The sequence below is a fragment of the Chimaeribacter coloradensis genome (assembly GCF_002858715.1).
In the GTDB taxonomy this organism is placed as follows: Bacteria; Pseudomonadota; Gammaproteobacteria; order Enterobacterales; family Enterobacteriaceae; genus Chimaeribacter; species Chimaeribacter coloradensis.
On sequence record NZ_PJZH01000006.1, the window covers coordinates 1 to 112695 of the forward strand.

Annotated in this window: 113 protein-coding genes and 2 pseudogenes (1 of these 115 only partly in view); 60 read left to right on the forward strand and 55 right to left on the reverse strand. The window is 61.0% G+C overall.

Going from position 1 to position 112695, the window contains the following annotated elements:
• Positions 1-246 precede the first annotated feature (246 nt).
• From CYR32_RS08475 to CYR32_RS08485, 3 genes are all read right to left on the reverse strand, one after another.
• A complete protein-coding gene (locus tag CYR32_RS08475) occupies positions 247-1347 on the reverse strand; it encodes an NADH:flavin oxidoreductase/NADH oxidase (protein WP_101823962.1) in 1101 nt (366 codons plus the stop codon).
• Between the two features lie 57 nt (positions 1348-1404).
• Positions 1405-2586 (reverse strand): MFS transporter AraJ, encoded by a 1182-nt coding sequence (gene araJ / locus CYR32_RS08480; RefSeq protein WP_101823963.1) that lies wholly within the window; start codon positions 2584-2586, stop codon positions 1405-1407.
• Positions 2587-2676: 90 nt separating this feature from the next.
• On the reverse strand, positions 2677-3564 hold the full coding sequence (locus tag CYR32_RS08485) for a LysR family transcriptional regulator (RefSeq protein WP_101823964.1): 888 nt from the start codon (positions 3562-3564) through the stop codon (positions 2677-2679).
• Positions 3565-3708: 144 nt separating this feature from the next.
• Here CYR32_RS08485 and CYR32_RS08490 point away from each other — a divergent pair, with 144 nt between their 5' ends.
• Both CYR32_RS08490 and CYR32_RS08495 read left to right on the forward strand, forming a co-directional pair.
• Positions 3709-4803 (forward strand): oxidoreductase, encoded by a 1095-nt coding sequence (locus CYR32_RS08490; RefSeq protein WP_101824105.1) that lies wholly within the window; start codon positions 3709-3711, stop codon positions 4801-4803.
• A 275-nt stretch (positions 4804-5078) separates the two neighbouring features.
• A complete protein-coding gene (locus CYR32_RS08495) occupies positions 5079-6287 on the forward strand; it encodes an aldose 1-epimerase family protein (RefSeq protein WP_101823965.1) in 1209 nt (402 codons plus the stop codon).
• A gap of 47 nt (positions 6288-6334) precedes the next feature.
• Here CYR32_RS08495 and CYR32_RS08500 read toward each other — a convergent pair whose 3' ends face one another.
• Positions 6335-7303, reverse strand: a complete 969-nt coding sequence (locus CYR32_RS08500) for an apurinic/apyrimidinic endonuclease family protein (protein ID WP_101823966.1) — start codon at positions 7301-7303, stop codon at positions 6335-6337.
• Between the two features lie 61 nt (positions 7304-7364).
• On the reverse strand, positions 7365-8144 hold the full coding sequence (locus CYR32_RS08505) for a DUF3750 domain-containing protein (protein ID WP_101823967.1): 780 nt from the start codon (positions 8142-8144) through the stop codon (positions 7365-7367).
• A gap of 219 nt (positions 8145-8363) precedes the next feature.
• On the opposite strand from CYR32_RS08505, the gene CYR32_RS08510 reads away from it, so the two are divergent.
• Entirely contained in the window at positions 8364-8861 is a 498-nt protein-coding gene (locus CYR32_RS08510) for a hypothetical protein (RefSeq protein WP_101823968.1), read from the forward strand.
• Positions 8862-8905: 44 nt separating this feature from the next.
• On the opposite strand, the gene CYR32_RS08515 is transcribed toward CYR32_RS08510, so the two are convergent.
• Positions 8906-9997, reverse strand: coding sequence for a tyrosine-type recombinase/integrase (locus CYR32_RS08515; RefSeq protein WP_101823969.1), 1092 nt, complete (start codon positions 9995-9997; stop codon positions 8906-8908).
• Positions 9998-10557: 560 nt separating this feature from the next.
• On the opposite strand from CYR32_RS08515, the gene CYR32_RS08520 reads away from it, so the two are divergent.
• From CYR32_RS08520 to CYR32_RS08545, 6 genes are all read left to right on the forward strand, one after another.
• Positions 10558-10953, forward strand: coding sequence for a cupin domain-containing protein (locus CYR32_RS08520; RefSeq protein ID WP_101823970.1), 396 nt, complete (start codon positions 10558-10560; stop codon positions 10951-10953).
• 386 nt (positions 10954-11339) lie between these two features.
• A complete protein-coding gene (locus CYR32_RS08525) occupies positions 11340-12359 on the forward strand; it encodes a LacI family DNA-binding transcriptional regulator (protein ID WP_206602448.1) in 1020 nt (339 codons plus the stop codon).
• An 18-nt stretch (positions 12360-12377) separates the two neighbouring features.
• On the forward strand, positions 12378-13205 hold the full coding sequence (locus CYR32_RS08530) for a sugar phosphate isomerase/epimerase family protein (RefSeq protein WP_101823971.1): 828 nt from the start codon (positions 12378-12380) through the stop codon (positions 13203-13205).
• 271 nt (positions 13206-13476) lie between these two features.
• Positions 13477-14205: a gluconate 2-dehydrogenase subunit 3 family protein gene (locus CYR32_RS08535; RefSeq protein WP_101823972.1), complete on the forward strand. Its 729-nt coding sequence runs from the start codon at positions 13477-13479 to the stop codon at positions 14203-14205.
• Positions 14206-14219: 14 nt separating this feature from the next.
• Positions 14220-15989, forward strand: coding sequence for a GMC family oxidoreductase (locus CYR32_RS08540; protein WP_101823973.1), 1770 nt, complete (start codon positions 14220-14222; stop codon positions 15987-15989).
• 2 nt (positions 15990-15991) lie between these two features.
• Positions 15992-17305 (forward strand): cytochrome c, encoded by a 1314-nt coding sequence (locus tag CYR32_RS08545; protein ID WP_101823974.1) that lies wholly within the window; start codon positions 15992-15994, stop codon positions 17303-17305.
• A gap of 22 nt (positions 17306-17327) precedes the next feature.
• On the opposite strand, the gene CYR32_RS08550 is transcribed toward CYR32_RS08545, so the two are convergent.
• The gene (locus CYR32_RS08550) at positions 17328-17801 is read right to left on the reverse strand and encodes a heme-degrading domain-containing protein (protein ID WP_101823975.1); all 474 of its coding nucleotides are present in this window, start codon (positions 17799-17801) and stop codon (positions 17328-17330) included.
• A gap of 343 nt (positions 17802-18144) precedes the next feature.
• Here CYR32_RS08550 and CYR32_RS08555 point away from each other — a divergent pair, with 343 nt between their 5' ends.
• The 5 genes from CYR32_RS08555 to treY all read left to right on the forward strand — a co-directional run bounded on the left by CYR32_RS08555 (position 18145) and on the right by treY (position 25468).
• Positions 18145-19587 carry a sugar porter family MFS transporter gene (locus CYR32_RS08555; protein WP_101823976.1) on the forward strand — a complete coding sequence of 481 codons (1443 nt, stop codon included), beginning with the start codon at positions 18145-18147 and terminating at the stop codon, positions 19585-19587.
• Positions 19588-19638: 51 nt separating this feature from the next.
• Complete coding sequence (locus CYR32_RS08560) at positions 19639-20562, forward strand: sugar phosphate isomerase/epimerase family protein (protein ID WP_101823977.1); 924 nt, start codon at positions 19639-19641, stop codon at positions 20560-20562.
• 96 nt (positions 20563-20658) lie between these two features.
• Complete coding sequence (locus tag CYR32_RS08565; RefSeq protein WP_101823978.1) at positions 20659-20901, forward strand: hypothetical protein; 243 nt, start codon at positions 20659-20661, stop codon at positions 20899-20901.
• Positions 20902-21152: 251 nt separating this feature from the next.
• Positions 21153-22943: a malto-oligosyltrehalose trehalohydrolase gene (gene treZ, locus CYR32_RS08570; RefSeq protein WP_101823979.1), complete on the forward strand. Its 1791-nt coding sequence runs from the start codon at positions 21153-21155 to the stop codon at positions 22941-22943.
• On the forward strand, positions 22940-25468 hold the full coding sequence (treY, locus tag CYR32_RS08575) for a malto-oligosyltrehalose synthase (protein ID WP_101823980.1): 2529 nt from the start codon (positions 22940-22942) through the stop codon (positions 25466-25468). Before treZ ends, treY begins: the two co-directional genes overlap by 4 nt.
• Before the next feature lie 71 nt (positions 25469-25539).
• On the opposite strand, the gene tolA is transcribed toward treY, so the two are convergent.
• On the reverse strand, positions 25540-25947 hold the full coding sequence (tolA, locus tag CYR32_RS08580) for a cell envelope integrity protein TolA (RefSeq protein ID WP_165698206.1): 408 nt from the start codon (positions 25945-25947) through the stop codon (positions 25540-25542).
• A gap of 169 nt (positions 25948-26116) precedes the next feature.
• Here tolA and CYR32_RS08585 point away from each other — a divergent pair, with 169 nt between their 5' ends.
• Positions 26117-26416, forward strand: coding sequence for a hypothetical protein (locus CYR32_RS08585; protein WP_101823982.1), 300 nt, complete (start codon positions 26117-26119; stop codon positions 26414-26416).
• Positions 26417-26460: 44 nt separating this feature from the next.
• Here the strand turns inward: CYR32_RS08585 and CYR32_RS08590 are convergent, their stop codons facing one another.
• Both CYR32_RS08590 and CYR32_RS08595 read right to left on the reverse strand, forming a co-directional pair.
• The gene (locus CYR32_RS08590) at positions 26461-26760 is read right to left on the reverse strand and encodes a putative quinol monooxygenase (protein ID WP_101823983.1); all 300 of its coding nucleotides are present in this window, start codon (positions 26758-26760) and stop codon (positions 26461-26463) included.
• A 110-nt stretch (positions 26761-26870) separates the two neighbouring features.
• Positions 26871-27572: a B3/B4 domain-containing protein gene (locus tag CYR32_RS08595; protein WP_101823984.1), complete on the reverse strand. Its 702-nt coding sequence runs from the start codon at positions 27570-27572 to the stop codon at positions 26871-26873.
• 43 nt (positions 27573-27615) lie between these two features.
• Here CYR32_RS08595 and CYR32_RS08600 point away from each other — a divergent pair, with 43 nt between their 5' ends.
• Positions 27616-28218, forward strand: coding sequence for a helix-turn-helix domain-containing protein (locus tag CYR32_RS08600; protein ID WP_101823985.1), 603 nt, complete (start codon positions 27616-27618; stop codon positions 28216-28218).
• Positions 28219-28282: 64 nt separating this feature from the next.
• Here the strand turns inward: CYR32_RS08600 and CYR32_RS08605 are convergent, their stop codons facing one another.
• The 4 genes from CYR32_RS08605 to CYR32_RS08620 form a co-directional block, all read right to left on the reverse strand.
• Positions 28283-29041 carry an ABC transporter ATP-binding protein gene (locus CYR32_RS08605; RefSeq protein WP_101823986.1) on the reverse strand — a complete coding sequence of 253 codons (759 nt, stop codon included), beginning with the start codon at positions 29039-29041 and terminating at the stop codon, positions 28283-28285.
• The gene (locus CYR32_RS08610) at positions 29038-30075 is read right to left on the reverse strand and encodes a FecCD family ABC transporter permease (protein WP_101823987.1); all 1038 of its coding nucleotides are present in this window, start codon (positions 30073-30075) and stop codon (positions 29038-29040) included. Before CYR32_RS08610 ends, CYR32_RS08605 begins: the two co-directional genes overlap by 4 nt.
• Complete coding sequence (locus CYR32_RS08615) at positions 30075-31082, reverse strand: ABC transporter substrate-binding protein (protein ID WP_165698207.1); 1008 nt, start codon at positions 31080-31082, stop codon at positions 30075-30077. The genes CYR32_RS08610 and CYR32_RS08615 overlap by 1 nt, the downstream gene beginning before the upstream one ends.
• 213 nt (positions 31083-31295) lie before the next feature.
• Entirely contained in the window at positions 31296-32192 is an 897-nt protein-coding gene (locus CYR32_RS08620; RefSeq protein WP_101823988.1) for an AraC family transcriptional regulator, read from the reverse strand.
• Between the two features lie 135 nt (positions 32193-32327).
• On the opposite strand from CYR32_RS08620, the gene CYR32_RS08625 reads away from it, so the two are divergent.
• Entirely contained in the window at positions 32328-33089 is a 762-nt protein-coding gene (locus CYR32_RS08625) for an SDR family NAD(P)-dependent oxidoreductase (RefSeq protein ID WP_101823989.1), read from the forward strand.
• Between the two features lie 226 nt (positions 33090-33315).
• Here the strand turns inward: CYR32_RS08625 and CYR32_RS08630 are convergent, their stop codons facing one another.
• Positions 33316-34038 (reverse strand): 2-phosphosulfolactate phosphatase, encoded by a 723-nt coding sequence (locus CYR32_RS08630; protein ID WP_101823990.1) that lies wholly within the window; start codon positions 34036-34038, stop codon positions 33316-33318.
• A 147-nt stretch (positions 34039-34185) separates the two neighbouring features.
• Between CYR32_RS08630 and CYR32_RS08635 the strand changes: the two genes are divergently transcribed.
• Positions 34186-34608, forward strand: coding sequence for a GNAT family N-acetyltransferase (locus tag CYR32_RS08635; RefSeq protein ID WP_101823991.1), 423 nt, complete (start codon positions 34186-34188; stop codon positions 34606-34608).
• Between the two features lie 92 nt (positions 34609-34700).
• On the opposite strand, the gene CYR32_RS08640 is transcribed toward CYR32_RS08635, so the two are convergent.
• The 3 genes from CYR32_RS08640 to CYR32_RS08650 all read right to left on the reverse strand — a co-directional run bounded on the left by CYR32_RS08640 (position 34701) and on the right by CYR32_RS08650 (position 38584).
• Positions 34701-36245 (reverse strand): methyl-accepting chemotaxis protein, encoded by a 1545-nt coding sequence (locus tag CYR32_RS08640; RefSeq protein ID WP_101823992.1) that lies wholly within the window; start codon positions 36243-36245, stop codon positions 34701-34703.
• A gap of 170 nt (positions 36246-36415) precedes the next feature.
• Positions 36416-37567, reverse strand: a complete 1152-nt coding sequence (locus CYR32_RS08645; RefSeq protein ID WP_101823993.1) for a porin — start codon at positions 37565-37567, stop codon at positions 36416-36418.
• Between the two features lie 381 nt (positions 37568-37948).
• The gene (locus CYR32_RS08650) at positions 37949-38584 is read right to left on the reverse strand and encodes a TetR/AcrR family transcriptional regulator (protein WP_101823994.1); all 636 of its coding nucleotides are present in this window, start codon (positions 38582-38584) and stop codon (positions 37949-37951) included.
• Between the two features lie 262 nt (positions 38585-38846).
• Between CYR32_RS08650 and CYR32_RS08655 the strand changes: the two genes are divergently transcribed.
• The 4 genes from CYR32_RS08655 (at position 38847) to CYR32_RS08670 (ending at position 43344) form a co-directional block, all read left to right on the forward strand.
• Positions 38847-39998, forward strand: a complete 1152-nt coding sequence (locus CYR32_RS08655; protein WP_101823995.1) for a Gfo/Idh/MocA family protein — start codon at positions 38847-38849, stop codon at positions 39996-39998.
• Between the two features lie 4 nt (positions 39999-40002).
• Positions 40003-40839, forward strand: a complete 837-nt coding sequence (locus CYR32_RS08660) for a sugar phosphate isomerase/epimerase family protein (protein ID WP_101823996.1) — start codon at positions 40003-40005, stop codon at positions 40837-40839.
• Between the two features lie 68 nt (positions 40840-40907).
• A complete protein-coding gene (locus CYR32_RS08665) occupies positions 40908-42149 on the forward strand; it encodes an MFS transporter (protein WP_101823997.1) in 1242 nt (413 codons plus the stop codon).
• A gap of 25 nt (positions 42150-42174) precedes the next feature.
• A complete protein-coding gene (locus CYR32_RS08670) occupies positions 42175-43344 on the forward strand; it encodes a dihydrodipicolinate synthase family protein (protein ID WP_101823998.1) in 1170 nt (389 codons plus the stop codon).
• A gap of 181 nt (positions 43345-43525) precedes the next feature.
• Here the strand turns inward: CYR32_RS08670 and CYR32_RS08675 are convergent, their stop codons facing one another.
• The 8 genes from CYR32_RS08675 to CYR32_RS08710 all read right to left on the reverse strand — a co-directional run bounded on the left by CYR32_RS08675 (position 43526) and on the right by CYR32_RS08710 (position 53515).
• Positions 43526-44272 carry a glucose 1-dehydrogenase gene (locus CYR32_RS08675; RefSeq protein WP_101823999.1) on the reverse strand — a complete coding sequence of 249 codons (747 nt, stop codon included), beginning with the start codon at positions 44270-44272 and terminating at the stop codon, positions 43526-43528.
• A gap of 152 nt (positions 44273-44424) precedes the next feature.
• The gene (locus CYR32_RS08680; RefSeq protein ID WP_101824000.1) at positions 44425-45441 is read right to left on the reverse strand and encodes an alpha/beta hydrolase; all 1017 of its coding nucleotides are present in this window, start codon (positions 45439-45441) and stop codon (positions 44425-44427) included.
• A gap of 76 nt (positions 45442-45517) precedes the next feature.
• Complete coding sequence (locus tag CYR32_RS08685; RefSeq protein ID WP_165698208.1) at positions 45518-45994, reverse strand: helix-turn-helix domain-containing protein; 477 nt, start codon at positions 45992-45994, stop codon at positions 45518-45520.
• A 287-nt stretch (positions 45995-46281) separates the two neighbouring features.
• Positions 46282-51858, reverse strand: a complete 5577-nt coding sequence (locus CYR32_RS08690; RefSeq protein WP_101824002.1) for a trifunctional serine/threonine-protein kinase/ATP-binding protein/sensor histidine kinase — start codon at positions 51856-51858, stop codon at positions 46282-46284.
• A complete protein-coding gene (locus CYR32_RS08695; protein WP_101824003.1) occupies positions 51855-52241 on the reverse strand; it encodes a response regulator in 387 nt (128 codons plus the stop codon). The genes CYR32_RS08690 and CYR32_RS08695 overlap by 4 nt, the downstream gene beginning before the upstream one ends.
• A 30-nt stretch (positions 52242-52271) precedes the next feature.
• Positions 52272-52526: a DUF1427 family protein gene (locus CYR32_RS08700; protein WP_101824004.1), complete on the reverse strand. Its 255-nt coding sequence runs from the start codon at positions 52524-52526 to the stop codon at positions 52272-52274.
• Between the two features lie 2 nt (positions 52527-52528).
• Complete coding sequence (locus tag CYR32_RS08705; RefSeq protein ID WP_101824005.1) at positions 52529-52762, reverse strand: DUF1427 family protein; 234 nt, start codon at positions 52760-52762, stop codon at positions 52529-52531.
• 57 nt (positions 52763-52819) lie between these two features.
• On the reverse strand, positions 52820-53515 hold the full coding sequence (locus CYR32_RS08710) for a hydrolase (RefSeq protein ID WP_101824006.1): 696 nt from the start codon (positions 53513-53515) through the stop codon (positions 52820-52822).
• A 322-nt stretch (positions 53516-53837) separates the two neighbouring features.
• Between CYR32_RS08710 and CYR32_RS08715 the strand changes: the two genes are divergently transcribed.
• From CYR32_RS08715 to CYR32_RS08725, 3 genes are read left to right on the forward strand one after another with little or no spacing between them, the layout of a single operon-like run.
• Positions 53838-55715: an amidohydrolase gene (locus CYR32_RS08715; RefSeq protein ID WP_101824007.1), complete on the forward strand. Its 1878-nt coding sequence runs from the start codon at positions 53838-53840 to the stop codon at positions 55713-55715.
• Between the two features lie 5 nt (positions 55716-55720).
• Positions 55721-56143: a DoxX family protein gene (locus tag CYR32_RS08720; RefSeq protein ID WP_101824108.1), complete on the forward strand. Its 423-nt coding sequence runs from the start codon at positions 55721-55723 to the stop codon at positions 56141-56143.
• The gene (locus tag CYR32_RS08725; RefSeq protein WP_101824008.1) at positions 56130-57767 is read left to right on the forward strand and encodes an MFS transporter; all 1638 of its coding nucleotides are present in this window, start codon (positions 56130-56132) and stop codon (positions 57765-57767) included. The genes CYR32_RS08720 and CYR32_RS08725 overlap by 14 nt, the downstream gene beginning before the upstream one ends.
• A gap of 64 nt (positions 57768-57831) precedes the next feature.
• Here CYR32_RS08725 and CYR32_RS08730 read toward each other — a convergent pair whose 3' ends face one another.
• Positions 57832-59280: an amidase family protein gene (locus CYR32_RS08730; protein WP_101824009.1), complete on the reverse strand. Its 1449-nt coding sequence runs from the start codon at positions 59278-59280 to the stop codon at positions 57832-57834.
• A gap of 232 nt (positions 59281-59512) precedes the next feature.
• Positions 59513-60010, reverse strand: a complete 498-nt coding sequence (locus CYR32_RS08735) for a GNAT family N-acetyltransferase (RefSeq protein WP_101824010.1) — start codon at positions 60008-60010, stop codon at positions 59513-59515.
• A 94-nt stretch (positions 60011-60104) separates the two neighbouring features.
• Between CYR32_RS08735 and CYR32_RS08740 the strand changes: the two genes are divergently transcribed.
• Positions 60105-61049: a LysR family transcriptional regulator gene (locus CYR32_RS08740; RefSeq protein WP_101824011.1), complete on the forward strand. Its 945-nt coding sequence runs from the start codon at positions 60105-60107 to the stop codon at positions 61047-61049.
• 8 nt (positions 61050-61057) lie between these two features.
• On the opposite strand, the gene CYR32_RS08745 is transcribed toward CYR32_RS08740, so the two are convergent.
• Entirely contained in the window at positions 61058-61393 is a 336-nt protein-coding gene (locus CYR32_RS08745; protein WP_175578812.1) for a winged helix-turn-helix transcriptional regulator, read from the reverse strand.
• Between the two features lie 92 nt (positions 61394-61485).
• Here CYR32_RS08745 and CYR32_RS08750 point away from each other — a divergent pair, with 92 nt between their 5' ends.
• The gene (locus CYR32_RS08750; protein ID WP_101824013.1) at positions 61486-62235 is read left to right on the forward strand and encodes an SDR family NAD(P)-dependent oxidoreductase; all 750 of its coding nucleotides are present in this window, start codon (positions 61486-61488) and stop codon (positions 62233-62235) included.
• On the opposite strand, the gene CYR32_RS08755 is transcribed toward CYR32_RS08750, so the two are convergent.
• Complete coding sequence (locus CYR32_RS08755) at positions 62232-62708, reverse strand: hypothetical protein (protein WP_241523790.1); 477 nt, start codon at positions 62706-62708, stop codon at positions 62232-62234. The two genes, CYR32_RS08750 and CYR32_RS08755, sit on opposite strands and share 4 nt — an antisense overlap.
• A 63-nt stretch (positions 62709-62771) precedes the next feature.
• On the reverse strand, positions 62772-62990 hold the full coding sequence (locus CYR32_RS08760; protein WP_101824014.1) for a YegP family protein: 219 nt from the start codon (positions 62988-62990) through the stop codon (positions 62772-62774).
• A 217-nt stretch (positions 62991-63207) separates the two neighbouring features.
• On the opposite strand from CYR32_RS08760, the gene CYR32_RS08765 reads away from it, so the two are divergent.
• A complete protein-coding gene (locus tag CYR32_RS08765; protein WP_101824015.1) occupies positions 63208-64137 on the forward strand; it encodes a LysR family transcriptional regulator in 930 nt (309 codons plus the stop codon).
• A 193-nt stretch (positions 64138-64330) separates the two neighbouring features.
• A complete protein-coding gene (locus CYR32_RS08770) occupies positions 64331-65092 on the forward strand; it encodes an SDR family oxidoreductase (RefSeq protein WP_101824016.1) in 762 nt (253 codons plus the stop codon).
• A 36-nt stretch (positions 65093-65128) separates the two neighbouring features.
• Here CYR32_RS08770 and CYR32_RS08775 read toward each other — a convergent pair whose 3' ends face one another.
• A complete protein-coding gene (locus CYR32_RS08775; protein WP_101824017.1) occupies positions 65129-66463 on the reverse strand; it encodes an aminotransferase-like domain-containing protein in 1335 nt (444 codons plus the stop codon).
• A 120-nt stretch (positions 66464-66583) separates the two neighbouring features.
• Between CYR32_RS08775 and CYR32_RS08780 the strand changes: the two genes are divergently transcribed.
• Entirely contained in the window at positions 66584-67459 is an 876-nt protein-coding gene (locus tag CYR32_RS08780; RefSeq protein WP_420912828.1) for a DMT family transporter, read from the forward strand.
• A gap of 17 nt (positions 67460-67476) precedes the next feature.
• Here CYR32_RS08780 and mdtI read toward each other — a convergent pair whose 3' ends face one another.
• From mdtI to CYR32_RS08800, 4 genes are all read right to left on the reverse strand, one after another.
• Positions 67477-67806 carry a multidrug/spermidine efflux SMR transporter subunit MdtI gene (mdtI, locus tag CYR32_RS08785; RefSeq protein WP_101824019.1) on the reverse strand — a complete coding sequence of 110 codons (330 nt, stop codon included), beginning with the start codon at positions 67804-67806 and terminating at the stop codon, positions 67477-67479.
• Positions 67793-68143: a multidrug/spermidine efflux SMR transporter subunit MdtJ gene (mdtJ, locus tag CYR32_RS08790; RefSeq protein ID WP_101824020.1), complete on the reverse strand. Its 351-nt coding sequence runs from the start codon at positions 68141-68143 to the stop codon at positions 67793-67795. The genes mdtI and mdtJ overlap by 14 nt, the downstream gene beginning before the upstream one ends.
• 415 nt (positions 68144-68558) lie before the next feature.
• Positions 68559-68849 (reverse strand): hypothetical protein, encoded by a 291-nt coding sequence (locus tag CYR32_RS08795; protein ID WP_101824021.1) that lies wholly within the window; start codon positions 68847-68849, stop codon positions 68559-68561.
• Positions 68850-68938: 89 nt separating this feature from the next.
• A complete protein-coding gene (locus CYR32_RS08800) occupies positions 68939-69481 on the reverse strand; it encodes a hypothetical protein (protein ID WP_241523791.1) in 543 nt (180 codons plus the stop codon).
• Positions 69482-69505: 24 nt separating this feature from the next.
• On the opposite strand from CYR32_RS08800, the gene CYR32_RS21670 reads away from it, so the two are divergent.
• From CYR32_RS21670 to CYR32_RS08815, 4 genes and pseudogenes are all read left to right on the forward strand, one after another.
• On the forward strand, positions 69506-69814 hold the full coding sequence (locus CYR32_RS21670; RefSeq protein ID WP_165698205.1) for a hypothetical protein: 309 nt from the start codon (positions 69506-69508) through the stop codon (positions 69812-69814).
• Positions 69815-69899: 85 nt separating this feature from the next.
• Positions 69900-70673 (forward strand): type IV toxin-antitoxin system AbiEi family antitoxin, encoded by a 774-nt coding sequence (locus CYR32_RS08805; RefSeq protein WP_101824023.1) that lies wholly within the window; start codon positions 69900-69902, stop codon positions 70671-70673.
• 6 nt (positions 70674-70679) lie between these two features.
• Positions 70680-71594, forward strand: coding sequence for a nucleotidyl transferase AbiEii/AbiGii toxin family protein (locus CYR32_RS08810; protein WP_101824024.1), 915 nt, complete (start codon positions 70680-70682; stop codon positions 71592-71594).
• A 110-nt stretch (positions 71595-71704) separates the two neighbouring features.
• A pseudogene (locus CYR32_RS08815) lies at positions 71705-72395 on the forward strand (RluA family pseudouridine synthase).
• Between the two features lie 72 nt (positions 72396-72467).
• Here CYR32_RS08815 and CYR32_RS08820 read toward each other — a convergent pair.
• Complete coding sequence (locus tag CYR32_RS08820) at positions 72468-73004, reverse strand: DUF2058 domain-containing protein (protein ID WP_101824025.1); 537 nt, start codon at positions 73002-73004, stop codon at positions 72468-72470.
• 397 nt (positions 73005-73401) lie between these two features.
• Here CYR32_RS08820 and CYR32_RS21825 point away from each other — a divergent pair, with 397 nt between their 5' ends.
• Positions 73402-73968, forward strand: coding sequence for an Abi family protein (locus CYR32_RS21825; protein ID WP_241523792.1), 567 nt, complete (start codon positions 73402-73404; stop codon positions 73966-73968).
• Positions 73969-74053: 85 nt separating this feature from the next.
• Entirely contained in the window at positions 74054-74461 is a 408-nt protein-coding gene (locus CYR32_RS21830) for a hypothetical protein (RefSeq protein WP_241523793.1), read from the forward strand.
• A gap of 177 nt (positions 74462-74638) precedes the next feature.
• Here CYR32_RS21830 and treA read toward each other — a convergent pair whose 3' ends face one another.
• Positions 74639-76297, reverse strand: coding sequence for an alpha,alpha-trehalase TreA (gene treA / locus CYR32_RS08830; protein ID WP_101824026.1), 1659 nt, complete (start codon positions 76295-76297; stop codon positions 74639-74641).
• A 115-nt stretch (positions 76298-76412) separates the two neighbouring features.
• On the opposite strand from treA, the pseudogene CYR32_RS22080 reads away from it, so the two are divergent.
• The 3 genes and pseudogenes from CYR32_RS22080 to CYR32_RS08845 all read left to right on the forward strand — a co-directional run.
• Positions 76413-76529: pseudogene (locus CYR32_RS22080) on the forward strand (CbrC family protein); the annotation flags it as partial.
• A gap of 171 nt (positions 76530-76700) precedes the next feature.
• Positions 76701-77249 (forward strand): GNAT family N-acetyltransferase, encoded by a 549-nt coding sequence (locus CYR32_RS08840; RefSeq protein WP_101824027.1) that lies wholly within the window; start codon positions 76701-76703, stop codon positions 77247-77249.
• Between the two features lie 165 nt (positions 77250-77414).
• Entirely contained in the window at positions 77415-77897 is a 483-nt protein-coding gene (locus tag CYR32_RS08845; RefSeq protein ID WP_101824028.1) for a glutathione peroxidase, read from the forward strand.
• Between the two features lie 303 nt (positions 77898-78200).
• Here CYR32_RS08845 and yddG read toward each other — a convergent pair whose 3' ends face one another.
• Positions 78201-79109: an aromatic amino acid DMT transporter YddG gene (gene yddG / locus CYR32_RS08850; RefSeq protein ID WP_101824029.1), complete on the reverse strand. Its 909-nt coding sequence runs from the start codon at positions 79107-79109 to the stop codon at positions 78201-78203.
• Positions 79110-79385: 276 nt separating this feature from the next.
• Between yddG and CYR32_RS21985 the strand changes: the two genes are divergently transcribed.
• The gene (locus CYR32_RS21985; protein ID WP_206602451.1) at positions 79386-79634 is read left to right on the forward strand and encodes a dihydrodipicolinate synthase family protein; all 249 of its coding nucleotides are present in this window, start codon (positions 79386-79388) and stop codon (positions 79632-79634) included.
• 10 nt (positions 79635-79644) lie between these two features.
• On the opposite strand, the gene CYR32_RS08855 is transcribed toward CYR32_RS21985, so the two are convergent.
• Positions 79645-80562, reverse strand: a complete 918-nt coding sequence (locus tag CYR32_RS08855; RefSeq protein ID WP_101824030.1) for a DMT family transporter — start codon at positions 80560-80562, stop codon at positions 79645-79647.
• Between the two features lie 259 nt (positions 80563-80821).
• Between CYR32_RS08855 and CYR32_RS08860 the strand changes: the two genes are divergently transcribed.
• The 4 genes from CYR32_RS08860 to CYR32_RS08875 all read left to right on the forward strand — a co-directional run bounded on the left by CYR32_RS08860 (position 80822) and on the right by CYR32_RS08875 (position 84137).
• Positions 80822-81661 (forward strand): transporter substrate-binding domain-containing protein, encoded by an 840-nt coding sequence (locus CYR32_RS08860; protein WP_101824031.1) that lies wholly within the window; start codon positions 80822-80824, stop codon positions 81659-81661.
• Positions 81662-81741: 80 nt separating this feature from the next.
• On the forward strand, positions 81742-82371 hold the full coding sequence (gene pxpB, locus CYR32_RS08865) for a 5-oxoprolinase subunit PxpB (protein ID WP_101824110.1): 630 nt from the start codon (positions 81742-81744) through the stop codon (positions 82369-82371).
• The gene (locus tag CYR32_RS08870; RefSeq protein ID WP_101824032.1) at positions 82368-83354 is read left to right on the forward strand and encodes a 5-oxoprolinase subunit C family protein; all 987 of its coding nucleotides are present in this window, start codon (positions 82368-82370) and stop codon (positions 83352-83354) included. Before pxpB ends, CYR32_RS08870 begins: the two co-directional genes overlap by 4 nt.
• Positions 83355-83366: 12 nt before the next feature.
• Positions 83367-84137 carry a 5-oxoprolinase subunit PxpA gene (locus CYR32_RS08875; protein WP_101824033.1) on the forward strand — a complete coding sequence of 257 codons (771 nt, stop codon included), beginning with the start codon at positions 83367-83369 and terminating at the stop codon, positions 84135-84137.
• A 61-nt stretch (positions 84138-84198) separates the two neighbouring features.
• Here CYR32_RS08875 and CYR32_RS08880 read toward each other — a convergent pair whose 3' ends face one another.
• On the reverse strand, positions 84199-85401 hold the full coding sequence (locus CYR32_RS08880) for a pyridoxal phosphate-dependent aminotransferase (RefSeq protein WP_101824034.1): 1203 nt from the start codon (positions 85399-85401) through the stop codon (positions 84199-84201).
• A 285-nt stretch (positions 85402-85686) separates the two neighbouring features.
• On the opposite strand from CYR32_RS08880, the gene nac reads away from it, so the two are divergent.
• From nac to CYR32_RS08910, 6 genes are all read left to right on the forward strand, one after another.
• Positions 85687-86610 carry a nitrogen assimilation transcriptional regulator NAC gene (gene nac, locus CYR32_RS08885; protein ID WP_101824035.1) on the forward strand — a complete coding sequence of 308 codons (924 nt, stop codon included), beginning with the start codon at positions 85687-85689 and terminating at the stop codon, positions 86608-86610.
• A 130-nt stretch (positions 86611-86740) separates the two neighbouring features.
• Entirely contained in the window at positions 86741-87178 is a 438-nt protein-coding gene (locus CYR32_RS08890; protein WP_101824036.1) for a biotin/lipoyl-containing protein, read from the forward strand.
• A 130-nt stretch (positions 87179-87308) separates the two neighbouring features.
• Positions 87309-88061 carry an SDR family oxidoreductase gene (locus tag CYR32_RS08895; RefSeq protein WP_101824037.1) on the forward strand — a complete coding sequence of 251 codons (753 nt, stop codon included), beginning with the start codon at positions 87309-87311 and terminating at the stop codon, positions 88059-88061.
• 14 nt (positions 88062-88075) lie between these two features.
• Entirely contained in the window at positions 88076-88771 is a 696-nt protein-coding gene (locus CYR32_RS08900) for an amino acid ABC transporter permease (protein ID WP_101824038.1), read from the forward strand.
• Between the two features lie 5 nt (positions 88772-88776).
• Complete coding sequence (locus CYR32_RS08905; protein WP_101824039.1) at positions 88777-89532, forward strand: amino acid ABC transporter permease; 756 nt, start codon at positions 88777-88779, stop codon at positions 89530-89532.
• Between the two features lie 9 nt (positions 89533-89541).
• Entirely contained in the window at positions 89542-90279 is a 738-nt protein-coding gene (locus tag CYR32_RS08910; RefSeq protein ID WP_101824040.1) for an amino acid ABC transporter ATP-binding protein, read from the forward strand.
• A gap of 48 nt (positions 90280-90327) precedes the next feature.
• Here the strand turns inward: CYR32_RS08910 and CYR32_RS08915 are convergent, their stop codons facing one another.
• Together CYR32_RS08915 and hisN are read right to left on the reverse strand one after the other, a co-directional pair.
• Positions 90328-91494, reverse strand: a complete 1167-nt coding sequence (locus tag CYR32_RS08915; RefSeq protein WP_101824041.1) for an MFS transporter — start codon at positions 91492-91494, stop codon at positions 90328-90330.
• Between the two features lie 34 nt (positions 91495-91528).
• Positions 91529-92323, reverse strand: a complete 795-nt coding sequence (gene hisN, locus CYR32_RS08920) for a histidinol-phosphatase (protein WP_101824042.1) — start codon at positions 92321-92323, stop codon at positions 91529-91531.
• A gap of 101 nt (positions 92324-92424) precedes the next feature.
• Here hisN and CYR32_RS08925 point away from each other — a divergent pair, with 101 nt between their 5' ends.
• On the forward strand, positions 92425-93195 hold the full coding sequence (locus CYR32_RS08925) for a DeoR/GlpR family DNA-binding transcription regulator (protein ID WP_101824043.1): 771 nt from the start codon (positions 92425-92427) through the stop codon (positions 93193-93195).
• A gap of 61 nt (positions 93196-93256) precedes the next feature.
• Here the strand turns inward: CYR32_RS08925 and CYR32_RS08930 are convergent, their stop codons facing one another.
• Complete coding sequence (locus CYR32_RS08930; protein ID WP_101824044.1) at positions 93257-93733, reverse strand: GNAT family N-acetyltransferase; 477 nt, start codon at positions 93731-93733, stop codon at positions 93257-93259.
• Positions 93734-93852: 119 nt separating this feature from the next.
• On the opposite strand from CYR32_RS08930, the gene CYR32_RS08935 reads away from it, so the two are divergent.
• Positions 93853-94080 carry a hypothetical protein gene (locus CYR32_RS08935; protein WP_420912826.1) on the forward strand — a complete coding sequence of 76 codons (228 nt, stop codon included), beginning with the start codon at positions 93853-93855 and terminating at the stop codon, positions 94078-94080.
• Between the two features lie 77 nt (positions 94081-94157).
• Here the strand turns inward: CYR32_RS08935 and CYR32_RS08940 are convergent, their stop codons facing one another.
• Positions 94158-96038, reverse strand: coding sequence for a glycoside hydrolase family 15 protein (locus CYR32_RS08940; protein ID WP_101824045.1), 1881 nt, complete (start codon positions 96036-96038; stop codon positions 94158-94160).
• 355 nt (positions 96039-96393) lie between these two features.
• Between CYR32_RS08940 and glgX the strand changes: the two genes are divergently transcribed.
• Complete coding sequence (gene glgX / locus CYR32_RS08945; protein ID WP_101824046.1) at positions 96394-98469, forward strand: glycogen debranching protein GlgX; 2076 nt, start codon at positions 96394-96396, stop codon at positions 98467-98469.
• Positions 98470-98676: 207 nt separating this feature from the next.
• The gene (locus tag CYR32_RS08950) at positions 98677-99384 is read left to right on the forward strand and encodes a GDSL-type esterase/lipase family protein (protein WP_101824047.1); all 708 of its coding nucleotides are present in this window, start codon (positions 98677-98679) and stop codon (positions 99382-99384) included.
• Between the two features lie 43 nt (positions 99385-99427).
• Here the strand turns inward: CYR32_RS08950 and CYR32_RS08955 are convergent, their stop codons facing one another.
• The 6 genes from CYR32_RS08955 to CYR32_RS08980 all read right to left on the reverse strand — a co-directional run bounded on the left by CYR32_RS08955 (position 99428) and on the right by CYR32_RS08980 (position 104835).
• Entirely contained in the window at positions 99428-100378 is a 951-nt protein-coding gene (locus CYR32_RS08955; RefSeq protein ID WP_101824048.1) for a LysR family transcriptional regulator, read from the reverse strand.
• Between the two features lie 149 nt (positions 100379-100527).
• Complete coding sequence (locus tag CYR32_RS08960; protein WP_101824049.1) at positions 100528-101331, reverse strand: SDR family NAD(P)-dependent oxidoreductase; 804 nt, start codon at positions 101329-101331, stop codon at positions 100528-100530.
• A 359-nt stretch (positions 101332-101690) separates the two neighbouring features.
• Positions 101691-102311, reverse strand: coding sequence for a hypothetical protein (locus tag CYR32_RS08965; protein WP_101824050.1), 621 nt, complete (start codon positions 102309-102311; stop codon positions 101691-101693).
• Positions 102312-102482: 171 nt separating this feature from the next.
• Positions 102483-102770, reverse strand: a complete 288-nt coding sequence (locus CYR32_RS08970) for a hypothetical protein (RefSeq protein ID WP_101824051.1) — start codon at positions 102768-102770, stop codon at positions 102483-102485.
• Between the two features lie 70 nt (positions 102771-102840).
• On the reverse strand, positions 102841-103827 hold the full coding sequence (locus tag CYR32_RS08975; RefSeq protein WP_101824052.1) for an aldo/keto reductase: 987 nt from the start codon (positions 103825-103827) through the stop codon (positions 102841-102843).
• Positions 103828-103932: 105 nt separating this feature from the next.
• The gene (locus CYR32_RS08980; protein WP_101824053.1) at positions 103933-104835 is read right to left on the reverse strand and encodes an alpha/beta fold hydrolase; all 903 of its coding nucleotides are present in this window, start codon (positions 104833-104835) and stop codon (positions 103933-103935) included.
• A 171-nt stretch (positions 104836-105006) separates the two neighbouring features.
• Between CYR32_RS08980 and CYR32_RS08985 the strand changes: the two genes are divergently transcribed.
• The 3 genes from CYR32_RS08985 to CYR32_RS08995 all read left to right on the forward strand — a co-directional run bounded on the left by CYR32_RS08985 (position 105007) and on the right by CYR32_RS08995 (position 107510).
• Entirely contained in the window at positions 105007-105582 is a 576-nt protein-coding gene (locus CYR32_RS08985; RefSeq protein ID WP_101824054.1) for a CGNR zinc finger domain-containing protein, read from the forward strand.
• 110 nt (positions 105583-105692) lie between these two features.
• Positions 105693-106574 (forward strand): 23S rRNA pseudouridine(2604) synthase RluF, encoded by an 882-nt coding sequence (rluF, locus tag CYR32_RS08990; protein WP_101824055.1) that lies wholly within the window; start codon positions 105693-105695, stop codon positions 106572-106574.
• A 42-nt stretch (positions 106575-106616) separates the two neighbouring features.
• On the forward strand, positions 106617-107510 hold the full coding sequence (locus tag CYR32_RS08995) for a dihydrodipicolinate synthase family protein (protein ID WP_101824056.1): 894 nt from the start codon (positions 106617-106619) through the stop codon (positions 107508-107510).
• 162 nt (positions 107511-107672) lie between these two features.
• Here the strand turns inward: CYR32_RS08995 and CYR32_RS09000 are convergent, their stop codons facing one another.
• Both CYR32_RS09000 and CYR32_RS09005 read right to left on the reverse strand, forming a co-directional pair.
• Positions 107673-108194, reverse strand: a complete 522-nt coding sequence (locus CYR32_RS09000; protein WP_101824057.1) for a tautomerase family protein — start codon at positions 108192-108194, stop codon at positions 107673-107675.
• Positions 108195-108240: 46 nt separating this feature from the next.
• Positions 108241-109665: an MATE family efflux transporter gene (locus CYR32_RS09005; protein WP_165698209.1), complete on the reverse strand. Its 1425-nt coding sequence runs from the start codon at positions 109663-109665 to the stop codon at positions 108241-108243.
• 164 nt (positions 109666-109829) lie between these two features.
• On the opposite strand from CYR32_RS09005, the gene CYR32_RS09010 reads away from it, so the two are divergent.
• The 3 genes from CYR32_RS09010 to CYR32_RS21770 are packed head-to-tail and all read left to right on the forward strand — an operon-like array spanning position 109830 to position 111899.
• A complete protein-coding gene (locus tag CYR32_RS09010; RefSeq protein ID WP_101824059.1) occupies positions 109830-111029 on the forward strand; it encodes a serine hydrolase domain-containing protein in 1200 nt (399 codons plus the stop codon).
• Positions 111030-111058: 29 nt separating this feature from the next.
• Positions 111059-111628 carry a TetR/AcrR family transcriptional regulator gene (locus CYR32_RS09015; protein ID WP_101824060.1) on the forward strand — a complete coding sequence of 190 codons (570 nt, stop codon included), beginning with the start codon at positions 111059-111061 and terminating at the stop codon, positions 111626-111628.
• A complete protein-coding gene (locus CYR32_RS21770; protein WP_206602450.1) occupies positions 111612-111899 on the forward strand; it encodes a hypothetical protein in 288 nt (95 codons plus the stop codon). The genes CYR32_RS09015 and CYR32_RS21770 overlap by 17 nt, the downstream gene beginning before the upstream one ends.
• Before the next feature lie 253 nt (positions 111900-112152).
• On the opposite strand, the gene CYR32_RS09025 is transcribed toward CYR32_RS21770, so the two are convergent.
• On the reverse strand, positions 112153-112542 hold the full coding sequence (locus CYR32_RS09025) for a tautomerase family protein (RefSeq protein WP_101824061.1): 390 nt from the start codon (positions 112540-112542) through the stop codon (positions 112153-112155).
• Positions 112543-112547: 5 nt separating this feature from the next.
• Positions 112548-112695, reverse strand: the end of a protein-coding gene (locus tag CYR32_RS09030; protein ID WP_101824062.1) for a carboxymuconolactone decarboxylase family protein. It continues 155 nt past the right edge of the window; only the last 148 of its 303 coding nucleotides appear in the window; its start codon lies off the right edge, out of view — the gene reads right to left on this strand; it ends in the stop codon at positions 112548-112550.

Genomic DNA, 112695 nt, shown 5'->3' on the forward strand with positions numbered 1-112695 from the left:
AGCCACTTCCAGGTGATCGTGGTTGGCGCGCAGTTCGACGGCATGAGCCGTGTGAAAAAGCAGCAGGGTTTAAATGAAATCTTTTAAATTGATCTGTTGTAAAACAACCACTAAATAGAAAATGTCTTTCTATTTTAAACATGTCGTAAGCTTATGCTAACTAAGCATGTATAAAATCTATTAGCTATAAGAAGCAAAAATAAAAGGGCGGCCACCGGCCGCCCTTGTTGTACGCATCAGATGAGGTTATTCGCCGAGACGGTAACGCTCCAGCCAGTGGGCGTACGGGGCCGGCAGCACCCAGGAGGGCTTCTCAACCTGGAGCTGTTGCGCCAGGCGGTAGCTGTAGTGCGGGTCGGCCAGCATGGCGCGGCCAATCATCACCAGATCCATATCCCCTTCCGCGATGCAGCGTTCCGCCACGGAGGCCGATTCCACACCCCAGGAGGAGGCGACCGGCAGGTCAGCTTCGTTGCGCACGCGGCGGGCAACCGGTGCCAGGAAACCCGGGCCCCACGGGATGTTGCTGTCCGGCGTGGAGAAGCCGACGCTGACGTTCAGCATATCCAGCCCTTTTTCGCGCAGGATGTTGGTCAGGGCGATTGCCTCGCTCAGCGTCTCTTCGTCGCGGCCGTCATACTCAATCACGCCGAAACGGGCGGTCAGCGGCAGATCCTGCGGCCATTCGGCGCGCACGGCGTCAAAGGTTTCGATCAGGAAACGGCTGCGGCCGTTGAAGTCCCCGCCGTATTCGTCGGTACGCTGGTTGGCGTGTACGGAGAAGAAGCTCTGCGCCAGGTAGCCGTGGGCGAAGTGCAGCTCCAGCCACTCGAAACCGGCATCACGCGCACGGCGTGCGGCGGCCACGAAGTCCGCGGTCACGCGCTGGATCTCCGCTTTGGTCATGGCTTTCGGCACTTTCGGCAGGTTTTTGCCGAAGGCGACCGCCGACGGGGAGAGGGTTTCCCAGCCGCGGGCGTCGCCTTCCGGGAGATGGTCGTCGCCTTCCCACGGGGCGTTGGCGCTGGCTTTGCGCCCGGCGTGGGCGATCTGGATGCCCGGCACGGCACCGGCTTCTTTGATCGCTTTGGCGATGTTTGCCAGTTCAGCGGCCTGCTCGTCATTCCAGATGCCGAGGTCGCCCGGGGTGATGCGGCCCTCCGGCGCTACCGCCGTGGCCTCAACGATCACCAGACCGGCACCGCCGCGCGCCAGCCCGGCGTAGTGTACGCGGTGCCAGTCATTGACCAGGCCGTCAACCGCCGAGTATTGGCACATCGGCGGGACGGCAATACGGTTTTTGAGCGTCACGTTTTTCAGCGTGAACGGTGTAAACAGCTGAGCCATAGTTCTCTTCTCTTCTTCATGAAATTGCCTTTGCCCACACGGGCAAGGGCAACCAGCCTAGTGCCTTTCTTCCGGCCGCGAGTTGATATTTGTGCGGTTTGGCGAGGTGAGGCGGCCATAAACCACCAGCGAGAGCATGGCGGCGAAGGAGAGCAGCGCAGCCGGCAGGGCGACGTAGTTGTAGGCGAGGTTCAGGGTGATCATCATCCCGCCGCAGAACGCCCCCAGGGCGCTGCCGAGGTTAAAGGCGATCTGCCCGCCCGCCGCGCCGAGCATCTCGCCGCCTTTGGCATTTTGCAGCAGCAGGATTTGCAGCGGCGCGGAGAGGGCAAACAGCCCGGCGCAGCAGATAAAGGCCAGGGCGAGTGAGGCTGCCTGCTGGTAAGCGAAGAAGAAGGTCAGCAGCAGCGCGGCCACGATCACGAAATCCATCAGCACCGCGATACGCAGCGGTGACAGCCGCACCGACAGCCGGGCGCTGAAGAGATTCCCCAGCACCATGCCCAGCCCGGCCAGCATCATGATCCCCGGCATCGCCGCCTCAGGGAAGCCGGAAATCGTCATCATCACCGGTTTGATGTAGCTGAACCAGGCGAAGACCCCGGCGTTGCCGCACATCGTCGCCAGGAAAATCAGCCACGGCTCAGGCGCTTTCAGGAACAGGAACTGCTCGCGCAGCGTGGTGGCGGCGTTGTCAGAGAGATCGGGGATCCAGAAAAAGACCGAAGCCATCACCGCGAGGTTAAACACCGAGATCAGCAAAAACGGCGCACGCCAGCTGAACTCATGGCTCAGCCAGGTGCCGAGCGGGATGCCGATCAGGTTCGCCAGCGTCATCCCTGAGACCATGCCCGCCACTGCCGCCGTGACTTTGCCGGGCCGGGCGACCTTGGTCAGCAGGATCGCGCCGACGCCGAAAAACGCCCCGTGCGGGAAACCGGAAACCAGCCTGCCGACTACCAGCATCAGGTAGGAGGAGAGGGTGAAGATCGCGTTGCCGAGCACGCACAGCGCCACCAGGAACAGCAGCTGGGTTTTCAGGGAAAACCGGGTGGAAACCAGCGCCATCACCGGCGCGCCGATTACCACGCCGAGCGCGTAAAACGAAATCATATGCCCGGCGTCGGGGAGAGTGATCTGCACATCCTGCGCCAGCTCCGTCAGCACCCCCATCATGCCGAATTCGGCCATGCCCAGCCCGAAGGCCCCCATCGCCAGTGCGGTTACCACCTTTTTCATCAATCCTGATCCCTGTGTTGTTTGTTGTAGGGTAGCGCCTGCCGCCTCGGCGGGGGAGTCACGTTACCCCTGAATTTAGTGACGTTTCGGCTATACCCCGGCCGCCGGCCCCAGCGCGGTTTTCAGGGCATCGATAAAGGCGGTGACGCGGCGCGGCAGATAGCGCGCCGTGGGTAGCACGGCCCAGATGGAGAGCGGCTGCGGGGCAGCGTCGCCCAGCGTGATTTCCAGGAGTTTCCCCTGGCTTAACTCCTCTTTCACATCCCAGTAGGTCAGCTGGGCCAGCCCCAGCCCCTGGATACAGAGTGCCCGGATGCCTTCGACATTGCTGGAGGTGAAACGCCCCTCCACGCTGTGGCTGATGATCTGCCCGTTTGCCGCAAATGACCAGTTCAGCACGTTGGTCAGCCGCAGGCAGTTATGCACGCGGAGATCGCGGAGGAGGCCCGGCGTGCCGCAGCGGGCGAGGTAGCCGGGCGAGGCGCAGAGAATGCGGGGGTTATCGGCGATTTTCCGCGCCACCAGGCTGGAGTCACGCAGCGGGGCGACCCGCACGGCCACATCAATACCGCGGCTGACGATGTCCACCACCTCATCGTTGAGCTGGAGGTCGATCCGCATTTCCGGGTTAGCCAGCAGCAGATCGGGGATCAGCGGGACAATCGTCCGGCGGCCTAACCCGGAGGGCGCGGTGATACGCAACAGCCCGCCCGCGCCCAGCGCTTCCGGCGTAAACAGGGCTTTGGCACTGGCTTCTGCCTCCGTCATCGCCCTGGCGTAAGGGATAAACTCTTCGCCCTCCTGCGTCAGAGAGAGGGCGCGGGTGGTGCGCTGGATAAGCCGCTTGCCCACTTCCTGCTCCAGCAGCGCCAGCCGCCGTGAGACGGACATCGGCGAAAGGTTAAGGCGGCGGGCGGCCTGCGCCATACTGCCGCTTTCGGCGATCACCAGAAACAGGTGCACATCGCTGAGGTTCATCATAGCTCCCGGAGATGACAAAAGGTGAGAAACGGCAGTATAACGTTTTCCGCTATACCGGCCTATCCGGATAAGGGATTCTAACGGGAATGCGGGAGGATTATATTCTCTGCCGAGATAAAAAAGTTACCCGGAGAAATGATGATGACCTCACCGCTTTTTACCCCCTATACCCTGGCTGGCCGGCCGCTTAAAAACCGCCTGGTGGTGGCCCCGATGACCCGCGTCAGCGCCTCGGAAGAGGGTGTCGCCAGCGAAAGAATGCAGCACTACTACCAGGACTTTGCCCGCGGCGGCTTTGGGCTGGTGATCTCAGAAGGGATCTATATCGATGCGCAGTGGTCGCAGACCTATGCCTGTCAATCAGGGATGGTGAATGCCCGGCAGGCGAAAGCCTGGCGCAATATTACCGATGCCGTCCATGCGCAGGGCAGCCGGATTATCGCCCAGATCCAGCATTCCGGGGCGTTGTCACAGGGGAACCCTTACCGTTCCGGCACCGTGGCACCGTCGGCGGTGCAGCCGGCGGGTGAACAGCTCACCTTCTACCGTGGCGAGGGGAAATACCCGGTGCCGCGCGCGCTGGAGGAGTCAGACATCCTGGAGATTGTGGCGAACTTTGCTGACGCCGCCGCGCGGGCGGTGGAAGAGGCGGGCTTTGACGGCGTGGAAATCCATGGTGCCAACGGCTACCTGCTCGACCAGTTCCTGACGGCGCACACCAACCTGCGCACCGATGCCTGGGGCGGCGATACCGCCGCACGTTTGCGGCTGATCCTGGAAGTGATCAAGGCCGTCCGCGCCCGCGTGGGTCACGGTATTCCGGTGGGTATCCGTATTTCCCAGGGCAAGGTAAATGATTTCCACCATAAGTGGGCGAATGGCGAAGAGGACGCGCGCACGGTGTTCACGCTGCTGGCAGCGTCGGGCGTGGATTATATCCACATCACGGAGTACGAAGCCTGGAAGCCTGCGTTTGCTGATAACGCCCTGTCGCTGGTGGCGCTGGCGCGTAAATTTGCGCCGGGCGTGACACTGATTGCCAACGGCAGCCTGCACCAGGTGCCGGAAGCGGAGTTAAGCCTGCAACAGGGCGCAGACCTGATCGCCCTGGGCCGCGGCGCGCTGGCCAACCACGACTGGCCTGAACGCGCCCAACGCGGCGAGCCGCTGCGTGAATTCAACCGGGACATCCTCGGCCCGATTGCTGACATCAAAGCGTGTGAGCTGCCCGCCTGATCCCTGCCTTTCGCTTCCCGGCATCTGTCAGGCCGGGAATCATGTCGCTTACTTTTGCTGAATCGGTTTAATTATCGGCACGAAACGCGTGATATTTGCCGCATATAATGTTGCAAAAAGGTAAATAAATTCACCTTTTCGTGATACATCCCACGTTTATCGGCGTAAAAACACCCCGATCCCGGCTGCGGTGATACCAGTCACGTTTTCTGCGCCCTGCTGTTTGTACTCTGGCGGCTCTTTAGCTAAATCAATTCAGCAATGGGACGAAAAAGATGAAAAAAGCGTGTCTGGCAGGGATGATAATGGCGGCAATCAGCGGGCAGGCTGCGGCGCAAAGCTGGGTGCTGACGGATGCTGAAAACGGTACCGAGCTGGGAAACTGGCAGGTCAGCAGCCAGTCGCTGAAGCTGGGCGGTGAGCGCTTCAGCCTGCAACAGAAAGTGCTGCATGGCGGCAAGCAGGAAGGCTCGAAAGTCCTGACGATCACCAGTGAAAACGGCCTGACCATCGCGCTCAGTCCGACGCGCGGCATGGATCTGCTGCATGTGAACGGCCACGGCGTGCGCCTCGGCTGGGATTCGCCGGTGGATGAGGTCGTCAACCCCGCCTATATCAACCTGGAGAGCCGTAACGGGCTGGGCTGGCTGGAAGGGTTCAACGAGATGATGGTGCGCTGCGGCTTTGAATGGACCGGCCACCCGGTCACCAAAGAGGGCATGATCTACACCCTGCACGGCAAAGCGGGCAATACCCCGGCCTCAAAAGTGGAAGTGATTGTGGAGGATCAGGCCCCCCATGAGATCCGCATCCGCGGCCTGCTGAAAGAGACAACCTTCAAAAAAGCCAAACTCGAAACCTGGACGGAGCTGCGCTACGTGCCGGGCGCGGACGCCTTTACCCTTCACGATGTGCTGACCAACAAAGCGGACTACCCGCACGATTACCAGATCATCTACCACAGCAACTTCGGGGTGCCGATCCTGGAGAAAGACGCACGTTTCATCGCGCCGCTCAAATCGGTGTCGCCGTTTAATGACTACGCGAAAAAAGGGCTGGCTGACTGGAATGTGTATGGTGCGCCGACCAAAGATTTCGATGAAATGGTGTTTAACCTGGTGCCGAAAGCGGACAGCAACGGCAAGACGGTGGCCGCGGTGGTCAACAGCAAAGGGGACAAAGGTGCATCGATTGAGTTCGACACCCGCCAGTTGCCGCTGCTGACGATGTGGAAAAACACCGATACCCTGAAACAGGGCTATGTCACCGGCATTGAGCCGGGCACCAACTACGCCTACCCGGTGACCATCGAAAAAGAGCAGGGCCGGGTGAAACAGCTGCAACCGGGGCAAAGCACCGAGTTCGTGCTGACCTATTCACTGCTGAAAGATGCTGACGCGGTGAAACAGACCGAGGCGCGGATTAAACAGCTCCAGGGCGATGAGAAAACCACGGTGGATGAGAAGCCGATCGCCGTTGAGTAACCCCGCACCGGGCGATGCTCATCATCGCCCGGCATGGCATGACACTGTCACGTGATTTTCCCGCTGCGTAACGCATATTGGTAGAGCTGGTCACGCGCGAGGTTTTTCATTTTCACTTCGCACATGATATCGAACGCATCAAACGACAGCGCCCAGTCATTCAGGGCGTTATTGAAGTAGTAGTCGGAATGCGCCCGGAGTTTGCTTTTTGAGACGCCCAGCCCCTGCTGATCCGGGAAGCCCTGTTCCGGGATCAGCCCTTCCTGGGAGATGGAATAGTGCAGCACCGGCCGCACACCCCGCCAGGAGGCGATGACCCGCGCCACGCGCGGATCGTCCGGCGTGATAAACTCCGCCTCTTTAACCCAGTGGTGGTGGATGTCCAGCACGATCGGGCATAACGCCTCCGCCTGCAGTACATCGTCCAGGGAGCAGGAGATCTCATCATTCTCTACCGTCAGCATCCGCTGCGTCTCTTCCCGGAGCTGCCGGAACGCCTCCTGAAAGCCTTCAAACCCTTTCCGGCCATTCATATGGATGTTGATTTTAAAATCCTGGAAGGTCTTGCCGTAGCCCATTAACCGTGCGCAAAGGGCATGGTATTCCACATCCTCAATGGCGCGCTCCACCACTAACGGATTATCCGATGCCAGCACCGAATATTGCCCCGGATGGAAAGAGAGGCGGATATTATATTGCCGCGCAATCTCACCGCAGCGGGTAAATAAGGGGGCGAGCTCCGGCAGAAAATCGTTATAGATCGGCGTCGCTTCCGGCACCGTATATAACGGCAGCAGATCGCTGCCTATTCTCATCATGCGTAATGCATCCGGCAATAATGCCAGTTTCTCCAGCGTTAAGGCGAAATTCGTCAGATTGGCAACGGAGAGGTCGTAAATCAGTTTTTTCTGTTCGTCAGCCAGTAAACTCAGGAAACGTGTCCTGGTGGTGGCTTTGAAAGGAAAAGGCTGTTTCAGGTCAGCATCAAGATATTTACACGCAAAGCCTAGTTTCATTATACCCCCTGTGAACGTTACTTAAGTGTAACAGCTCACAGGAGGATGGCCTGCCGCAGGGCTACTCTTTCTCCGCAACCCCCGGCCCGCCGGTAAACCCGACACGGCCGATAAAGGGCAACCGCAGCGCCGGGGAGGCGATATCCACGCCGAGGTTCAGGCCCAGGATGTTGAACTCCAGCCCCTCCTGGATGCCTGCCGTCACCCCCAGCACGCCCAGGAGCGAGACCTGCACACCCCGGCCGGACGGCGGCAGCCCCACCGGGCTGAGCAGCGGGCGGTAGTCCTTGCCGATGGCGTTGGAGGGCAGATCCAGCGCCAGCGCCGGCACTTCACGGCCAATGTGCGCCATAAAGGTGTTGCTGTTCGGGCCGGGCCAGGCGTGGTAGGTGTGCGCGAACGGGTAACGCGAGATCGCCGACTCAATCTGCGGGATCATCGCTTCCGCCTCCGGCCCCTGATGGGAGACCAGCAGCGCGGGCTGGGAGCCGAACCAGAACCCATCCGGGATCGCGTAGTTACGGCGCACCACGTTGCTGCTGCCCCAGCCGATGACGTCGTAACGGGTGTACTGGGTATCGCCTGCCCGTTTAAAGATGATCCAGGGGTGCAGCGCCACCCGCCCGCGCCAGCCGTAGGTCGGGGCTGCATAGACCTGCACAATGGCAATTTTGCTGAAAGTGACCGGGTCAGGCGCGAGGCGGGCAGAGTCACGGCGGGCGGTCGCCCAGCTCTGGCCGATTGGCGATTCCCGCTCCTGCGTTGCCCGCGCAAAGCTATACCCTAATGACAGAAATACAACACAGAGATAACAGAGACTAAACCATTTAAGGTAAACCATAGTGTCTTCGCGGTGAGGGATGGTCAAACCACTAAAATACTGTAATTAAATACAGCAGACAAGGCGCAGCGGGGCGAAAAAATGGATATTTTATCGCCAGGTTTTGACGCATTGCGCGCCAAGCTGCGTGGAAAACCAGCACTCCCGCCGCCGGAAAACGCGGAAAACCAGAACCTTAACTATACTGAACGCTATGTCGACTCAACACGGGATGTACCTATGATCAAAACAATGGAAGAACTCGATAAGGTCCGTGATGACTGTTACCGCCTGGTCACCCGTCGATCGTCACTTTCCGGCGTGGCTTCCGCCGTGCCGCTGCCGGGCGTGGATGTCGGTTCCGATGCCGCCATTCTGCTGGAGATGTTGCCGGCCATCAGCAAGCGGTTTGAGCTGTCCGATGCGGACATCGAAGCGCTGGATCCCACCACCAAAGCGCTGGTGCTGACCACCGCAGGCAGCATCGGATCGAAAGTGATTGGCCACGCGGTCACGCGGGATCTGGTGATCCGGTTGCTGAAAAAAGTCGGCGTGAAAATGGCGTCGAAACAACTGGTGAAATATGTGCCTTTTGCCGGACAGATTATTGCCGCCGGCATTGGCTTCACCGCCATGAAATATATCGGCAACGCCCACGTCAATGCCTGTTATCAGGTGGCAAAAGCCTATCTCGGTCACCCGGAAAACAGTGAAAACCGGGTATTACCCAAGGTGTAACCTTATTTCCCGCTTCTCTGATGAGGCGGGAAATAACCCATACGCTATGCCATCCGGCTATTTTCGACGTTAAGCCGGTCGCCTTTATATTTGTGGTTTAAATTTTCTACGTTATCCTGCTCAATAATGCTGAACAGATAGTCAGAGTATTTTTCCAGCGCCTCCTGCATCTGGTCAATATAATCGTGGCGGTCGTAGGTGCGGTCCAGCCCCACCAGACTCTGGTTGAGGATTTTCCGGGAGACATCACTGGTGACATTCAGCGCCGCCAGGCAGCTCCGGGCGGTACGGCGCAGATCGCGCGGCGAAAAGGGTTCCAGCGTTGGCATGGTCGGGTCGCTGGTCATGCGCCGTAACGCCTGGCTGAGCACCACTTTAGACATCGGCGCGTCCGGTTTTTTACTGGACGGCACCAGCCATTCACTGCCTTTTCCGGCGGCGATCAGCTTCTCAATGCAGAGCGCCATGATCGGGCTGATTGGCAGCCGGTGATCGCGGTGGGATTTGTTGCGGTTACCCTGGTTCCACATGCCATTTTCCAGATCGAACTCGCTGACCCTGGCGCGCAGCACTTCATCCGGGCGGCGCGCGGCGGCCAGCACCAGCCGGGAGGCCCAGCGCGTTGACTCGCTGACGTTGTGGTAATCCCAGATATGCCAGAAGACCCAGATTTCGGCCTCAGAGAGTGTACGTTCGCGCGGCGCAGGCGCAGTACCGCCCACTTTATTGATCGGAATGTCCCCAACCGGGGATTGTGCCAGATAGCCCTGATAGACACACCAGGCGAGAAACTGCTTCATCAGCGAAAAGACGCGCTTACTCTGGACAATTTTCCCCTGCATGATCAGCGGGTTGGTCAGCCGGTTTACCGTGACTTTGCTTATCTTAGAAATGGGCAGGTCGCCGATTTTCGGCATCACATGGATCAGGATGCAGTGCACCCCCAGCTCCGGCCGCCGCCGGGTGACCATCAGCGACAACCGGGTAAACAGCATAAAGGCTTTGCTGAACACCGGGTCATCGTCCGAGTAGTCTTCCAGCGCCTCAATCGGCGCGTCGAGCGTGGCGGTCAGGTAAGCGATGGTTTCCGCCGAGCAGTTCTCCGCCGCTTTTTCAATGTTAAAGCCTTTTATCATCAGTGATCCCCCCAGTATTTCCCGTAGCATACCGTGCCGGAAGAAATGATTCCATACCTTACAAGTATGGAATCATTATGGCGTATTTTGAGGGTTTCTATGCGGGGAAGATGAGGGGATGATGGTTACAGACAGAAAGCCTGTGGCCCGGATGTTCATGCTGTTTTATGAGCTACCCGATGCTAAGAAGTAAAAATGAAAAGGCTCCTATGAGAGCCTTAACGATAGGTGCAGCTTAGCAACCTTCAGATGTTTCGCCTGCTTTGCCGGTTCTGCCACATCCCTCTCTTTTTCATACTGCCAGGCTTAACCCGCTAGCCCCCTCAATGCAGATCAGAACGCTACAGAGCCATCGCTTTTGATGATCAATTTTTAGTGTGCTTAACCATAACGCCTCTTGTCTGGCTTACAGCCAGAGAGAGTACTGAAAGCATGTCAAAAGAGTACCAATAAGGCACCTTATCAGTACCTTTTGAACAGGATAATGATGGCAAAAAAAGCCTTATATTTCCGTTTGCTATACTTTTCCCATAACGCATTGAGAGATAACCGGAGAGAGAATGGCCCAGCAAAAAAGCACTTCTGAAGAATCTGATGTACAGGCGGAAGAGATACTCAGCACCTGCGTTGACCTGAACGGAAACGCCTACCGTTACCCGGCGGGCAAGGCGCAGCTTTCGGTGATGCGCCTGAGCCTGCCGCCCCATACTGCGTTGCCCTGGCATACCCACGCGATGCCCAATATCGCTTATCTGCTGTCCGGGGAGTTGACGGTAGAGGATAAAGAGACCGGACGGACGCATACGTTCTATGCCGGGCAGGCCATCAATGAGTCGGTAAACAGTGCCCACCGTGGCTACACCACCGGGCAAGGGGCTGAACTGGTGATCACCTACGCGGGCGTCGAAGGGCAAACGCTTACCGACCCGCTGCCGGGTGAACCGGAAGAGTTCTGATGTCACTTATGGCCGGGAGGTTAACGGCTTTCCGGCGTGGTGAGGCGTGATAAACAGGCAAACCGGACAGCGCTTTTTCCGCGCCATGCGTATGTTGCAAAAATTAACACGCAAGGCTGTCTGATTTCCCCTTTCTTCTTAGCCCATTCACGCTGATTTCTGAGTAATTCACTATAAATTAAGAGCTTGAGAACGTTTGCCCAAATTTTGCACCCGATTGCAAAAAGCGTTTGCAATCGGGTGCAAAGATCAACATAATCGCAACATTAGCAGCATCACCCAGTCATCCCTGTTTCTGCGCCCATCACGGGCAGCGTGAAAGGTTTCTTTTCCGGTGTGTTTGACGTTCAATGCAGGGCAAACACACGGACAAAAACGCAGGGTCTATGACGAAAAAAGATGAAGCGGGACTGCATCGCAAAGCCACCGCCAGCGATGTGGCCATGTTGGCAGGCGTCTCCAAATGGACGGTTTCCCGGGCCTTTACCCCCGGTGCCTCAATTTCAGACAAAGCGCGGGCGCAGGTTGAGGCCGCCGCCAGGGCGTTGGGCTACCGGCCTAATTTGCTGGCACGCAGCCTCTCGCAGAAGCGGACGCACATTATCGGCGTGGCGATTGATGAACTGAAAAACCCGCATTCGATGCTGATGCTGGATGCGGTGACCCGGCAACTGCAGGCGCGCGGCTATATGGCGCTGCTGCTGAACATCACGGCCGGTGAACACTACCGCTCGGTGATGGACATGGCCGATCAGCTTCAGGTAGACGGCATCCTGTTCCTCGGGACAGTGCTGACCGAAGAGCTGATCGACGTCGCCCACGATCTGCACCATATCCCGCTGGTGCAGGTGGGCCGCAATACCGACGATGCCGGCATCGCCGTGGTTAACACCGACGGCTACCGGGCAGGCGGCGAGATCGCGGCGCTGCTGCTGGCGCAGGGGTATACCCGCTTCGGTTATATGAAAGGGCCGGATACCGCCTCTAACCACCTGCTGCGGATGGAAGGGTACCGCGACGGGCTGGCGGCGGCCGGTTACCCGCTCAGCCTGCACCTCACCGCCGGGCACTATGACCGCACGCTGGCCTACCAGGCGATGACGGCCTATCTGGACGCCGTGCCGCCTGCGGATCGCGTGGAGGCGCTGTTTTGTGAGAATGACATCCTGGCGCTGGGCGCGCTGGAGGCGCTGCAGGTGACCGGCCAGTCACATCAGGTGGCGATCGTGGGGTTCGATGATATTGACGAAGCCGGCGCGCCGGGCTGGCAGTTAACCAGCTACCGCCAGCACACGGAAAGATTGATCGACGAGGCGCTTAACCGCCTTATCGAAGATCGTGCCACTGACGAAGGCGAGTGGCGTTATGGTGAGCTGCGTATCAGGCGGTCCCACCTGAAAATGTGAAATGGACAAGGAGGAGAGATGAAGTTTGCATTGCACGGGGTATCCGTCTGGCACAGCAATGCCGTCACCCAGCTGCGTATTGCCCGGGAAACCGGCTACACCGGCCTGGAGCTGCTGCCTGAACATCTGTTCCGTTACCTGGACAATGGCGGCAGCTATGCCGGTTACCGCCAATTGATGGAGAAATACCAGATAACGATCACCTGCCTGAATGCCCTGAAGCGCATTGGCCGCCACCAGCCCGAAGAGCGCGCGACCATGCTGCAGGAGGCGGAGAAACTCTGCCGGGCTGCCGTGGAGCTGGGCTGCCCGGTGGTGCAGATCATGGCGCTGACGGAGCTTGACTCTCTTCCTGAAGCACGCCGGAACGCCATTCTGCGTGAGAACATCAGTGCCATTGCTGACATCGGCAAGCCGCTGGGCATCAGGTTCCAGATCGAGGTAGTGGCGTTTACCGCCTTCAACTCCCTGCAACAGGCGCTGGAGATTATCCGGCAAACCGGCAAAGACAATGTCGGCGTGGTCATCGATTTCTGGCACCTGCATGCCGGTGGAAACACCCGCCCCGATGAGGTGGCCGCGATGGACCCCTCCCTTATCTATGGGGTGCATTTCTGCGATGGCCGTGCCGCCCGCCCTGGTGAAGCCTGGGACGAGTGGGTGCAGCGTAACTATGCGCCGGGGGAAGGTGACGTCGACATCCCGGCCTGGGTCAGCGCCGTCCGGGCCACCGGCTATGACGGCGTCTGGTCACCTGAACTGCTCAGCCCGCGCAACTGGGAGCATGACCTCTGGGACATTGCCGCCGGTTGCCTCGACAGCATGAAAGCCTGCGATCTCCATTAATCCGGCGTTAACCCACCGGGGCGGCTGCTGACGGCCCCCCGGTAACACGCTGCGCCGGGCGCAGAGCTCTCCCTCTGGGTAACCCGGTTAACCCCCTTTTTAGTTGATGCGTTCCCTCCCGTGGAACGTACCCACAGTCACGCCCGCAGGGCATAAAAACTTGTTTCAAGACAGGGCGGGCAGGCTGTGGCCGTTTCCTGGGGCGTGGCGCAACTGAAATAAACCACAGCGTTATTTTCCGGCAATGTTGCCGGCTATTAAGGAAACAGACATGAACCGGAGAGAGGCCCTCTTTTCATTAAGTTCACTGGTGGCGTCACTGGCCGTGGTGCCCAGAGTGGGCGCACGCGAGCTGCATAATGTGCCGCCGGAAACGCCGCTGAACGCCGACCACCTGCCGCAACCCGCGCGGCTGGGCGGCTATCAGGTGCTGACGGACGAAACCGCACGTAAAAATCTGACCGCCGTGTTTGACCGGCTGATCCCGGCCGATGAGCACGGCCCCTCTGCCAGCGAGGCGGGCTGCATTGAATTTATCGATAACGAACTGGCGGGCGACTACGGCAGCGGGGCCGCGCTCTACCTGCAAGGGCCGCTGCGCCCGGAGAACGAGGCAGCGCTGATGGGCAGCCCGCAGTTCCTCGCCCCGCCGCGCGAGCGCTATCTCGCCGGGTTACAGGCGCTGGAAGCCTGGGCGCAGCGGACGTATCACACCGCGTTCCATGCGCTGACGGCCGATCAGATTGACGCCTGCCTGACAGGGCTGGAGAGCGGGCAGCTCACGCTGGCAGCTGACGTCGACAGCCGGGCCTTTTTTGAACTGATGTTGCAGAACGCCCGCGAAGGCTACCTGGCCGACCCGATGTATGGCGGCAATAAAAATATGGCGGGCTGGAAGATGATCGGTTTCCCCGGTGCCCGTTACGACTACCGGCCCTATATCGACCGCCGGAACGAAGATTTGGGTCTTATTCCTGTCAGCCTGATCCCCAACGATTAATAAGCAGAGCATTTATGTCGCAGATAAGAAAAAAAGCGGATGTGGTCATTGTCGGCCTGGGCTGGTCTGGTTCCGTGATGGCTGAGGAGCTGACGCGCGCCGGGTTGAATGTGGTGGCGATTGAACGCGGCGCATGGCGTGACACCTCCACCGACTTCCCGCCCGCTGTAGACCCGGACGAGTTGCGCTGGCGCATCCGCCGTAAAATCATGCAGCCGATGAGTGTGGAAACCACCACCTTCCGTAACCGCAGCAACCAGGACGCCGCCCCGGTGCGCAACTGGTCAGCCTTCCAGTTTGGCTGGAACGTGGGCGGCGCAGGCACCCACTGGGCCGGGATGTCCTGGCGCTTCTCGCCGTGGGATTTTGAGATAGCCACCCAGACCCGCGAGCGTTACGGCGCAGCCAAAATGCGCGGGCTGCAACTCCAGGACTGGGGCGTGACCTATGAGGAGATGGCCCCGTTCTACGACCGCTTCGAGCGCATCGCCGGGACATCCGGCATTGCCGGTAACCTGAATGGCCAGACCCAGCCGGGCGGCAACCCGTTTGAGGGGCCGCGCACGCGCGACTACCCGACCCCGCCGCTGAAAGATACACACTGGATGCGCAAATACCGGGAAACCACCCAACGGATGGGCTACCACCCCTTCACCATCCCGGCCGGCAATATCTCCCAGGCCTACGTCAACCCGCTGGGGGTGACAATGGGGCCGTGCACCTACTGCGGCTTTTGCGATTTCCACGGCTGTGGCAACTTCTCCAAATCCTCACCGCAGGCCTGCATTCTGCCTGCGCTGATGCGCCGCCCCAATTTTACCCTGCTGACCGACACCGAAGTGCTGCACGCGGTGAAGCACGCGGACGGGAAAACTGTCACCGGGGTGAAATTTGTCACCAAAGAGGGGGAAGAGGGGTTCCAGCCGGCCGATATCGTCTGCATCACCGCCTACCAGATGGATAACGTGCGCCTGATGCTGCTCTCCGGCGTGGGCGAACAGTATGACCCGCGCACCGGCCGCGGCACCGTGGGCCGCAACTACAGCTACCAGACCTGCTCGATGGTGACCGGCTTCTTTGATAATGAGCATATGAACCCGTTCATCGGCGGCGGCGCGCTGGGCGTGCAGATTGACGACCTCAACGGCGACAACTTCGACCACAGCGATCTCAACTTCATCGGCGGGGCGGGCATCATGGGCTTCTCCACCAACGGGCGGCCCATCCAGAACATGGACAGCCTGCGGCCCGGCACCCCACGCTGGGGATCGGCGTGGAAAGCGGGCTACGCGCGGGATTACCAGACCGCCGCCGCCATCTTCTGCCAGGGTACCTCGATGCCGGTGCGGGACGCCTGGCTGGATCTCGACCCGACCTATAAAGACCGCCACGGCCAGCCGCTGTTGCGCATGACGTTTGACTGGAATCAGAACGATATCAACATGTCGTCCTACATCACCGACCGCGCGGCCGCCATCATGAAAGAGGTGGGCGGCAAACACCTGGTGATTGATAACCAGGCGGAGCGGGCATGGAACCCCTATATGCAGCACAGCTCCCATACCATCGGCGGCGCGGTGATGGGCGCTGACCCGACTACCTCGGCGGTCAACCCCTGGCTGCAAAGCTGGGACGCCCACAACCTGTTTGTGGTGGGCGCATCCGCCTTCCCGAACAACGGCGGCTATAACCCGACCCTGACCGTGGGGGCGCTGGCCATCCGCGCCGCGCAGGCGATCCACCAGACCTATATCAACAACCCTGCACCGCTGGTGGGAGGCTGACCATGCGCACCCGGAAAAAACTCGCTTATGGGGCCGCCGCGCTGGCGGTGCTGGCCGGCCTCGGCCTGCTGGGCAAACTCTGGCAGGTCATGGACACCTCCCGCTCCGGCGTGGCGGATGACACCGTAAAACTGGCAGACTTCCACAGCCGGGATCCTGAGGCGATCCGGCGCGGGGAGTATGCGATGCGGCTGGCGGACTGCGCCGCCTGCCACCAGCCCGATTTCTCCGGCGGTTACCGCATCACCACGCCGTTCGGCACGCTGTTTACCTCCAACATCACGCCTGACCGCGAAACCGGCATCGGCAACATGACGGAGCGTGATTTCTTCAACGCCGTGCGTCAGGGCAAAGGCGACCACGGCCTGCTCTACCCGGCCATGCCCTACACCGCCTATACGCAGATCAGCGACCAGGAGATGCATGACCTGTGGGCCTATATGTCGACGATGCCGCCGGTGTCACGCCATATTGATGAAAATGCCGGGATGCACTTCCCCTATAACCTGCGCCTGGCAATGGCGGGCTGGAACCTGCTGTTCTTCAACAACGCACCGTTCGAACCGGATAACCACCGGGACGCGGCCTGGAACCGCGGCAAATACCTGGTCGACGGCCCGGCGCACTGCAGCGTTTGCCACACGGCCCGCAATGCGCTGGGCGGCGAAGTCAGTGATGGCTATCTGCAGGGCGGCAGCCTGGGCGTCTGGTATGCGCCGGATATCACCCCCAACCCGCACAGCGGCACCGGCACCCTGAGCGATGCCCAGATTGTGGACTACCTCAAAACCGGGGCGGATGGGCGCAGCGTGGCGGCGGGGCCGATGGCCGAGGCGGTGGAGCACTCCACGCAGTACTTCTCTGACAGCGATTTACAGGCGATTACCGCCTACCTGCGCAGCCTGCCCGCCTCAGGCACCGCCGCCCCGGTGGCGTTCAGGATGGATGCGGCGCAGCAACAGCAGGCGGCGCTGAGTTACGAGGTGAACTGCTCCGCCTGCCACGGCCTGAAAGGGGAAGGCATCAGCGGGATGGTGCCCGCCTTTGCGGGCAACAGGGCGATGCTGAATGACCCGACCAACATGATCCACGCCATGCTGACCGGTGCGCGGGCGCCGCATACCGAACACCGCCAGACGGCCGCCGGTATGCCTTCGTTTGCGTGGAAAATGGATGACCGGCAGATTGCGGCGGTGCTGAACTACGTCCGCAACAGCTGGGGCAATCAGGCTGCGGAAGTCACGGCCGGGGAGGTCGGGGAATTACGCCGGGCCACCGACGCCCGGCAGAAGCTGGCCGTGCCGGCCCAGCGCTGACAGGCACCGGGCGCAGGCGGGGTTACCCGGCCAGCGCCCGGATCTGCTGAATCCCCCACAACGCCAGCGCGTGATCCTCGCGCGAGGGCAGCCCGCTGACGCTCACCGCCCCCAGTACCGCGCCGCTGCTGTTCAGCAGCGGGAACGCCCCGCCGTGGTCGGTATACCGTGCCTGATCGATAAACGCCTGCGCCGCCATCGGCTCACCCTTTTGTTCATTCACCAGCCCCACATACAGGGAGGCGTGGCCGTTACGCAGCACCGTGTTCCGTTTGCGCATCGCCCATTCGCTGTTTTCCAGACCGGCACCGGGCAGCGCGGAGAAAAACAGCACCTGCCCGAAGGCAAACACCTCAATCGCCACCGGCGCACCCTGCTCCGCCGCGCGTTGATGAAGGCACTGCCCGAGCTGCCAGGCCAGGGTGAAATCAAAATGGGTTAGGCGGTTGTCCGCCTCTTGTTGCAGCAAAAGATCAGGGGTGATGGGATCAGACACAGGAGTTTCCTTGTGGTTATTTGTGGAATTAATATTTCATTCACTTTATCACGCTGTCATCTCCCTCATGTGTGATCCTGTTCTCATTCACCCGCCTGCCTTACCCTCTCCACCCTCTTTTTATGCCGCTGCATGGCCTCTTTTTTCTGCGATGCGCTCTTTTTTGCACCCGGGAGCAAAAATTGTTTTAAGCGGCTCACATATTTAAAACAAACCATTCGAATTGTTTTAAATAGAAAATATATTCCATTGTGAATTCACAGATATCGCCGATTGGGCCACACAGTTCACTTCTCTTTCTGGCCGGGCGGCAGGGCAGAAACCAGCGATAAGGGTAAGCACGATGGAAACCAGGCAAACGCACTACAACATGAAATATGTGATGCTCTGCTGCACGGTCGCCGCCTTTGGCGGCCTGTTGATGGGCTACGACTCCTCGATTATTTCCGGCGCGATTGAGCCGCTGAGTGACTATTTCCAGCTCTCCCCGGCGCAAACCGGCTGGGCTGTCTCCAACATTCTGCTCGGCAGCCTGGCGGGCTGTTTTCTTGCACCCAGACTCAGCGACAGGCTGGGGCGCAAAAAAACGCTGGCTATCACGGCGCTGATCTTCACGCTCTCTGTGCTGGGCACCGCGCTGGCGCACAATTTCACCACCTTTGTGGTCTGCCGGATGTTCGGCGGCCTGGCGATCGGCCTCGCCTCGGTAATCTCTCCGGTCTACCTGGCGGAGCTTTCCCCTTCACGCTACCGCGGGCGCACCACCGCGCTCTACTCCGTCTGCTGCGTGGGCGGCCAGTCCGTGGTGCTGCTGACCAACTACTTCATCAGCAAATCGATGCTGCCGGCGGTGCTGGTGGAGGTCGGCTGGCGCTACATCCTCGCCACCGCGCTGCTGCCGTGCGCCCTGTTCCTGATTTTTATCGCCTTTATCCCGGAATCCCCGCGCTGGAACGTGCTGAAGGGGCGCGATAAGGCCGCGCTGGACACCCTGACGAAAATCTCCAACCCCACCCATGCCGCGACCGTGCTGAGCGAGATCAAAGGCGCGCTTGCCCCCTCCGCCGCGCATGGGCAGGGCAGGCGCGTTGGCCTGAGCAAAACCACCGTCCCGTTATTGATCGTCGGCATCGGCCTGGCGGTCGGGAACCAGCTCAGCGGGATTAACGTCATCCAGTATTTCGGCCCCTCCCTGCTGCGCAATGTGTTCCCTGACGGTGCATCCGCCCTGCTGCAAACCTTCTGGCTGTCGGTGTGCCAGTTTGCCGGCATCCTGATTGGCATGTCGCTGATCGACAAACTCGGCCGCCGCAAACTGCTGCTGATGGGGGCCATCGCCTCCTGCCTCTGCCTGGCTTACTCCTTTGTGGCGTTCTACGCCCACCTGCCGGGGATGCTGGCGGTGATTGGGCTGTTTGCCTACATGGTGTTCTTTGGGGTGACCTGGGGCCAGATTATCTGGACGGTGCTGGGTGAGATTTTCCCCACCGAGATCCGCTCGGTCTGTGTCGGTATCTCAATCTGCATGATGTCCGTGGCGAACTTTATTATCAGCACCACCTTCCCGGTGATGAACAGCAGCCCCCTGCTGCTGGAGCTGTTCCACGGCGGCTTCCCGCTGCTGCTGTTCGCGCTGTTCTCACTCGGCATGTATTTCTTCACCTTTCGCTTCCTGCCTGAGACGGCCAACGTGCCGCTGGAGCAGGTGCAGGCGCTGGTGCTGAAAAAATTCAACGTGGCGGCCCCGGCCACAACACCGGCCGCCGAAACGGCCAACCCCCGCTGACCCTGTAACGCCGGGCGTCTGCCGCCCGGCCTTTTTGATAAGGAGCGCCCGATGACCCTGCCTATCGCCAATGCCCCCTGCAGCTGGGGCGTGGATGACCCCGACAACCCCCACCTGCCCGCCTGGGAGACGGTGCTGAAAGAGGCGGCGCAGGCCGGCTACCAGAGCATTGAGTCCGGCCCGGTGGGTTACCTGCCTGAGGATGACCAGGTGCTGACGGCGGCCCTGAACCGCTACGGCCTCTCGCTGGTGGCGGGCACCCTTTTTGACGACCTGGTGAGCGAGGCCCATTTCCCGCACCTGCTGGCCCTGACGCACAGGATCTGCCGCCGGCTGGCGGCGGTGCCCACGGCACGTAAAACCGGTGCGCCGGGGCGGCAGCCGCCCTATCTGGTGATCATCGACTTCGGCCATGACGAGCGCGCCCGGTTCGCCGGGCAGAGCGCCCGCTCGCCCCGGCTGCCGGCGCCTGACCGGCAACGCATGATGCGCCATATCGCGGAAATCAGCCGGGTGGCCTGGGAAGAGTATGGCGTGCGCCCGGTTGTCCACCCCCATGCCGGGGGCTATATCGAATTCGCCGATGAGCTGGAAATGCTGATGGCCGAGATCCCGCATGAGCTGGCCGGGCTGTGCCTCGACACCGGCCACCTCTACTACGCCGGGATGGACCCGGTCACCTGGCTCGATAAATGCTGGCCGCGCATCGATTACCTGCACTTCAAGGATGTGGACCGCCGGGTCTTTGCGTCGGTGCTGGCGCGCGGCACCGATTTCTTCAGCGCCTGCGCCGAAGGGGTGATGTGCCCGCTGGGCCGGGGGGAGATCGACTACGCGGCCGTGCATGACCTGCTGGTGCGGCGCGGCTATGACGGGTGGATCACCATCGAGCAGGAGCGCGATCCGCGCAACGCCGCAGGCAGCCTGCAGGACGTCACCGCCAGCCTGCGCTACCTGCGGGAAACCGGCTTCTGACGCCCCGCCCTTGCAGGCAGAACATTGATTTCACCGGCAAGGGCAACTACGTTTAAACAGAGCTGTGTTTAACTTTTCTGTTTATAAGGAGCGTAAATGCCAGATTCCAAGTACATCCGTATTGAGATCTACGCCGCCGATGAGAATGCGGGCAAGACCTATAAGATCTTTACGTCACCTTCTGATGAAAAAGGTGAAAAGCGCCTCGAGGGCCAGTGCGCCTGGCAAAATACCCTGCCGAAAAACTACAGCGATGAAGAGGTGCTTCAGGAAGCGATCCAGCACCTGCGCTCCGAAGGGTACAACAAAGAGGATATCCAGGACGTCACCTACCACTGAGTGGCCGTTATTGCCCGGTCGCCCCTTCCCGGCGGCCGGTCCGGGCCACGCCCCCGCCTGTGCTGCGCCGTGACGGCGTCACCTCACTTCCTGCCCCATAGTCTATGATTATCCTGCGTGTAGGCGCTGGGCCGGAACCTGCGGCACCGTTCCACCCCTTACTCCGGCACGTTCCCGGCGATCTGTTATGGCATCCGGAACACGCACCGCGCGATGCCGTCCTTTATTTTCTGGGTAAATGAGGCAATTGAATGGAGTCCAAGTCATTTCTTAAAAGTTGGGGGGCCGAGTATGTGGCCGCCGACACAGTTCGTTTCCGTCTCTGGGCCGCCGGTCAGGAAAATGTGACGATCAGGCTTGCCGGTGAAGACGCAGAGATGATTCCGGCCGGTGACGGCTGGTTTGAACATCAGGCAGCCGGGGTAGCCCCCGGCGCAGAGTACCAGTTTGTCCTGGCTGACGGCACCACCGTGCCGGACCCGGCCTCCCGCGCCCAGAAGGCAGATGTCAACGGCCCGTCGCTGGTGATCGACCCGGCCCGCTACCGCTGGCAGCACCCCGGGTGGCCGGGCCGCGCCTGGGAAGAGAGCGTGGTCTATGAGATGCACATCGGCACCTTTACGCCGGAAGGCACCTTCCGCGCCGCGATAGAGAAGCTGCCCCGGCTGGCGGCGCTCGGCATCACCATGCTGGAGGTGCTGCCGGTGTCACAGTTCGGCGGCAACCGCGGCTGGGGGTATGACGGCGTGCTGCTCTATGCGCCCCATTCTGCCTACGGCACGCCGGACGACTTCAAAGCCTTTGTGGATGCCGCGCACGGCCTCGGCCTCTCGGTGGTGCTGGACATCGTGCTCAACCATTTCGGCCCGGAGGGCAACTACCTGCCGCTGCTCTCGCCGGACTTCTTCGACAAAGATCGCATGACCCCGTGGGGGGCCGGCATCGCCTACAGTAACGACGCGGCCCGCCGCTATATTGTGGAAGCGCCGCTCTACTGGCTGCAGGAGTACAACCTCGACGGCCTGCGTTTCGACGCCATCGACCAGATCAAAGACAGCGCGGACAAGCATGTGCTGATTGAGATCGCCGAGCGCATCCGGGCGGAGATCACCGGCCGCCCTATTCACCTCACCACCGAAGACAGCCGCAACGTGATCTTCCTGCACCCGCGTAACGAAGACGGCAGCGTGCCGCTGTTCACCGGCGAATGGAACGATGATTTCCACAACGCCGTGCACGTCTTCGCCACCGGCGAGACCCACGCCTACTACCAGGATTTTGCTGAAAAACCGGAAGCCTTTGTGGGCCGGACGCTGGCGGAAGGGTTTGCCTACCAGGGCGAAACCACGCCCCGCTCAGGCGAGGCACGCGGCGTGAAGAGCACCGGCCAGCCGCCGGTGGCGTTTGTGGACTTCATCCAGAACCACGATCAGGTGGGGAACCGCGCCCAGGGTGACCGGCTGATCAGCCTGGCCGGGGCGGATCGCACCAAAGTGCTGCTGGCGACGCTGCTCTGCTCGCCGCATATCCCGCTGCTGTTTATGGGCGAAGAGTATGGCGAGACCCACCCTTTCCTGTTCTTTACCGATTTCCACGGCGACCTGGCGAAAGCGGTGCGGGAAGGCCGCGCCAGAGAGTTTGAAGGCCACGCCGGGCATGAGGGCGAAGATGTGCCCGATCCGAACGCCAGAGAGACGTTTGAGAAATCAAAACTGGACTGGGCGAAACCAGAGAGTGAAGAGGGCAAAGCCTGGCTGGCGCTGACCGGCGAACTGCTGGCGCTTCGCCGGAAATATATCGTACCGCTGCTGGCCACGGCCGGCGGTGAGAGCGGCAAAGTGGTGAAAAGCGCCGAAGGCTTCGTCGCGGTGAGCTGGGCGTTCCCGAAAGGCACGCTCTCGCTGGCGCTGAACATCGGTGAGACGCCCCAGCCACTGCCTGCGCTGCCCGGCGAGACGATCTTCGCCTGGCCACACGCAGCCGACGTGCTGCCGCAACATTCTATTATTGTCCGCCTTGCCCAGGGAGAGACCAAGTCATGATACCCACCGCAACCTACCGGATTCAGTTCCGCAACGGCATGACGTTCGACCGCGTCGCAAGCCTGGTGCCCTACCTGAAACGGCTCGGCATCAGCCACCTCTACGCCTCGCCGATCTTTACCGCCACCTCCGACTCCACCCACGGTTACGACGTCACCGATGCCAATGAGATCGAGCCGTCAATCGGCGGCCGGGAAGGCTTTGACCGCATGGTCGCTGCGCTGAAAGCCGCCGGGCTGGGGCTGATCCTCGACATCGTGCCGAACCATATGGCCGCCTCGCTGGAGAATGCCTGGTGGCGCGACGTGATTGAGAACGGTGAACAGAGCCGCTACGCCCGGCATTTTGACATCGACTGGTCACGCCCGCTGACGCTGCCGTTTTTAGGCGACACCTTCGAGGCGGTGCTGGAGAACGGCGAGATCGCCGTCAAACCTGACCCCCAGAGCGGCAAACCGGCGTTCGCTTACTATGAGAGCTTCTACCCGCTCTGCCCGGCGAGCTGGGAAGGCCGCGAGCAGGAGGTGCTGGCCCTGACCGACAACACGCAGATCGCCGAGCTGCACGCGCGCCAGCCCTGGCGGCTGATGTCCTGGCGCGATGCGCCGCGTGATCTCTCCTACCGCCGCTTCTTTGAGATCACCGGTCTGGTGGGGGTGCGGGTCGAGGAGGATGCGGTCTTCGACGATACCCACCGGCTGATCCTGGCGCTGGTGCACTCAGGGGCGGTGGACGGGTTGCGGGTTGACCACGTGGACGGCCTGGCTGACCCGAAAGCCTATCTGGAGCGGCTGCGCCGCGAGGTGGGGCCGGCGTGCTACCTCACCGTTGAGAAGATCCTCGGCGAAGGCGAGCAGATCCCGGCAGACTGGCCGATCTCCGGCACCACCGGCTATGAATTTATGGCGTCGCTCTCCGATGCGCTGGTGGACGGCAGCAAGCTCACCGCCCTGCGCCACGCCTACGACGATGTGGTCGGCAAGCCGGTGGATATGCGCGCCGAGCTGCGGTCGGCCAAACTGCTGATGGTCAACCGCAACTTTGAAGGGGAATTTACCACCCTGCTGCGGATCGCCATGGGCATCGCCGCCACGACGCACGAGACGCTGGAGGAGCAGACCGTGCGCGTGGCCCTGCGCGAGCTGCTGATCGCCTTCCCGGTCTACCGCACCTACGGCACCGCCGACGGGCTGCCGCCGGAGGGCGTCGCCCTGCTGCACACACTGGCGGGTAAAGTCGAGGCCACGCCGCACGCGCCCGACCCGGCGGCGCTCGACTTTATTATCCGCCTGCTGACGGGTGAGATCTCTGGGGACGTCCTGGAACAGGCGATCACCTTCCGCACCCGCTTCCAGCAGCTCACCGGCCCGCTGATGGCGAAATCGGTCGAGGATACGCTGTTCTTCCGCCAGAACATGGAGCTGGCGCTGAACGAAGTGGGCGCAGAGCCGATCCCCGGTGACTTCTCGCTCCGGCGTTTCCACGCCGACATGAAAACGCGGCGCGAACAGCAGCCCGATGCGCTCTCCGGCACCTCCACCCATGACACCAAACGCGGCGAGGATGCCCGCGCCCGGCTCTACACGCTTACCGAAGCGCCGGATCGCTGGGCAGCGCACGTTGCCCGCTGGCGTGAGATGAACATCGGCCATGTCAAAGAGCTGGATGACGGCCCGGCACCTAAAGCGGCCGGCGCGTGGATGCTCTACCAGGCGCTGGCCGGGGTCTGGCCGGTGCGGCTGACCCCGGGGGACACGGCGGGCCTGCAGGCGCTGGAGACGCGCTTCCTGGCCTTTGTGGAGAAAGCGCTGCGTGAGGCGAAGCTGCGCACCGACTGGGCGGACAGTAACGACGCCTACGAAGAGGCGATGCTCGGCTACGCCAGCCAGCTGCTTTCGCCGGAGAACCCGGCCTTCCTGCGGGATTTCGTCAGCACGCTGCAACCCTTTATCCGCGCCGGGCTGGTCAACAGCCTGACCCAGACGGTGGTGAAGCTGACGGCACCGGGCGTGCCGGACATTTACCAGGGCAGTGAGGCGCTGAACTTCAGCCTGGTTGACCCGGACAACCGGCGTGAGCCGGATTTCGCCGCGCTGGAGAAGATGCTGGAGGGGTATGACAACCCGGCACCGGCCGCGGAAGCGGACTGGCTGAGCGGCCGGGTGAACCAGCACGCCATCGCCAAAACCCTGCGTTTGCGTCAGGAAAAGCCGGTGCTGTTCCGCAAGGGGGACTACCTGCCGCTCAATGCCACCGGCACCTGGGCGCGGAACGTCATCGCCTATGCGCGCACCGAAGGCGACGACGCGCTGATCGTGCTGACCCCGCGCCTGATGCTCAACGCGCTGCAAAACCAGCCGCTGCCGCCGGCGCAACGCTTTGAAGAGACGGAAATCTTCCTGCCCGCCCGGCTCGCCAACCGCCGCTACCGCGACATCCTCAGCGGCGAGGAGATCGCCCTCACCGACCGCATCCCGCTGGGCGCGCTGGATTGCTGCTCCGCCGCGATCCTGATCGGGCTGTAAAAAGTATCAGGGCTGAATGCGTGACGGCATTCAGCCCGTTTTATGGTAAGCCGGGATCCTTTTAATAACGCTTATTTAGGCTCAAAGTCCAAAAATACATTTTTCAATGTCTGCCACACCGCCGTGGAAGGAGGCGCAGGAATCTCCGCCTGTTGGACGGCCAGCAATGCAGCCTTACAGAGTTCAGCATCATTTTGCTCTGCATGGGCGTTTTCTACATAGGCGTTTGTTACTTTTCCTTCCGGGGAGAGATTGATCCTGACGGTACAACGTTGGCCTTTATATTTTTTGGGGGAATAAAATTTATAGGCAACCGCTTTATAAATCTCCGCACCATAACGCTCAATTTCCGGTGGTACCGCGGTCCGGTGTTCAACAGGGGTAGTTAACTGCTTTTGTGCAGATCGCGGGGGCGAACCTTGCAGGTTGCAGCCGGATAAGATCGTACAAGCCAGTACTGATAAGATGATAATTCTCATGTAAAACTCCTTTTTCACCATCATGGTATTATCCATGAAAACAAGATGAAATGAGCACCAGAACCGTTTTATTTCTGATTTCTTATCTCTGATTTTTTTACCTTTCTTATTCTCACCCGAGCGGGCATTCTCTAAGCTGGGCTGACGACTTCACAAAAGGGCACGCGCGATGAAAGAGAAAAAGATGATTTCGATCGATCAGTTTACGGCTGATGAGCGGCTGGCGGTGGAGGAGAGGGTGAAAGAGCTGACGCAAAAGCATCTGCTGCGTACCGGGCACGCCCCGGACAGCAAGAAAGAGAAAGGGCTTATCGCCGAGGCGCGGGAAACGGTCATGGCCGAGAAGCAGGCGAAAGAGAAAGCCAACGCGGCGAAAAAGCCGGTACGCAAGAAAAAACCTTCGGCACTGACGGCCAGCGAAGTCGGTGATTTTAACTGGTCAGCGTCGGTGGTGCGCGGCAGGCGTTAAGAAAAACACCAGCAAGCCCGGCGAACCGGGCTTACCGGGAAGACTCAGGCTTTGCCGCCGGCCAGCGGTGACAGCACCATGACCTCGGAGCTGGTCAGGTGTTGCGGCAGTGCCTCAAACAGTGCCGTGATGTGCGGCGCTTCCAGGTGTTTTTGCAGCAGCTCGCGGCTGGCCCACTCTTCTGTCCAGACAAAGCGGCGCGGGTTTTCGGTGTCGCGGTTCAGCTGATAAGTGATGCACCCCTCTTCAGCCAGCGTGGTTTCAATCACGCTGCGGAACAGCGCCTCGACTGTCTCTTCTGCGCCAACGTTGACTTCAAAAATGGCAACAACCGGTACTGTCATGGGATTCTCCTCTGGTTAACAAATCGTCCAAAATCAATAACAACACCCCTACAGTAAAGCAGCATCTTGCCGTTGCTGCTTATCTTATTGAGCTTGCAGGCGTGACGGCGTCACGCATCGGGCTGCGCAAAGCCGATCAGCTGTTTTTCCACCACCGCGCCGGGCATCATCTGCTGCAGCCCGGTGACAAGCATCCCGCCCGCCGCCTGCAACGCCTCCAGCGGCATCTCCGGCAGGCTCTCCAGGATAAACCACATCCGGGTGGCCTCTGCACCCAGCCGGGTGCGCACGCCCTGCCGCCAGTTCCAGCGGCGGCAGGTGACGCCGGTGTCATCCCGCCAGATCACCTCGCCCGGTTCCGGGGATTCATGGGCAGGCGAGCCCTCTTTTATAGTGTCAAAAAGCTCGGTGCCGTCGGCCACCGTCAGGCGCGGTGCGCCGTGGTAGGCCGCGATGTTCTCCCCGCCCACCGGGATCGCATAACGGATGCTCACGGCGTTGTAGAGATCGACCACCGGGTCGATGCCCGGCAGCGTGCCGTCACGCTGTACGCGTTTGCGCAGCGCCTCTGCGGAACAGGGGGTGCGTTTCGGCTTTGCGCCAAAACGCGTGAAGACGACCGCCCAGGCAGCGAGATGCGCGTCAGCCCAGGGCGCGTCCCCGGCGGCGACCGACACGCAAGCTTCCGCCAGCGCAGCCTCCGCGATATGCGGGTGCAGCAGGGGCGCGGCCTCAACGGTGATGCTCAGGGCGCGGAAACCGGGCGCGATACCGGCCAGGACGGGATCGATTGACGGTTGGACAGTAAACATCGGATAATCCTGTAGTGACTAATTTATTATATGATAATGACCGATGACCGAAAAAGTCAATAAAACGACCGGGCCGGGTGCCGACGTGCAGCAGGTCAGTGAGGCGGTATCGCGCCGCTTAAAAACCCACCGGAAAAGCCGCAAACTCTCGCTGGATGAGCTGTCACGCCGGGCCGGGGTCAGTAAAGGGATGCTGGTGGAGATCGAAAAAGGCAGCGCCAACCCCAGCATCGCCATCTTGTGCAAACTGGCGGCGGCCCTTGGCCTGTCGGTGGCGGAGATTGTGGACGTCGCAGATACCCCGGCAGCGCACCTGATCACACCGGAGGAGATGCCGGTACTGTGGCACGGCGAGGCCGGGGGCAGCGCGCGCCTGCTGGCGGGTACCCAGGGGCCGGACATGATCGAGCTATGGCGCTGGGAGATGTTCCCCGGCGAGCGCTTTGCCTCCCCCGGCCACCCGGCCGGGACGGTGGAGCTGTTCCACGTGGAACAGGGCACGCTGGCGCTGCAGGTGGGCGAGAGCCGGCTCCTGATCACCGCCGGGTGCGCCGCGGTGGCGAAAACCGACTGCCCCCATCAGTACGCCAGCCACGGCGACCAGCCGCTGCGGTTTACCATGAGCGTGACCGAACGGCACACGTGACGGGGGAAAGGGTCAGATAAGGGCGGGAAGCGCCTGACGCACCGGCCGGTGCGTCAGGGAAAAGTCACAGGAAGTGGATATGCTTTTTCCCGTGATAGGGAGAGGTCTCGATCCGCGTCTCTACCTTAAACACATCCGCCAGCAGCGTTTCGGTCAGCACCGCCTCAGGCGTGCCCCGCGCCACGATGCGGCCGTGCTGCATCACCACCAGGGTGTCACAGAACATCGCCGCATGGTTCAGGTCGTGGATGGCCACGATGCTGGTCACCGGCAGGGTGCTGATCAGGCGCATCAGCTGGATTTGGTGGTGGATATCCAGGTGGTTGGTCGGCTCATCAAGCAAAATCTCCTGCGGTGACTGTGCCAGCGCCCGGGCGATGTGCACCCGCTGGCGCTCCCCGCCGGAGAGGCTTTGCCAGCCCTGCCCGCGCCGGTCAGCCATCTCCACCCGCGCCAGCGCCTCACTGACAATGCGGTCATCCGCCGTGGTCCAGGAGGAAAACGGTGAATGGTGCGGCGTCCGGCCCAGTTTCACCACATCCTCCACCCGGATGTTGGCGTCCGTGGCACCGTGTTGCTCAACAAACGCCACGCGCCGGGCAACCCGTTTCTTGCCCATCGCGGCGATCTCTGCGCCGTCCAGCAGCACCTGGCCATGATCCGGGCGGCGCAGGCCCGCCAGAATACGCAGCAGGGAGGATTTCCCCGATCCATTCGGCCCAAGCAGGCCAAGGGTTTCGCCCTGGGCCACCTCGAGCGACACATCGTCAACAATCACTTTTTTGCCGATCCGCCAGGTGATGTTTTTGGCACTGAGGGTCATGCGCTTCTCCTGGCACGGTAGAGGATTACGGCGAAAAACGGCACGCCCACCAGGGAGGTGACCACGCCGACCGGCAGGGTCTGCGGGGCGATCGCCGTGCGGGAGACGATGTCAGCCAGCATCATAAACAGCGCGCCCGCCACCGCACTCGCCAGCAGCAACGGGCGGTGCAGCGGGCCGAAAAAGTAGCGCATCACGTGCGGCACCACCAGCCCGACAAAGCCGATAGAGCCGGCCATGCTGACGATGGTCGCCGCCATCAGGGCGGTGATGGAAAAGAGGATCAGGCGGATCGGCCCCACCGGGATCCCCAGCGAGGCGGCGGCGTCCTCACCAAAGGTGAAGGCATCCAGCGCTTTGGCATACCAGAGGCAGACCGCCAGCCCCAGCAACACCACCGTCAGCACCAGGCTGAATTCCGGCCAGCGCACGCCGCTGAAACTGCCCAGCAGCCAGAACATCACGTCCCTGGCCTGCTGCGCATTGGCCGAGGTGCTGATGATATAGGCGGTGACGGCGTTAAACAGCTGGGACGCGGCCACACCGGCCAGAATGGTGCGCTCACTGCCGCCCCGTGCGCCGTTGGTCAGCAGTGCCACAAACACAAAGGCCGCAAAGGCCCCGGTAAAAGCCCCGGCAGAGAGCGACACCGCCCCGGTGCCCAGCCCCAGCACCACCACGGAGACGGCCCCGGCCGACGCGCCCGCCGACACCCCAAGCACATAAGGCTCGGCGAGGGCGTTTTTCAGCAGGCATTGCAGCACCACGCCACAGAGGGCCAGCCCGGCCCCGCTGCAGGCGGCCACCAGGGCGCGGCTCAGGCGGAAGTCCCAGATCACCGTTTCATGGATGCGGTTAACCGGCACGGCGCTCAGCCCCAGCTTGTTGCTGATGGAATCGAACGTGGTCTGTAGCGGGATCGGCAATTCGCCGACCCCCACCGCCACACCGACCATCAGCACCAGCAGCGCCAGGGCCGCCAGTGACAGCGTTGCCCGTTTAAACAGGCGGGGGGGTAAATACACTGTCGACATCAGTTAAGCCCTGACTTTTCCAGCTGCGCGGCCACCTGCTCTGCACCGCGAAGGGTGCGGATCGTGGGGTTCATCGCCTGCCCGTCCATGACAAAAATGTGCCCTTTTTTCACCGCCTCAAGCTGGCTGACCGCAGGGTCGCTTTTCAGGAATTTTACTTTCTCGTCGGCCTTGTCCAGCGCCCAGCGGTTGCGATCGAGGCTGGCGACCACAATCACATCCGGGTTGGCGGCGATAATGCTCTCCCAGCTTACGGTCGGCCACTCGGTGGCGGAGGTGATGGCGTTATGCCCGCCAAGCACATTGGCGATAAACCCGGAGGCGCTGTTTTTCCCGCCGACATAGGCGTCAGACGAGGGCGACGCGCTGGAGAACCAGAACAAAAACGACGGGTTTCCCTGCGCACCGGCGAATTTTTTCCTCAGGGCCGCCTCACGCTGTCTGAAGTTTTCAATCAGCGCCTCACCGCGCGCCTGCACATCGAAGATCGCCGCCATGTCCGCGATCTCTTCATACAGCAGTGACATGTCCCAGAGCTGGCCGCGGCTGCCATAGATGTCGCCGGTATCTTTTTTCGTGGCGCACATGCCGGGCGAGAGGTAGCTGTTCACCCCCAGCGAGGTGAAATCCTCCCGTTTTGCCACTTTGCTGTCCGGCCCCAGCAGCAACGGGAGCTGGGCCGCCACGAAATCGGGGTTGGTCGCCAGGATCGACTCCAGCGTCGGGATCTCCACCGTCAGCAGTTTGACCCGGGCGTTCTGGCCGGCCAGTTCCGGCAGCACGTGGGTTGGCCAGAAGGCGGTGGCGGCCAGCTTATCCTCCAGGCCCAGCAGCAGCATGATTTCCGCGGTGTTCTGCCCCAATGCCACGGCACGCTGGGGCGGCTGGGTAAAGGTCATGGTGTAGCCGCAGTTTTTCAGCGTCAGCGGATAGGTGGTGGCGGAAACGGGGTTGGCAAAACACAGCGCGACACAACACAGGGTAAAAAGGGTTTTCAGCGTTTTCATCGATACGGTCTGTTTGCAGCCTCAGAGGGGCAGATGGCGGGAAGGGAATTTTCATCGCGCCCCCTCTCCTGCCTCCTGCCCGGGCAAAGGCTGACGAGCGCAAAGAAACAGAATCCGAGAGGATGTAAATGAAAATCATTATTATCGCTCAGTTTTATACGTTTCTGTTACAGGCTTGTCAATCAGCGTGATAGTTTACTGCCGGTCACCTTTTTACCGCCGGGTGGGCGTGTGCAGACGGGTGATGTCACGCCGGGGCGGCGCACCGAACAGGCGGGCATATTCGCGGCTGAACTGCGATGCGCTGGCATAACCCACGGCAAACGCCGCGGACTCCGCGGAGAGCGGCCCGGCCAGCATCAGCCGCCGCGCCTCCATCAGGCGAAGCTGTTTCTGGAAGTTGAGCGGCGTCATGCCGGTCAGCGCCTTAAAATGGCGGTGAAACGCCGAGGCGCTGAGACCGGCGATGGCCGCCAGATCGCTGACGCGCAGCGGCCCGGCAAACTGCGTCCGCAGGGCATGGAGCGCCCCGGCCATCCGGCGCTGCGGCACCGTCCCGGCGATCTGCTGCGCCAGCGCACTGCCCTCTGGCCCGCTCAGCAACCAGTAGCCGATCTCCCTCATAATGCCCGGATAGAGCAGCGGGATTGCGCCGGGCGTGTCCAGCAGGCTCAGGGCGCGGGCCGCGCACGCCAGCAGCGGTGCATCAAGATCGACCACAACGGCACCCCTGTCTTGCGGTGGCGGGGGCAGCGGCGCAGGAAGCGTTTCAGCGACCTCGCGCATAATGGCCTGGTCCAGCGCCAGCACCATGCTTAAATAGGGCGAGGCGTCATCCCCTTCCACCACCTGGCTGGTGCCCGGCATCTCCAGGCCCACCACCATCGCCTGACCGGCGCGGTAGGTCAGCTTCCGCTCACCAAACGCCGTCCACTTCTCCCCCTGCACCACGATACAGAGCGCAGGTTTGTGGAGCAGGTGCGTGGGGTGCCGCTCGGTTTTTGCCTGCAGCAATATCATGCCTTCAATGGCGGTATAGAACGGGCTGTGGCCGCCCATCCGGGCGATCTGTGTGCAAAGCGTTGCCCGTAAGTTATCCAGTGCCTGCATCTTTACTCCTGTTGCGGTGCCGTACAGAGGAAGTACCACGCCGGGCAGGATCAGGCAAGAACCAGGCAGGTTCAGGTATTACGCCGCCCGGCAGGCGGGCATAGAGTAAGCCTTCCCCTGATTCGGAGAACAGCCATGCTTAATACACCCCCTATTGCACTGGTCACCGGCGGCAGCCGGGGCCTGGGCCGCAGCACCGTCCTGGCGCTGGCCGCCCGCGGTATACCGAGCCTTTTTACTTACCACACCCGGCATGACGAGGCGTTAAACGTCACAGATGCCGCCCGGCAGGCCGGTGCCCGCGCCGTCGCCCTGCCCCTGGATACGGGAGCCTGCGACACCTTCGGCGCATTTGCGGTGTCGGTGCAGCAGGCGCTCGCGGAGTGGGGCGCAGACCGCATCGATTATCTGGTGAACAATGCCGGCATCGCGCACCACAATACGCTGGCGCAGACCACGGAGCAGGAGCTTGACCGGCTGTTTGCGGTGAATTTCAAAGGGGTGTTTTTCCTGACGCAAACGCTGTTGCCGCTGATCAATGACGGCGGGAGGATAGTGAACATCTCCAGCGGCCTGACCCGTTTCTGTGTGCCGCAGAGCGGCCCCTATGCGGCCCTGAAAGGCGCACTGGAGGTGCTGACGCGCTATCAGGCGCAAGAGCTGGGGCCGAGGCAGATCGCCGTGAACACCGTGGCGCCGGGTGCCATCCAGACCGATTTCAGCGGCGGCAGGGTGCGCGACAACCCGGAGGTTAACGCCTTTGTCGCGGGTGCAACGGCACTCGGCCGGGCGGGCGTACCGGAGGACATCGGGCCGCTGATCGCCGCCCTGCTCTCTGACGCGGGCCGCTGGGTCAATGCCCAGCGCATCGAGGCATCAGGCGGTATGTTTTTATAACGCAGGCAAAAACGGCACGGCCAGGATGCCATTCCGGCCGTGCCTGGATTGATGCTCACAGGCGGCACAATGGTTAAGTGAAATAATTAGCGAATAAAGTATGTTGTAATTAATGATAGGAGATATGAATAATTAGCCTTCGCTTTTTTCCCTGACCGGGGGAAACCACAGGGCGGCGTGACAACGTCACCCTGTTTTTCCTTCATTCAGTAAGGTAAACACCGGGTCACCCATAATATGCCCCGTGCAGCCTGCATGCCCGGATACCGGCATTTTCCTCCAGGCACAGGGCGATGTCCTCCTCAAAACCGCGCTCCCGGAGCTCAACAGCGGAGGCGCATTCGCGCAACTGCCGCAGCGCCTGTTGCCGGTGGGCGTGGTAGGCCGCTGCGGCGGCCTGCGCCTCCGGGGAGGAATGTTCACGCCCCAGCGCCGCGATGATACCGCCCGCGGCGACATAATCTTCGACGGCGGGGCGCAGGATGCCGTCCGGCCATCGCTCCCCGCATGGGATAAGCAGGATGCGTTTATACGCCCGGCACGCCTCGGCCGTCGCAGCAAGGTTCCGGAAACAGCCGCTGAACACGGCAGGCACTTTTTCCCGCGCCCTGAATGACACCGCAGAACCATTGGGCGAAGGGAGCACCAGTCGATCCCCTGCGCTTAACCGCCGGATGGAGGCCGGTGACAGGCTATACCCTTCGCCCGTAAAGCGCCGCTCTGCGCTGGCGGTGAAGGCTCCCATCTGCCGGCCATACGCCTGCGCTGAGGCCTCTTTCCACGGATAGGGATAGATCCGCGCGCCGTTATCAACGGCCAGGCTGACGCAGGTGGAAAATGACATCACGTCCACAATCACAGCGCAATCCGCCTCACCGGCAAGGTACTCCACCGCAGGCAGCCCCCATTCAAGACGAACGTCAAATCGGTTTTGGCTGAACCATGTCATTACGTTTCCCCCGCTTCAGGTTGTATGCGCTATCTCTAATACGCTTTCATTCTGTCATAACCCGCAGGCTTTTCCCCGTCCGGTGCGTTGACAACCTCTCCCAAGCCTTTGATATTACCCCTTTACCCTAAAAAGGAGGTATGCACCATGGAACTGACCGTCGCCCCTGACGTCACCGACGCTGACCGGGAAGCGCTTTTTACCGGATTACGCGGGTACAACCATCAGTTCATCGACACCGGCCACTGGGGGCAGTTTGGCGTCTATGCCCGCGATGCCGCAGGCACGATGACCGGCGGGCTGATTGCGTCACGCAAAGGGTTATGGCTCTGCATCGACTACTTATGGGTGAGTGAAGCGGCCAGGGGCACCGGGCTGGGCAGCCAACTGGTCGCGATGGCGGAACAGGAAGCGGTGCAAAGAGGCTGCCGCCATGCGCTGGTGGACACCCTCAGTTTTCAGGCGCGGCCTTTTTATGAAAAGCAGGGCTATGTGCTTCAGATGTCCCTGCCCGATTTCCCGGAGCGGGGAATGCAGCGGCACTATCTGACCAAGTCTGAGCTTATCTGAGGGTGTTCAGGTAAAGGCAGGATGAAAGCGGCGTGTGAAGGAATCAGAAGGAAAACAGCGGCAGCCTGCGCCGCCGCTGTAGCATTAACACCTTACACCCGGAAGGTCTCGACCATGCCGCGCAAGGCGTGAACCTGCTCCGCCAGGGACTGGGAGGCGGTCGTCGACTCCTCCACCAGCGTGGCGTTGCTCTGCGTGACGCCGTCCATCTGGCTGACCGCCACATTAACCTGCGAGATCCCCTGCATCTGTTCGTTGGAGGCCAGCGCGATCTCATCCATCGCGTCCGCCAGCTCATTCACCCGGCTCACCACGCCCATAATGCTGGCGGCGGTGCCGTCTGCCACGGTGACGCCCTCCTGCACCAGTGTCGCCGCGGCTTCGATCAGGCCTTTGATGTCGCGGGCGGCAGTGGCGCTGCGTTGTGCCAGCGTGCGCACCTCGCCTGCCACCACGGCGAAGCCGCGGCCCTGCTCACCGGCGCGGGCCGCTTCCACCGCAGCATTCAGCGCCAGGATGTTGGTCTGGAAAGCGATGCCCTCAATGGTGCTGGTGATCTCCTGCACTTTGGCGGCGCTCAGGGAGATGTCCGCCATGGTTTTGGTCATCCTGCGCACGCTCTCCTCACCGTTGCGGGCGAGGGTCGCGGTCTCGCGCGCGGCACCGGCGGTGTGGGTGGCCCCGGCGGTATTGCTTTTCACCGTGGCGGTGAGCTGCTCCATGCTGGCGGCCGTCTCCTGCAGCGCGGCCGCCTGCTGCTCAGTACGCGCGGACAGCTCGGTGTTGCCGCGGGCGATCTCATCCGACGCCAGCGCCACCGAGGCGGAGGTCTCTTTGATCTGCGAGACGATCTCCCCCAGCCGGGTCTGCATCAGCGCCAGCGACGCCAGCATACTGCTGCTGTCACCGTCACGCAGGGAGACGGCAGAGGTCAGATCGCCGTCGGCGATGGCAGCCGCCAGTGTCTGCGCCTGCGACGGCTCGCCGCCGAGCTGGCGCGTCAGCACCCGCACCGTCATATAACCGACGCCCGTTGCCAGCAGCAATGAGACAGCGGCCATAATGCCGAGGAACAGGCTGGCACGGCGGCTCTCTTCGCTGCTCTCCGCCACTGCGCCCCGGGCGTTCTGCAACTGCACCTCCGTCATGGCGTTCAGGGCGTTTTGCAACGTCCGCTGCGCCGGGCGTGAGACGTTCATCAGGTAGGTGGTGGTCTCCTGCTGGAGGTTTTGCAGCCCGAGCTGCCCCGCTTTCTCAAAGCCGGTCATGGCCGGCCCCTCAGCCTCCACAATCTTGCGGAACGCTTCCTGGCCTGCGGGCACGGAGTCGATGGCCATCATCCGCGCCATCTCTTCCCGGTTCGCAATAAACAGGCGTTTCTGGGTCTGCACCCGCTCCCATTCAGGCGCCATCTCTTTTGGGTCGGTCAGCAGCGCCAGGTTGCGCACCGCAATAGAGATGTCCCGCACGCTGTCCCGCATATCCAGCGCCAGTTTGTACTTTTTCATTTTGACGTTGACCACGTCGCTCATGCCGTCCTGGGCGTGGTTCAGGGCAGTGACGGCCACGCCGGCGCAAAGCACCAGCAGCAGGGTCAACAGGCCATAGCCCGCCGCAAGGCGTGTTGAAATTTTCATGGAGATTTACCCGAGTGATTAATTAGCCCTGTTACTATCGGCCTGCGGAAAAAAAGCTACAGGCGATTTTGCAGCCATCATTGGATAAAAACGGGGGCGGGGGCAGGCATAAAAAAAGCGCGCAGGGTGCGCGCTCCGGGCATCCCCGGCGGGTGCCGGGGACAGGGGGATCAGAAGTCGTAACGCAGGCGCACGAGGTTCATGTCGCCGAGGTTGTCGGTGCTGGAGGTGAAGACGTGCTCGTAATCCACACGGAAACCGTAGTCGAGCTGGAAGGTGATGCCGACGCCGTTGTCGATGCGCTGGTAATCACGGTCGTTCACGTACTCCAGACGGTCACCCATCACGTACGGCATCACGGTCTTCAGGCCGTACTGCGCCACCGGGATGGTGTAGCCCGCCAGGTATTCGATGCCCCAGGCATCACCGGCGAAGTAGTTGTTCACGTCCACTTTCTTGGTGGTCAGGAAGTTCTGGTAGTAGCCGCCGCCAAAGACGAAGGTCCAGTTGTCCGGCTTCCAGCTCAGGGAGGTGCCGTAGATGTTCTGGTCGTAGTCTTTCGACTCGTCGTTGCCGTGGTCACGCATCTCGGCACGGGTGTAGTTCCACGCCGCACCCCAGGTCAGGTCTTTGGTCAGGTGGTAATCCACGCCCAGTGAACCGCCGCCCTTGCGCTTGTAGCGCAGGCCGTTGCCCGGCAGATATTCGTCATCCGCGAACAGGTAGGAGGCGTAAACATCCGCGTCGCCGAAGGTGTTTTTGTACTTCAGCATCTGGCGGGAACGGTAGGAGCCGTCGTAGTCACCGTTGATGCCGTTGCCCGGTGCCTGGGCCAGCATGTCGTAATCCCAGATGTCGGTCTTGGAGCCGACAACATCGTAGTAAACGCTGTTTTGCTGGCCAAAGGTGAGTTTACCCCAGGTTTTGCTCTGGAAACCGGTGTAAAGCATACGGCGGCTGGTGTCGTGCGCGTTGTCGGCGTAGTGGTTGTCCCAGTTGAACAGCGCCGGGATGTTCACGCCCAGCTCGTAGTAACCCACCCAGCTGACGTCGTCAAACAGGTAGTAATCTGCCAGGAAGCGGAAACGGGTGCCGCCGTCGAAGCCGTTACGCTTATAGGAGCCGTTGTCACCGCCGCCGGTCATGTTGTTGAACTGCGGGCGGATACTGCCGCCAACGGTGAAGTTCAGGCGGCTTAACGGGTTACCCGCCTGCGGGTCTTGTTTAATCAAGGTGACTTCAGCGTGCGTCACAAAAGAAGTGGTGCCCATTAACAGACCCAGGCCAACGGCCAGGGAGAGTTTGCGCTTAGTTGTTAACATTATGATGTAGCCCTGTTTAAAATTGCTATGTATTTGGCGGGCAGATAATAACGTGAGAATTGTGACAGTAAATCGATCTTATGGGGTGAAGTTCCCTGTTTTTGCCATATAAAAGTTAACTAAATATGTATTCAGAATTACTTTCACATAAAGATGGTTATTTTGTGACATATTTAGCTTAAGTTATGCGCCCGCCGTGACTATTTTTTCCTTAATGCAAATTTTTTACTGTGTAACAGAAAGGTAAAAAAAAGCGCCTGTCAGCACAGAAAATAAGCAACGACGGGGCGGCAGAAACGTTACGCGGGTGGGGCGCACGCTGCCCGGTAAACAGCCGGTGGGTATACCGCCGGCCATACTGGGCATGGCGCAAAAACAGGGTTACGGCCTGATCCAGGCAGCGATGCACTCTTTCATCACCCGCAGCCGCTCATCCAGTGCGGCTTGCTCACCCAGATCTTTTTGATAGAGGATTGACAGCGTGGACTGGTTAATCAGGTAGAAAAAGCCAAGGGCGGAGATATTGATGTTCAGTTGCATGACGTCAATGCCGTCCCGCACTGTGCCTTCCGCCCGGCCACGCGCCAGCAGGTGCTCGGTGATGCTGATCCAGCTCCGGTTAATCTCCACCGTTGAGCCGGAGGTTTTAAGGTGGCGCGCTTTCAGCTGGTTCTCACTGTTGAGCAGGCGGATAAACTCCGGGTTTTTTAAATAGTAGTGCCAGGTGAACTCGACCAGTTTCAGGATCGCCTCGTTGGCGGGAAATGCCGCCAGATCAAGCGCCGCCTCCTGCTCACGGATGTCACGGTAGGCCGCTTCCAGCACCTGGGTAAACAGCACATCTTTGTTAGTGAAATAGTAATAAATCAGCTGCTTATTGGCGCGGGCGCGGGCAGCGATGCTGTCTACCCGCGCGCCGTCAAACCCCTTTTCAGCAAACTCTGCGTGGGCCGCCTGCAAAATGCGCTGCTGCTTGTCGGCTGCATCATAGTTATCCCTGATACTCCTGATGACCACTCGGGTTCCCTCACTGTTTTTTGCGCGTGTCAGCATTATAGTGCCCTATTTTCCGGGGTAAACAAGCCGGCAATCATTTTCAACCAACTAGTTGGTTATGTGAAACCGATCAATATCAGAACAGGATTCAGCTTCTATAGTGATGCCATCAACCGGTTGGTTGAATGAGTATGGCGCATTTACCGCGCCGGTGATCCTGAGTGACCAGGGCGTTATGACGCCCGCATCACATCCCTGACAATCTCTACCCTGAGGCGAATGAATGGCGCAGATTCCCGTTGGCATCATCATGCATGGCGTGACCGGACGGATGGGTAAAAACCAGCATCTGATCCGGTCAATTGTGCAAATCCGTGAACAGGGCGGCGTGTTGCTGGCAAATGGCGATCGCCTGATGCCCGACCCGATCCTGATTGGCCGCAACGAAGAGAAAATTGCCGCGCTGGCGCAGGCCCACGGCATTACCCGCTGGGGCACCAATGTGGATGAGGCGCTGGCCAACCCCCATGACATCATCTTCTTTGATGCCGCCACCACGCAGGCGCGCCCTGCCCTGCTGAAAAAAGCGATCGCCCACGGCAAACATGTCTACAGCGAAAAACCGGTCGCCCTGGGGCTGGAGGAGGCGCTCGATCTCTACCGCACCGCCCGCGAGAAAGGGGTATGCCACGGCGTGGTGCAGGACAAACTCTGGCTGCCCGGCCTGCAAAAGCTGCGCCTGCTGAACGAGGCGGGGTTCTTCGGCAAGGTGCTGTCAGTACGCGGCGAATTCGGCTACTGGGTGTTTGAGGGCAACCTGCAGCCCACCCAGCGCCCCTCCTGGAACTACCGCAGTGATGAGGGCGGCGGCATCATTCTGGATATGATCTGCCACTGGCGCTATGTGATCGACAACCTGTTTGGCGAGATAAAAAGCCTGAGCTGCATCGGTGCCACACACATCCCTGAGCGGTGGGATGAACAGCAGCGCCCCTACCGGGCCACGGCTGACGATGCGGTGTATGCCACCTTTGAACTGCACAACGGCGCAATTGTGCAGATTAACAGCTCATGGTGCGTGCGCGTGCGGCGTGACGATCTGGTGACCTTCCAGGTGGATGGCGTCAACGGGTCGGCCGTGGCGGGGCTGACGGACTGCTACACCCAGGCCGCCGTCAACACCCCGAAACCGGTCTGGAACCCGGACGTACGCCAGACCCACAACTTTTTCAACGACTGGGCCACCGTGCCTGACACCCAGGTCTATGACAACGCCTTCAAGGTGCAGTGGGAACTTTTTTTGCGCCATGTCTGGGGCGAAGGCGACTACCGCTGGGGCTTGCTTGAAGGGGCGAAAGGGCTGCAACTGGTCGATCTGGCGCTGAAAAGCTGGCGAGAGCGCCGCTGGGTCGATGTGCCCGCGCTGGAGGGCTGAGAAGATGATACATACCCCTGACCCGGACAAACTCTCCCTGAATACCGCCACGGTGCGCCGCCAGTGGGATCTCCGCCAGATCATTGAAGGCTGCGCGCGCCATGAGATCCGCGGCATCTCCCCCTGGCGGGATCAGGTCGCCGCACTGGGCCTGGAGGAAGCCGCCCGGCTCTGCCGCCTGCACAATCTGGCAGTGACCGGCTATTGCCGGGGCGGCATGTTCCCGGCCGCCACCCCGGCGGGGCGGCAAAAGGCGCTGGAGGACAATTTCCGCGCCGTGGAGGAGGCATTGACGCTCGGTGCCGCCTGCCTGGTGCTGGTGGTGGGCGGCCTGCCCGACGGCTCGAAAGATTTGGCGGGGGCAAGGCAGCAGGTGCGTGACGGGCTGGCCGCGCTGCTGGACTACGCCCGGCCGCGCGGCATGCCGCTGGCGATTGAGCCGCTCCACCCGATGTATGCCGCCGACCGCGCCTGCGTCAACAGCCTGACACAGGCCAACGACCTCTGTGACGAACTGGGCGACCACGGGCTGGGCATCGCGGTCGATCTCTACCACACCTGGTGGGACCCCGCTTTCCACCACGAAATTGCCCGCGCGGGGCGTCAGCGGCTGCTGGCGTTCCACATCTGTGACTGGCTCACCCCCACGCGGGACATGCTGGAAGATCGCGGCATGATGGGGGACGGGGTGATCGACATCCGCGGTTTCCGGCAGGCGGTGGAGGCGCAGGGCTACAGCGGCTATCACGAAGTGGAAATCTTCTCCCGCCTCACCTGGTGGGAGAGAGATCCCGATGAGGTCTTACGCACCTGCAAAGCGCGTCATTTACAGCACGGTTAACGTCCCTATTCATCTCTGACAGCGCTGAGAAGCGGTTTTCGTCGGTCAACAGGCATGGCGAGGAAAATATGAATACCGATACCCGGAAAATGGTTCTGGTTACTGTCCTGTGCGGGCTGGGCTACATGATGTATTCGGTTGATCGCATGACGGTATCGTCCGCGATTGGGCTGATTGCCGCGGAGTTCGGCCTCGGCAAAGGTGAAAGCGGCATCCTGCTCTCCTCCTTCTTTTTTGGCTTTATCCTTTTCCTGTTTGTTGCCGGCATCATCGCCGACAAACTCAGCGGCAAACCGGTGCTGATCCTTGGGTTGATGATGTTTTCGCTGGCGACGCTGTTCACCGGGGTCGCGGGCAGCCTGACCAGCCTGATCTTCTACCGGGTGATGACCGGCATCGGCGAGGGGATTTTCTGGCCGGCCGCCTCGCTGGAGGTGGCGAACGTCACCAGCGAGAAACAGCGCACCACGGTGATGTCCCTCTATTGGATGGGTTACCCGATCGGCGGCTTCCTCGGCACCTGGATGGGCGCGGTGCTCGGCCCGGTGTTTGGCTGGCGCGTGGTGTTTTACGTCGCCGGGGCGCTGGGGATTGTGGTGGCACTGCTGTATGCGGTGCTGGTGAAAAATGACCGCAAACCGGCTGACCTTATCGCCCGGCAGGCGGCGGAGCGCGTGCCGCTGCGCACCCTGTTCCGCCATGCGCCGGTAATGATGATGGCGCTCTATTACTTTGTGCTGCTGGCGGGCTGGTGGATTGTGCTGTTGTGGGCGCCCAGCTACCTGATGCAAGTGAAAAACCTGACCATCAGCAGCGCCGGGACGATAGCCAGCCTGCTGGGGCTGACCGGCGCATTGGGCGGTTTCCTGCTCGGCCGCTACTGCGACAAAGGCGACTTTCTGCGACGCCGCCGCATCCTGATGGCCATTACCGTGGCCAGCGCGCTGTTAATGGCGGCCATGACCCTGACCCCGTCGGTGCCGCTGGTGGTTCTGCTGGTGATGCTGCTGGGCTTTCTCGGCTACCCCATCACGCCGATTGTGCTGTCGGTGACGGCGGAACTGGTGCCGCCCTCCCTGCGCGGCTCAGCCATCGGTTTTGTGATGAATATGGGCATGGCCGCGGGCGGCATTTCGCCGATTGTTGCCGGTTATTACGCCCAGCATTACACCCTGCAACCGGTCTGGCTGGCGGCGGCGGTGGTTATCCTGTGCAGCAGCCTGGTGCTGTTGGGGGTGCGCAAGTTACCCGTTACGGCCGCACACCCCGCCGGGGAACCGGGGCCGCGTGCGCATCTGGCAAAGCATTAACCCTGAACTTTCCAAGGAGACTGTGATGACCCTCAGCAATAGCGTGCGTTTACTGGACCGCCACGGCCGGCCATACGGTTATGACGTCAAAGGCGGGCCGCGCTGGCAGCTGCCGCACACGCCACACTTCAGCCGGGATGCGTTTGCCGCCGCCCATGTGGTCGCCGATGCCGCGCGGATGCAGCACCCCACGCGCGATATGGCCATCGACTGGGACGCCACGCTGGCCTACCGCCGCCACCTGATGTCGCTGGGTTTCGGCGTGGCGGAAGCGATGGACACCGCCCAGCGCGGCATGGGGCTGGACTGGCCCACCAGCCTGATGCTGATCCAGCGCAGCGTGGCACAGGCGAAAGATTTTCCGGGTGCCGCCATCGCCTGCGGCGCAGGCACCGATCACCTGACCAGTTTCAGCGGGCTTACCCTGACGGATGTGATTAACGCCTATGAGCAGCAGATAGAGGCGATTGAGGCCTGCGGCGGGCGCATTATCCTGATGGCCAGCCGGGCGCTGGCGGCGATCGCCAGGGGGCCGGAAGATTATCTCCGGGTCTACGACAGGGTGCTGCAGCAGGTGCGGGAGCCGGTGATTCTGCACTGGCTCGGTGAGATGTTCGACCCGGCCCTGCGCGGCTACTGGGGCGCGGCACCACTTAACGACGCGATGGAGATTTGCCTGGCGGTAATTGAACGTAATGAAGCCCATGTTGACGGCATCAAGATTTCACTGCTGGATAAAGATCGTGAAATCGCGATGCGCCGCCGCCTGCCCGGCCGGGTAAAAATGTATACCGGTGACGATTTTAACTACCCGGAACTGATCGCCGGGGACAGCCAGGGTTACTCCCACGCGCTGCTGGGCATCCTGGACGCGATAGCCCCGGCAGCGTCGGCGGCGTTGCACGCCCTGGCGCAGGGCGACCGGGAGACGTACCAGCAGATCCTCGCGCCGACGCTGCCGCTGGCGCGCCATATTTTCGCGGCTCCCACGCATTATTACAAAGCCGGCATCGTCTTCCTCGCCTGGCTGAACGGGCACCAGAACCACTTCACGATGCTGGGCGGTATGCAGAGCGCGCGCAGCCTGGGGCACTACAGCGAACTGTTCCGCCTGGCCGACGAAGCGGGGTTGCTGGTGAACCCTGAACTGGCCTCAGAGAGAATGGGGGTGCTGGGCAGGCTGCACGGTATTTAGCCGATGAGAACCGGGCATACTATGCCACTGATCTATCAGCATAAGCGCGCTTTTCTTGCCGGAAAATGGCGGACAACGCTCTGAATCGGCGCGTCGCTGGCTTCACCGCGCTGAAAAAAGCGGGAAAAACGCCGCCCGGTAACCGGGCGGCGTTTGAGATAGCGCAAAACGGACTAACGGGTTAACGCAGGCCGCCGGAGGCGACCAGCCGTTCGCCGGTCAGCCAGCGGGCATCATCCGAGGCGAGGAAAACGGCAATGTCGGCGATGTCCCCCGGCTCCCCGGCGCGGCCCAGCGGCGTCAGGGTGACCAGGCTTTTTTCCATGTCCGAACCGGTGATCCCGGCATTGTGGGTGCCCTCCGTCTCCGTATAGCCGGGGTTAATGGCATTCACCCGGATGCCGCGCGGCCCCAGCTCGCGGGCCAGCACGCCGGTGATGGCGTCCACCGCGCCCTTGGTGCCGCTGTAGACCGCGGTCATCGGCGGCGTCAGCGCGGTGGTGCTGGAGCCGATATTAATGATGCTGGCCCCTTTGCCAAGGTGCGGCACCGCCGCCTGGGTCACCAGCAGCACGCCCAGCACGTTGATGTTGAACTGGTGGTGGAAATCCTCTTCGGTAATCTCCTCGATGGGCGCGAAGGCGTAAACCCCCGAGTTATTGACCAGAATATCGAGCTGCCCGAACTCCTTAATGGCAGTCCCGACCAGCTCCACCGCCTCTGCCGCCTGGGTGACATCGCCCGCGGCGGCCACTGCCTTACCGTTCGCGGTACGGATCGACGACACCACCGCCTCCGCGGCCTCCTGACTGCTGGCATAGGCCACCACCACCGCGGCCCCCTGCGCCGCCAATGCTTTCGCGATGGCGGCCCCAATGCCTTTTGATGCGCCGGTCACCAGCGCCACTTTTCCATCCAGCTTAGCCATAACTACCTCGTCTGTGGGCGTTAATGTGCTTACGGTGGCGTCTGCGGTGAACTGCAAACGCCCTCACCTGCTCTTTTAGGTTAACGCATCCGTAATAATCTGCCGGGCGGCACAGGGGAAACAGGAATGCCGGCCGGGGGCCGGCACCGGGATTATTGCAGGTGGGTTTTCAGCTCAGAGGAGGCCTGCTCCAGCGCGGTGCGCACGGCAGGTTCCCGGCTCAGGGCGTTCAGCAGACCATAGTCATGGATCATGCCGTTGTAACGGGTGACGGTCACCGGGACACCGGCGGCATCGAGTTTGCGGCCAAAGGCTTCCCCTTCGTCCCGCAGCACATCAAGCTCGGCGGTCTGGATCAGGGTCGGCGGCAGCCCTTTCAGCTGTTCCGTGGTTGCCCGCAGCGGTGAGGCGAAGATGTTGCTGCGGTCTTTCTCTGAGGTGGTGTAGTTATCCCAGAACCACTTCATCATATTGCGGGTCAGGAAGTGGCCGTTTTCAAACTGCTGATAGGACGCCGTATCAAAGCGGGCATCGGTCACCGGCCAGAGCATCACGCTGTAGCGGATCGCCGGGGAGTGGTACTGTTTCGCCTGCAACGCTACCGCCGCCACCATATTGCCGCCGACGCTGTTGCCCGCCAGCGCCAGGCGCGAACCGTCAACGCCGATCTCCTCACCGTGCTGCGCCACCCATTTCGTCGCCTCATAGGCCTGGGTGATGGCCACCGGGTAATGCGCTTCCGGCGACGGGGTGTAGTTCACAAACACCGCGGCCGCGCCTGAGCCAACCACCAGATCGCGCACCAGACGCTCGTGGGTCTGGAAGTCACCCAGCACCCAGCCGCCGCCGTGGAAGAACATAAACACCGGCAGGGTGCCGGTGGCCTTTTCCGGTTTCACGATCGTCAGCGTCAGGGGTTTGCCCAGCACCGTGATCACTTTTTCAGAGACGCTGGCCGGCGGCAATGCCGCGCCCTTTTGCGCGCCAATCAGCACCTCGCGTGCGGTAGCAGGCGAAAGCTGCTCAATCGGTTTCCCGCCGCTGCCGTTCAGGGCAGTCAGAAACGCATTAACACCGGTGGTCGGTGCCGGGCTATTGTCATCCGCCGCAAAGGCGGCCGTCATATGGGCCGTTAATAACAGCGCGACCGCTTTCGTTTTAAGTTTCATGCTTATTCCCTGTAAATTGATCAAGTTAAGTGTTGCGCTATATACCGTCAGCGACCAACGGCAAATAACGCACCACTCATGCCGCGCTGATATTCCGGGCGGGGTGGAGTAACGATTCAATAAGCGCGATCAGCCACGCTTCATTGCCGGTGAAATTGCGCCTCATCCGGCCCGGCGTCAGGCAGGCCATGTTCCGCAACGTGCGGGTAAAGGCGGTCTGGCAGCTGAAGCCGTTTTCCACGGCAATCTCCAGGATTGTTTTGCGGGTGCGGGTCAGCGCAAAGGCGGCGCTGATGACCCTGCGGATGCGCACATACTCATACACATTCAGGCCGGTGAACTGCACAAACTTGCGCTGGAGATGCCAGACGGAATAGCCGCTCCTCTGCGAAATCCTTTGTACTGTCAGGCATGTATCGAGATGATGGTCGATCCAGTTAACCATCTCGCAGATAACCGCAAAGACCGCCTCATCCCGCGCGCCCACATAGCCGGGCAGGCCGCCGCGCACGCGGGCGTTATTCTCCCCGGGGCGCATGGCGGGAATAATCACATTGAACCCCACCCTCCCCTCATATAAAGCGATATTGACCTCAGGCACGGCGCAGACAGGGCGTTTCCGGCGGGCCGGTAAATAAGCCGGTGAACTGCTGAAGGTGTCCTGAAACATAGTCATACCTTTGCGGAGAATAACGGGCGCGAATGGAAGGGGTGAAAAAAACCGTAAAAAGATTATCGGCTTAACCGCAGGGAAAAGAAATTATACGAAGGGATAGGTATACGTTCGGATAGGTCTGCCCGCCTCCGCCTTATCAGGCGGGGCGGGGGAAACAGGCTGGATCAGGGGGCTGCAGGCTCCTCAGGCACCGCCAGGGGCAGCGTAAACCAGAACACACTGCCCCCTCCCCCGCGGTTCCCGGCGTTGAGCACCCCGCCGTGCCGTTTGATGATGTCGTGGCTGATGGTCAGCCCCATCCCCATGCCTGCCGGTTTGGTGGTATAAAACGACTCGAAGATTTTCCCGATGACCTCCTCCGACAGCCCCGTACCGTTGTCCGCCACCTCGATGCGCAGGCGGTGATCGGGCAGGTTCGCCGAGGCGAGGCGTAAAATGCGCGCACCGGGGTTATCGGCCATCGCCTCAATCGCATTGATCACCAGATTGAGCAGCACCTGCTGGATCTGGATGCTTTCGCAGAACACCTCATCATTTTCCGCCGTTAACGCCAGCTCCAGCGACACCGACCGGCGGTCCAGCTCCTGGCGCGACAGGGCCAGGATATCGCGCGCGATCCGGTGCAGCCGGGCCGGGGCGAACTCTGAGGCCTGGTTGCGGGTCAGCGCCTGCAACCCGCGGATAATGTCGCCTGCCCGCTGCCCCTCCCGGATGATCTCCTCGATGCTCTGGCTGGCATTGCCGAGGTGCGACGGGCCGCGTTTAAGCCAGCGCAAACTGGCCCCGGCATTGGCGACGATCGACATCAGCGGCTGGTTGATCTCATGGGCGATGGAGGAGGTGAGCTGGCCGACGGTGGTGGCGCGCGAGACGCGGGCCAGCTCCGTCTGCGCGATCCGGACCGCATCCTCGGCGTGGCGTTGCGCGGTGATGTCCGTCAGCGTGCCGAAATACTCCGCCACCTCCGGCCAGTTTTCGACCGGCTCGCCGATGCCCTTGATATAGCGGCATTCGCCGTCATCACGGATGATGCGGAACTCCGCCTGCATCACGGCCCCCTCAAGCACGCTGGTGTCGATCAGCTTTTTCAGGAACGGGAGATCGTCGGGGTGGACGCGGCTCTGAAACTCCGCCATTGAGGTGTGGGCCTGGCTGGCCGGCAGCCCCATGATGCGTTTGTATTCGTCTGAAATCAGCTGGATTTCCGGCTCCAGGAACCAGTGCCACGTCCCGGTATGGCTGATCTTCTCCCCCAGCATCAGCGACGTCTGGCTGGCGCGCAGTTGCTTCTCAATCTTGCGGCGCTGGATGTTCTCATCCAGCAATTCCGCATAGAGGCGCGCGTTCTCCAGCGAGACGGCGGCCTGCGCACCGAGCATAGAGACAATGCGTGAATGCTCGGCGGTGAAGACGTCCGGCATCAGCCGGTTTTCGAGGTAGAGCACGCCGACCATCTGTGCCTGCCGGAACATCGGGACGCACATCACCGCCGCGCCGGAGGCGACGAGGTAATTATCCTGGCTGAACGGGCTGAACACCCCCGGTTTCCCGGTGCGGATCTCCCGCCCGGTGCGGATCACGGCCGAGAGCACCGACAGCGGGAGGTCAGTCGCCACCGGCAGCTCCCGGACGATGCGCACCTTGATGCCCTCTACCGTGGTGGTGGCCCGGGCCTGAATTTCCGGCACATTGTCTTTGCCCAGGCGGATCAGCATACAGTGCTGCGCGCCCGCCCTCTCCACCAGCATGATCATCAGGATATTGATCAGGCGGTCGAGATCGATCTCTTCCGTCAGCGCCCGCATCGCGATGACCATGCTCTGTAAATCGCTGATCACGGCGCTCTGTTCAAAGGTCATGGTGTTGAGCGCCGACGGCGGGGCCGGGTTTGCCAGATGGGGGTACTGCACCTCGATCTGGCGCACTTTTGCCCCGGCCCCCCAGCGTTCCCAGGCGGAGATCGCCCCTTTGAGGTAGGCGTCACCGGCAAAGGTCATGCCGCGGGCGTAGGCGGCGTGTGCCACCCGCTCGCAGGCCAGCCCCTCGATATGGGTGAACTGCCCCTCGCGGGACAGCGCGATCGCCTTTTCATAGTGCTCGAACGCCTGGGTGGTGTTGCCCTCCAGCCGCAGCAGCTCGGCGCGCAGCAGCGCCTCTTTGTCTGCAAAGGTTTTGCTGTTCTCATTCGACCAGGTGACCAGCTTGTCCAGGTGGCGCAGCAACTGCTGCCGCGTCTCCTCATCCAGATCCGCGGGTTCCCGCGGGGCGGCCAGCGCCAGCGCGCTGTAGAGGTGGAAATCCAGCATATGCACATGCCCGGGAATGCACGCGGTGAACGGCGCGGCGGCGGCAAAGCAGCGCCCGGCCTCGCCATATTCAGCGGCAAAAAAGTGCGCCATGCCCTGATAGAGGTGGATCCAGAACTGCATCAAAAACAGCGGCTCGATGGCGTTTTCCGGCCTCGCCCCGCCTGATGCCGGTGCCTGGAACTGGCTGCCGGAAAACAGCCCGTCGCGGGGTTTCTGCAGGAAAGCCACATACCCGAGTTGCATACGCAGGATCACTTCCACGTCACTGTAATGGGCTTTGCGCACATAGGCCATGCCGCGCGTAATCTCCGCCGCGATGCTGTCGAGGTGATCGCCGCGGGCCAGGTGGTTCATGGTGAGGTGGCGCAGCGCCAGGCAGGCGGATGTCCGGTCACCGTTTTCCACCGCCACGTCGAAGGTTGCTTTGGCGCGCTCAATCGCGTAGGTCAGCGGCATCGTCCAGACACTGACCTGATCGACCGGCAGGAGCGTACGCGCCTTATAGCTGACGAAATCGTGCTCATACACCAGCTCACGCGCCAGCAGCGTGCTGGCAAAACCGCGGCTGTACTCGTCATAGTGGTCGCCGCAGGCGACGCCATACCAGGAGAGCGCCAGGGTCGAGGCCCCGCTGAGGCCGTGGGCCAGGGTCAGGTGGAGCAGCTCACACAGGATCATAAACTGCAGGCGCGGGCTGACGAAGGCGGCCACCGTGCTGGCCCCGGCCATCAGGTTCATCACGGCTTCGGTTTTCTTGCAGCGCAGGCGCGGCAGCGAACGGAACCGGGTATAGGGGTTTTTGCCGACATCCTTTTTCAGCCGCCGCCGCGCCGCGTCGCACGCCTCTTTATCCGGGTAGCGGTTAAGCTGGATGCCGAACACCGACAGCCAGGCGAGTGCCGTCTCCAGCGCAAGCTGGCTGTCGGACTGGCGCATATGGATTTCCGCAATCAGACAGGCCGCCTCGGCTTTGCCCGTGACCTCCCCCGGCGAGGCGAGGATTTTCGAGCCGAGCGCCAGCGCCGCCGGCAGGTTGCCGTTCAGAAACTCGCACTCCGCCTCCTCAAACAGGAACACGCTGTCATCCTCATGGCCCGGTTCGGCGCAGAAGCCCCGCGCGGCCTGTAGATAACGCAGCGCGGAGGGGTAGTCACCGGTGAGTTTGGCCTGTTTCCCCGCCTGGAGGATCAGGCGGCAGAAGGTTTCATGCTCCGCCCGCAGGCGGGTTTTCTCTTTTATCGAGATAACGTGGTGCGCCGCGCGGAACAGGGCGGCGTTGCCCTGTTCCTGCCGGGATTGCGCCAGGTAATGGCGTGCGGCGGCGTCATGGAATGCATCTTTCTCTTCCTGGGGGAGCAGGTGGAGCGCCGCCTCGTGCATGGTGTCATGCATAAACGCGTAGCCGCCCCCGGTCAGGGCGATGAGCCGGGCGTCGGCGGCCGGGTGCAGCGCGGCCTCGATCCCAGCAGCCGGGATCGCGAGGATGCGGCCCACGGTCTCCAGATCCCCGCGGCTCCCGGCACAGGCGATCTTCCCCAGCAGGGCGCGGACGCCGGGCGGCAGGGTCGCCAGATGCCTGACCACCCCGGCCGCGACGTTTGCGGTGTAGTGGCACTGCTTCAGCGCCGGCGCGTCATAGCCCCATTTGAGCGGGGCCGCGTGCGTAATGTGATTGTCCCGCACCGCCTGCCGGTAAAATTCGCGCAGCGCCAGCGGGTTCCCGGCGGTTTTCTCATGCAGGATGCCCGCCAGCGCCAGCGTGGCGGCGCTGCGGGTGTGGAACAGCCCGGCCAGCCAGCGCGCAATCTCTTTTACGGAGAGCGGCTGCGGCGTGATGTCGACGATGCGGGTGGCCGCCGCGCGGATGCCCGCGAGGTTCGCCGCCACGTCCGGGCAGGGCAAGGCGATCGGGTCCCGGTAGCTGATGACCAGCAGCAGCGGAATATCGTCGCGTGCGCTGAGCAGGTTGAGCAGCAGGTGCAGCGTCGCCTGATCGGCCCAGTGGATGTCATCGATCAGCAGCACCAGCGGCCTGCCCGGGGCGGTGAACGCCTTCACCAGCGTGGAGGCCACCAGGTGGAAACGATCGCGGGCATCGGGGGAGCAGGCGTCCGTCTGCATCACCGCGTGCTGGCTGAGCAGGCTGCCCAGCTCAGGCAACAGGCTCACCGCCAGCCCGGTATAGTTGCCGAGCAGGCGCAGGAGATGGTTTTTCCAGCCTGCCATCTCGTCGGCGGGCAGCCCCAGCAGGTGGAGCACCAGCGCCCGGAAGGCGGAGGTAAACACGCCGTAGGGCAAAACCGGCGAATGCTGGTCCGCTTTGACTACCGTCAGCAGCGCCGGTTTGTCACGCAACTGGTTGAGCGCCGACGCGATCAGCGAGGATTTCCCCGCGCCGGGCGCACCGCTGATGGCGACCAGGCTGTGCTTCCCGCTGCGGCTGACCTCCTCAAACGCGGCCAGCACCGCGGCCGCCTGGGGGTGCGCGGTAAACAGCGCCTCGGCGGAGAGCGCGGAGGGCCGCACATCCTGCAACCCCAGCGCAAACTTCGCCACTGCGCCGCCGGGCGTCAGGTTGGACGCCACGCGCCGCAGATCGGCCAGCAGCCCCTCTGCCGTCTGGTAGCGCTGCGCCGGTGACTTCGCCAGCAGCCGCAGAATAATTGAGGAGAGCACCTCAGGGACGTCATCACGCAACTGGTGCGGCGGCAGCGCCTCCGAGGCGATATGGTGGTGCACCCACTCCGCGTGCCCGCCCCCGGCATTGCCGTAGGGCAGTTTTCCCGTCAGCAGCTCATACAGCACGATGCCCAGGCTGTAGAGATCGCTGACGCGGCTGACCGGGTGGCCGGTACGGGAGGTATGCTCAGGCGACATATAGGCCAGCGTCCCGCCGGTGACCGGCATCCGCGTCTGCGGGGAAAAGGCCGTTTCCACCGCCGCGAGGCCGAAGCCGCCCAGATGCACCGCCCCCTCTTCGAGGAAGAAAATATTCGCGGGTTTGATGTCCCCATGTACCAGCCCCTGCTGGTGCATCAGCCCCAGGGCCTGGCACAGCAGCGCGGCGCGGTGGAGAAAGGCCCGCAGGGTGCCCGGCGGCCGGTTCAGGGTCTGGGCCAGCGTGCGGTAGGCGAACGGGCGGAAGATCAGGGCGTAACGCCCTTTATAGAGGGTGTGCCCCTGCGGCTTCAGTGACCAGCGGTCAGAGAGCGTGGCGCGCAGGGAAAACGCATTTTTCAGCAGCTGGGTGACCGGGTAAACGGCCTCATCGGTGGCGGCCGTGGCCAGCACAAAGGCCTCCCCGGTAACCGTATGGCGGCACGACAGCCACTCCACACTCCCCTCCTGCGCCAGCGGCGCGACCACCACCTCGTCCGACAGGGTGATGCGGCCGGGAGCCGGGCCGTCTGCGGTGTGCGGGCAGGCGGTCATGGCAGCGGCGCGTCCAGGAGGAACTGCTGCCGGAGGTGGCCGAACAGCGTGTCGATATCGATCGGCTTGGGCAAAAAGGCGATCGCCCCCAGGCTGATGGCGTACGCCAGCGTATTTTCGTCACCGTTCCCGGAAATGATAATACCCGGCGGGTTTTTAAGCCGCCGGGTCAGGTTAATGAACAGCTCGAAACCATCCATGCCTTTGAGTTGTACATCGATGATAAACAGCGCGGCATCTGCCACCGCTGCCTCATCGCAAAGAAGCGCTTCTGCCGATTCGAAGGCGTGCGTCAGGTAGCCTTCGGACTGGAGCAAATTGGTTAACCCATTGCGGACAGAACGTTCATCGTCGACGACGACAATGCGCTGCGACAGCTGCATGTGCTGTTATCCTTAAATTTTCACGCTTCCTTAAGAGGCTTTGTCATCTGAAGGCGGAGGGGTATCGATGACTCTGGGCGCATATTCGTGACGGAACCAGGCCAGCGTAACCGGCTGGCAATTCTTCAGCCGCTTACACAGGGGAATAATATGTTCGCCGATCTGCATACCCAGCAGGCCCAGCAGGGCAATCAGCGGTGGGGCGGGCGAATTGACGCCCATTAAAGCATAAATCCCGCCCACGAGAACACCTGCCCCCAGCGACAAACCATAGGTTTTCAACATGTTCAGTCCGCCTGTCTGGCTAAAAGGTGAGAAGCGGCCGGGCGCGCGTCCGCCTGCGGCGCAGCCGCGGCCAGTGGCGCAGGATGGAGCAGCGTGCCGCCCAGGGTGCTGCCGATGAGCATCCCCAGCAGGCCCACCAGCGCCACCGCCGGCGGGGCCGGGGAGCGCACTTTCAGCAGGGTGTAGACCAGCCCGATAAAGACGCCTGCCCCCAGAGAGATCAGAAAAGGAGTCACAGCTCCTCCTTTATATCAACGCCGGCCGGTGCATCAGACACCGGCCGGCCAGGCCGGTTAGCGGCGGACCGGTGCCGGTACCGGCGCCAGGGTACGGTGCTCGCTCTTCTGGCGGGAAGGCGCTTTGTGCACCATGGTGTAGGCGTAGTCAACGCCGATGCCGTACGCGCCGGAGTGCTCTTTGGCGATGTCCATCACGGCGGTGTAGGTCTCTTTGTGCGCCCAGTCACGCTGCCACTCCAGCATCACCTGCTGCCAGGTCACCGGGATCACGCCGGCCTGCACCATACGCTGCATGGCGTAGTCGTGCGCTTCTTTGGTGGTACCGCCGGAGGCGTCAGCCACCATGTAGATTTCGTAGTCGCCTTCCAGCATGGCGCACAGGGCGAAGGTGTTGTTACAGACTTCCGTCCACAGGCCGGAAACCACGATTTTTTTGCGGCCGTTGGCGGCCAGCGCGTCACGGACTTTCTGGTCATCCCAGGAGTTCATGGAGGTACGCTCCAGGATGTCCTGGCCCGGCAAGACGTCCAGCAGCTCCGGGAAGGTATTGCCCGAGAAGCTTTCCGTCTCAACGGTGGTCAGCACCGTCGGGATGTTGAAGACTTTGGCCGCTTTTGCTAGCGCCACTACGTTGTTTTTCAGTACCTGGCGGTCGATAGACTGCACGCCGAATGCCATCTGCGGTTGCTGGTCGATAAAGATAATCTGGCAGTTCTGCGGCGTCAGTACTTCAAGTTTGCTCGTCGTCATGTTGATCCCATTGAGGTTGATGTGGCGATGTGTTGTAAGAGGCAACGGCATCAGGCGGCCGTTATCCTGCGTCCCCGGAGCCTGCCGCGCTGCGCTGCCGCTGCTCTGGGTGACGGTCTGAGCGCAGTGTAGGAACCTTTTGTTTTTCAGGCTATTATCTATAGGTATACCTATACGAAGGTATACCTATCCGTTGGTATACTAGACACTTTCCGGACCGCCTCCCCATAATCCCGCCATCTTATTATCCTGCGTTTACGGCAGGCATTTCTTAGCCCGCGGCCCTCGCTGCCGTCCCGGGCGCCCCATTTCAGGAGGTTCTATGGTTACCCTTGGTAAGGCCGACATCATTCTCACTAACGGTAAATTCCATACCGTTGATCGCGGCAACCCATTGGCAGACGCCGTCGCCATTCGTGACGGCAAGTTTCTGGAGGTCGGCAGCCTCGCCGAGGTGATGCAGCACCACTGTGACGGCACCAAGGTGATCGACCTGAAGGGCCATACCGCCATTCCGGGGCTGAATGACTCGCACCTGCACCTGATCCGCGGCGGCCTGAACTACAACCTCGAACTGCGCTGGGAGGGGGTGCCGTCGGTGGCGGACGCGCTGCGGATGCTGAAAGAGCAGGCGCTGCGCACGCCGTCGCCGCAGTGGGTGCGCGTGGTGGGCGGCTGGACAGAGTTCCAGTTCGCCGAGCGCCGGATGCCGACCCTGGATGAGATCAACGAAGCGGCCCCGGACACGCCGGTGTTTGTGCTCCACCTCTACGACCGCGCCCTGCTCAACCGCGCTGCGCTGAAGGTGGTCGGTTACACCAAAGAGACGCCGAACCCGCCGGGCGGCGAGATCCAGCGCGACAGCAACGGCAACCCGACCGGCATGCTGATCGCCCGCCCGAACGCGATGATCCTCTACGCCACCCTGGCGAAAGGGCCGAAACTGCCGCTGGAGCAGCAGGTCAACTCCACGCGCCAGTTTATGCGCGAGCTGAACCGCCTCGGCCTGACCAGCGCCATTGACGCAGGCGGCGGCTTCCAGAACTACCCGGAAGATTATGAGGTGATCGCCGAGCTGCATGAGAAGAAGCAGATGACGATCCGCATCGCCTATAACCTCTTTACCCAGCGCCCCGGCCATGAGCTGGAAGATTTCGAGAAATGGACCGACATGCTGACGCCGGGCCAGGGCAGCGACTACTTCCGCCACAACGGGGCCGGTGAGATGCTGGTCTTCTCCGCCGCGGACTTCGAAGATTTCCTGGAGCCGCGCCCCGATTTAGCGCCGGGCATGGAAGATGAGCTGGAGCGCGTGGTGCGCCACCTGGTCGAGCACCGCTGGCCGTTCCGCCTGCACGCCACCTACGATGAATCGATCAGCCGTATGCTGGACGTGTTTGAAAAAGTGAACCGCGAGATCCCGTTTGACGGCCTGCACTGGTTCTTCGACCACGCCGAAACCGTGACCCAGCGTAACATCGACCGCATCAAAGAGCTGGGCGGCGGCATCGCCGTGCAGCACCGGATGGCGTTCCAGGGCGAATACTTTGCCGAGCGCTACGGCATTGAGGCGACCCGCCACACGCCGCCGGTGGCGCGGATGCTGGAGACCGGCGTGCCGGTCGGCCTCGGCACCGACGCCACCCGCGTCGCCAGCTACAATCCGTGGACGGCGCTCTACTGGCTGGTCTCCGGCCGCACCGTGGGCGGGATGCAGATGTATGACGTCAACGCGCGCCTCGACCGCGACACCGCGCTGATGCTGTGGACGCAGGGCAGCGCCTGGTTCTCCAGCGAGCAGGGCAAAAAAGGGCAGATCAAAGTTGGCCAGCTGGCGGACATGGTGGTGCTGAGCAAAGACTACTTCAGCGTCGCCGAAGAGGAGATCAAAGGCATCGAATCGGTGCTGACGGTAGTGGACGGCAACATCGTCTACGCGGCCGGTTCCTTCTCGTCCGACGCGCCACCGTCCATCCCGGTGCTGCCGGAGTGGTCACCGGTGGTGAACGTCCCCGGCCACTACCGCAGCGCACCGCCGGCGGCCCAGACCCGCGTCGGGATGCAGCAGAGGCCGCACCAGTGCAGCGGCCCGTGCGGGGTGCACAGCCACGCGCATGACGTCGCCCGCGGCGCGAACCTGCCGGTGTCAGAAGAGAACGCCTTCTGGGGCGCGCTCGGCTGCAGCTGCTTCGCGTTCTGATGATGATGAGAACCTCCCGCTCTCAGCCGCCCCGCATTGATGCGGGGCTGTTCTTCCTGCGCCTGACCGGCTGCCTGCTGCTGCTTTACGTGCACGGGCTGCCGAAGGTGTTCCATTTCAGTGAAGAACTGACGCGCATCGAGGACCCTTTCGGCCTCGGTCCCTATATGAGCCTGCTGCCGGCGATCTTCGCCGAAGTCGTCTGCCCGGTCTTTATTCTGGCCGGCGTTTTTGCCCGGCTGGCCTGCCTGCCGATCATCGGCGTGCTGCTGGTGGCGATGCTGGTCGTCCACCCGGGCTGGAGCCTGGCGGAAGGCCAGTTTGGCTGGCTGCTGCTCATTATCTTCACCACCCTGGCGATCACCGGCCCCGGCCGCTGGCGTCTCGGTTCAGCCCGGCATAACGAGGTGCGCTATGGCGCAAGTTAATGATATTCAGGCCGTGCCGCACGACGCGGATGTCGTCACTGCCGCGCCCGCACCGGCCGCCGCGTCACCCTGGCAGCCGCTGCGCCAGCCGGTGTTCCGCATGTTGTGGATTGCCACTGTGGTCTCCAACATCGGCTCCTGGATGAACGACGTCGGCGTGAACTGGACGATGCTGACCCTCAGCGCCGACCCGCTGAGCGTTGCCCTGGTCCAGGCGGCGAGCAGCCTGCCGATGTTCCTGTTTGCCCTGCCGTCCGGCGTGATGGCGGACATCGTCGACCGCCGCAAATACCTGCTGTTCTCCCAGATCTGGGTATTTATCGCCGCCGCCGGGCTGACCCTGCTCTCCTTTACCGGGCATGTGACGCCGCTGGTGCTGCTGATCGCCGCCTTTCTGATGAGCACCGGCGCGGCGATGAGCTCGCCGCCGTTCCAGGCGATTGTGCCGGATCTGGTGAAGAAGCGTGAGCTGAGCGCGGCGATCGCCCTGAACTCGCTGGGGATCAACATCAGCCGCGCCATCGGCCCGGCGCTGGGCGGGCTGATCCTCTCTTTCAGCGGCCCGTGGATGGTGTTCCTGCTCAACGCGCTCTCGGTGCTGGGCGTCGCCTGGGTGCTCTACCGCTGGAAGGCGGAGCCGACGGTGCAGCGCCTGCCGCCTGAGCACTTCTTCTCCGCCGTGCGCGCCGGGCTGCGCTATGTCCACGCTGCGCCGGTGCTGCGTAATGTGCTGGTGCGCACCGTGGCGTTCTTCCTGTTCAGCAGTGCCGGCTGGGCGCTGCTGCCGCTGGTGGCGCGGCGCGAGCTGAACCTCGGCCCCGGCGGCTACGGCATTATGCTGGCCTTTATCGGCGTCGGGGCGGTCTGCGGCGCGGTGCTGCTGCCGCGGCTGCGCAAGCTGTTCAACCCGGACCGGCTGATGGTGCTCGCCAGCCTGCTGTTCGGGGTGACCATGCTGGCGCTGGCCTTTGTCCGGCACTTCTGGCTGCTGAATGCATTTGAGTTCTTCACCGGCTTCGCCTGGATTGCGGTGCTCTCCACGCTGAACGTCGGGGCGCAGCGCAGCGCCGCGAAATGGGTGAAAGCGCGCGCCCTGGCGGTCTACCTGACGGTGTTCTTCGGCTCCATGACCGTCGGCAGCGCCCTCTGGGGGCAACTGGCGTCGCATTACGGCATCCCGGTGTCGCTCACGGTGGCGACCATCGGTATCGCGCTGGCCTCCCTGACGGTGCTGCGCTGGCGGCTGGATATGGACCCCGACCTGAACCTCGACATCAGCGAGATCAAAGAGCCGGTGCCGGCGCTGGACATCCACCACGACCGCGGCCCGGTCAGGGTGAGCTATGAGTACCTGATCCGCCCGGAGGACACGAAAGGCTTTACGCACTGTATGCAGGATATGCGGCGCGTGCGGCGGCGCGGCGGCGCGATGAACTGGTCGGTGTATGAGGATATCCTGCAGCCGGGGATCTTCGTGGAAACTTTCGTGGTGGGATCGTGGATGGAGCACCTGCGCCAGCTTGAACGCTACACCATGAACGACCAGAAAATTCAGACCCGCGTCTATGCGTTCCACCAGGGTGATAAGGTGCCGCAGGCACGCTATCTGGTCGCCCCCGTTTAACGTCTTTGCGCATTGAACGCATTAAAAAAGCTGCCTTCCGGCAGCTTTTTTTATTGGCAGGTGTTTAACGTTCTGCCGTGGCGGCATCCCACACCGGTGCCTGCCGCGCACCGGCCACGCGCTCAACCGCCTCCGCCGCCTGCAGCAGCGCATCATCATGGCCGGGGGCGGTGAAGAGGGTCACCCCAAACGGCAGCCCCTCTGCGTCCTGCCCCACCGGCACCGCCGCCACCGGCGCGCCCGCTTTCCCGGTGCATTTGGCGGCGGCCGCCATCGGGGCCAGCAGCAGGTCAGCCTGACCCGCCTTCAGCGCGGCCAGGATGCCCGCATCGAGGCTGAGCGCGATATCGCGCTGGCGGTCTGCCACATACTGCGGCGAACAGATGCCGGGCGCGGCCTCGGCGGCCTCCAGCAGGGACTGGCCATACGGGATGGCGTCAGGGTGGGCGTGGTTCCAGCGGATAATCTCCTCCAGGGAGGAGAGGCCGCACGGGCGCAGCGCGCCCAGCAGGCTGTTGAGGCTCGCCCTGAACTCACTCCGGAACACGCAGGAGCGCACCTCGTGCAACTGCTCGGCCGAGGGCAGATCGCAGGGATCGACAATCGTCGCGCCCGCCTCTGCCAGCCGCGCCAGCACACGGTCAAAGGCCGCGGTGCGGCCCGCTGTCAACACGTTATCGGCGATCAGGCGGCGCGGCACGCCTATCCGCAGCCCCTGCAACGCGCCGCGGGTGCCCGGGGCGTCAGCGAAACCGGCCAGCGTTGCTGTGTCGTGCATGTCCGCGCCCGCGATCGCGTTAAACACCAGCCGGGCGTCGCCGACGGTGCGGGTCAGCGGCCCCGGCGAATCCTGGCTCGGTACCAGCGGGATCAGGCCGTGGCGGCTGACGCGCCCCACCGTGGGTTTGAAGGCGACCAGCGCGCTGTGCACCGCCGGGGCCTGGAGCGAGTTCTGCGTCTCCGACCCTATGGCGAAGGCGCAGAACCCGGCAGCCACGGCGGCGGCTGACCCGACACTCGACCCCTGCCCGCGCCCATACTCCATGCCCAGTGGGTTGCGGACCACGCCGCCGGTGCCGCTGAAGCCTGACGGCATCACATCAGAGACGAAATCCGCAAACTCCGTAAGGTGCGTTTTCCCCAGCAGCACCGCGCCCGCCTCACGCAGACGCGTGACCAGCGTCGCCTCATAGGGCGGCAGAAATTCCGCCAGCGCCCGCGCCCCGGCCGACGCAAAACTTCCGTCAGTGGTAAAAACATTGTCTTTGACCAGATAGGGCACCCCGTGCAGCGGCCCCCGCGACCGGCCCGCGGCCAGTTCGGCATCTGCCCGGTCGGCCTCCTCCAGGGCGAGGCGCGACACGCTGCGCACGGCGTTAATCCCGCGGTTACCCTGCGCGATCCGGTTCAGATACCATTGTGTCGCCTCGCGGGCGGTGAGCTGACCGGCCGCGATGGCCGCGCCGATGGCCTGGGCAGAGTGCGTGCCAAGCAGGGTGGAAATATCGGTCATAGGGGGAGGCTCCGGCTGTTCAATATCGGGGATGGGGCCGGCAGGGGGCCGCCTTCAACCTGTTGGCGGCTCCCCGCAGGGCGTGAGCGGCTTTTAAGCCAGCACAGCGCGACTATAAGAGAGGCGAAAAAGAAATGTTGTACTGTGAGGGGCGTTTACCGGGGGCAGTCTGGGGCTGCGCGCGCAGCAGGGTGCCGCCCGGGCTGGAAAGGGCTCCGCGCCTGAGCGGGCCTCAGGCGTTTTTCAGCAAACCGCTTTCGGCAAACCTCAGCAGCGTCGCGCCGTCCAGCCGGTAACGCACCCACTCATCCAGCGGCAGCGCGCCGATGCTGAGGTAAAACGCCCTGGCGGTCTGGTTCCAGCTGAGGGTGCCCCACTCCAGGCGGCTGCACCGGCATTTCACCGCATGTTGCGCAATATAGTGCAGCATCGCCTGCCCGACGTCGCGGTCGCGGTAGGGCGGCGTAAAATACATGTCCTCCATAGAGAGGCCGCGGCGGTCCAGCCAGGTGGAATAGCTGCTGGACGTCACGGCATACCCGGCGATCGCCTCATCAATCTCACAGATAAAGGCGTCATTATTGCTGCCGGGGCCGAACAGGGCGTCCCTGATGGACGCCACGCTGGTGGCGGCATCCTGCCGGGCGTGCTCATAAACGGATAATTCGCTGATCATCGTATAGATAGCATCGGCATCCTCTGGCACAGCCTGCCGGATCGTCACCTTCATCGCGATTTCCTTCTGTTATCCTGTTGATGCCCACCAGAATAATCGCTATTGTCCGATGAATTAAGTGCAGTGATCACAACGAAAGGTGAACGCCATGCATCATGTGCTGCGGCGGCTTGATTTGAATCTCCTCCCTGTTTTTGATGCCGTCTTCCGGCACCGCTCCGTCAGGCTGGCGGCGGCGGAACTCGCGATGAGCACCTCGGCGCTGAGCCATGCGTTAACGCGGCTGCGGCAGTTCCTGAACGACCCGCTGTTCTACCGCGACGGCCACCGCATGTGCCCGAGTGTCTATGCCTGTGAGCTGGCCCCGTTTGTGGCGGACGCGCTGGCGACGCTGAACCAGCAGCTCGCGCCCGTCCAGCCTTTTGACCCGCTGACCAGCCACGACTGTTTCCGCATCGCCGTCACGGACTACACCGCCTTCTGCATTTTCCCGGGGCTGATGCAGGCGTTGGAGCATGCCGCGCCAAATTTGCGCTTTGAGCTGCGCTACCTGCCGCACAACCCCGCCCTGACCGAGCTGCTGGCCGGTGAGATCGACCTCGCCCTGAGTTTCAGTGAACCGGATGGGCTGAGTGACCCGGATCTGGTGGAGACCGATCTCTTCAGCGATGAGTTTATCGTCATCAGTCACCGCCGCCGCACCCGCCTGACCCTGGAGGATTACCTCGCGGCCCGGCATCTGGTGGTCACGCCGTGGAATGAAAAGCAGGGGATGCTGGATCTGCACCTCGCCCGCCTGGGGCTGGCACGCCGCATCGCCCTCCGCACGCCGTCGATGCTGGGCGCGCCCTTTATGGTGACCGGCAGCGACCTGCTGATGGCGATCCCCTCTTTCGTGGCCGACACCTTTGAGCAGGTGGTGAACGTCTCGCGCTTCCCGCTGCCGTTTGCCGTGCCCCGCTTTACCGTGAAAATCTACTCCCACCGGCGCAGCGGCACCCGGAAAGCCACCGACTGGCTCAAGGGCGTGATCAGCCGGACGATTACCGGGAAGGCGCACTATGCGCCCCCCTCACCTCCCCCGCCCCCCTGACCGGCCGGTCAGGCGTCAGCCGATGCCTCAGCTGCGGGCAGCGTTTGCCGGTTAGCATTGCCCCATTCGCACAGGGGTTGCAGGGCGAGCGCCAGCGTGCGGCCGAAGCCGGTAATGGTGTATTCCACCCTGGGCGGCACCTCCCGGAAGTCATGCCGCGTCAGGATGCCCGCGTCGGTTAAATCACGCAGTTGCTGGATCAACACCTTCTCACTGATGCCCGCTGCCAGCCGCTTAAGTTCGCCGAAACGGCGCGGCTGGTGTTGCAGGTGAAACAGCAGGATCGGTTTCCATTTTCCGCCGATGTAATGCAAGGCCACGTCGAGGCCGCAGACAGGGTCCATTTTTTTCTCCATACTTACCTTTTGGTAGGTACTAGTATATACGAAAGCCACCTCTTACACTGCGTTTCCGCATTATCATTCTGGAGAAGATCATGGGTAAGCTTGCAGGAAAAGTGGTTGTGATTACCGGTGCCAACAGCGGCATCGGCCTGGCCTCGGCCAAACGCTTTGCGGCAGAAGGCGCACGCCTGTTTATCACCGGCCGCCGCGCAGCCGAACTTGAAAAAGCGGCAAAGGAAGTGGGACATGGTGCCACCGGGATTGTCTGTGATATTTCAGTGATGCAGGATCTCGACGCCCTGTTTGACCGCGTCAGGCAGGAGGCGGGGCAGATTGATGTGCTGTTCGCCAACGCGGGCGGGGGGGATTTCGCCCTGCTGGAGGAGGTGACCGAGGCGCACTATGCCCGCATTTTCGATACCAACGTCAAAGGCACCCTGTTCACCGTGCAGAAAGCGCTGCCCCTGCTGAAGGACGGCGCGTCCGTCATCCTGACCGGCTCGACCAGCGCCACCACCGGCATCCCGGCGTTCAGCGTCTACAGCGCCAGCAAAGCGGCGGTGCGCAATTTCGCCCGTGGGTGGATCATGGAGCTGGCACCGCGCCGGATCCGCGTCAATGTGCTGGTGCCCGGTTCAACCTCGACGCCGGGCTGGCACAATCTCACGCCTGATCAGGAGGCCAACCAGGCGATGATCCGCGCCGCAGAATCGTCAACGCCGCTGGCGCGGCTGGCTGAACCCGCCGAGATCGCGGCCGCCGCGCTGTTCCTGGCCTCTGACGACAGCAGCTTCGTCAACGGCAGCGAACTCTTTGCTGACGGCGGTGCCGCACAAATCTAAATGCCGGCGCGGCACACTGCGGAGGCGACGGCGTCCAGCTCGCGGTCATAGCTGGCGCGCTCACCGGCGCTGAGGAACCCTTGCGCTTTCACGAAGCGGCCTGCGTCACGGCGCACCTGCGCCACGCGCTGCCAGAGGCTGTCCGCCTGGGGCTGGCTCAGCCGCCGCGCCTTGCGCGCGGTGCTGATGTCCGCCTGAAGGATGTTGGCGCGCACTGAGAGGTGCGCCTGCCGCGGGTCGGTGACGCTGCCGCCCGTTTCGCCCTGGATCGCGCGCTGGGTTTTCAGGTCACAACTGGGGTAAGCGGGGGCGAGCGGGGCCGCCGTGGCGAGCCTCACCACAAACGGGTAGAGCAACCAGAGGAAGATCATGATCTGTATGGCCTTTGCCAGCCAGCGCGTATGCCGCCAGAGGTGGCGCTCCCTCTCGTTCGCCTGCTGGATCGCTTTTTCGGTCGTTTCCTGGGTGGTCATCCTCTCCTCCTGAAAGGTTAACGGGGTAAGTGTGCTGCCCGGCATGCCGCCGGGCCGGGGCCGTCAGGGCACATTGACCGACATATAATGGCTGTCACCAATACAGACCGCCAGGGCAGAATCTTTCACCATCTGCCGGATGTCCTCTTTGCAGGCCGGGAGATCCGGGTAGGTCTCCGGGTTCACGGCCAGCACATGCCCCTGGCGCGACATCAGCCGCCAGCTCCAGGTGTGGTTTTCACTCTGGTAAATATAAAAATAGGATAATTTTGCAGGTTGCATAACAGTTTCCTTCATCGTGCAGTAAACAGATTTTCTCTCCTGACGCCGTACGGATGACCGGTAAGAAAAAGGGGGAGCAGAGCATGCCGTTATTTACCCTGACCTGCCAGAGCGGATGAGGCGGTGTGAGAAAAGATGAGAAAAAATGATACCCGGGCAGTTAACATCTGCCCGATGCAGCCGTCAGGGCTGCCGGTTTACCACCCAAGGAGATGCTGTGATCCGTCTGGAAGATGTCACATTGTTTGTCCGTGCCGCTGCCCTGGGCAGTTTTTCCAGCGCCGCGCGGGAAGCGGATATTCTGCCCGGCCAGGTCAGCGCGGCGGTTAACCGCCTAGAGCGTGACCTCAACACCCGCCTGTTTGCGCGATCCACCCGCAGTTTGCGGCTCACCGCCGAGGGGGAAGCCTGGCTGCCTTACGCCCAGGAGATGCTGAGCATTGTGCAGGCGGGGGCGACGCGTTTGCAGGGCGGTGAAAATGAGATTCAGGGCGAGCTTAAAATCGCCGTCCCCTCTGACATCGGCCGGAATGTCATCCTGCCGGTGATCACCGCCTTTTGTGAAAAACACCCCAGGGTGTCGCTGCGGCTCTCCCTCTCCGATCAGGTCAGCGATATGTTCCGCGATCCGGTGGATGTGGCGATACGCTACGGCGTGCTGGAAAACAGCAGCTACGTGGCGCTGCCCCTGGCGGAGGATAACCGCCGCGTGCTGGCCGCCGCGCCGGGCTACCTGGCGGCGCATGGCCGCCCGCGCAGCCTGGATGAGCTGGCCCACCACCACTGCCTGCTCTATATGCTGAATGGCCATGTGTATGACAAGTGGGCGTTCCCGGCCGATGGCGGGCGCAGGCTGCTGACCGTCAGCAGCCGGATGATGTGTGACGATGCCGACCTGGCGCGCCGCTGGGCGGTGGCCGGGATGGGCGTGGTCTATAAATCCTGGATCGACGTCTGTGAAGATGTGCAGGCCGGGCGGCTTGAGCTGCTGCTGCCGGGCCAGCCGGGGGAAGCGGCCCCGCTCAACCTGCTCTGCCCGCACCGCAAACAGTTCTCCCCCGCCGTGCGCGAGCTTCACGCCCTGCTGCGCCAGCACCTGCGCGCCATCACCGCACAGATGCCCGCCCGGCCCTCCGCCGGGGCATGATGAAAGGTGGCTGCCCGGCCATCATCATGTCCTGAATCACGACCTTCTGCGTCATATCAGGCAGTGCGCTTTTCCGTAAGATGATTTCACCGGCCTGATAACAGGCAACGGACAGAATGACGCAGCAAGCGCGGCGGCCCCGCCCCTTGTCGGCCCATTCCCCTACGCAGGCGACTTTTACTGGAGAATGATGATGAAACTGACCCACAACACCGTGTTTATCACCGGCGGCACCTCAGGCATCGGGCGTGCTATGGCTGAAAAATTCCACCAACTGGGTAATCAGGTGATCATTTCCGGGCGGCGTAAAGCCCTGCTGGATGAGGTCACTGCGGCCAACCCCGGCATGGATTCGGTGGTGCTGGACGTCACACAGGCGGAGAGCATCAAGGCGGCGGCACAGAGCGTGTTGTCGCGCTACCCGGCGCTGAATGTGGTGATCAATAACGCCGGTATCATGCCGTTCGACAACGCAGCCGGCGAGCTGGATGACGCCCAGGCCGTGACGCTGCTTGAGACCAATATCCTGGGGCCGGTGCGCGTCAGCGCAGCCTTTATTGAACACCTGAAACAACAGCCGGAGGCGGTGCTGATTAACAACAGCTCGGTGCTGGCTTTCCTGCCGCTGGCCACCAACGCGCTCTACTCCGCCACCAAAGCGGCGATTCACTCTTACACCTTGTCCCAGCGCTTCCTGCTGCGTGACACCGGCGTGCAGGTGATTGAGATCTCGCCGCCGTGGGTCGATACCGATCTCATCTACAAAAGCGGTGACCCGCGCGCCATGCCGCTGGACGCGTTTATCCGCGAAACGTTCGACAAGTTAGGCACCGATACCATCGAGGCGATCGTTGACCGGGTCTTGCCGCTGCGTGACAACCCGGGCGCGCAGGAGCATACGTTGGTGAATCAGTTCAATCAGTCCGTTGCCGAGAATCCTATTCCGGTTCAATAAGGCAAACAGGGCGCAGCCCGGCAGCGCCGGGCCGTTTCAGAGGTCACGCGCATAGGCGATGGTTTCCCGCACGGCGGTCAGCGCCTGTGTGAGCGCCGCCAGGCTCACTGACCCCAGCGCCAGCCTGATGGCGTGCGGCACGTTCTGCGTGGTGCTGAACGGCTCCGCCGTCGAGACGGAGATGCGCTGGTCCATCAGCCGCCGGACTACCGCGTCGGCCCGCACCTCGTCAGGCAGCGGCAGCCAGACAAAGTAGGCATTGGGGTGGCCGGTCACCTCAAGGGGGGCCAGCAGCTCACGGGCGAGTTTTTGCCGCCGCCGTGCATCCCGGCGCTTGAGGCGCTCCAGGCGGCTGACGGTGCCGTCCTGCAGCCAGCCGCAGACCAGGGCGGTCATCACGGAGGGCGTATTCCAGCTGGTGGCGCGGATCGCCTGTTCAAGGGCGGGCTGGTACGCGGCAGGGGTGACCACCACTCCGACCCGCAACCCCGTGGCGATATTTTTGGAAAAGCCGGTGACATAGAGGGTGCGTTCCGGCGCGAAGTACGCCAGCGGCGGCGGCGGGTTGCGCACCAGATAGGCGTAGGCTGCATCTTCGATGATCAGCAGATCGTGTTGCCGGGCGATGGCGGCGATCTCCCGGCGCTGTTGATGGCTCAGCACCCAGCCCAGCGGGTTATGCAGCGTCGGCATGGCATAGAGTGCGCGCACGCGCCGCTGCCGGCACAGCTGTTTAAGCGCGGCCAGATCGGGGCCGCCGGCGGTCACGGGCAGCGGCACCAGCTCAATCCGGTACAGGGCGGCCAGGCTCTTAAAACCGGGATAGGTCAGGGCGTCTACCGCGACCACATCGCCGGGCCGCAGCAGCCCCATCACCACCACGGCCAGCCCATGCTGCGCCCCATTCACCAGTAACAGCTGTTCTGCCGCCGCCCTGAGCCCTGTTCCGCGGAGCCAGGCCGCGATCATCTCCCGCTCGCCGGTTTTGCCCGCATGGGGCTGGTAGCGGAGCAGCGCGTCGAGGTCGCCCTGGGTGGCGAGGCGGCGCAGCGCCGAGCGCAGAAGCTCAGCCTGTTCCGGCAGCGCCGGGTAGTTGAAGTTGAGATCCAGCACATCTGCCGCCACCGCATACTGGTTAACCCCCAGCCCGGCAGGCAGGGAGATCTCCCGGACGAAGGTGCCGCGCCCGGTCTCCCCGCTCACCAGCCCCATCCCTTCCAGTTCGGCATAGGCGCGGGTCGCGGTCGCCAGAGAGATACCGTGCTCTGCGGCCAGCGCCCGGTGGGTCGGCAGGCGGTGGCCGGGCAACAGCTTGCCGCTGCGGATAGCAGCGGCATACGCATCCACTATCGCTTTGTAGCGTTTCCTCACAACATGTATCCATGACAATTCTTTGATTGTCATAAAGAGTGCCCTGTAACATCCGGCCCGTCAAACGAGGCAAAAAGGCGCGGCCTGCTGCCCGGAAACCGCAAGGGAGAGGAGAAGATGATGCATCAACATGGGCACCGCCCCCTGTCCGGCTGGCTGAACGGGCTGCTGGGCGTCCTGATTTTCAGCGGCTCGCTGCCGGCCACGCGCGTGGCGGTGCTGGAGCTTGATCCCTTTTTCCTGACCTTCGCCCGGGCCTCGGTTGCGGGCGCGGCGGCGTTGCTGCTGATCGCGGTGTTCAGGGCGCCGCGCCCCGCGCGATCCCAGCTGTTTTCGCTCGGGGTGGTCGCGTCCGGCGTGGTGATCGGCTTCCCCTTGCTGACGGCGCTGGCGTTGCAGCGGGTGACCTCCGCCCACTCGATCGTGTTCCTGGGGCTGTTGCCGCTCGCCACCGCGGTATTCGGCGTCATCCGGGGCGGGGAGCGGCCGCGGGCCGCATTCTGGCTCTTCTCCGTGACCGGCAGCCTGCTGGTGATGGGGTTCGCCTTGTCCCGGCCCCTCGCCGTCTCTTTGGCGGGCGATGGGCTGATGTTGGCTGCGGTGGCGGTGTGCGGCCTGGGGTATGCCGAAGGGGCCAGGCTCGCCCGCACGCTCGGCGGCTGGCAGGTGATCTGCTGGGCGCTGATCATCTCCCTGCCGTTTATGGCTGTCGCCGCATTCATCACGCTGCCGCCTGCCCTCAGCGCCCCCAGCCCCGCCGCCTGGGCCGCGCTGGGCTATGTGTCGCTGTTCAGTATGCTGATCGGTTTTATCTTCTGGTACAAGGGGCTGGCAACCGGCGGCATCGCGGCCGTCGGGCAGTTGCAGCTTTTGCAGCCCTTCTTCGGGCTGGCGCTGGCGGCCACGCTGCTGCATGAAACCATCGACCCGATGATGCTGGCCGTGACCCTGGGCGTGATCCTCTGCGTGGCGGGTTCGCGGAGGTTCGCCGGGTAGCGGCAGCCTGTGGCAGGTCAGGCAAATTTAATCAGCAGCATGCCGGTTAACAGCAGCCCCATCCCTACCCAGCCTTTGCGGCTCAACCGTTGCCCGAACAGGATCCAGCCCGCTGCGACGGTCGCCACCAGCCCGAACCCGCCCCACAGGGCGTAGGCGACCGACAACTCGATCACTTTCACCGCCTGGGCCAGGGCGCTGAAGGCGGCCAGCACCGCGGCCAGCGAACAGAGGCCGTAGAGCGGGCGGCGGAAGCCGTTGGCATATTTCAGGAAGATATTCCCGGCAATCTCCAGCCCGGTCGCCAGCGCCAGCCAGGCGATATGTACCCCATCAAAGCCGGCCATGGTGCCCCTCCTTGCGTACCAGGGTGCCTGATTTAATCAGGATGATGCCTGCCACCAGCGTGATTAACCCGGCCATTTTCATCGCCGACAGGGTTTCGTCAAACAGCGTGACGCTGAGCAGCGTAATAAAGAGAATGCCCACGCCTTCCCACATGGCATAGGCCACGCCCAGCGCAATACGCTTCACCGCAAATGACAGGAAAATATAGGACAGCGCCACCATACCCAGCATAAAAATATAGCCCGCGCTGCCGCCATTCACGCTTGACCATTTCATCAATACCGTGCCGATAATTTCCGCGGCAATCGCCAGCGTGAGTAATAACCAATACAGCATAACCTCTCTCCTGAATTAGAAAGATGCATTCTTCACGCCTGTGCATAAACGCGTTATGCACAGGCGTGAAGCCAAATAAAGCAGAAATAAAAAGGAGAGAAAGGGACTACAGCGCGGAGCGCCAGTGGCGATCGCAGATAAGGCCAGACCAGCCTGAAAGGCGTAATACGGGGGAAACCTTCATTGGGGGGAACATGTTGTCCATAATTTTACAACTTATCCACGTTGTTGCTTTTCGTCGGTGTGGATGAATGATTGTCCTCAGTCATTATACGGGCTTTTATTCTGCCACAGTCATGATAAAGAATTTCTGAGATTTGCATTTCTTTACGCGCTTTTCGGGTGATTAACGCCCTCCTTTTCTGGCTCACAGGCGTAAAAAAGCCTGCGCATAAGGGCAGGCTCTGTTCAGAGTTTAGCGGTAATACTGGTGCCGCCTTTTCGAATTATGCTTCCAGCTTTTGGCAACGTCATAAATCCGGGCCGGCAGATCTTCCCAGCTGTCCGGCAGCAGCTTGCCGCGCGCCGCCCTTAACTTAAGGCCATACGCCTCGTACTCATACCGGTGCAGGGAGTAATAACTCTTCTCCTGCAACGTGCTGAATGCTTTGTGCGTATGGCTTCGCAGCCGGTAAAAATAGCTATGCGTGCTGCCGAAAAACGTGCTTTTTTTGGTGTACTTAAACTGACTTTTTAATTTCTTCATAACACTTCCTGGCTAATGTGAGATTAGTCAGAAGTGCCCCTCAGCGAAGTAATCCATGATATTTTCCTTATAAACGTCTTAGCTTACGTTCAGATAATGATGCTGGCCGGTTCAGGTGAACGCCATTCACGCTCGCCGCGCGCCCTGAAATCTGCGATCGCTGCTTCAATCACCTCGATACTTAATCTTTCAGCGTCCACCACCATAGATAAGCCAATGCCGTAGGCGTAGCCGGGCAGGATTTTATACCCGCAATAGACCGGGGGAGGCGCAGTGTGCAGCAGTTCTTCTTCACGCTGCTGAGTATAGTCATTAAATGTCAGCCCATTAAACGCGGCATATCGCGGCATCTCCCGCGTGACCATCGTATAGCTCACGATTTTGCCGTTTTTATTGTAATTCGGCGTGGTTTCGAAGCGGAATTCAATTTCACGCTCTGCGTCGCTGAGTTGTTGATAAGCTTCATCAAAGACGCAGTTTGAGATCATATTATGCAGTGCCGTCCGGGCCGTGATAATTTCCGCATTCCACAGCACGGCAGGGTCACGGCCGGTGAAAACAATGTCACTCCAGCCCCATTTTTCGTCAGGATGCCGGCGGTAGTAATCAAGATCGCACTCATCATAGAACATGCCGCCACAGCGGAAACGTTCACAATGGATAAGATAATTGAGGGCCAGCACTTTCTTGCGGCGTTTGCGGCGCGAAAGCGTGGTAAATGGGCGGTGTCGCCGAAAGCAGGCCATGGTGTTCCCCTTCTTGGACTGCTGAAAAAATTCCAGCCGGACAGGGTATCAAAACTGCGGCCTAAAAAGGAAGGGTTAAAAACAAAAAGACCGGTTCGCCAGCCGGTTAAAGGCTGCTCAAAGCTCGGGAGGTTTGGGCCACAGCACCCATGCACGCTTTTCAGGTTTACAGAAAGCAAAAAATACGGCGTTAATCGCCGCGTTTTTAAATTAATATAAACTTCCCTTTCCTGGTAGTTTGAATAACAAACATTTTACGGCGATAATCGCCGCATATACTCTTCTTAATAAACTCAGGTGAGCCATGCTGAATAGTGAGTCAAGAACGTTGCTGAAAGCGTTGCTTCCTGTTGGTTTAATAGCGACCAAAGGGTGGCTTAGAGCACAAGGATTAACCCTGCATTTTATTGATAATGCTGTAAAAAGCCGGACATTATTACCCCTGGCACCCGGTGTCTATGTCCGTGATGAATCGCCGATCACCTGGCAGGGGGCCGTCATCTCGCTTCAGCGTATGCAGGATGTTCCCATGCAGATTGGCGGGCTGTCAGCGCTGGCGTTGACAGGGCTATCGCACTATCAAACCAGAAATAAAACCGTGGAAATCAGCTTCTACTCCGCAGAAAAGCCTCCCGCATGGCTGAACAAGCTTAACCTCAACGCACACATTGAGTGGCATAGCACACGGCGTCTCTGGCCCGATGTGATCATAGCGGACGCCCGTTATCTGCGGACACATCCGTGGAGAGAGGGTTTGCCTGCACTCACGCTGTCAGGGCCTGAAAAAGCGATACTCGAACTTCTCTCTTTGGTTCCTAAACAGATCAGCGTGGAACATGCTGATTACCTGATGCAGGGGCTTTCTACACTTTCTCCCAGAAAACTTGAGCCTCTGTTACAGGCGAGCCTCAGTGTTAAATCCAAACGCCTGTTTATGTGGCTGGCGCAGCGCCATAACCACCCGTGGTTTAAATACCTGAAACCTGAACAGTATAATTTGGGAAGTGGGAAACGGTCGATTGTCCAGGCGGGCCGCCTGGACACCACATGGAATATCACCGTTCCCAAGGAGATATAAACGGATATGGACAGAGAAAGTCTCTACTATAAACAGGTTCAACTCCTGTTACAGCTGATTCCCCTTATTGCGAAACATGACTGCTTTGCGTTGAAAGGTGGCACGGCCATTAACCTGTTTATACGGGAATTACCCCGGTTATCGGTTGATATTGATCTGGTCTTTCTGCCGGTGCAGGAACGAAACGCGTCGCTTACCGCAATTAAATCCGCACTGGACGATATTGCCGAGTCTGTCAGCCACCATCTGCCCCACACGAAAGTCAGCAAATCTTACGAGGACAAAAATGATGCGCTACGGCTGAATATTGTCCGGGATAACGTGATGGTTAAGATTGAACTTTCACCCGTATTGCGTGGGACGGTTTACGAGCCAACCCTTCTCCCGGTTTGTGAAGCAGTAGAAGAAGCGTTTGGTTATGCAGAGATGGCAGTGGTCTCATTTGCCGATCTCTATGCAGGTAAACTCTGCGCGGCACTGGATCGCCAGCACCCCAGGGATCTCTTTGACGTAAAATTTTTACTCGCTAACGAGGGGCTGACAGAAGCGCTCCGCAAGGCCTTACTGGTTTACATCATTAGCCACCCACGCCCTATTGCTGAGTTGCTGCGACCGCATTTTAAGGATATCTCCGGTATTTACGAAGGTGAGTTCCGGCACATGGCAGAAGCTGATGTCCCTCTGGCTGAATTGCTGACCGTGCGGGAACAATTAGTTGCACAAATCCACGCGGGAATGACAGCGGATGAACGGGCATTTTTATTGTCGTTCAAACGCCGTGAGCCTGATTGGGGCCTGCTCAACCTGGACAATATTGATCAACTCCCGGCGGTACGTTGGAAGCTGCAAAACCTGGCAAAAATGCCCGATGACAAACATGCAGAGGCCTTTAAACGGCTTAAACGTATCCTGGAGGCATAAACGAAACCTGCTTAACCCGTTTATCGGGCGGTAAACAAATCACACCGTCCGGTTCGCCAGTTGGTTAAAAATCCGTTACTATCCGCCTCCTTTCTTAATGGGGCCGCCTGATGTCCACGATTACCGATACCTTTATCGCCCCGCCGTGCCATGAGGCGATCGAGACGCTCTATCAGGATGATCACCTGGTGCTGATCAACAAACCCACCGGGCTGCTCAGCCTCTCCGGCAAAAATCCGCAGAACCTCGACTCGGTACACCACCGGCTGGTCAGGCTGTTCCCCGGCTGCACCCTGGTGCACCGGCTGGATTTCGGCACCTCGGGGCTGATGGTGATTGCGCGTAATAAGGCGATCAATGCCGACCTCTGCCGGCAGTTCAGCCAGCGCACCGTCACCAAAGTCTACAGCGCGCTGCTCTGCGGCCACCTGGCGGAGGATGAAGGGGTCATCGAGGCGGCGATCGCCAAAGACCCGGCGCTGTTCCCATTGATGTCGATTTGCGCCACCCACGGCAAACCCGCCCGTTCCCGCTACCGGGTCATTGAGCGGTTTTACCAGGAGCAGGAAGACGGGGCGTTACTGCCGCTGACGCGGGTACAGCTCACCCCGGAGACCGGGCGCACCCATCAGTTGCGCATCCACTGCCGGGAGCTGGGCCACCCGATCCTGGGCAGCAGGCGGCCGCCTGCTGCCCGGCACCGGACAGACCCCACGGCTGATGCTGCACGCCAGCGCGCTGGGGTTTGACCACCCCATCAGTGAAGAACGGATTAACGCCCGCCACGCCAGCCCGTTCTGAGCAAGACGCTGGCCGGGGTGCAAAGGGAGGCAGAGGGCGCGGCCTGTTAACGCCGCCCTCTGCCGGAAGGGATTACCACATCAGGTCGTCAGGCACTTTGAAATCAGCGTACGGATCGTCCTCGTCCTGCGCTTCCTGGCTCAGCGCACTGTTTAATACGATACTGTCCGCATCACGCTGCGCGATCTTGTCCGCGACGCTCGCGGGGATAATCGCGTACTCATTTTCCCCGTTGCTCCCCACCAGGCGGGCGATGGCGAGGCGGCCGTTGATCAGCTGAGTCTGGGTGAGCTTATCCACTTCGATTTTTTTAATCAGGTTATTGTCGGTGAAGTTAAAGCCGATATCGCCTTTTGGCGGCTTGATGCGGTTCATCTCAATCAGCTGCTTCACCTGCGCCTTATACTCTTTGGCCAGCGCCGCCTGCTTCTGCTGCTCGTTCAGCTGCTTATCACGCTCTAGCTGCGCTTTCTTGTTCTCTTCCACTGCCTCGCGCGCCTCACGCGCCTGAACCCGTGATTTCTTCGCCGTGCGCTGGACTTTGGCCACTTTCTTGCTGGTCACTAAGCCCGCTTTGAGCATCTGCTCTTGTAAGGTGAGTTTTGTCATTGTCGTTTCTGAACCTGTTGAATAATGCGTGGGAGTATACCGGTAATTGTAGAGGGTGGAACAGGGGGGTGGGAGTGCGGAGGTTTTGGTAGGCGACGTGTTGAGGGTGTGCAATTGCTGGGGGTGAAGTTCTGAGATAGCGTGCAGGGAGAGGTGTTAACTGCATCAGCGGCTGCATAGGGCAAGATCAAAAAAGGCCTCCCGAAGGAAGCCTTTCATGAAATTTTTTCGCTAATACAGACATCGTTGAGTAGGACTGTACGCTCACATAGTCAGAGAACCTGTCTCTTTGGCGGAATATATTGAAAACCGGTGCCAAAGTCAAGCATAAAATCTGTTTGGTCCACTATATTTCAGCGTTATAGTCGTTGCTTTGTAAGGTAAGCTGGGAAAGCCAATGACCATTAACGCCATTATCAACTCTATCTCACAGCAGCGATTTTCAACGTATCGGACATCTGTATTCAGCGGTGCTTCAGATGAGGAGTGTCTAGGAATTTATTTATGGAACAAGCAGATAGCAAGTGCATTTTTGCCTGCACTTCAAATATTAGAAGTGTCGCTCAGAAACGCAATTTATCTTTCTAAAATTGAGTATGAAGAAGAAGAAATAGAGAAAAATTATTCGCCGAATGAGTGGGTGGCAAGGAAAGCAGCCGTTGACCGCAGATGGTTTATTTCGGTTATGACGGCGCAAAATAATCCTGAATCCAATAGGCAGATTAGACGTGTTCAAAGACAGATTGCTAAAGAGAATAAGGATGATATTCCCGAAAACTATATAGCTAAACTCACGTTGGGCTTCTGGGTTTCCATGGTCGATAAAGAGTTCAGTACACCGAACGCGACCTACCTGACATTATGGCCACAGTTGAGAGGAAAGGTATTTCCTCATGCACTTGACCGTAACGGTCAGCCACTGTCAATAAGGGGGGATTGGTACTGCCTTACGGGATATCAATAAAATCCGCAACCGGCTTTCTCATCATGAACCGCTCTGGCGAACAAGTACAACGTATAATGTACAGCAGGCAATAAATAAAATTGTCATGGATTATAAAAAGTGCCTTGATATTATTCACTGGATTAATCCGTCTAATTTGAAGCTGTTAAACATTATCGATAACACTGATAAGTTCAGAGAGTTATGCAATGCGCATTCGCTTTGGAAAAACAAGCAATTACCGCACGGCATCCCTTCTCTTCCGGTTATTGATGCTAATGGATGGTGCGGCCCACTTCTCATGGAGAGCCGTCTTAAGGGGAGTATCCTGAACATTGACCTTGCATCCGGTTTCTCAATACTCCGCTGTGAAAGCGAAGGCAAAGATTTCATTGCCAATAATAGAGATTTCTCTGGAGGAATAGCCCGATATAATACCGGAGATAACGTCACATTCGACCCAAACAGCCCTACAACAGGCCCTTTACCTGTTGCAAAATCTATCCGCCTTTAAGTTCAACTGATTTTATCGGAACTGAAAAAACGTAAAGGGCTATGTTAACGTTTTAATGTGTATTACTGTCAGCAACATAGGCTTATGGCACACAGTGCTCTGACAGGTTATCCCTTATTAAGAGTAAACACGCCCAAATCCCCCGCCCTCAGGCGGGGGGAACATCTACACCGACCCCTACTGCCCCTTCTTAATATCCCCGACGTTATTGCACGTCACGCCTTTCGGGCAGTACATATCCATCAGCTTCAGGGTGACGCCGTTGGTCCAGCCGAAGCCGTCCTGGAGCGGGTATTCGCCCCCGCCGCCGCCGCCGAGGGTGCCTTCGACCACATATTTCTCCACCAGCTTGTGTTCACGGTCATAGGTGGCCTGCACGTTATCCAGGAAGCGCATACCGATGTCTTTCGCCAGGGTCTGTTTGCCGTAATGGTTCAGCCCTTCAACGGCCACCCATTGCAGCGGCGCCCAGCCGTTCGGGGCGTCCCATTGCTGGCCGTTATGCACGTTGGTGGTGACCAGCCCGCCCGCTTTCACCAGCTGTTTCTCCACCGCGGCGGCGGTTTTCGCTGCCTGATCGTCGCTGGCGGCCTGCATATAGAGCGGGAAGAGCGCGGCGGCGGTTAACTGCGTGCGCACGCTGCTGCGTTTCCAGTCGTAGTCGGCATACCAGCCGCCTTCCGGGTTCCACAGGTAACGGTTGATCGCTGCCTGGCGCTTCTCGGCCATCCCAGCGTAGCGCTGGCTGTCGCTGGCTTTGTCAGCCGCTTTGCTGGCGCGCGCCAGGGTGTTTTCCAGGTGGAACAGCAGGGCGTTCAGATCCACCGGCACAATGTCCGTGGTGCGGATGGTGGAGAGATTTTTCGGGTCGTCAAACCAGCGGGAGCTGAAATCCCAGCCGGAAGCGGCCCCGGCGCGCAGATCGCGGTAAAGCTCGGCTTTATTGCGCGAGGTCGCTTTCTCTGCGGTGGTGATGTCATCCATATAGGACTCGGTGCGCGGCACGTCGCGCGCGTCCCAGTAGCGGTTCAGCACCGTGCCGTCTTTCAGCTTCACCACGCGCTTGCTGGCGCTGCCTGCGGCCACGCTCTGCGCATCCGCCATCCAGTACTGGTACTCTTTTTGCAGTTGCGGCAGGTATTTGCTGTAAACCGCTTCGCCGCTGTGCTGCGCCAGCAGGTCAACCATCAGGCTGAAGAACGGCGGCTGTGAGCGGCTCAGGTAATAGCTGCGGTTGCCGTTGGGGATGTGGCCGTAGGTGTCCAGCTCGTGGGCGAAGTTGTCCACCATATCCTGAACGCGGTCCCAATGGCCGCTCTCCGCCAGCCCCAGCATCGTGAAGTAGCTGTCCCAGTAGTAGACCTCGCGGAAGCGGCCGCCCGGCACCACATAGGGCTTCGGCAGCGGCAGCAGCGAATCATACTGGTTGGCCTTGTCGGTGGTGCGCGTCAGCACCGGCCATAGGCCGTCGATGTGCTCGCGCAGGCTCTGCCCGGCAGGCGGCACATAGGCTTCGTTTTTGCCCGGCAGGGTGAAGTTGGCGTCAACAAAGTGGCGCAGGTCGAAATTTTGCTGGCGCTTCTGCATCTGCCAGTCGGCCAGAATCGAGGCCGGGTCATATTTGGGGACGGCATCGGCAAAGGTCTTCTGGTCAGGGAAGAATTTTGCGGCCTGCACCGCCGGGTAGAGCGGCCCCAGCAGCACATCCGGCGGCTGCGGTGCCTGATGCTCGTCTGCCGCCTGGGCGTAAAAAGAACCGGTGGCCAGCGCGCCGGTGATCAGCAAAGGCATCAACAGCGCGCCTTTCCATTGAGGGGTTACGGTCTTTTTCGTCATCAGTTTCTCCTTGTCCAGACCTGGCATGGCCTGCAAATGGTTGACCATTCGGAAAACTTTAGACGAAATTGAGTAGTTTGCTTGTAGTGAGGCCGGGAAATGTGAACCGACACCGGGTTACCGTTGCTGGCAGAATCACACCTGGGCGACCCATTGCCGGGATGCCTGTGTATATCACAGGGAGGTATCCGCGCAGAACGTAGCGGCGGTAACAGTGGATGCGTGCTTGTGAGCAAGAGGCGAAAAGCTGGGCACATATACGGACTTCTGGTGTGGGCCAATAGCAGACGTTGAAGCCTTAATGCCATTTTTGAATGATGTAACAGACGATAATAGGTGTACATTTTCTGTAAGGTAAACAGAACCTGATTAGGAATTTATTAACCCACAAGGATAATTGCTCATGCGGATTCCCACGCTTACAACAGATCGGTTGCTATTAAAACCGTTAGTCGCCGAAGATGCTCAACAGATCCAGAAGCTTTATCCTCGCTGGGAAATAGTCCGTTATATGGTGGCGTCGGTTCCCTGGCCTTATCCGGAGAATGGCGCTGAGAATTACGTCAATAACGTTGCCCTGCCTGATATAGTGAAGGGAATTGCATGGTTCTGGACTATCAGACATCGTGACACACCAGGCAAACTCATGGGCGTAATCTGCCTGTACGATGTTGAAGATAATAATCGCGGATTCTGGCTCGCACCGGAATATCAGGGGCAAGGCTTTATGCGTGAGGCCAGTATTGCGGCTACGGATTACTGGTTCAATGTTTTGAATAAGCAGACATTACGCGCGTTCAAGGCAGCCGTTAACAGCCGCTCTCAACGTATTTCAGCCAGTAGCGGAATGCGACTTATCAATACTGTTAAGAAGGAATATGTCAGCGGTCTTCTGGATTCTGAGCTTTGGGAAATAACCCGCGATGAGTGGAATGCTCGTAAAGTCTGTTGATGCCCGTCATAGAATGTCTGCCTCTCGCTCAAAGCGGACTTTGCCACGCGCACATGTCCGCTTGGTGCCCGACGCGGACATAAAAAATGTGCATTGCTGGCCGACAGGCCATTATCCTGTCTTGCATAACGAATCTGCGATATGAGTAATAGTGAGGATGTTGACATGTCCACTTTTCATGAACTTACCGCCACCAGTCTGAGTGGTCAGCTTATCCCTATGGCCGACTACGCGGGCAAGCTGGTTCTTGTAGTGAATACCGCCAGCCATTGTGGTTTTACGCCACAGTACGCAGGCCTTGAATCGCTCTACCAGGAATATGCCGCTCAGGGTCTGGTGATACTCGGTTTTCCCTGCAACCAGTTTGGTAAGCAGGAACCCGGCGGTGCTGAGGAGATCGCGCAGACCTGCTACATCAACTACGGCGTGAGCTTCCCGATGTTCGGGAAAGTGGAGGTCAACGGCGCCTCAGCGCACCCGGTGTTCCGTTATTTAAAAGCCGAACTGCCCGGTGTGCTGGGCGGGCGGATCAACTGGAACTTTACCAAGTTCCTGATCGGGCGCGACGGCAAGCCACTCAGGCGTTTTGCACCGTTCTCCACCCCGGAAAAAATGAAAGCCGTGATCGTCGCTTCACTTAACGTTTAACTGTTTCTCTGATTTTGAGCCTCTCCTGCAAAATGCCTTTCACCGCACCGTGGCGCACCGACGCACCTCGTCCGGGTAGCCTTGCTCAACGGAGGCGTGGCGATGGCGCTGGGTTTGCAGCGTATCAAACACCACTTTGGCCGCTTTCCCGGCGACATACTCCGCTTCCTCATCATGCTGCGGCAGGCCGGTAAATAATGCGCGTTATTCTGGGCAGCAGAGGCCGCCTCTGCTTTTTATACACAGAGGGGCGGGGTAGTTATCACTGCCGGTTAATCAGGAAATAAGGGAAATAGAAATAAATTACGCCTGCCGGGTCAGTTTGCGCGCGTCTGCCGAGCGGGTGGACCACCAGCAGATCAGCGACCCCAGGCTCACCATCGCCGCGCCCTGCCAGAATGTCACCGCCAGGGTGGAACCGAGGATAAAGGCCGCCAGCATGGCGGAGATCATCGGGATAAAGTAGGAGGCGGTCGCCAGCACTGTGACATTGCCGTGCAGGATGCCCACGTTCCAGGCGGCGTAGCCCAGCCCCATGGCCGCGGCGGCCAGCACCAGGTTGATGATGACCGGGGTGGTCACCACAAAGGGTGTGTGCGGCACAAACAGGTATTTCACCCAGAGCGTGGCGGCGGTCAGCATAAAGAACAGCGTGATGCCGTTACTCCCCTGGGCAATCCGTTTGGTCACCACGCAATAGACCGCCCAGATGATCGCGCCGGCGAAGGCCAGCCCATAACTCAGCGGGTTGGTGTACAGGTTGGCCGCGACGTGCGCGAAAGAGAATCCGTCACTGCCCCCCAGCACCCGGCACACCCCCGCCACCGCCAGCACCATGCCGGGGACGATCAGCACGCTGGTTTTTTGCCGGTTGACCAGCACCGAAAGCACAATGGTCATCCCCGGCCAGAGGTAGTTCACCATCCCCACCTCAATCGCCTGCGTGCCGGTGTTGGCAAACCCCAGCGACAGCGACAGGCAGAGCTCATAGCTGACGAACAACAGGCTGCCGAGGATCAGGTAGGCCCGCGGGAAGGTTTTGATGCGCGGGAACCCCACGGTGAACAGCAGCAGCACCGCGCTCAGCGTATAGATCATCGCCGCCCCGCCGACGGCCCCGAACCCCTCACTGACGCTGCGGATCAGCCCGACAATGGCGCTCCAGAGCGCGATGGCGATAAGCCCGATAAGCGTTGCCTTTTTGTGTGTCATGTTATCTGGTTCCTTGCCAGAACAGGGCTTGCCTTGCGGTCTGGCTGTTAATCAAAAGTTAAAAACTTACGTAAGGATTAAGTGTTTTGCGTCGCGCTGTAAACAGGGAAATCCGGGTGTTTATGCAGAAATGTGATCGGTTAAAAAAGACAACAGAAAGAGATGACATCAGCAAAGATCTTTCAACCTATTGTTATTTAAAGGTTAAATATTTACACTCTGTCATTTCATTCTATTGCCCGGTATATCCGTTGTATTTTTGCCCCCTGCAAAAAACTGAACGCCGGGGCACCGGCCAACGGCTCTGACGCCTATAACGCCGATGGCGGGATCGACCGCCACCATTTTGCCGCGGTACTGGAGTCCCTGATTGAGGCCGGGGTGCACGGCATCATTATCGGCAGTTCCACCGGCGAATACTATTCGCAGACCGCGCAGGAGCGCATCCCTCCGAACCCGCTGGCCTGGATGGGCATTAATTCGGTGATTTGCTGGCAGGAGTACTGCGCCGGAAGGGGAGGCTGACCGCCGGGCGTTACGATGACCGCATCAGCTGCGCCCGGCGCTGCCGCTTATCACTCCAGACGGTATAGAGGCCCGCCAGCGCCACGATGGCCGCGCCGATCAGGGTGGCCGGGCCGGGCAGGCTGTTGAGAAACAGGTAACCGATCACCATCGACCACACCAGGGTGGTGTAATCGAAGGGGGCCAGCAGGGAGGCGTCGGTGTAGCGCAGGCTGAGGGTGATCAAAATCTGCGCCATGCCGCCGAAAAAGCCGCAGCCGATCAGCAGCAGCCACTGGAACGGCGTCGGCATCACCCAGCCAAACACCAGGGTAAACAGCCCGATCGCCGTGGTCATCAGCGAAAAGTAGAAGACGATGGCACCGGGCTGCTCATGGCCGTTGAGGAAACGGATCTGCACGCTGGAGGTGGCGGAACAGAGCGCGGCCACCAGCGCAAACAGCGCCCCCAGCCCCGCCCCGGCCGCCGCGCCCTGGGCGGAGAGCAGCGCGCCGTCGGCGGTCAGGCTGGCCGACAGCATAATAATAATTCCGGAGAAGCCCACCCCCACCGCCAGCCAGCGGGAGAGGCGCACATCCTCTTTCAGCAATAACGCCGCCATGATCACGGTGAACAGCGGCGCGGCATAGCTGATGGCGGTGGCATCGGCCAGCGAGATATAGACCAGCGCCATATAGTTGAAATACATGCCACCGGTACCGGAGAAGCCGCGGATGATATGGCCGCCGAGGTTGCGGGTTTTAAGGCTTTCCAGCACCCCGCCCCGGCTTTTGAGCCAGAGCAGCAGCGGCAGCAGGGCGACAAAGGAGCGGAAGAAAATCACCTCGCCGGTGGGGATCGCCCCCTGTAACCCTTTGACACAGGCCAGCATCAGGGTGGCACAGAGTGCTGAGGCTATTTTGAGGGAGATCCCGGTTCTGGCATTCATTCTGTTACCTGTGGGCCGTGGCGCAGTAAAAAGGGGGGATGACCGGGACACCTTATGGCGCGCCCCGCCGCCGCGGCTAAGATAATTTCGTTCTGCCCGGATAGTTTTTGCTTATCCCTGCCTGCCATACAAATTCCCTATCTCCCAACAGGGTTTCCCTCTTACCGGGGGGAAAACAACGCCGATATAGTCGGGATACAGCCTTCTGCCGCGCCCAGGCGGGCAGCCGGAACCATCCGATCTTCAGGGAGAATCCAGAATGACCTTTACGCTACGCCCGTCCCTTGCGCTGGCCCTGCCCGCCCTGCTGGTGTTTTCGTCAGCCCAGGCGGATCTTCTTTCCGAGGTAAAAGCGCGCGGCGAGCTGCGGTGCGCCGTCTACTCTGACGTTCCGCCCTTCTCCTCACCGGACCCGAAAACCCGCCAGCTCGCCGGGATGGATGTCGATTTGTGCCACGCGCTTGGTCAGCAGATGGGGGTGAAAACCACCCTGATGCCGACCTCCGTCGAGGCGCGCATCGCGGTGATCGCCACCGGCCGCGCCGACGTGCTGGTGGCCAACCTCGCCTACACCAAAACCCGCGGCAACCAGATCCAGTTCAGTGACCCGTACTACGTGGCGAAAGAGATGCTGCTGGTGAAAAAGCCGAACGCGGAAAAAACCCTGGCAGATTTCAAAGGCAAACGCATCAGCGCCACCAAAGGCACCACCTCTGAGCAGTCGATCCACCTTCAGGGCGGCAAAGCGGTGACTTTCCAGGATGCCGCCTCCGCCTTCCTGGCGCTGGAGCAGAACAAAGCGGTGGGCTTCGTCACCAACACCATGACCGCCATCAAGATGATCAACCAGGCGAAAAAAGAGGGCATCGAGCTGGCGATGATCAAAGAGCCGATGGCCCTGGAGCCGATTGGCGTCGGCATGAAGCGGGACGAACCGGCGTTGCTCGCCAGCGTCAACAGCAGCCTGAAAGCGATGGATGACAACGGCACCATCGACAAGATCTGGACGACCTGGATCGGGCCGGGCACGGAGTACAACATGGTGCGGGAAGAGCGCGTCCAGCCGCTCGCCAGCCTGAAATTTGAACCGCTGGAATAATGATGGGGCTGTCACGCGCGGCACCGCGCCCTTCACCCCTGTCCGCCGTTTCCGCCAGCGAGGGCATCCGGCTCTCCACCATGGGCAGCCGCGCCTGGCTGGCCGAGACCACCGGCGCGTTTGACCTGCCCGCCCAGCGCCGCATCTGGGCGCTGGCCCACGCCCTCTCCTCCTGTGAGGACGTGGAGGCGCTGATCCCCGGCGTCACCAACCTGCTGGTGCTGTTCCGCGCCACGCCCGCTGACCCGGCTGCCGTTGAGCGCCGCCTGCACCTGCTGTGGCAGCGGGCGCAGGCGGTGGAGGCAAAAGGCAAACAGATTGAGATCCCGGTCTGCTACGGCGGTGAACACGCCGGCGACCTGGACGCCGTCTGCCGCCACACCGGCCTCAGCGCCCGGGAGGTGATCCGCCGCCATTACCAGAGCCACTACACGGTGTTTGCCATCGGCAGCGCGCCGGGGTTCGGCTACCTGCACGGCCTTGACCCGCGGCTGGCCACGCCGCGTAAAAAAGTGCCGTCACTCAATATGCTCAAGGGCACCGTCACCATCGGCGGGCCGCAGGCGGGCGTCTCGGTGCTCACCGGGCCGAACGGCTGGAACGCCATCGGCTACGCCGAGATCGCGGTGTTTGACCCGTGGGCAGAAAGCCCGGCGCTGATGGCGCCGGGGGACACTGTGCGCTTCGTGCCGGAGAGGATCGAACTGTGATTGAGATAGAACAGAGCGCCGCCCTGAATACCGTCCAGGATCTGGGGCGCACCGGCTGGCGTCACCTCGGGGTCTCGGTGAGCGGTGTGATGGACCCGCTGGCGCTGCGCGCCGGGAATATCCTGCTGGGCAACGAGGAGAACGCCGCCGCGATTGAAGTACAGATGTTCCCGTTCCGCGTGCGTTTTACCGCCGATACTTCTATCGCCATCACCGGCGCTGACTGCCGCGCCCGGCTGGACGGCACCGACCTGCCGGCGTGGTGGGGCTGCGCGGTCAGGCGCGGCCAGGTGCTGGAGCTGCGTTACCCGCGCAGCGGCGCGCGCGGCTACCTCTGCGTGGCGGGCGGCATTGATGTGCCGCCGGTGCTGGGGTCACGCAGTACTGCCCTGCGCGGCAGTTTCGGCGGGTTTGCCGGGCGGCCGTTGCAGCGCGGCGACCGGCTCGCGGCAGGCACACCCGCCGCGCCGCCGCTGCCGCCCACCGGCATCGGCATTGAGCCGCCGGAACAGGCGATGCCCCAGACCTTTACCCGCAACCGCGCCGGGCTGGTGAACATCCGCGCCATCCCTTCGGGCGAGTACCCGCTGTTCGCCGCCGACGCTGAGCGCTTCTGGCGGCAGCCCTGGCAGGTGTCGCTGCAAAGTAACCGCACCGGCTACCGGCTGGCCGGGGAGGCGATCTTCCCGGCAGAGACCGTGGAGATGCGCTCCTATGGGCTGATCCCCGGCATCGTCCAGGTGCCGCCCGCCGGGGAGCCGATTATCCAGCTCAGTGACGCCAACACCGCAGGCGGTTACCCGAAAATCGCCTGCGTGATCGAAGAGGATTTATGGCGGCTGGGCCAGGTGCAGCCCGGCCAGTCGATCCAGCTGGTTGAGACCGATGCGCAAGGGGCGATTGACGCCCAGCAGGCGATCGGCCGCTGGCTTTCCCACCTGCGTGACAACGTCACCATGCTCACGTCTGTCGCAGGCTTCTGACAAGGTAACCAGATGAAAATAGACATTAATTCCGATATGGGCGAAGGGTTCGGGGTTTACCAGCTCTGTGACGATGCCGCCCTGATGGGCGTTGTCTCCTCGGCCAACATCGCCTGCGGCTTCCACGCCGGTGACCCGGCGATCATGACGCGCATGGTGCGGCTGGCGAAAGCGCACGGCGTCGGCATCGGTGCCCACCCGGGGCTGCCGGACCGGCAGGGGTTTGGCCGGAAAGCGCTGCCGTTCAGCGCAGACGAGATCTGCCAGCAGGTGGTGTACCAGCTCGGCGCGCTGCGGGCCATCGCCCAGGCGGAGGAAACGCGGGTGGCGCATGTCAGTTTCCATGCGGCGATGGGGAACATGATCAACCAGGATGAGGCGCTGGCCGCCCGGGTCATGCAGGCGATTGCCCGCATCGACCCGGCGCTGATCATCTTCTCCCAGCCCGGCAGCCTGATTGAACGTGCCGCCGCGGCTGTCGGGCTGCCGGGGCTGACACTGTTCCTGGTAGACCGTGCTTACGACGCCAACGGCGGGCTGGTGCCGCGCGGCGTGGCCGGTTCAGTGATCAAGGAGGAGCAGGCGGTGCGGGCGCGCGTCCGGCAGTTTTTGCAGCAGGGCACGGTCACCACCTTTGAAGGCGAGGCGCTGCCGGTGCGCGCGCGCTCCATCCTGATCCACAGCGACACGCCCGGCTCGGTGGAACTGGCGCGCACAGTGCGCAGTGAAATTGAGGCCAACGGCGATTGCGTCGCCCCGGCCGCTGAAGTGCTGGCGCAGTAGCCGTAATAGAACAGCCATAAAAAAGGGGGCCGCCCGGCCCCCTTTTCTTTTAACAGTACGCTCAACGGCAGCCCGCGCAGAACGCGGCGATCCGGTCACAGCCGGTCTGGAGCCGCGCCAGGCTGGTGGCGTAGGAGAGCCGCAAATAGGGGCTCATGCCGTACGCCGCCCCCTGCACCGTGACCACATGCTGCTCCTCAATCAACGCCATGACGAAATCCGCATCATTATTGATGTGGCGGCCTGCTGCGCTGGTTTTGCCGATAAACGCGGCGACATTCACAAACAGGTAAAACGCGCCCTGCGGTGTGTGGCAGCGCAGGCCGGGGATGGCCGCCAGGCGGGCCAGCACATAATCGCGCCGTTCGCGGTAGATGCCGGCGCGCTCCTTCAGCAGATCCTGCGGGCCGTCCAGCACCGCCACCGCCGCTGCCTGCGTCAGCGTGGTCACCCCGCCGCTGTTCTGGGTGTTCACGTTGCTCATCGCCTTGATCAAGGGAGCCGGGCCGCCGCAGAAGCCCAGCCGCCAGCCGGTCATGGAGTAGGCTTTTGAGACGCCGTTGACCGTCAGGACGCGATCGTAAAGGCGCGGTTCCACCTGCGCCAGCGTCCAGAAAGTGGCGTCGTCATAGATCAGGTGTTCGTAAATGTCGTCTGTCAGCACCCAGACGTGGGCGTGGCGCAGCATCACATCGGCGATGGCGCGCATCTCCGCGTGGATCGCCACCGCGCCGGTGGGGTTGCTGGGGTAGTTAATCAGCAGCCATTTGGTCTTTGCGGTGATGGCGGCGTCGAGATCCGCGGGCAGCGGCTTGAAACCATTTTCTTCATGGCAGGCCACCGGCACCGGCGTGCCCCCGGCAAATTTGACGATATCGGCGTAGCTGATCCAGGAGGGGGACGGGATCACGACCTCATCACCGGGATTAATGGTCGCCATCATGGCGTTGAAGATGATCTGCTTTGCCCCGCCTGCGGTGAGGATCTGGCTGACGTCGTAGTGCAGCTCGTTATCCCGCAGGAATTTGCGCTGGATGGCCGCCCGCAGTGCCGGGGTGCCGTCGGTGGGCGGGTAGCGCGTGTCGCCCGCGCGCGCGGCGGCATAGGCGGCCTCAATGGCGTGCGCCGGGGTCGGGAAATCGGGTTCGCCGGTAGACAGCCCGACAACATCAACGCCCTGCGCGGCGAGGTCGCGCGCTTTTTGCGTCATGGCGACAGAGGCAGAGACAGAAACATGGGTTAAGCGATCGGCAATATCAGGCATGGGGCACGGGTTCCAGATGGCAGGTCAGCGGAGGCCGCAGGCAGCAGCCCGCGGCAGCGAAGTTCAGCCCGAGCATAGGGCGGTGCCCGCGCGGGCGGCTAATAGCGCTTTCCTGTGGCGGCATAACGCAATGCGATAGCTGAGGGTGTGGCGGCGCACTGCGATGGTGCAGCCTGCCGGGCTTTCCCGGGTTGCGGGCCGCCGGAATGCCGCCCCGGCGAGGCCGGCCGTTCTGGCACCGATCTTGCGTGTGATAAAGACCTGTTATGACACGAGAGCGCGCCCATGAACCTTCGTCGCCTGAAATACTTCATCAAGATCGTGGACGTCGGCAGCCTGACGCAGGCCGCGGACATCCTGCATATTGCCCAGCCGGCGTTGAGCCAGCAGCTGGCCACGCTGGAGGGGGAAGTCAATCAGCAGTTGTTAATCCGCACCAAACGCGGCGTCACCCCTACCGAGGCGGGAAATATCCTGTACGCCCACGCGCAGGCGATCCTGCGCCAGTGTGACCAGGCGCAAAGCGCGATTGACGGCGCCGGGCAGGCGCTCTCCGGCCACGTCTCCGTGGGACTGGCCCCCGGCACCGCCGCCCAGCAGCTCGCGCTGCCGCTGATGGCGGAAGTCGCGCGCCAGCACCCCGGCATCGTGCTCTATTTCAATGAGAATTTCGGTACCACCCTCAGTGAGCTGATCATGAATGGCCGCATGGACATGGCGGTGATTTACGACAACCGCAACATCCACGGCCTGCGCTTCCTGCCGCTGATGAAAGAGGATCTCTATTTCGTCTGCCCCCGCCTGCTGGGCGAGCCGGTGCGCGAGATCCGCCTCGCGGAGGTGGCGCAGCATGACCTGTTCCTGCCGCGCATCTACAACATCATGCGCAAAGTGGCCGATGACGCCTTTGTCCAGGCCGGGCTTAGCTACCGCGTGAAGTGCGAGATCGAATCACAGACCACCCTCAACGCCGCGCTGGCCGCAGGCATGGGCTGCACCATCATGCCGGAGTCGGCGGCACGCGGTATGGTGAAAGCCGCTGACGCCTGGATCGCCAGAATCATTGACCCCGGGGTGCAGACCTCGCTCTCGTTCTGCATCTCCGACCACCTGCCGCTGTCGCAACCGGCCGAGGCGGTCAAAGCGATCCTGCTGCAACTGATGGCCCGCCGCACTGCCGACAACCGCCCGCTGACGCTGGTGGGCTGATAAGCGCGGCTTATTCCCCCAACGCGAAAACCTCTGACCCTGCCACCGCTGCCCCGCGCTAGAGTCAAGACTCCGGCGCGTGGGCCGTCTCTGCCCGGCGCGTGTTAACTGCCGCCGTAACGGAAGGGATATGGAAAAGAACAGGCTCGCCTTTGATCAGATTCGCCAGCTGGCGAAAAAAATGCACGCGTCAGGGCTGCATGAGATCACGCTGAATAACCGCCACTGGTCACTGACGCTGCGCTACCCGCCACGCCAGGCGGCCGGGGCACCGCCGCGCCCGCCCGCCCCCGTGACGCCCCCCGGCGCGCCGCCGGCCCCCGGGGCCACGCCGCTGCCTGCGCCGATGCCGGGCCGGGTGGTGCTGCGCCACCCGCAGCATGACGCCGCCTGGGTGCAGCCGGGCCAGGCCGTGAAGCAGCATGAGCTGGTCGCGCTGCTTAAAGTCGGCGCGTTCTACCTGCCGCTGCGCAGCCCAACCGATGGCGTGGTCGCGCGCATCATGGTGGCACAGGATCAGGCGGTGGAATTCGGCAGCGATATCATGCTGATCGCCGCTGCCGGCTGAGCGTGATAAGCCGCCCTTATCGCCTCAGCGCGTTTATGTCTTATACCTGCGCGCCGTAACTGCCTAGAGTCAAAAAACCGGAATTCACCGGCCGCGTGAGCCTTCGCGCGGCGAAACCAGGAGAGGCAAGATGCCATTTTCAGATTACCGAGTTGCGCTGGTCACCGGCGCGTCCGCCGGCATGGGCGAAGCGATTGTGGAACGTTTGTGCCGGGAGGGGATCACCGTGCATGCGGTGGCGCGGCGCAAAGAGCAGCTGGCGGCGCTGGCTGACCGCACCGGCTGCATCCCCCATGCGGTCGATGTCGCCGATTTGGCCGCGCTGACCGCGCTCTGCCGCGGTCTTGAGGTGGATATTCTGGTGAATAACGCCGGGATCTCCCACCCCGGTTCCATCCTTGAGGCGGATGAGAACGTGGTCAACAGCCAGGTGGATGTCAACCTGCGGGCGGTGCTGCACCTCTGCCGCCTGCTGGTGCCGGGCATGGTGGCACGCGACTGCGGCCACGTCATCAACATCACCTCCATTGCGGCGATCTACAACTTCAACGGCAACTCGGTCTACCACGCCACCAAGGCGGGCGTCCATGCGCTGTCGCGCCAGTTGCGCGTCGACTGCTACGGCAAGCGGGTACGGGTCACGGAGATCTGCCCCGGCCGCGTCGCCACGGAGATTTTCGGCAACGTCTCAGGCAACCATGAAGAGGCGCACCGCCGCTTTATTGAGGGCTTTGAGCTGCCGCAGGCCGGTGACATCGCCGATTGCGTGGCGTTTGCGCTCTCCGCCCCGGTGGCCGTCAATATCGGCAATATCGAAATCACGCCCACCCTCCAGGTGCCCGGCGGCCTCTCCACCATGCGCCCCGGCGACACCGCGGACTGACCAGGAGGATTCCCATGGCACTCGATTTCAGCACCGTGATGAGCGGCCAGCACGGCCGGATGATCCTCGACGGCATGGTGGTCACACTGGAACTGGCCTTGGGTGCCTGGCTGCTGGCCATGGTCATTGCGCTGATCCTGGTGGTGATCCGCCTGACCCACGCCCGCAGCGCCCAGTGGCTGGTCTCCGCCTATGTCTCCTATCACCGCAACGTCCCGACGCTGATCCAGCTGATGATGTGGTACTTCGCCATCCCGACGCTGCTGCCGGAAGCGGTGCAGATGTGGGTGAACGAGTTTAACGCCGAGTTTCTGTTCTCGCTGTTTGCCCTGGGGCTGTGCCAGGCGGCCTACTTTTCGGAAGACCTCCGCAGCGGCCTGCGCGCCATCCCGGACGGGCAGACCGAGGCGGCCCGCGCCCTGGGCATGGGCTACGTGCGGTCGATGCGGCTGGTGATCCTGCCGCAGGGCATCCGCAACGCGCTGCCGTCAGTGATTAACCACAGCGTGTTGCTGTTCAAAAACACCAGCCTGGCGATGGTGATCGGCGTGGCGGATCTCACCTACGTCACACGCGACATTGAGAACCAGACCTTCCGCACTTTTGAGGCCTATCTGGTCGCTACCCTGGGTTATCTGGCCTTCTCCCTACTGTTGATGGGTGCCGGCGCCCTGCTGGCGCGCCGCTTCCAGCGAGCCTATGCGAGGTAACCACCATGTTTGATATGTTGACGATTCTGCATGACAACGGCCTGCTGCTGCTGATGGGGCAATACCCCAACGGCCCCCTCGGCGGCATGCTCTGTACGCTGCTGATCTCGGTGCTGGCGGTGCTGCTGGCCTTCCCGGTGGGCGTGCTGCTGGGGCTGGCGCGGCTGTCGCCGTGGCGCTGGCTGAGCTGGCCCGCCGCCTGCTGGGTCTATTTGCTGCGCGGCATTCCGCTGATGATGGTGGTGTTCTGGACTTACTTCTGCGTGCCGCTGCTGATCGGCCACACCATCAGCGGCTTTGCCACCATGCTCTGCACGCTGGTGATCTATGAGAGCGCCTATATCGCTGAGATCGTGCGCGGCGGCATCCAGGCGCTGCCCGCCGGCCAGTATGAGGCCTCCCGCGCGCTGGGCATGGGCCACATGAAAACCCTGCGCCTGATTATCCTGCCGCAGGCGCTGTTCAACACCCTGCCCAGCCTGGTCAGCCAGCTGGTGTCGATCATCAAAGACAGCACGCTCGGTTACGTGATCAACGTGCCGGAGCTGACCTACGCCGCCAATCAGGTCAGCAACCAGTTGTTAACCAAACCGTTCCAGGTGTTTGCCATCGTGGCGCTGAGCTACTACCTCATCTGCTACAGCCTGACCTGGCTGGCGAACCGGCTGGAGGCGCACATCGCCGCTAAACGCCGGAATGAACGCCCGGACACCACGATCCCCGCGGCACCCCTGGTGCTCAGCAAAACCCAATCCCCCTAAGGAGCCGCCATGCGCCCCATGATTATGTTTAACCAGGTCAATAAGTGGTACGGCGACTATCAGGCGCTGACCAATGTCAGCGCGGAGATCAAAACCGGCGAAGTGGTGGTGGTGTGCGGGCCGTCCGGCTCGGGCAAATCGACGCTGATCCGTACCGTCAACCGGCTGGAGCCGATTGAGCAGGGCGAAATCCTGTTCGACGGCGTGGACATCCACGGCAGCAGCACGCGCCTGAACCAGTTGCGCACCCGCATCGGCTTCGTGTTCCAGAACTTCAACCTCTTCCCGCACCTGTCGGTGATTGAGAACATCATGGTGTCGCCGGTGAAGGTGCTGGGGGAGAAGCGGGCCGAGGCGCGCCGGCAGGCGGGCGCACTGCTGGAACGGGTCGGGTTATCCCATAAGGCCAACGCCTACCCGCTCCAGCTCTCCGGCGGGCAGCAGCAGCGCGTGGCCATTGCGCGGGCGCTGGCGATGAAGCCGCCGGTGATGCTGTTTGACGAACCGACCTCCGCGCTCGACCCGGAGATGGTCGGCGAGGTGCTCAATGTGATGCGCGGCCTGGCGCAGGAGGGAATGACCATGATGTGCGTAACGCACGAGATGAACTTCGCCCGCGACGTCGCGGATACCATCTGGTTTATGGATCAGGGGCAGATTCTGGAGAAAGCCACGCCGGACGCCTTTTTCCGTGCGCCGCAACACGCCCGCGCCCGCCGCTTCCTGAGTGATTTGCTGGTGCATTAAGCATGACGCAAAGCAAGGCCCTGATTGTTGCTCAGGGCCTTGCCGCCGTTACATCTTCACCGCACGGCAGAGCGCGGCGACGGCCAGCATCAGCAGCGCGACCATCAGGAACGCCATCGGCAGGCTGCTGGCGTGCGCCACAAAGCCGATGGCGGCCGGGCCGGAGAGCACGCCCATATAGCCGAGGGTCGTGACCGCCGGCACCGCCACCGCCTGCGGCATACTCTGCTGGCGGCCGATGGCGGAGAACATCACCGGCACGATATTGGCGCAGCCGAGGCCGATCAGCACATACCCCACCAGGGCGGCCCACCAGAGCGGCAGCACCACTGCGAGCAGCAGCCCCAGCGCCGCCACCAGCGCGCCGGTGATCACCACCGGGTAGCGGCCAAAGCGTGACACCACGGCGTCACCGGTGAGGCGGCCCAGGGTCATCGCCGCGGCGAAGCAGGCAAAACCCAGCCCGCTTATCGCTTCCGGCATCGCCCGGTGCTCGCTCAGGAAGACAGCGCTCCAGTCCAGTACCGTGCCTTCCGCCAGGAACACCGCAAAGCAGATAGTGCCGATGGTCAGCACCGCGCCGCGCGGCAGCGCAAACACCGGGCCTTCCGCCGGGTTGGCGTAGGTCAGCAGCCCGCTGAGGTGGGAGAAGAGCAGCAACAGGGAGACCGCCGAGATCGCCACGCTGGCAGCAAGCGGGGCGAGGCCCGCCGACATCATGCCGCTCATCGCCCCGGCCCCGACAATGCCGCCCAGGCTGTAAAAGCCGTGGAAGCCGGACATGATCGGCTTATCGGCGGCCTTCTCCACCAGGATCGCCTGCACGTTCATGGCGCAGTCGGTGGTGCCCATCCCCATGCCGAACACCAGCAGCGCCAGTGCCAGCATACTGGTCTCCGGCAGTACCGCCAGCAGCGGCAGGATCAGGCTGAACAGCAGCACCGAGGTGACCAGCACCGCCCGGCAGCCGAACCGGGTGGTAAGGAGGCCGGTCAGCGGCATGGCGACCAGCGCGCCAACCCCCAGGCAGAGCAGCAGCAGCCCGAGCGTGCCGTCATTGACGCCGGTGTTGAGCTTGGCAAAGGGCACCAGCGCCGCCCACCCTGCCGTGGCAAAGCCGGCGATAAAAAACATCACCCGCGTCGCCCGCTGTTCCCGCCCGGCAGGCAGCGCCGCGGCCCGCGGTTCCTTCATCGTGTCGCTATAATCTGGCATCAGCTCTCTCTTCCTTTAACGTAGTAAATAGGTGTCACCGGCCGTTCAGCACCGCCAGCACCTGCTGGTGCAGTTGCGGGCAGCCGGTCGCGACCACCGCCCCGCCCTGCTCCGCGCGCCCGCCTTCCAGCGTGGTGACCACGCCCCCGGCCTGCTCGATGACCGGGATCAGCGCCACGATGTCATAGGGCTGAAGCGCGAACTCGACGCAGATGTCGATCCGCCCGGCGGCCAGCATCGCCATCGCATAACACTCCCCGCCATAGCGGGTCATCAGCGTTTTCTCCGTCAGCGCTGCAAAGCAGATAGCCGGGTGGCGGGCGATCGGCTCCGGCGAGGTGGTGTGCAGCACCGCCTGATCGAGGGCGATGTTTTTGCGGGTCACCAACGGGGCCACCGCGTGGGGGCCGCTGGCCCAGGCGCGCGTGCCGTCTGACCAGAACCGCTCGCCGGTATGGGGCTGGCTCATCATGCCCATCACGGCGCGGCCTTCATACTGTAGACCAATCAGCGTGCCCCAGACCGGCAACCCGCACAGGAAAGGCCGGGTGCCGTCCACCGGGTCGAGCACCCACTGGTAAGGCCCCTCGCCGCTGGTGCCGTACTCCTCGCCCATGATGCTGTGCGCCGGGTAGCGGCGGCCGATCAGCTCACGCATCACGCGCTCCGCTGACCGGTCGGCCTCGGTAACCGGGTCAAACCGGAAGCCCTCTTTGGGCTTGGTGCTCACGGCCAGATCCTCTGCGGAGCGGAAACGCGGCAGGGTCTCTTTGGCTGCGGCGTTAGCGAGTTCGTGGAAAAAAGCGATGTCCGGTAAAGAAGGATTCATGATGTCGTCCTGAGGTAAAAGGGTATTCAGGTTGACAAACTATCGCCAGATGATAGTTTGTGCTCGGTCTTGATTCTTTACGTCATATTGCAGGAGTTAACATGCTCGATTATGCAGCTTTCCCGGAACAGAGGCAATCGCTGATTCGGCAACTGCTCGCCAGTGAAGGCCGGGTGGTAGGCACCGCCCTGGCGGAGAGGTTGCAGGTTTCAGAGCACACCATCCGGCGGGACTTGCAGGAGCTGGCGCGTGAAGGGGTCTGCAAGCGGGTGTATGGCGGGGCGGTCAGCGTGGTGCCGCCGTCGGGGGATCTCGCCGCCCGTGCGGAACAGGGCAGCGCGGAGAAAGCGCGGCTCGCCGCCGCCTGCGCCGGGCTGGTGAAGGCGGGGAGCTGCATCTTCATTGATGCCGGGTCAACCAACCTGGCCTTTGCCCACGCCCTGCCGGACGATCTGGCCTTCACCGCGGCCACCAATACGCCCGCGATTGCCGTGGCGCTGATGGCGCACCCGCTGTGTGAGGTCATTATGCTCGGCGGCCGCCTGCAGCGGCAGACCGGCGGCAGCGTGGGCATCACCGCCCAGCAGCAGGCGGCGCAGATCTATTTCGACCAGCTCTTTTTAGGCGGCTGCGCACTGGATGCCGACGAGGGGCTGACGGTGTTTGACTACGAGGATGCGGCGTTTAAAAAAGCGATGATAGTACGCAGTGATGAGGTGATCGTCGCGATGACCGCCGAAAAGGTGCCCGGCGTCGCCCGCCACCATGTCGCCGCCTGCGAAGAGATCGCGGTGCTGGTGATGGAAAACAGCCTGCCCGCCACCACGCTCGCCGCGTTTAAAGAGAAAAATATCCGGCTGGTGCATCCCTGAGAGTGCGCCTCAGCCGGATGGCCGCCCTGATACCCGGCCTCCCGGTTTCACCGCTGTATCCTCATGAACGGGCAGCCCCATCGCCGATCTGCTTCACCATAAAGACGCTGAGCGGGTCTTCCGTGTAAGGCGGGAACGGGGGGCAGAACTGGTAGCCGCAGCGCTGGTAGAGCGTGATGGCGGGCTGCTGGTGGATGCCGGTTTCAAGCCGCAGGACGGAACAGCCCGCGTCCCGGGCAAGCGCCTCCAGGTAAGCGATAATCTTTTCGCCGAGCTTTTTCCCGCGGTACGCCGGGCGGATGTAGACGCGTTTTACCTCCCCCGCCTCTTCCCCTTGCAGGTAGACCGCCCCGCAGCCTGCCGGGTGGCCCTGTTCATCCCGCACCATCAGGCAGCGCAGGTGGTCATCCCCAATGGCCGCCAGATCGATGCAGTGGTTACTCTCCGCCGGGTAGAGCGGTGCCATAAAGGCATCCAGCTCCGCCACCAACGCCGCCAGTTCTGCTGAATCTGTTCTCACTTCCGCAATATGAAACATGACATCCCCTTTTGTTTTTCATACCCTTTGCCTGAATTTAACACAATTTAACCCACCGGCGAGGGGGCAGTGAGGCGGTCACAGGCACTGTCATCCCCCATCAGACAAGGGCAATGGCGATGATGTCGATCAGATCGGCGGCGTTGGGGGATGTTGCCGCGCTGCAACAGCTCTTTTTGCAGCTCGGCTACCAGACAGAACCCGGCCCGCTCAGCGCCCATCTGGCACAGGGCGACAGCCACCGGCGCATTCTGGTGGCGGAATCGGGCGGGGTGCTGTACGGGGTGCTGGTGATGAATTTCATTGTGCCCACGCCTTCTACGAGCACAACGGCTACCGCGAAGTGAGAAAACGCTTCGTTAAACGCCTCGCGGCCTGAGCGCCCGCCCCCGGCCGCCGGGGGGCGGGCGGCTTACCGGATTACTCAGAGCCGGACATTGCCGCTGTCGGTGCCGCCGGGGTTGTCCAGTGCCTCCTGGTCCCCGGCACCGGCGGCCACGGAGATGGTGTGCGAGGCGCAGATCACGGAGAGGTGGCTCAGCCCCTGCGGCATGTTGCCACAGCATTTCTGTTTGCGGACGCTGTACATCTCGCTCATGATCCCGGCGTTTTTCCCCTGGGAGAGCGTCTCCAGCACCACGCGCATCGCGCTTTCCCCCTCCTCCTGCCGTCCCAGCGCGGCCAGCGCTTCCGCCATCCAGAGCGCACAGGCGATAAAGGTGTTCTCCTCTTTGTCCACGCCGGTGTAGCGGTAGATCATCTTATGATCGGTGCCCAGCTCCTCCCGCAGCAGATCCAGCGTGCTCAGCATCCGCGCTTCGGAGACCGCTTTGCCGTACTGGTGCATCAGCGCCACGGAGGCATCCAGCCGCGGGGTGCCGGGCCAGATGGTGTAGGCCTGACGATCCTCAGACCAGCAGTGGGTCTCGATCCAGTCACGGATGCGGTCGCGCTCGCGCTCCCAGCGTTGCAGCCAGGTGGGTTCGATATAGCCGCCTTTCGCCAGGTTTACTGCCTGGTTCAGGGCGACCCAGCAGGCCATTTTCGACTGGGTGTAGTGCTGCAGCTCCGGCAGCTCCCAGATCCCCGAATCCTTCTGCATCCAGCTGTCTGCGCAGCGGTTCGCCAGGTGCCCCAGCAGCCGCGAGGTGTGCAGGTCCAGCACGTGGCCCGCTTCGGTGAAGCGCGCGGCAGTGTCCAGCACATCGCCGTAGTTGCAGAGCTGGAGCTGGCCGGCCGCGTTGTTGCCGAGGCGCACCGGCTGCGCGCCCCGGTAGCCCTGCACCGGCACGTAGGTCTCTTCCGGCACCGGCGTGCCGTCCAGCCGGAAGCAGGTGCGCAGCTCGCCGCCGTTGGCTTTCAGCGCCGCCGCCAGCCAGGAGAAGGCCGCCTTACAATCCTCCAGCGCACCGAGGTAGATAAAGGATTTGATGATCATGCAGGAGTCACGTACCCAGGCGTAGCGGTAGTCGTAGTTCTTGTCATTGCCTTCACCCTCGGGCAGCGCCATGGTCGCGGCGGCCGCCAGCGCGCCGGTCGGGGAATACCAGAGGAATTTCAGCGCCAGCGCGGAGCGCAGCACCTCATCCCGGTATTTGCCCTCGTAACATAACCCGTGTGACCAGCTCCGCCAGGCCAGGTCGCTGGTCTCGATGCGCTCATCAATCCGCTCCAGGCAGGGCACCGCCAGCGGCTCATCCTCGGTGACCAGCAGCGCTGCCAGATAGCGTTCGCCCGCGTCAACCGTAAAGGTGGCGGTGACCCCCTGATCGTCACAGGCGGCCTGATCGTTGATGGCGTCCGAGGTGCGCAGCATCAGCAGCAGCGATCCGACATTCCAGACCGTGCCCTGCACGGTGTCGTGCTTCCACGGCCTGCGGCTCTCGGCCGCCGTGCCGATTTTCAGCCGCAGGGTCATCGCCACCTGCCCCTCCAGCCCTTCAATGCGGCGCGCCAGCTCATTCCACGGCAGCGGCCCTGCCAGCGTGCTGTTGACCGACTCGGTGATTTTCACCCGCCCGCCCGCCGTCTCATATAGCGTCTCCAGCACGTTGCTGTTCTCGCGGTAGTGCCGCGTCATACGGTAAGGCGCTTCCGGCAGCAGCTGGAAATAGCCGCCCTGCCCGGCGTCCAGCAGCCGGTCGAACAGTGGCGGTGAGTCCAGCCCCGGCACGCACCACCAGTCTACGGAGCCGTCCGGCGCCAGCAGCGCCACCGTCCGCCCTTCGCCGAGGGCGGTATAGTCCCCCAGGTCGCAGAACCCTTCACCGTCCCTGAATACCTCCGTACCGTGATACTTCGTCATAGGTAGATCCTTATAAGTTAAGTGAAATTCTGCTTTCCGGATGGTTCTCTCCCCTCTCACACCCGTGCCGCCCTTTACGCCCCGCCCCTGCCGGGCAGCCCCCCGCCGGTGGCGGTGTAAAAATGCGACGCTGTCAGCCCGTCACATCATTTATTTCCCCATGGTCTATGATTGTTCTTTGGACGCTGCATCCCAACGTAGAATCAACCACTTGCCAGTCTCCTTTCATCATAGTCAAGGATTGATTTCACCGAAATCGAATGCCGCGAATTGCTGTTGTGCGTACATGCTGTAAACCATGAACTTATAAATGATGTAGTGCGTAGTAATCCGTCTATTTGAAAACGAGGGAAGAATGTCAAACGATAAGCCTTTTGAAATCACTTCAGGGTCTGGCTACCAGCTTGGGGCCACTTTTGATGGCGAGGGCGTGAATTTTGCGCTTTTCTCGGCATGCGCCGAACGTGTTGAACTTTGCCTTTACGATTCAAGCGGCAAGGAGGAGATCGCCAGGCTGGATCTGCCGGAATATACCCACGAAGTCTGGCACGGCTATGTGCCGGGCCTGAAACCGGGGGCGCTTTACGGTTACCGCGTCCACGGCCCCTATGACCCGGAGAACGGCCACCGGTTTAACCCCAACAAGCTGCTGATCGACCCTTACGCGCGTGAACTGGCCGGGGATATTGAGTGGAATGAAGCACACTTTGCTTATGATTTGTTACATGAAGACAAAGATCTGACCTTCGATACCCGCGACAGCGCCCCCTTTACGCCGAAGTGCCGGGTGGTCGACCCGGCCGATAACGACTGGGACGACCCGAACCGCCCCAGCATCGCCTGGTCAGACGCGGTGGTCTATGAGACCCACGTCAAAGGCTTTACGCAGCTCAACTCTGCCGTGCCGACCACCCTGCGCGGCACCTATGAGGGCATGGGCCACCCCGCCACGGTGGACTACATCAAAAACCTCGGCATCACCTCAGTGGAGCTGCTGCCGGTGCACTGGTTCCCCGATGACCAGCACCTGCTCGACAAGGGGCTGAAAAACTTCTGGGGCTATAACAGCCTCGGCTTCTTCGCCCCGGCCTCACGCTATTACGGGCCGAACGGCATCCAGGGGTTCCGCGACATGGTGCGGGCGTTCCACGACGCGGGGATCGAGGTGATCCTCGACGTGGTCTATAACCACACGGCAGAGGGCAACGAACTCGGCCCGACCCTCTCCTTCAAAGGCATCGACAACTTCTCCTACTACCGCACGCTGCCCGACCAGCACCGCTACTACATCAACGACACCGGCACCGGGAATACGGTGAACACCTCGCACCCGCGGGTGTTGCAGATGATCATGGATTCACTGCGCTACTGGGCGGAGTCGATGCACATCGACGGGTTCCGGTTCGATCTCGGCACCATCCTCGGCCGCGAGCCGGAGGGCTTCGACCAGCGCAGCGGCTTCTTTGACGCCATGATGCAGGACCCGGTGCTCTCGAAGCTGAAGCTGATCGGCGAACCCTGGGACATCGGCCCCGGCGGCTACCAGGTGGGCGGCTTCCCGCCGGGCTGGGCGGAGTGGAACGACAAATACCGCGACACGGTGCGTGAGTACTGGAAAGGCGACAACGTCTCCTCCGATTTCGCCGCCCGCCTGCTCGGCTCCGGCGATCTCTACGACCAGCGCGGCCGCCGCCCGTGGGCCAGCGTCAACTTCATCACCGCCCATGACGGCTTCACGCTGAACGACCTGGTCTCCTACAACGAAAAACACAACGAAGACAACGGCGAGGACAACAACGACGGCCACAACGACAACCGCTCCTACAACTACGGCGCGGAAGGCCCGACAGAGGATGAAGGCATCAACGCGGTGCGCGAGCGCCAGAAGCGCAACTTCCTCGCCACGCTGCTCTTCTCCCACGGCACGCCGATGCTGCTGGCCGGTGACGAGTTCGGCCGCAGCCAGATGGGCAACAACAACGGCTACTGCCAGGACAGCGAGATCTCCTGGGTTCACTGGGACGACCTGCCGGAGAGCGCCCATGCGCTGCGCGAGTTCACCCGTCAGCTGATTGCGCTGCGCAAAACGCAGCCGCTGCTGCGCCGTGAAAGCTGGCGCGACGGCATGGAGATCAAGTGGTTCAATGCGGGCGGCGGCTTCCAGACGCCCGAGCAGTGGGATGAGGGCACCACGCTCGGGGTCTACATCGGCCGCGCCGACCTTCAGCCGCAAGAGGGCCTCTGGCACGATGTGCTGATGCTGATCAACCCGTTTGAAGGCAACGTGCCGTTCCGCATCCCGCAGTTCGGCGAGGGCGGCTGGGTGCTGGAGCTGACCACCTCCGACACCCCGCAACAGGGGCTGGTCATCACCCAGGAGAAGGACTTCGAACTGGAAGGGCGCAGCATTGCGCTGTTCAGAAGGCCGTAAGGGAACGTGACACAGGGGGCGCTGCCCCCTGTTATTTTCACCGGGTAAGGATGTTCAGACCATAAGGTTCCTATTAATTTGCTTATATTTATTTAATACGCAATGTAAAATAAAAATGCCTTTTATCACCTCCCTTTTTCAGTATAATTCCCGTGAACACATATCTATTACCCACCTATTTAGTTGGGTTTTCTGCAAGGATCAGCAATGACCAACCTGATAAAAAAAGCGGCCAGGGTGGCGGGCTTTGTGCTGTGCATGGCGTATAGTTTCGCATTAGGGAAATATGCCGTTTTCCCCTATGAATATATTTATGAGCTGAAGCATACCTATTTTACCCGCGACCAGGTACAGACTGAGCGTAACCCGATGTATTTATATAAACGCGCGATGCACCGCACCTTTCCCGGCAAGGGGGATGTGGTGATGGTCGGGGACAGCCTGACAGATAACGCGCGCTGGGAGGATATGTTCCCCGATGCAAAAATCGTTAACCGCGGTATTGCCGGTGATGACACCACGGGCGTACTGGCGCGCATCGACACCCTGATCGCCACCGGGGCGAAAAAAGCCTTTATTATGCTCGGCACCAATGATATTGACCGCGGAATGAGTGCAGAAGGCATTGTGAATAATATCGGGAATATTGCCGGCCAGCTCAATGAAGCCGGTATGGAGATTATCATCGAGTCAACGCTGCGTTCAGGCAAACGCTACCACCAGAAAAACAGCATGATTAATGAAATTAACCGCCAGTTAGCGATATTGTGCAAAGCACGCAACTATCACTACGTTGACATTAATCAGGCCCTGGCCGCCTCAGGATTACTTAACCCGGAATATTCCCTGGATGACACCCATATTAACCATAAAGGCTATGCAGCCTGGCGTCAGGAAATAGCCGGTTTCTTCTGAGATAAGAGAATCCGGCGGCGGGAAGGAGGGCATAGTGCGCGGCTCAGAAGGCCGTAAACGCCCCTGAGTCAGGCAAGCGGGAGCAGGCGGCTTTCAGCATGTCGATAAACTCGCGCAGCCCCTGCGGGATCTGCCGGTGGCCGGGGTAGTAGAGGTGCAGCGCCGGCCCGATGGGTGCCCAGTCGGGCAGCACCACGGTTAACGCCCCCCGCCGGACGTACTCCGCCACCCGCTGCTCCAGGCAATACATTATCCCGGCATCCGCCAGTGCCAGCTCAATGCCCAGCGTGGTCTCATTGACGCAGATCTGCCCCGGCACATCGATGGCGCGGCGATCGTCGCCTTGCTGAAACTCCCAGCGGTAAATGGTGCCCTGCCCGGTTCTGATCTGAATGCAGGCGTGCGTTTTCAGATCCTCCGGCATCACCGGCCGCGGTTTGCGGTACAGGTAACGCGGGGAGGCCACCGCTACCCAGCGCAGATCCGGCCCCAGCCGCACGGCGACGAAATCCTCAGGCACCGTTCCACCAAACCGGATTCCGGCATCAAACCCGGCCGACACGATGTCGACCATTTTGTCATCCACCGCGATTTCGACCTCCACGTCGGGATAGGCAGCCAGAAAATCAGGCAGTACGCGGGCCAGCAGCAGCCGGGCACCGTCACACAGCGCGTTAATCCGCAGGCGGCCTGCCGGGCGGCCCCGGTAGTGGTTTAACGCCTCCAACGCCTCCCCAATCTCATTGAAGCCGACCTCCAGACGCAGCGCGAGGCCCGCACCGGCCTCCGTCGGCGCGACGGTGCGGCTGGTGCGGTTGAGCAGCCGCACACCCAGGCGCGTCTCCAGGTTACGGATGGCGTGGCTGAGGGCCGAGGTCGTGATGCCCAGCTCAACGGCCGCCAGGGTAAAACTGCGCAGGCGTTCGACGGTGCGGAAGGCATTGAGGTCAGCCAGATCTTTTCGGGTGAGTCTGGCGATGGGTCTGGCTGGCATAAAAGGGTCTCATGAGGGTTGGAAAGCGGCAGTGAAGGGCAAAAATGCATGATGTAGTGCGGTGTAACCCGCTGTTTTAGTGCAGTTCACCGCCGCTGTCCACGGTTTTTACCCGGCGCGCCGGTGCGCCGGGCAACGCGTCAGGGTTATCAGGAAGATTTTTTCGTGGCAGAACCGGGCTCAGAGATAATCCGGTGGCGCTGGGCTTTTTGCGACTCACCCTGCATACGGTTAAGAATGTCGCCTTCCCATTCTGCCTCGTCATCGCCGTAGACATACTCATGGCCGCTCATCAGGGCATACCAGGCACGCTCCGCCACCTCAGCCGGGTTGGTTTTCTGCTTCGCCCCGACCGTGGTGTCGGCCTGCCCGGCATTTTTGAAGAAATTGGTTTCCGTGGCCCCCGGCATCAACAGGGTCATCTTCAGCCCGGTGCCTTTCAGCTCATTGCGGATAGCCCAGAAAAAGGAGTTCACAAAGGCTTTGGTGGCACCGTAAATCGCCTCAAACGGGATCGGCGCAGTGCCGGACACCGACGAGGTCATCAGCACCTGCCCCTCACCGCGGGCGATCATATCCGGCAGGAAGAGTTTTGACAGATGCACATACGCATCGACATTCAGGCGGATTAACTGCAGCTCTTTCGCCAGTTCAGTACCGCCGATAAAACGGCCGCCCAGCCCCTGCCCGGCGTTAATGATCAGGGCATCGATCACCAGGCCCGCGTCATCGACCCGTTTTTTCAGGCGTTCAATCTCATCGTAGTGGCTTAAATCCGCCGGGAAGGCGTGAACCTGGCCGCCATAACGGCGCAATTCCTCACAGGCGTGTTCGAGTTTTTCCGGGTTTCTGGCTACCGCGACCACATCGTAATGGTTCTTTGCAAACATCTTGGCAATTTCAAACCCGATGCCGTTTGACGCCCCGGTAATAAAAGCAAGTTTTTGGCTCATGCGTTCTCTCTCTTTTTGGAAAATAAATAAGCTGTTTTAACGATAGCAGCCATTTCAGCGCCACCGCGCAAAGGAGAACGCCCAGCAAGGCTATTTTGGCAAAAAATCTAAAAATATGACATTAATTCAATCAGTTAAAAATCATTACTTAAATTCAATAGAGTGTTGAATATAATACAACACTGACTGTCTGCTGATATTCATCATAATCACGCCGTCGCCGGGAACAGTCGGCACGGCATAATCTTTTACCGCCCCTGTTTTTGCAGGTGACGTGGTTAATCTACAACCAGCCCCCTATTTTTTCGGGATTTTAAACGTTCTTGCCTGCTCCCGCCTTACCTCTTGAATATCTGCCTTCACACCGCATGAAGTGAGAAAGCGATCGCTTTTACGATAATCCTCTTTTCCTGCCCTCTCCAGGTGAGACAGGCCTCTGCAATCTCTTTTATCTCAGAAAATACCGGCTGGTATTGTTTTCCTGAGTCACCAAAATACTCTTTTTCATTGACTGCCGTAGTAAGCCAGTCAAGCCGCGTTTCAAAAAATTCATTTGGCGAAATTTTGTAATGCTGCGTCCAGACCAAATAAACCCATCCTTCCAAAGGATATGTTGCATCAAGTGTTTTAGAGAGTTTTTTACACAAACTATATATAGAAGAACCAAATTTAGATTTAGAAACCGGGTAGATGACCTTTACTTCAATATGTTTCTCAATAACCGGCGCATCCGTTTCACCGGAGGAATAGAGCGTTAAATCACGTTTTTCATCTTCATTATAGAGAAAGACCTCGCCGCCCGAGAGAGACTGCAACCCCTTTTCCCCGGTGTTAATAATGTGGCAAATCTCCGTGCATAACCATAGCTCACAGGCCGAGTAATTAAAGCGCGGGAAGTAATGGTCTGAATGACGGTTTAATGTGTCAGAAGAAGAATTAAACAGAGAAAAGGGGGTATTCACATCGTGTAAGTCGATCATCTCTATCCTTGCTGTATAAAATCAATACGCTTTGTCGCGGCGCTGCAGGCGTGCAGATAAAATGCGGTGCGGGTATCGTGAGCGCCACGACAGAATGGGCCAAGGGTTATCGGCAGATGTTGATGATTATTTAGGGCTTCGATGAAAACTTCAAAAAACGGCTATCACGCGCTATTTACCTGCCAGGGCATTAATAATATGCGCGTGTTTCTTTTGGGTTTTGGCTTTGGTTTGTTCAAAGGTGAGCCTTTTAACGCTTTTTGCTGTAATGCGATCCCGCATTAATTCCTTTTCTCCCGCTGTTTCACCATGTTCTTGTTTAATCGCGGAAACTGCGGCTGCCCGTAACACCAGATCCGGTTTGCCCGGCTGGGTAAGGGTGACAGCGTTGCCTTGCCTTAATAAATCCAGTACCTCAGCCAGTTCATCACGCAGTCTGGTCTCTCTCACGGTTATCATCGCGCACCTCCTTTCAGCATTTACTTTTCTGCCCGCCAACCCTTATCAGGTCAGCAGGCATCTAAGCAAATTACCAGCGCTGATGCACCCAGGGGGCGATCTGCGTCTGGTAGATGTCGCGCAGGGCGGCGAGGGTTTCGTCATCCAGCGCCGGTAGGGTGCTGGCGCGGGCGTTGGTGGCGGCCTGCTGGGCGTTTTTGGCCCCGGGGATTACCACCGTTACCGCCTGCTCCATCAGGATCCAGCGCAGGGCGAACTCAGCCATGCTCGCGTCTCCCGGGACATAGCGGCGGATCGCCTCTACCGCCTCCAGCGCCACCTCAAAGGGTACGCCGGAGAAGGTTTCGCCTTTATCAAAGGCTTCGCCGTTGCGGTTAAAGGCGCGGTGATCGTCTGCGGAGAAGGCCGTGTCGGCGCGCATTTTGCCGGTGAGCAGGCCGGACGCCAGCGGCACCCGGGCGATGATGCTGACCTTGCGTTTTTGCGCTTCGCGGAAGAACAGCGCCGCCGGGCGCTGCCGGAACAGGTTGTAGATGATCTGCACCGAAGAGACGTTAGGGTACTCAATCGCCTTCAGCCCCTCTTCGATCTTCTCCACCGAAACGCCATAGGCGCGGATTTTCCCGGCGGCGACCATCTCATCCAGGATGCCGAACACCTCCGGCTGGTAGTAGACCTCGGTAGGCGGGCAGTGAAGCTGCACCAGATCCAGCGTCTCCCGCTGCAAATTCTCCCGTGAGCGATCCACAAAGGCGTTGAGGTTCTGCGCGTTATAGCCGCTGGCTACATGCGGGCTGAGCCGCCGCCCCGCTTTGGTGGCGATAAACGGGCTGGCATCCCCGCGTTCGCGCAGCACCTCGGCGATGATTTTCTCTGAGCGGCCATCGCCATACACATCCGCGGTGTCGATAAAGGTGATACCGGCGTCCAGCGCGGCATGCAGCGCCTGTTTCGCATCCGCGTGGGAGACTTCCCCCCAGGTGCCGCCTATCGCCCAGGCCCCGAAGCCCACTTCTGACACACTGCGTGCGGTTTTGCCGAATTCTCTCTGTTTCAACGGTTATTCTCCCGATCACTGGCCGCTACCCGGCCCGGTGTTATGCCTCTGCGCGGGGCGTCTGTTTTTCGCCCCTATCACACCATAGCGGATTACGGCGCGATGTTAACCACCGTGCACCGGTTTGTGATCCGGCACACTGCCGAGCACCGCACAAATGCGGTGGGCGATGTGGTGCACATGGGTCTCCAGCGCGAAGTGGCCGGTGTCCAGCAGCTCAACCACCGCGTTGGGGTTATCCCGTTGGTAGGCATAGGCTCCCGGCGGGATAAAGAACGGGTCGTGCTCGCCCCAGATAATCAGCGACGGTAGCCGGGCCTGACGGAAAAAGGCCTGAAACTCAGGGTAGCGCGTCAGGTTAGTGGCGTAGTCCAGGAACAGATCCAGCTGAATCTCTTTGTTGCCGGGGCGATCCATCAGCAGGGTATCGAGGTAGTAGCCCTCCGGGGCGACGCTTTCAGGGTCTTTCACGCCGTGCAGGTATTGCCACTTCGTGCCTTCCAGCGTCAGCATCGCGTCACTCATTATTTGGCGGTTCTCCTCAGAGGGATCGGCCCAGTAGGCACGCACCGGTGCCCACGCCTCCCCCAGCCCCTCCAGATAGGCGTTGCCGTTCTGGGAAACCAGCCCGGTGACCCGCTCCGGGTATTTCAACGCCAGCCGCAACCCTACCGGCGCGCCATAGTCAAACACATAGAGCGCATAGCGGGTCAGCCCCACCACATCGACAAAGGCGGCGAGCGTTTCCGCCAGCGTGTCAAACCGGTAGAGGTAGTTGCGCGCCGCCGGGACGACGGTAAACCCGAAGCCGGGCAGGTCCGGTGCCACCAGGTGGAAGCGGTCTGCCAGCAGCGGGATCAACGCGCGGAACTGGTGCGACGAACTGGGGAAACCGTGCAGCAACAGCAGCGTCGGGTTGGCCGGGTCACCGGCTTCACGGTAAAAAACCTCAACGCCATCAGCATCAGCAACGTGGTAACGCACGGGGAAAGCGGGGGATGGGGTCATCATCTGGCTCCGGTAACGGTTAAAGTGATTTTTACAGGTTACACCCTCAGTATGGCGGCATCTTGTAACCTGTCAATAACCAATTTAATGGTTACACCGCGCCACCTGTAACTGTTCAAAGCATTTTTTATCGGTTACAGTAAATACCCTGTGTCACCCCTGAGGATAATGATGTCTCTTTCACCCGATACCCGTGGGCCGTGGTTTTTGGCTGACCACGGCGCGCTTGATTTTATCAATACCGTGGCCCAGGCCGGGGGGCAGCCCCACGATTTCTGGCAGTCGGATGAGGATGTCCGCGCCTGGCTGGTGCAGGCCGGGTTGAGCACCGGCGCGGGCGCAGAGGGTGCCCCTGGTGAGTTGCTGCATGAAGCGCGGCAGTTGCGTGACACCGTCCGGGCGCTGGTGGCAGCGAAAAAAGCGGGCGACCCGGTGGACGTCACACCGCTGAACCGGGCGCTGACTGCGGCCGGGGGCTGTAACCAACTGGTGGCCGGTGAGAGCGGCGTGCTGCACATCACGCGCGTCTACGCCGGGCACGCCCCGGCCCAACAGCTGGGGCCGGTGGCGGAACTGGCGGCCTCACTGCTGGCGGACGCGCATTTTGAGCGGGTGCGGGAGTGCGAACACCCGGCGTGCAGCCTGTGGTTCTACGACACCACCAAGGCGCACCGCCGCCGCTGGTGCAGCATGGCGCTGTGCGGCAACCGCGCCAAAGTGGCCCGCTTCCGCCGCCAGCAAAAATAACGGCGCACCCTGCCGCCTGTATGCCGTTCAGCCAGCCGCGCGGATTTCCCGCGGGCAGGCTTCGCAACCCGCCGGGCGTAGGGTATAGTCCGTTTTTTTCTGGAGGAACCATGCTGACCCATTCAACCACCCGTCTTAACAAATACATCAGCGAGAGCGGTATCTGCTCCCGCCGCGAAGCCGACCGTTACATTGAACAGGGGCTGGTGTTAATCAACGGCAAACGGGCCGCAATTGGCGATCAGGTCTCTGCCGGAGATGTGGTGAAGGTGAACGGTCAGCTGATTGAGCCGCGCAACGAAGAGGATCTGGTGCTTATCGCGCTGAACAAGCCGGTCGGGATTGTCAGCACCACCGAAGAGGGCGAGCAGGACAACATCGTCGATTTTGTTAACCACAGCAAACGCGTTTTCCCGATCGGCCGTCTGGACAAAGAGTCCCAGGGGCTGATCCTGCTGACCAACCACGGCGATCTGGTCAACAAGATCCTGCGGGCCGGTAACGACCACGAAAAAGAGTATCTGGTGACGGTGAACAAACCGATCACCGACGAGTTTATCCGCGGCATGGGTGCCGGGGTGCCGATGATGGGCACCGTCACCAAAAAGTGCAAAGTGAAGAAAGAGGCACCGCTGGTGTTCCGCATCACCCTGGTGCAGGGGCTTAACCGCCAGATCCGCCGCATGTGCCAGCATTTTGGTTATGAAGTCACCAAACTCGAGCGCACCCGCATCATGAACATCAGCCTGAAGGGGCTGCCGCAGGGCGAATGGCGCGATTTGACCGATGACGAGCTGATCGACCTCTTCAAGCTGCTTGAGAACTCCACCTCGGAAGATAAGTCCGCGAAAAAGGCCCCGGCCAAACCGCAGGGCATGAAAAAACCGGCCTCCGGTGCGGCGAAAGGCGCAGCGAAAGGCGGGGAAAAATCCGCCGCCCCGGCCGGGCGCAAGCGCTTCACCCAGCCGGGCCGCAAGAAAAAAGGGCGCTGATCCCGTGCCGCCCTCCCCCACATCACAGAGAAGGACGCTGCTATGTTCAGAGGTTTAAGTGCATTTCCCCTGACACCCTGTACGCCGGAAGGCATTGATGACGCCGGGTTCCTGCGCATTCTGGAACGGCTGGTCAGCGCCGGGGTCGGTTCGCTGGGGGTGCTTGGGTCAACCGGGAGTTACGCCTACCTCACCCGCGAACAGCGGAAACGGGTGGCGGCGCTGGCGAAACAACAGGCCGGGGCGATCCCGGTGATGGTGTCGATCGGGGCGGTCGGCACCGCGCAGGTGTTGCAGCTGGCAGAGGATGCCCAGCACGCAGGCGCGGATGCACTGCTGCTCCCGGCGATGAGCTACCAGACCCTCACAGACGACGAGGTGTTCGGCCTGTTCGAAACGGTGTCACGCCACGTCTCCGTGCCGGTGTGTGTCTATGACAACCCCGGCACCACCCGTTTCACCTTCTCTGACGATCTGCATGGCCGCATCGCCGCGCTGCCGCGCATCGGCTCCATCAAGATCCCCGGCGTACCCGCGGACGCCGCGGCGGCCCATGCCCGCGTGCAGCAGCTGCGCGGGAAGATCCCGGCAGGCGTGACACTGGGGGTCAGCGGCGATGCCTTCGCCGGTCTTGGCCTGAACGCGGGCTGTGAGGTCTGGTATTCCGTGTGTGGCGGGCTGTTCCCCCATACGGCGAAAGCGATCACCGACGCGGCGGCACGCGGTGACCACGCACGCGTGACCCAGCTCACTGAACGCCTCGCGCCGCTGTGGGCGCTGTTCCGGCAACATGGCGGCAGCATCCGGGTGATGGCGGCAGCGGCGGGGGTTCTGGGGCTGACCCAGGTAGATTGTTTGCCCCGCCCGCTGCTGCCGTTGCCGGAAGCGCACTGTGCCGCTGTTGCTGCGGTGATTGAGGAACTGGGACTCGAGTAAGCCCCTTCCCCCTGCTCCCCGGCCTTTCGGGTTCTGCCCGCCGGGGCAGAGCCGCTCAGCATTCACTGCCCGGCCGGGCGGGTGCGGTCCCATCTTATTTTGCTGAACCTCTCTGAGCCAGTGTGATTAAAGAAGTGCACGCCAGCAGAGCCTGGCTACGGGCTAACGGGGAATACCATAGTCTTTTCTGAGCTTGTCGGCACCGGCAAAGTGCGCGTTGATTTCATCAAGTCGCTTGTCCGATACAGTGCCTCCCATGCCTTCTATCAGACTTAACAACGGGGTGGGTTCGCCCGCCGCGCCCCACTGGCCTTCCGGGATCTCAGTCAGGTGTACCCAGATGCCTGTGCCGTCATCTGCGGGTGATATCTCCAGCGCGGCGCGAATATCTGCGGTGACGTCTGCGATTGCCCGTAATTTCAATTCTGCGTTCATAAAGCCTTCAGGTGCGATGATCCGGGCAAGGCACAGGGTTCTGCCGCGCCGGTAAGTCTCATCAAAACGGCCCCCGATGGCCCAGTCTCCGGCAGAAATAACCCGAAACCAGGCCCAGTCCCGGGTGCACGCAGCATCCGTGGGGCCCCCGATTTCGATATTCAGCAGGGTATCGGACAGCGCCTGAGCCAGGGCCGCTTTTTTTTCATCGGGAATCGCTTCCCGCGTTGTGATTTCGATAAAGGGCATTTTAATTTCCTCCGGGTTGAGAGATCTGAACAGGTCAGGGATGAACTTAAACCTGCTTACTGGGTAATGTTTCCTTTCCCCATCCCGCCCGGAGGGTGCATCCGGTCAGAATGAGGCAGTACAGGAGGAGGCCTGCGGCGATGAGGGCATACAGCCAAGCCACGGATCCCACCAGCGGGAGAATGAACCACCCGCCTGCGGCAACCAGTAAAAAGCGGGCTATGCCACCGATAACGGGCCAGAAGAGGGTGCCTGCCCCCTGATTGGCAAAATAGAGCGCAAAGCCAAAACCATACAGCCCGTAGAAGGGGCCAACGATGCGCAGATAGGTCGAGCCGGCCGCGATCATCTCTGGGCCGGAGCTGAAAATATGCAGCCAGAGGCCCGGCGCCAGGGCTGCTGTCAGGCCCATGATTTCAGCCATCAGAAAGCAGATGCCGGCACCGGTGAAGGCGATAACGCGCGCCCGGTGGCGATGGCCGGCGCCGGTGTTCATGCCCACCATCGAGACCAGCGTGCCGCCCACGCCAAATACCAGCGGGACCAGCAGATATTCGAGGCGCGCACCGGTACCAAAGCCGGCGACCTCAGCCGGGCCGAAGCGATGGCCGATAAGCGCGGTAGCAGAGGCAATGGTGGCATTGGTTACCACGGATGACAGCGCGGCCAGGGTGCCGACGCGCATGATCTGAGTGAAGATATTCCGGTGCAGCGGCACCCACTTAAAGCGCGCCGCGTTGCGGCCGCTCAGAATGTACCCGCCGAAAAAAAGCGTGCTGCAGAAGTAGTAAACCAGCAGCGCTACGCCGCCGCCGGCCACGCCAATCGCCGGGAAGGGGCCTGTCCCGAAAATCAGCATGGGTGAAAGCGGGATAAGAATGACCACGCCACCGCAGATGCCGATGGCCGGGATCATCAGATTGCCCGTCCCCCGGATCACGGAGGCCAGACCGTTCATAAGCCAGAGCAGCGGCATGCCGGCAAACACGATATTGGAATATGTCAGGGCTGCTTTCAGAGAGGCGCCCTGTCCCCCGAGCACACGATAAATATCACTGCCGAACAGCAGAATAACCGCTGCACTCGCCACACCGAGCGTGCCGCAGAGCACAACCGCATGAAGCACGAGGGCGTGGGCCTCTTCTGTGCGGTTGGCACCGATCGCGCGCGAAATAGCGGAGGAGATGCCGCCGCCGAAGGCGCCGCCGGAGAGGGTATGCATCAGCATAAGAACGGGAAACACAATGGCCATGGCCGCGAGCACATCCGTGCCCAGACGGGACAGATACCAGGTTTCAATCAGACCGGTGGAAGCCTGGGCGACCTGAATGATGACGTTGGGCCAGGACAGGCGGAACACCGTGGAAAAGATGGGGCCTTCCAGCAGCATTTTTCGCCGCCGCGTATGGGAATCGGGGAGGGGCGGAAGGGCATTTTCCCCTGGCAGCTGTTCTGCATCATTTGCGCTCATGTATTTATACTCCCGGTAGAGCTGTTAAAAAAAGTAATTACAAACAGCATCCTGCATTTGAGCTACTGGTAGGTCAATATCTATTTTTGTATTTGACCTACCAGTAGCTCAAATGATAGCGTGCAATTTTCGGGCGTGGTTCCGTTTTTGGAGATGTCACAGGAATGAATGAACGTAATGTACTTTTACCGGTTCGGATGAACGCATTTAATCACTGCCTTTCACAGGCGGTTGAAGGCGGCGTGGCACCGGGCATTGTGGCGATGGCCGCCACGCCAAAGGGCGTGATTTATGAAGGCGCGGCGGGGCTGGCAGGTCTTGAGAGCTCAGCGGCCATGACGCCCGACACCCTTTTCTGGATCCTCTCCATGACCAAAGCGGTGACTGCGGTCGCCTGCATGCAGCTGGTTGAGCAGGGCAGACTTCACGTTGACCAGCCGGCCTCTGACTTTATCCCTGAACTGGCGGCACCACAGGTGCTGGAGGGCTTTTCACCGGCGGGTGTGCCTCTTCTGCGCCCGGCGAAACGGCCGATCACGGTCCGGCATCTTCTTACCCATACCTCTGGCTATACCTACTCGCTCTGGAGTAAAACACTGGCCCGTTATGAAGAGGTGACGGGAACACCCATTGTTTTTTCCGGCAGGAAAGAGGCCTTAAGCGTGCCGCTGGAATTCGATCCGGGCGATCGCTGGCAGTACGGAATGTCGATTGAGTGGGTGGGCAGACTGGTTGAAGCCATCAGCGGACAGACGCTGGAGGATTACTTCCGCGACAACATTTTCACGCCTCTTGGCATGCATGACACCGGCTTTATTATCAGCGATGAACAGCGTGCCCGGACCGCAACGGCTTCCCAGCGCGAAGCCGATGGCTCTCTGACCTCTGCCCCCTATGAGTCGCCGCAGCAGACCGATTTCGCGCTGGCGGGCACCGGCCTCTTCAGCACACCGCGCAACTATATGGCTTTTCTGCAGATGCTGCTCAGTGAAGGCAGCCTGAATGGTGTTAAAATACTGGATCCCGAAACGGTTTCCGTAATGATGAGTAATCAGATCGGTGAAATGAATGTCGCAGAGATGGTCAGTCCGCATCCTGCCCGATCAAAGAATTTCGACCTCTTCCCGGGTATGCCGCACAAGTGGGGTTTTTCATTCGACATTAATACGCAGCCGGGTCCTTACGGCCGCAGCGCGGGCAGCGCAGCCTGGGCCGGCGCGATGAACACGCATTATTGGATCGACCCGGTGACAAAAGTGACCGGTGCCCTTTTCACTCAGATTTGGCCATTTTACGATGACCAGGTTATTGCACTGTTTAATAAGTTTGAGCAGACGCTGTATCAGGAATTGCATAAAAACTGATCCGTCGGCTCTTTGTAAGGAATTTCCATATGCCAAGATCACCGAAGCGTGAAAAACTGCTGGAAGCGACAAAAGAGCTTCTCTGGGAAGTAGGATTCGAGGCAATGTCGCCACGTGATATCCAGGAGCGAAGCGCGGCCAGGCCTGGCAGCCTTTATCACCATTTTGCCTCGAAGCTCGCCCTTGCCGGGGAGGCAATGAATGAAATCGCTGAAAGTGATATCGCCCGTATCAACGCTTTCTTCAATCAAGACGGGCCACCGCTTGAAATCGTCCAGCGCTATCTTCAGCTTAAGCGGGACAGCGTGCGGGGATGCCGTTTCGGACGCCTGGTAAATGAAGCGTCCATTGTGCACGATGAGCTGCGCGACCCGGTCAACGCCTTTTTTGATGCTATACAGGCTAATCTGATCAGGAAACTGACACAGGCCAGGGATGAGGGGGCCTTGCCCGCGCGCGTGAACCCTGAAAACCTGGCAATTTCGCTGTTGGCTCTGATGCAGGGAGGCGCGGTACTTGCCCGGGCCTATCAGAACGAAGAAATGTACCTGAGAGCGATTGACGGTGCTGTTTCATTACTGCATGAATCAACGTCATAACTATGAATATGTCGCTGGTTGGATCGCCCTGGAAGTGCATTCTTCGCTCTCTGCCGCAGGGCTTGCGGCTGCATTTTCCGCTGCACTTGCATGGATTGGCATAAGCTGGAATGCCGTGGCCGGCTTTATTTTTGTAACCATAGAAACCCCCATGCGGGCGACAAAGGCAATCCGCACTCTGCGGGTCGGCTGCCACCCTGGGCTGGCATGCCGTGCACAGACCCTTTCTGAATGCCCGGATCTGAGTGGCAGGAAGAATTCATTAAAATAAATTGCACGTCCGCTCCTGGCTCAAAGCGGACATGAGGAGGAAGGAAAATCCCTTGTGAGCCAAAAATCGAAATTTATAAGGCGTCACTCGAATTGGGTTGGTTATATCTGTCGGAAAAAGGTTAACGCTGGCTTCAGGAAGAAAAGCACCTTTATAAAAGTGACTTATCCGTCTGCCTGATGTTTAGATTTTTAAGCGAGGCGTTAACCTGTATTCCGGTAGCAGTGCTATGTAAAGGTTCTGGCTTTACAGATTAAAGGACCTCTTCCGACAGCATTCGTCCCTGACTGAAACTCCACTCGCCGGCAGTATTAAACTGAATGATGACCATGACATCGTCCGGATGAATATCCAGGCATTGCGATAATCTTCCGCACAGCGAGCGGCACAGACTCTGCTTCTGTTGCTGTGAGCGAGGCTTGCCGGCAATGATGAGAAACTGCATAAAGTTATGAGTTCGCCCGCCGGTTTTGTAGTGGCTGTCAAATACCCTCAGCCGTGACGGCAGTTCTTCAAATGCCTGAAAGCGATCGCCGTGTGGAACGGCAAACTCATCTTCCAGGCTCTGCTGAAGGATGTCGGATATCAGCTTTATCTGCGCGTCGCTATAACCCTGACGCAAAATGATACGCGTAAAAGGCATGATGGCTACTCCACGTCCAGACAGTTCAGGGCTGAGACCGCTGCCGGCCAGCCTGCATAAAATGCCAGGTGGGTAAACGCTTCTATCAGTTCATCCTTTGTCAGGCCATTTTGTTGTGCAAAGTTAATATGCCACGGTAATTGTTGCACGCTG

Coding starts and splice junctions, on each gene's coding strand:
- CYR32_RS08475 (WP_101823962.1), bottom strand. CDS start 1,347: ATGGCTCAGCTGTTTACACCGTTCACGCTGAAAAACGTGACGCTCAAA.
- araJ (WP_101823963.1), bottom strand. CDS start 2,586: ATGAAAAAGGTGGTAACCGCACTGGCGATGGGGGCCTTCGGGCTGGGC.
- CYR32_RS08485 (WP_101823964.1), bottom strand. CDS start 3,564: ATGAACCTCAGCGATGTGCACCTGTTTCTGGTGATCGCCGAAAGCGGC.
- CYR32_RS08490 (WP_101824105.1), top strand. CDS start 3,709: ATGACCTCACCGCTTTTTACCCCCTATACCCTGGCTGGCCGGCCGCTT.
- CYR32_RS08495 (WP_101823965.1), top strand. CDS start 5,079: ATGAAAAAAGCGTGTCTGGCAGGGATGATAATGGCGGCAATCAGCGGG.
- CYR32_RS08500 (WP_101823966.1), bottom strand. CDS start 7,303: ATGAAACTAGGCTTTGCGTGTAAATATCTTGATGCTGACCTGAAACAG.
- CYR32_RS08505 (WP_101823967.1), bottom strand. CDS start 8,144: ATGGTTTACCTTAAATGGTTTAGTCTCTGTTATCTCTGTGTTGTATTT.
- CYR32_RS08510 (WP_101823968.1), top strand. CDS start 8,364: ATGATCAAAACAATGGAAGAACTCGATAAGGTCCGTGATGACTGTTAC.
- CYR32_RS08515 (WP_101823969.1), bottom strand. CDS start 9,997: ATGATAAAAGGCTTTAACATTGAAAAAGCGGCGGAGAACTGCTCGGCG.
- CYR32_RS08520 (WP_101823970.1), top strand. CDS start 10,558: ATGGCCCAGCAAAAAAGCACTTCTGAAGAATCTGATGTACAGGCGGAA.
- CYR32_RS08525 (WP_206602448.1), top strand. CDS start 11,340: ATGACGAAAAAAGATGAAGCGGGACTGCATCGCAAAGCCACCGCCAGC.
- CYR32_RS08530 (WP_101823971.1), top strand. CDS start 12,378: ATGAAGTTTGCATTGCACGGGGTATCCGTCTGGCACAGCAATGCCGTC.
- CYR32_RS08535 (WP_101823972.1), top strand. CDS start 13,477: ATGAACCGGAGAGAGGCCCTCTTTTCATTAAGTTCACTGGTGGCGTCA.
- CYR32_RS08540 (WP_101823973.1), top strand. CDS start 14,220: ATGTCGCAGATAAGAAAAAAAGCGGATGTGGTCATTGTCGGCCTGGGC.
- CYR32_RS08545 (WP_101823974.1), top strand. CDS start 15,992: ATGCGCACCCGGAAAAAACTCGCTTATGGGGCCGCCGCGCTGGCGGTG.
- CYR32_RS08555 (WP_101823976.1), top strand. CDS start 18,145: ATGGAAACCAGGCAAACGCACTACAACATGAAATATGTGATGCTCTGC.
- CYR32_RS08560 (WP_101823977.1), top strand. CDS start 19,639: ATGACCCTGCCTATCGCCAATGCCCCCTGCAGCTGGGGCGTGGATGAC.
- CYR32_RS08565 (WP_101823978.1), top strand. CDS start 20,659: ATGCCAGATTCCAAGTACATCCGTATTGAGATCTACGCCGCCGATGAG.
- treZ (WP_101823979.1), top strand. CDS start 21,153: ATGGAGTCCAAGTCATTTCTTAAAAGTTGGGGGGCCGAGTATGTGGCC.
- treY (WP_101823980.1), top strand. CDS start 22,940: ATGATACCCACCGCAACCTACCGGATTCAGTTCCGCAACGGCATGACG.
- tolA (WP_165698206.1), bottom strand. CDS start 25,947: ATGAGAATTATCATCTTATCAGTACTGGCTTGTACGATCTTATCCGGC.
- CYR32_RS08585 (WP_101823982.1), top strand. CDS start 26,117: ATGAAAGAGAAAAAGATGATTTCGATCGATCAGTTTACGGCTGATGAG.
- CYR32_RS08590 (WP_101823983.1), bottom strand. CDS start 26,760: ATGACAGTACCGGTTGTTGCCATTTTTGAAGTCAACGTTGGCGCAGAA.
- CYR32_RS08595 (WP_101823984.1), bottom strand. CDS start 27,572: ATGTTTACTGTCCAACCGTCAATCGATCCCGTCCTGGCCGGTATCGCG.
- CYR32_RS08600 (WP_101823985.1), top strand. CDS start 27,616: ATGACCGAAAAAGTCAATAAAACGACCGGGCCGGGTGCCGACGTGCAG.
- CYR32_RS08605 (WP_101823986.1), bottom strand. CDS start 29,041: ATGACCCTCAGTGCCAAAAACATCACCTGGCGGATCGGCAAAAAAGTG.
- CYR32_RS08610 (WP_101823987.1), bottom strand. CDS start 30,075: ATGTCGACAGTGTATTTACCCCCCCGCCTGTTTAAACGGGCAACGCTG.
- CYR32_RS08615 (WP_165698207.1), bottom strand. CDS start 31,082: ATGAAAACGCTGAAAACCCTTTTTACCCTGTGTTGTGTCGCGCTGTGT.
- CYR32_RS08620 (WP_101823988.1), bottom strand. CDS start 32,192: ATGCAGGCACTGGATAACTTACGGGCAACGCTTTGCACACAGATCGCC.
- CYR32_RS08625 (WP_101823989.1), top strand. CDS start 32,328: ATGCTTAATACACCCCCTATTGCACTGGTCACCGGCGGCAGCCGGGGC.
- CYR32_RS08630 (WP_101823990.1), bottom strand. CDS start 34,038: ATGACATGGTTCAGCCAAAACCGATTTGACGTTCGTCTTGAATGGGGG.
- CYR32_RS08635 (WP_101823991.1), top strand. CDS start 34,186: ATGGAACTGACCGTCGCCCCTGACGTCACCGACGCTGACCGGGAAGCG.
- CYR32_RS08640 (WP_101823992.1), bottom strand. CDS start 36,245: ATGAAAATTTCAACACGCCTTGCGGCGGGCTATGGCCTGTTGACCCTG.
- CYR32_RS08645 (WP_101823993.1), bottom strand. CDS start 37,567: ATGTTAACAACTAAGCGCAAACTCTCCCTGGCCGTTGGCCTGGGTCTG.
- CYR32_RS08655 (WP_101823995.1), top strand. CDS start 38,847: ATGGCGCAGATTCCCGTTGGCATCATCATGCATGGCGTGACCGGACGG.
- CYR32_RS08660 (WP_101823996.1), top strand. CDS start 40,003: ATGATACATACCCCTGACCCGGACAAACTCTCCCTGAATACCGCCACG.
- CYR32_RS08665 (WP_101823997.1), top strand. CDS start 40,908: ATGAATACCGATACCCGGAAAATGGTTCTGGTTACTGTCCTGTGCGGG.
- CYR32_RS08670 (WP_101823998.1), top strand. CDS start 42,175: ATGACCCTCAGCAATAGCGTGCGTTTACTGGACCGCCACGGCCGGCCA.
- CYR32_RS08675 (WP_101823999.1), bottom strand. CDS start 44,272: ATGGCTAAGCTGGATGGAAAAGTGGCGCTGGTGACCGGCGCATCAAAA.
- CYR32_RS08680 (WP_101824000.1), bottom strand. CDS start 45,441: ATGAAACTTAAAACGAAAGCGGTCGCGCTGTTATTAACGGCCCATATG.
- CYR32_RS08690 (WP_101824002.1), bottom strand. CDS start 51,858: ATGACCGCCTGCCCGCACACCGCAGACGGCCCGGCTCCCGGCCGCATC.
- CYR32_RS08695 (WP_101824003.1), bottom strand. CDS start 52,241: ATGCAGCTGTCGCAGCGCATTGTCGTCGTCGACGATGAACGTTCTGTC.
- CYR32_RS08700 (WP_101824004.1), bottom strand. CDS start 52,526: ATGTTGAAAACCTATGGTTTGTCGCTGGGGGCAGGTGTTCTCGTGGGC.
- CYR32_RS08710 (WP_101824006.1), bottom strand. CDS start 53,515: ATGACGACGAGCAAACTTGAAGTACTGACGCCGCAGAACTGCCAGATT.
- CYR32_RS08715 (WP_101824007.1), top strand. CDS start 53,838: ATGGTTACCCTTGGTAAGGCCGACATCATTCTCACTAACGGTAAATTC.
- CYR32_RS08720 (WP_101824108.1), top strand. CDS start 55,721: ATGAGAACCTCCCGCTCTCAGCCGCCCCGCATTGATGCGGGGCTGTTC.
- CYR32_RS08725 (WP_101824008.1), top strand. CDS start 56,130: ATGGCGCAAGTTAATGATATTCAGGCCGTGCCGCACGACGCGGATGTC.
- CYR32_RS08730 (WP_101824009.1), bottom strand. CDS start 59,280: ATGACCGATATTTCCACCCTGCTTGGCACGCACTCTGCCCAGGCCATC.
- CYR32_RS08735 (WP_101824010.1), bottom strand. CDS start 60,010: ATGAAGGTGACGATCCGGCAGGCTGTGCCAGAGGATGCCGATGCTATC.
- CYR32_RS08740 (WP_101824011.1), top strand. CDS start 60,105: ATGCATCATGTGCTGCGGCGGCTTGATTTGAATCTCCTCCCTGTTTTT.
- CYR32_RS08745 (WP_175578812.1), bottom strand. CDS start 61,393: ATGGACCCTGTCTGCGGCCTCGACGTGGCCTTGCATTACATCGGCGGA.
- CYR32_RS08750 (WP_101824013.1), top strand. CDS start 61,486: ATGGGTAAGCTTGCAGGAAAAGTGGTTGTGATTACCGGTGCCAACAGC.
- CYR32_RS08755 (WP_241523790.1), bottom strand. CDS start 62,708: ATGACCACCCAGGAAACGACCGAAAAAGCGATCCAGCAGGCGAACGAG.
- CYR32_RS08760 (WP_101824014.1), bottom strand. CDS start 62,990: ATGCAACCTGCAAAATTATCCTATTTTTATATTTACCAGAGTGAAAAC.
- CYR32_RS08770 (WP_101824016.1), top strand. CDS start 64,331: ATGAAACTGACCCACAACACCGTGTTTATCACCGGCGGCACCTCAGGC.
- CYR32_RS08780 (WP_420912828.1), top strand. CDS start 66,584: ATGCATCAACATGGGCACCGCCCCCTGTCCGGCTGGCTGAACGGGCTG.
- mdtI (WP_101824019.1), bottom strand. CDS start 67,806: ATGGCCGGCTTTGATGGGGTACATATCGCCTGGCTGGCGCTGGCGACC.
- mdtJ (WP_101824020.1), bottom strand. CDS start 68,143: ATGCTGTATTGGTTATTACTCACGCTGGCGATTGCCGCGGAAATTATC.
- CYR32_RS08795 (WP_101824021.1), bottom strand. CDS start 68,849: ATGAAGAAATTAAAAAGTCAGTTTAAGTACACCAAAAAAAGCACGTTT.
- CYR32_RS08800 (WP_241523791.1), bottom strand. CDS start 69,481: ATGTTCTATGATGAGTGCGATCTTGATTACTACCGCCGGCATCCTGAC.
- CYR32_RS21670 (WP_165698205.1), top strand. CDS start 69,506: ATGGATAAGATAATTGAGGGCCAGCACTTTCTTGCGGCGTTTGCGGCG.
- CYR32_RS08805 (WP_101824023.1), top strand. CDS start 69,900: ATGCTGAATAGTGAGTCAAGAACGTTGCTGAAAGCGTTGCTTCCTGTT.
- CYR32_RS08810 (WP_101824024.1), top strand. CDS start 70,680: ATGGACAGAGAAAGTCTCTACTATAAACAGGTTCAACTCCTGTTACAG.
- CYR32_RS08820 (WP_101824025.1), bottom strand. CDS start 73,004: ATGACAAAACTCACCTTACAAGAGCAGATGCTCAAAGCGGGCTTAGTG.
- CYR32_RS21825 (WP_241523792.1), top strand. CDS start 73,402: ATGACCATTAACGCCATTATCAACTCTATCTCACAGCAGCGATTTTCA.
- CYR32_RS21830 (WP_241523793.1), top strand. CDS start 74,054: ATGGATTATAAAAAGTGCCTTGATATTATTCACTGGATTAATCCGTCT.
- treA (WP_101824026.1), bottom strand. CDS start 76,297: ATGACGAAAAAGACCGTAACCCCTCAATGGAAAGGCGCGCTGTTGATG.
- CYR32_RS08840 (WP_101824027.1), top strand. CDS start 76,701: ATGCGGATTCCCACGCTTACAACAGATCGGTTGCTATTAAAACCGTTA.
- CYR32_RS08845 (WP_101824028.1), top strand. CDS start 77,415: ATGTCCACTTTTCATGAACTTACCGCCACCAGTCTGAGTGGTCAGCTT.
- yddG (WP_101824029.1), bottom strand. CDS start 79,109: ATGACACACAAAAAGGCAACGCTTATCGGGCTTATCGCCATCGCGCTC.
- CYR32_RS08855 (WP_101824030.1), bottom strand. CDS start 80,562: ATGAATGCCAGAACCGGGATCTCCCTCAAAATAGCCTCAGCACTCTGT.
- CYR32_RS08860 (WP_101824031.1), top strand. CDS start 80,822: ATGACCTTTACGCTACGCCCGTCCCTTGCGCTGGCCCTGCCCGCCCTG.
- pxpB (WP_101824110.1), top strand. CDS start 81,742: ATGGGCAGCCGCGCCTGGCTGGCCGAGACCACCGGCGCGTTTGACCTG.
- CYR32_RS08875 (WP_101824033.1), top strand. CDS start 83,367: ATGAAAATAGACATTAATTCCGATATGGGCGAAGGGTTCGGGGTTTAC.
- CYR32_RS08880 (WP_101824034.1), bottom strand. CDS start 85,401: ATGCCTGATATTGCCGATCGCTTAACCCATGTTTCTGTCTCTGCCTCT.
- nac (WP_101824035.1), top strand. CDS start 85,687: ATGAACCTTCGTCGCCTGAAATACTTCATCAAGATCGTGGACGTCGGC.
- CYR32_RS08890 (WP_101824036.1), top strand. CDS start 86,741: ATGGAAAAGAACAGGCTCGCCTTTGATCAGATTCGCCAGCTGGCGAAA.
- CYR32_RS08895 (WP_101824037.1), top strand. CDS start 87,309: ATGCCATTTTCAGATTACCGAGTTGCGCTGGTCACCGGCGCGTCCGCC.
- CYR32_RS08900 (WP_101824038.1), top strand. CDS start 88,076: ATGGCACTCGATTTCAGCACCGTGATGAGCGGCCAGCACGGCCGGATG.
- CYR32_RS08905 (WP_101824039.1), top strand. CDS start 88,777: ATGTTTGATATGTTGACGATTCTGCATGACAACGGCCTGCTGCTGCTG.
- CYR32_RS08910 (WP_101824040.1), top strand. CDS start 89,542: ATGCGCCCCATGATTATGTTTAACCAGGTCAATAAGTGGTACGGCGAC.
- CYR32_RS08915 (WP_101824041.1), bottom strand. CDS start 91,494: ATGCCAGATTATAGCGACACGATGAAGGAACCGCGGGCCGCGGCGCTG.
- hisN (WP_101824042.1), bottom strand. CDS start 92,323: ATGAATCCTTCTTTACCGGACATCGCTTTTTTCCACGAACTCGCTAAC.
- CYR32_RS08925 (WP_101824043.1), top strand. CDS start 92,425: ATGCTCGATTATGCAGCTTTCCCGGAACAGAGGCAATCGCTGATTCGG.
- CYR32_RS08930 (WP_101824044.1), bottom strand. CDS start 93,733: ATGTTTCATATTGCGGAAGTGAGAACAGATTCAGCAGAACTGGCGGCG.
- CYR32_RS08935 (WP_420912826.1), top strand. CDS start 93,853: ATGATGTCGATCAGATCGGCGGCGTTGGGGGATGTTGCCGCGCTGCAA.
- CYR32_RS08940 (WP_101824045.1), bottom strand. CDS start 96,038: ATGACGAAGTATCACGGTACGGAGGTATTCAGGGACGGTGAAGGGTTC.
- glgX (WP_101824046.1), top strand. CDS start 96,394: ATGTCAAACGATAAGCCTTTTGAAATCACTTCAGGGTCTGGCTACCAG.
- CYR32_RS08950 (WP_101824047.1), top strand. CDS start 98,677: ATGACCAACCTGATAAAAAAAGCGGCCAGGGTGGCGGGCTTTGTGCTG.
- CYR32_RS08955 (WP_101824048.1), bottom strand. CDS start 100,378: ATGCCAGCCAGACCCATCGCCAGACTCACCCGAAAAGATCTGGCTGAC.
- CYR32_RS08960 (WP_101824049.1), bottom strand. CDS start 101,331: ATGAGCCAAAAACTTGCTTTTATTACCGGGGCGTCAAACGGCATCGGG.
- CYR32_RS08965 (WP_101824050.1), bottom strand. CDS start 102,311: ATGATCGACTTACACGATGTGAATACCCCCTTTTCTCTGTTTAATTCT.
- CYR32_RS08970 (WP_101824051.1), bottom strand. CDS start 102,770: ATGATAACCGTGAGAGAGACCAGACTGCGTGATGAACTGGCTGAGGTA.
- CYR32_RS08980 (WP_101824053.1), bottom strand. CDS start 104,835: ATGACCCCATCCCCCGCTTTCCCCGTGCGTTACCACGTTGCTGATGCT.
- CYR32_RS08985 (WP_101824054.1), top strand. CDS start 105,007: ATGTCTCTTTCACCCGATACCCGTGGGCCGTGGTTTTTGGCTGACCAC.
- rluF (WP_101824055.1), top strand. CDS start 105,693: ATGCTGACCCATTCAACCACCCGTCTTAACAAATACATCAGCGAGAGC.
- CYR32_RS08995 (WP_101824056.1), top strand. CDS start 106,617: ATGTTCAGAGGTTTAAGTGCATTTCCCCTGACACCCTGTACGCCGGAA.
- CYR32_RS09000 (WP_101824057.1), bottom strand. CDS start 108,194: ATGCCCTTTATCGAAATCACAACGCGGGAAGCGATTCCCGATGAAAAA.
- CYR32_RS09005 (WP_165698209.1), bottom strand. CDS start 109,665: ATGAGCGCAAATGATGCAGAACAGCTGCCAGGGGAAAATGCCCTTCCG.
- CYR32_RS09010 (WP_101824059.1), top strand. CDS start 109,830: ATGAATGAACGTAATGTACTTTTACCGGTTCGGATGAACGCATTTAAT.
- CYR32_RS09015 (WP_101824060.1), top strand. CDS start 111,059: ATGCCAAGATCACCGAAGCGTGAAAAACTGCTGGAAGCGACAAAAGAG.
- CYR32_RS21770 (WP_206602450.1), top strand. CDS start 111,612: ATGAATCAACGTCATAACTATGAATATGTCGCTGGTTGGATCGCCCTG.
- CYR32_RS09025 (WP_101824061.1), bottom strand. CDS start 112,542: ATGCCTTTTACGCGTATCATTTTGCGTCAGGGTTATAGCGACGCGCAG.